We start from the raw sequence: 102,392 nt of genomic DNA on the forward strand, positions 1-102,392 counted from the left end.
AATGTGGCCGGAGGTGCGGGATGGTGTGGGTAATAGCTTTCGGGGAGCTATTCTTTGGTGATTTGTGGTGTGTGGTCTGGGGTTATGGTGGCATGCGGACACACTTTTCTTTACTTAACCCGGGGTAGCAGGGGAGGGGTAAGTAGTGGGGTGAATAGCCAAGGACGCCTTAGCCGCACGGCATGCGGCCTCGGGGAACAAAGGCTCCCCGATCCGCCAGCTGGCTTTGAGCCTCGCTACTTCACCTTGCCCAGGCGTAGGAAGACGGTCTCGCCGGTGGCATCCTCCAGCGCGTCATTATCCGTCACCGCGTACATCTGGCCATCCGCCGCGATGGTGAAGCCCTCCAGCTTCTCCTGCGTCCAGCCATTGGTGGCGCGTAGCTTCGGCAGCACGTCCACGGCTAGCTCCTTGTTCACCATCGGCAGCGCGAGACCGTTCGCGCTAGCGGCTGCACCCTCAGCACGGCCCTCAGGCAGCGTCACCTTCATTACGCGCTTGACCTTCGCATCCGGACCGTTCAGCTTATCGCGCTCGATCACCAGCAGGTGCTTATCATCCAATGCGGTGATCTCCGACAGGCCCATCCAGTCGCCTTTGCCGGCTGGCTTCTCCAGTTCGTAGCCAAACCACTGCCACTGCTTGGTCTTCGTGTTGTACTTGCCGATGCGCGTGGTGTTCTCACCTTCCTGCGCCTCGAGCTTCTTTGCCTCCGGGTCCTTCCACAGCGGCCGCTGCACGGCGACGAAGAGCTGTTCCACGCCGTTTTCGTCCTTTGTGGAACTGACGCCCTCTAGTCCCCACTTGCCGATGTGCTCAGCCACGTCGGCAGGTAGTTCGACCGCAGAGGTGATGTTGAGGTCTTTATCGGTGTGGAAGAGACGGTTATCCTTGCCTTTCTTGCCCTCGGAAGCGATCCAGAAGCCACCGTCGGCAGCCACGGAGATTCCCTCGATGTCCAGATCCTCAGCCGGGGCACCGTCGCGCTTCACGGCGCGGCGTTCGGTGATCACAGCCGGCTGCTTGGAGGCATCGATCGTGTAAACCCAGCCGTTCGCGTACGCGGAGTCGGAGGCCGCGTACAGGCGGTTGGCGTCCTTCGGATCGGCGGTCAGAGCGCCCAGCGCACCCCAGCCGATCGGCGCATCGCCCTGGTCGGCGGAAACAATGGAGGGCTGGGATTCCTCGCCACCGAGACGATATAGCGTCACCGCGCTACGCACGGCGTTGTCTGCCTCGTCGACCTCGCTGGATACAGCGAGCATGTTCCGCTCCGGGATCGGCAGGATTCCCTCCGGGCCATTGGTGGTGAACAGCATCTGCACGAACTGCGGGTTCGCCGGATCGTTGACGTTGTACACGGCAACGAAGTTGGAGCGCTCGGAGCCGACGAAGGCGTAGTTGGTGCCGTTCATCTTGGCGGTGGCGATGCCCTCGATCTCCACGCCCTTCTTCTTGGCGCGCTTGTTGTTGTGCAGGCCGTGGCGGATGGCCAGGTTCTCCACGGAGTTGCCGGCATCCCAGACGATCTTGCCGTTCGTATCGAAGACGGTCCAGCCGCGGGTGCCGCCCTTCCAGTCGCCCTCGTTGGCGGTGGCTACGTGGTTATCGTCGATCCACGCGATGGCATCCGGCTCGCGCGGGGTGGCGGGCAGAGTGTCGGTGGGGTTGATGAGCTTGTCGGACTTGGTGTCCACACCCTTGACCTCGGCGCTGCCTGCGCTGAACACGTTGGTGATGCGGTTGGTCTGCAGGTCGATGATGGCCACACCGTTGTTCTCCTGCAGGGTGACGGCCAGCTGGTTCTTGCCGTTGATGCTGACGTACTCCGGCTCCAGGTCCTCGGGGGTATCCAGCCCGGCCTTCTTTACTTCGTCCAGCAGCTTGCCATTTTCGTCCTCGAAGCGGATCGGGGTGGCCTTCCAGTCCTTGGCATCCCCGGACAGGTCGATGGTCTGCACAAAGCCGGTGGGCAGCTGCGGCAGGTTGCCGTCGTTTAGCTCCTCGTCGCGCTGGTTCTCCATGGCGATGGCGGCCTTGGGGCTACCCGGCGCGCCAGCGGGGGAGATGGCGATGGAGTCCGGCTGTCCCTGCAGGTCGATGGAGGAAACGCGGGTGCGGTCTGAGACCCGCACGATGTCCACGCGGCCCTTCGGGTGAGCGAAGTCCCCGCCCGTCTCGTCAACTACCACCAGCAGGTAATCGCCATACACGGCCACGGAGGTCGGCTCGTCCTTGGCGTGTCCCTGTGCCTTCAAGTCCAGGGTGCCCAGCCCCTTCGGAGCGTTCGGGTTGCTGATGTCGATGAAGCCGATGCGCTGTGCCAGGGCGTCCGTGTGGATAAGCGTCTTGCCGTCCTTGGAGACCGTGGAGATCTCCGCCACCGTCTCCGCGGACTTGTCCTCACCCTCGGGGCGGTTCTCGTACACCGGGTAGGTCGCAGTGCGCTCGAAAGTGGACTGTGCGTCCGGGGTGCCTGGCTTGCCCGGCTTGCCCGGCTGCAAGGAGCCAGCAGGTCCGCTGGAACCGATCGGGGTGGAACCGGTCACGGAAGACCCAGTAGAAGACCCGACCGAGGAGCCGAAGCTAGAGGATCCCAGGGTGGAGCCGATCACGGTCTCGGAGCCGACGGTCGCGTTGGCCGCGGGGACAGCGCTAAAGGGGATCACTGCCAGGGCTAGGGAAATGCCTGCCACCTTGCGCTGGGAGCGCCGAGCACGCTGGGATACCGAGATTTTGAGGTTGTTGAGCTGCATGGAAAGCTGCGCCTATCTACTGCGAAATGTGAATAAAACCACACATATATTTCCACCTCTTTTTTGCGTGCGGTTTAAGACAACATGACCGCCAGGTAAACACCTGGCGGTCACTCGTAGTCAACTGTGCGGGCCACTTCGCAGCACAGTCTCACTCAGCGCAGGCCCCTGCCGCTCAGCGCAGCGCAGTCCCGCTACTCGTCAATCGGCGCGGGCTCCAACTTCCAGACCTCCGTGGCGTAGTCGCGGATCGTGCGGTCGGAGGAGAAACGCCCGGATTCGCAAATGTTCACCCACGCCTTCTGCGCCCAGGCCAGTGGGTCTGCGGCGTAGTCGGCGGCCATGCGGTCGCGCACCTCGCGGTAGTCCGCGAAGTCGCCCAGCACGTAGTAGGTATCGGAGGCGCCCTCGCCGTAGCCGTGGATCAGTGATTGCTTTAGGTCGTAGAACCAGCCGGTGAACTCGTCGTGCAGGGTGCCGTTATCCAGCGCGTCCAGGGCGCGCTTCAGGCCGGGCACGGATTCGTACAGCTCGTAGGGCTTGTAGTCCGCGCGCAGCTCCGGCAGCTCCTCCTCGCGGGCGCCGAAGATGTAGGCGTTCTCTTCGCCAACGGAATCCACGATCTCCACGTTCGCGCCGTCCATGGTGCCCAGCGTCAGCGCGCCGTTCATCATGAACTTCATGTTGGAAGTACCCGATGCCTCCTTGCCCGCGGTAGAGATCTGCTCCGAAACATCGGAGGCCGGCAGGATGTGCTCGGCGGGGGAGACATTGTAGTTCTCCACGAACACGACCTTCAGCAGCGGGGAAACCACCGGATCGTTGTTCACCAGGTCTGCGATCGCGTTGATTAGCTTGATGATGGCCTTCGCCCGCGTGTAGCCCGGCGCGGCTTTCGCACCGAAGATGACGGTGCGCGGCGGCAGGTCGCGCTGGTGGTCCTCCTTGATGCGGAAGTACAGGTCCAGCACGTACAGGGCATTCAGCAGCTGGCGCTTGTACTCGTGCAGGCGCTTGATCTGTACGTCGAAGATGGAATCCGGGTCGATGACCACGCCCTGGCGCTCGGCGATCCACTCGGCGAAGTCGCGCTTGTTGGCGGCCTTGATTTCACGGAGCTCCTGCATGACGCTCTCGTCCGAGGCGTAGCTGCGCAGTTCCTTGAGGTTGTCGAGGTCGGTGACCCAGGCGTCACCACCCGAAAGACGAGTAAGCAGCGCAGACAGGCGAGGGTTAATCATCCGCAGCCAGCGGCGCGGCGTAACACCGTTGGTCTTGTTGTTGAACTTCTCTGGCCACAGCGCGTGCCAATCGGCGAGGGTTTCGCGCTTGATGATCTCCGTGTGCAGCGCGGCCACGCCATTGATGGAGTACGCGGCGTAGCAGGCGATCCACGCCATGTGCACCACACCGTGTTGGATCGGGGCCATTCTTTGGATGGTGACGCCATCAACGCCCTCCGCTGAGCGTTCGATGCGGAAGCGACGGTCGATCTCGGCGATGATCTCCCAGACACGCCAAAACAGCTGCTGGAAGATCTGCTGGTCCCACTGCTCCAGGGCTTCGGTGAGGACAGTGTGGTTGGTGTAGGCGAAGGTGTTGGAGACGATCTCCCAGGCTTCCTCCCAGCCCATGCCGTGCTCGTCCATTAGCAGGCGCATGAGCTCCGGGATGGCCAGCACCGGGTGGGTATCGTTCAGCTGCACGGAGTGGTATTCCGCGAAGTTCTTCAGATCACCGTGGTGGGCCAGGTGGCTGCGGATCATCGCCTGCAGGGAGGCGGAGGTGAAGAAGTACTGCTGGCGCACGCGCAGCTTCTTGCCCTCGTAGGTTGTGTCGTTCGGGTAGAGCACACGGCAGATGTCGCTGACGCGCTCGCGCTCGATGATGGCATCGGTGAAGCGCTGGGAGTTGAAAGCGTCGTAGTCGAACTCCTCCCACGGCTCGGATTTCCACAGGCGCAGGGTGCCCACGTTGTGAGTGCCGTAGCCAGTGATGGGCATGTCGTAGGGGATCGCGCGGACCTTCATGTCGTCGAAGTGCACGACCAGCTGGTCGGAGGCCCGGCGGATGGTGAAGGGGTATTCCTCCTCGCGCCACGGGTCCGGGCGCTCCACCTGGAAGCCGTTGTCGAAGGACTGGCGGAACAGGCCGTAGCGGTAGAGGATGCCGTAGCCGGTGACGGGGTAATCCTGGGTGACGGCGGAATCCAGGAAGCAGGCGGCCAGACGGCCCAGGCCACCGTTGCCCAGGGCAGCATCGTTTTCCACTTCCAGGACGTCGGTGAGCTCGTGGCCGAGCTCGCGGGCAGCGGCCTGGGCTTCTTCCACCAGGCCGAGGTTGGTGAGGTTGTTCAGCAGCGCGCGGCCCATGAGGAACTCCGCGGAGAAGTAGTGCTGCTGGCGGGTGGCGTTGTAGGTCTGGCGGGTGCGTTCCCAATCGTCGGCGATGCGCTCCTGGATGTTGCGGGACAGTCCCGTCCAGAACTTGCGGGTGGAAGCGTGCTCGGGGCTGGTGCCGGCGGCGGCGCGGACATGGCCGCCGACGGTGGTGGAGTTCAGATCGTGGCTCATAGGTACTGATTCTATGGTGCCGGCGGGGAACTCGCTGGTCGGGCGAGGGGTGGGGGTTAGGGTTCTTTGGACTGTTCTTTTGACGCCGATTCGTTTCGCAGCTGTGAGGCCTGTTCCTCGATGCGATCGTGGAGTTGGCTGAAGCCCTCCACCGCAGCGGAGGAGCGGGGTGGTACCTGGATGATGCGCTCGGAGTTCATGCCGGCTTGCAGCTCGCGCGTGCGGGCGATCTCCGCATCCAGCTTCACGCCGAGGAGTAGCAGGGAGTTGCTTACCACCAAGCCGGTGAGGCCGACGATGATGCCACCCAGCGCGCCGTAGAGGCCCACGGCACCGAAGTTATTCAGATAAACCTGCAGAAGCAGGCCCACGATGGTGATGCTGATTAGTGCGAACGTGGAGCCTACCGTCAGCCAGCGGATGCGCCCGAAGCGCACGTTGGGGGCGCCGTTATAGAGGATGGCGATGAGTATCACCGCGACCAAGAAGATTACCGGCCAGCGGACGTACTGCCAGATCGGCAGGAAGTGCTCCAGGACGAAAGTAGTGAAGCCCTGCCAGTTCAGGGGCTCGGCGATCTTGTCCAGCAGGGGCCGGGCAATGTCCTCGCGCAGGAAGTATGCGCCCGCGATGAAGACCAGTCCGATTACCAAGACCACGGTGATTCCCCACATAGCTGCCCAGGTTCTGACGAGGCTGCGGCCTTCGCGCCGCCCGTACATTTCGTTGGCCATACGGGAAAACGCGCGGACGTATGCGGAAGAAGAGAACAGGGCGAACAGCACGCTGATCACCAACATGGTGATGGATTGTTCCGTGGAGCCGATGACCGTGTTGACCACGGTCTGTGCATTGCTTTGGAAGTTATCGGGAATGTTCTCCGCGATGAACTCGTCGGTGAGGGACGTGACTTGGTCGCGGTTCTGATCGAGCACCAGCGTGGTGATTGCGTAGAAGGCCAGCAGGGTTGGCAGCCCGGTGAGCAGGGTGAAGAAGCTCAGCGTGGCGCCCTTGTCGAATAGTGCGTTGAAGAAGATCTCAAAGTAGAGGCGCTTGGCGATCACCTTCCACGTGGAGGGATCCAGCCAGCGGTGCTCCCGCACTACCTCTGTGTGATACGTCCCGGAAGGAAGCTCCGGAGTCACCTGCCCACCGAGGGTGGGAACGATGCGTTCGTCGGTGGGGTGCTCGTCCGGGGATTCTTCAACACTCATCAGCTATTGAAGATACCTGGTGATAGGCGTTTTTGTGGCAGGCCGGGGCGTGGGGGCGTCACAAAGAAATCGAACAGGGATACGCGCCGGGCGAGGGGTTGTCCGAGTGCCTCCATATAGTCATGAGTGTTCCCGGGAAGTGCCGGGCTGATTGGACAGGAGATCGACGATGACCGACGCAACTACTCGCGCAGAAGTGGGCGCACAGCTGCTGGATGTGGCGACCTCGCCGCGACTGCTGAGCGCCATCAACGTGGCGGCGTACGCGCACCGCAACCACACCCGCAAGGGCACTGACATTCCGTATGTCTCTCACGTTTTCGGCGTGATGCACCTGGCCAGCATGGTCACGGATGATGAGGACGTGCTGATCGCTGCGCTGTTCCACGACATTTTGGAGGACGTGCCGGAGGAGTACTCCGAGGCGCAGATGCGGGAGGAATTCGGCGACCGCGTAGTGGAGCTGGTGCTGGGAGTGACGAAGGACGACAGCATCACTGACTGGCAGGAACGCTCCGATGCTTACCTGGCGCACCTTTCCGGCGCCGATGAGGGCTCCGTGATTGTTTCTGTTGCTGACAAGCTGCACAACTTGCTGTCGATCCTGGCCGACCATTCCGAGATCGGCGACGAGCTGTGGGGTCGTTTCAACTCCGGTAAGGACAAGCAGCAGTGGTGGTACGGCGCGGTGAGCGAGGTGGCGGCCAAGCGGATTCCGGACAACCCGTTGGTCGCGGTGCTGGAAGAGAAGGTCGCGGAACTGCGTGCGCTGTAGGTGTTGCTCCGGCGTGGCCATAAAATGCCGCGCCACCTGCGGATTAGGTGGGAAAAGGAACTACTGTGTAGAGTTACCTTTCGTTCGCAAGTAACGCAACGCACGAACGATGCCCCGTTCGTCTAGCGGCCTAGGACGCCGGCCTCTCACGCCGGTAACACGGGTTCAAATCCCGTACGGGGTACAAAATTTTTTCAGCACGGCTTTCGGGCCGTGCTTTTTCTTTTCTTGCTACTTGGTCTGCCCTACTGGGTCTGACACTGTGCCTGAGCTAGCCGCCAAATCCCACCAATCTACAGAAAACTCAGCGAATAGCTTCGTTTATCCGCGATGGGTGTGATGGAATTAACGAATGACTTCTCAACCGAACCCGGAGGATTCTCCCGCACCAGACGGAGCCTCCACAGCAACCGCGCATTCTTCTAGCGCGCACCAGAACGAACGGACTTTCTTCGGCCACCCCTTCGGCCTAGCTAACCTCTCCGGCGTGGAGATGTGGGAGCGCTTCAGCTTCTACGGCCTCCAGGCACTACTTGCCTTCTACCTCTACTACTCCGTGGCTGACGGTGGCCTTGGCATGGACAAGAGCACCGCGACCTCCATCGTCGGCGCCTACGGTGGCTTGGTGTACCTCACCGGTGTGGCCGGCGCGTGGGTTGCCGACCGCATCCTATCGGCAGAACGCACCCTGTACTACTCGGCGGTGCTGGTCATGCTCGGTCACATCAGCCTGGCACTTATGCCGGGCTACATTGGCGTGATCCTGGGCCTGGTGTTCATTGCCGTTGGCTCCGGTGCCCTCAAGACGACCTCGCAGGTGGTTCTGGGCGACCTCTACGACCGCGATGATCCCCGCCGCGACGGTGGCTTCTCCATCTACTACATGGGAGTGAACATCGGTGGCCTGCTTGGTCCGCTGATCACCAACGCTTTGTGGGGCTGGAAGGGCTTCCACTGGGGCTTCGGCGCCGCCGCCCTGATGATGGCCATCGGCCTGGTGCAGTACACCCTCTTGCGTAAGCAGACCATTCAGGACGCGGGCCACGAGGTTGTTAACCCGCTGCCGCGTAAGAAGTACCTCCCGGTATTCATTGGTGCTGCTGCAGCGATCGTTGTTTTCGTGCTGCTGTTTGTCACCGGGGTGCTGAAGGTTGGTCAGCTGTCCAACGTGACCGCGCTCCTGGCCGCCATCATTGCCGTTGTGCTGTGGGTGCAGATGTACCGTTCCAAGCTGGTCACGGACGTCGAGCGTTCCCGCCTGGTCGGTTTTATCCCCATGTTCGTGGCTTCCGTGGCGTTCTGGTCGCTATTCCAGCAGCAGTTCACCGTGATTGCTGTGTACTCCGACGAGCGCCTGAACCGCAATCTCTTCGGCATGGAGATTCCTCCGGGCGTGGTGCAGTCCATCAACCCGCTGTTCATCATCCTGTTCGCTGCCGTGTTCGGCGCGATGTGGACGAAGCTGGGGGACAAGCAGCCTTCCTACGCAGCGAAGTTCTCTATGGCACTGGTTGTGATCGGTGGAGCACTGCTGCTGTTCCTCCCGTTCGCCGGTGGCGGAGCTAACTCCACTCCGATGTGGGCCATGGTGCTGATCCTGTTCCTGTTCACCATGGGCGAGCTGATGCTGAGCCCCGTGGGCAACTCCATGGCTACCCGCTTGGCCCCGAAGGCATTCCCCACCCGTATGTTCGGCTTGTGGTTGCTGTCGATCAGCTTGGGCACGTCCCTTTCCGGCAGCCTGGCGGCTTTCTACAACCCGGAGGATGGCTCCGCGGAGCGGATCTACTTCATCGCGATGTTCGCGGTGATGGTCGGCCTGGGTGCAGTCATGTTCCTGGCCCGCAAGTGGATCCTCAAGCTGTTTGTGGATGTCCGCTAAACCCAGCTGGCTATCCAGCTAGGCTTTCTCTCACCCCACGCGCACAAGCTCGTGGGGTGTTGTGTTGATGGGCTCTACCTTTTCTGACGCCACGATCACAATGTCTTCGATACGTGCGCCCCACTGACCGGGGATGTAGATGCCGGGTTCGATGGAGAAGGCCATGCCCTCTTCAATCACAAAGTCGTTACCGGCGATGATGTACGGCTCTTCGTGGCAGGAAAGCCCGATGCCGTGGCCGGTGCGGTGGATGTAGTACTCGCCGTAGCCGGCCTCCTCGATGATGTCGCGGACGACCTTATCCACCTCGCCTGCCGTGACACCGGGCTTGGCGAACTCCAGCCCGGCCTCCTGGGCGCGCTGCAGCACGTCGTAGATCTTCTGCTGCTCGTCGGTAGGCTCGCCGACGACGTAGGTGCGGGTGCAGTCCGAGTGGTAGCCGCTGGCCAGGGTGCCGCCGATGTCGACGACCACTACGTCGCCGGACTCGATAACGCGGTCGGAGTGGTCGTGGTGCGGGTCGGCGCCGTGCGGGCCGGAGCCGACGATGATGAAGTCCACGACCTCATGCTCTTCGAGGATCAGGCGTTCCAGTTCCTTGGCCACGTCGTTTTCGGTTACGCCTGCGCGCAGCAGGTTCGGAACCTGGCGGTGGACTGCGTCGATGGCGGCACTTGCCCGGCGCAGCTCTGCAAGCTCTTCGTCGTCCTTGCGGATGAACGCCTGAGCGAGCACCTGGGTGGCGTTGACGGTGGAGATGCTGCGGGACTGCAGCTCCAGCAGGTGGTCGGCGGTCATTGCAGCGCTGACAGCGTAGGAGCCTTCGGCGATATAGCCATAGGGGTCTTCGCCGTCGTTCCACCCGATGATCTCCACGCCGAGTTTGCCGGCGACGGATTTCTTCAGGTCAGCGACATCCACGCCGGGAACGATGATACGGGTGGCGTCCTTAGTAAGAACCAGAGCCGTGAACCGCTCGTGGGTGCTGATCTGCGACGAGATCAGGTACTCCATGTCCGGACCGGGGGTGGCGATCACGCCGTCCAGGCCAGCCTGTGTGGCGATGTCGCGGACGGTGGAGAGACGCTTGCTAAACGTTTCGGTTGGGAAGAATTCACTCATGGCACCCAGGGTACGCCTTGGGGGTTTGGGGGAGTGGTGGGGTGGTTCGGGCAGCCGACGGGGTGTGGGTCGGTTGGCGGGGCGACTATCCGTTGCAGTTGGGGCCTTCGGCGAGGACGATGTTCGGTACGCCCAGTTCGCGCAAGTAACGCTCCGTGTAACAGGGACCGAAGCCGTTATCGTACTCGCTGTCCTGGGGGACTAACTCCCAACCATGTTCCTTGAACGTATAGAGTCCGAGGCCACCCGTACCGTAGGTGCCGACGATTGCCCACGTTCCATCGCAATACTTTGCAGTTTCCGTACCGACGTCATCCATCGTTAGCTCATCTGGGTGACGCCAGATGCATTCGCCTTTTGCTTGCTTCTTCGGTTGCTTGAAGGGGATGGACGGCTCGCCGGCATCTGAAGCGGGTGCCGAGGAACCGAGGGTGGGGTTGGGCTTGCGCTTCTTGGGCCCGCTGGATTCTTCGGTGGATTCGGTGGTTTCCGAAACTTCCGCGTCTTTCTGATCGTTGGTTTCTGAGGAGGCTGCGGACGTGGTGGAGTCCTCTGCGACGGCTTCTGTTGCATCGCCTTCGTCATCCGAACATGATGCGAGAGCGAAGGGGAGTAGGCCAGCGAAAACAAGGGCGCCGATTCGTCGGCGGAGGCGTGGGGAGTGCGCAGTGAGATTCATGAATCTGATTCTTTCAGATTCTCCAAGGAAATCTCTTAGCTACGCGAAGAATTCTGAGCTTCTAGAAGAGCGTTGCGAAGTTCCTCATCGCATGCGTAGACGAAAAGGCCGTGCACACCGCGCGTCATCAGTACGTAGAGCTGGTTCCACAGGAGCGTATCGGACAGTGCCTCCTTACCGGAGCCATCGCTCATTGTCCGCTTATTCGTTGCAGCCCTAAAGAAACTCTCGTCCGGCGAGATTTTAATCTGTCCGTCGCGGAGCTTTACCGACGGTCCGATAATGACGCCAACGTAGTTGAGATCGAAGCCTTGAATTGTATAGACGGAACCAACCTCGCCAATAGTCTGAGGTTGTTCTGCCCAGGCAAGCTTCTTCCGCCTAGTTGCAGTGTCAATGGTGATTTCCCTGTTCCAAGGCATAAAGAAGTCACCGATGGAGACTCCCCAAGAACCACCGTTTTCTGGCTGTCTAGCGGCGTTATACGGCCAGTCATAAGTCGCCACCATTCTGCTTAAGCCACGATCCGTGTTGGAGGCTTTCTTGTTGACTGCGGTCCGCATAGCTTCGACATCTGCAAAGAATTCAACGTGATACCCCTTAGAATCCCGATGATGTGTATCTAGGCTCAGACCATCAATCTTCCGTTCTTCGAAGAAAGTCTCAAACCATTTAAGAGTGCTTTGGGAAGCAGACATCCGCATCTGATTCTTTAAGAGAATCTTTGAACGCTTCTCCTCAGGCACAAGTTCTTGGGGTTCCTTTTCCCACCACTGGTTTGCCTGCAAAACCTGCCGCGCATCGTAAACAGCAACGGTGACCTTTGCCCGTTTGATGATGTCTAACAGTTGGTTTTCGCCTCGGTAACTCTGTTTGCCTTGTGTCCACAACAAGTGCGCCTCGTCGATCAGCGCCAGATCAACCTTCTCACCGAGTGGAGTCTGGTTGATGAACTTAGTCGGCTTCAAGACCCGTTCATTGCTCTTCGAGTGGAGCCCCAGCTTTTCAGCGATCTGAGTGTAGACATTCACCTGTTCGTCGTGATTGACGATCAGGTAGGCATCCAGCTGATGCTCGCCACCGTCTTTCGTGGTTACAGGGTTTTGCATAATGTCGTAAAACAGGCTGCTCAGAAGCACCGTCTTGCCGGCACCAGCCTCGCCCTAAACCATGACAAGATTGCCTCGCGAGTCTGCATGGATTTTTTCGTAGAGGACTTCCATGATCTCGCGCTTTGCCTTAACTTGCTCCTCGGTCAAGCTGTGGAAAGGGGAGGCTTTATACAGTGCGGAATCGTAGATTTTCTCCAGCTCTGGAAACAGGTTCGAATCAATCGTTTGGAGCTGTTCCCAGATTTCGTGGAATACCTCGTTGAACCGCTCTTTAGTGTAGTAATCCAACTGGTCGTTGCTACGCCGGTTCTCGAGCTTTTTTACCGTCTCTACGCTCGACAGCATCAGCATTAGACGGTTCTCGACGTCCAAAGTCAATGATTTATTGAATAATCCATGTCCCAGAACTATGAGATCGCTGTTTTTAGAATTCTTGAGCTTCGTCCAGGCTGTATCGTCTTTCCTGGTATTTTTCAGGTGCGAGGTTGTGCGCTGCACAATATCAGTGGTCTCGCCCACGTAGGCGGTGTACTGCTTAGTATTGCTGTTTTGCTCGTCTTTGATGACATAAACGACCGGAAAATTGTAAAGAAGATCTTCGTCGGTTTTGATGTCTTGATCTCTGTAGGCACCGACACGGTCATTCTCTTCGCGAAAGTCCTTTAGCTCCTGTACCCCGGCTTCGCTGAAAGAAACTATTTTGGTGGTAGCTCTAGTGTCAGATTGATTACGCAATTCGTTGCTCTTTTGGATGGGGTCGTCTCGATAATCCTGTCGAAGTCTTCCCTAACCCCGCACTACCTTCACTGTCACACCGCCGAAAATCGACAGCCCGCGGATCAGCAGCAGGGGAGCGTCCTCCGGCAAACTGTTCGGGTGGATCGCGCCGTTCTCCACCACCAGCTCGTTGCCGCCGAAAATGCCCAGGCCGCCCATATCAACGCGCACGCCCTCCGGCACCAGCACATCTGCACCGCCAAAGCAGCTATTCAGCCACAGCGTGGTCACCGGATCGCTAAACCGGCAATCCCGCAGGTCAAAGTCCGAACCGCCGAAAATATTGAAGTTCCAGTGAGCCTTCGGCACCTGCCACGCTGCCTTCGTCACTCCGCCGAATATCGCCAGGCTGAAACCTGTCTCGGAGCCCCCGCCAGTCACCAGCGACCGCGACCGCGCAAGTACCATCTCACGGTGGCGTTGGGCGTCCGAAGCCTGGTGAGCAGCCCACTCCGCGTCACTCGGCGCGCGGTGCGCAACCGCAGTGCTCGCGCCAGGTCCAAAGAGCAACCCCGCAGGCTCATCCACCAAATCATCCAGCAAGTCCACCAACTCGCTACGCTGGGTAGCAGCATGCGCCTTGCCCGACCGCTCGTCGAACTCCGTGAGGGTCAACTGCCCATCGGCCATGGCACCGGACAGCACCTCCACAGCGGCGGATCGTTCCTGGTCGGTGCAGCGCTTGTCTTTGTACTCGCTCATGGTTTTACCCTACTAAAGGAGTCCCCCATTCTCTCTCCATATCGCGTAAACCTGGACTGGCTCTGGGGCACCCCACCCGGCAATGACGGCACGCCCGCCACTGTTCGCGCCACTCTTTTTGGTCATGACGCCCACACTTCAGCCGAAGCCTGGCTCCGTACCCTCTCTGCGGATGAGGACGGCCGGCGGGGCGAAGGAGGCTGGGGCGCCGAGCTGGTCAACCCCGACGACACGACTAGCCCGGCGCTGGTGGACATCACCTCCGCCGGTGAGGATGTGGCCGACGGAATCGAGGACGGCACGCAGAATCTCTATGAGTTCCTGGCCGATCGTGTGGCCAGTGCCGAGCGCGAGGAGGCTAGCGAAACCCCCGGTGCCAGCGAGCTAACCGTGGAGTGGCGCGAGCTACCGCGTACTTAATCCTCCAGCGGGCCGAGCTCCGCGACCAGAACCTCCTGGGCCACCTTCATCGCCGACAGGGCAGCGGGTGCGCCGCAGTAGCCGGAAGCGTGGATGATCGCCTCCGTGATCTCCGTGCGAGTCAGGCCGTTCTCTAGCGCCCCGCGGACGTGTCCGCGCAGCTCCTCGGTCGCCCGCAGCGCCACCAGCATGCCGATGTTCAGCAGGCTGCGGTCGCGGCGGGCCAGCCCGTCGCGGGTCCACACGGAACCCCAGACGGTCTCGGTGACGTGCTTCTGCAGTGCCTCGCCATCGGAGCCCGCGTTACGCTCGAGAGCGGCATCTACGAATGCGTCACCCATGACTTCCCGGCGGACCTGAATGCCCGCCTCAAAACGCTTGTCGTCAGTAGCCGGATTCTGGTTTGCAGCGTTTTCGCTGGTCATGGTTGGGATTCTCCTAAGGTATTGGGGTTCTAAAAATTTTTCTTCTACTTCCGCAGCAGGTTCTCCAGTTGGCGGGCGGATTCCTTCAGATCCGCGCCGAACTTCTCTGCCGGGTGCTCGCCCATGCGGGCAACCGGCCCGGAGATAGACAGGCAGGCAATCACCGTTCGGTTCTGCGCGTCCGCCCCGAAGACCGGCACGGAGGCCGAAGCCAGGGAAGGGTCGCGCTCGGCGGAGGATTCCGCGATCCCCTCGGCGGCGATCTTCTCTAAGTCCTCGCGCGTGTACGCGGCATCCGGCAGCACCTGGTTCTGGAATGCTTCTGGCGCATAGGCAATCAGCAGCTTGGCCGCGGAGCCCGCGGTCAACGTCATCCGATGGCCCACCGGCACCGTATCCCGCAGGCCGGTGGCGGGCTCGGCGTTGGCGATGCACACGCGCTCCATCCCGGAGAGGCGGTATAGCTGCACGGACTCGCCGGTCTTTGCCATGAGGTCAGGCAGGATGAACTCTGCGGCGTCCTCAAGACGAGAAGAGGTAGACGGCGCCATCTCGGACAGGGCGGGTCCAGTGACCCACGCTCCGTCCACCCCGCGCTCGATCAACCTGTGCTTCTCCAGCGCGACGGCGATACGGTGCGCCGTGGCGCGTGGCAAGCCGGTGATGGCGCACAGATCGGAAAGGTTGCGAGGTTCTGCTGCGATGACCGTTAGAATGAAAATCGCACGGTCCAAAACTTGAATACCGCTCGTTGCGGGAATTTCCGTATTGTGTCCCATGATTTGATACTATACATTCCATCCAGTGGAACTGTATAGCGGACACAGAGGAGAGACCGTGACGAACCAACCCCTAACCCTCGCGGAGAAAGTCTGGCGCGACCACATCGTTGCAGCCGGAGAAAACGGCGGCCCCGACCTGCTGTACATCGACCTGCACCTGGTGCACGAGGTTACCTCGCCCCAGGCATTCGACGGCCTGCGCCAGGCCGGCCGCAAGGTCCGCCGTCCGGACCTGACCATCGCCACCGAGGACCACAACGTCCCCACCGTCGGCGTGAAGACCGGCGACCTGCAGGAAATTCAGGAGCCCACCAGCCGCCTGCAGGTATCCACCCTGCGCGACAACGCCAAAGAGTTCGGCATTCGCCTGCACTCCATGGGCGACATTGAACAGGGCATCGTCCACACCGTTGGCCCCCAGCTGGGCCTGACCCAGCCCGGCATGACGGTCGTCTGCGGCGACTCGCACACCTCCACCCACGGCGCCTTCGGCTCCATCGCCATGGGCATCGGCACCAGCGAGGTCGAGCACGTGCTGGCCACCCAGACCCTGCCGCTGAAGCCCTTCAAGACCATGGCCATCGAGGTTTCCGGCGAACTGCAGCCGGGCGTGACCTCCAAGGATCTGATCTTGGCCATCATCGCCAAGATCGGCACCGGCGGCGGCCAGGGACACATCATCGAGTACCGCGGCGAGGCCATCGAGAAGCTGTCCATGGAAGCCCGCATGACCATGTGCAACATGTCCATCGAGGCCGGCGCCCGCGCGGGCATGATCGCCCCCGACCAGACCACCTTCGACTACCTCGAAGGGCGCCCGCACGCGCCGAAGGGCGAGGACTGGGACGCAGCCGTGGAGTACTGGAAGTCCCTGCGCACCGACGACGACGCGCAATTCGACACCGTCGTGCACATCGATGGCTCCGCCCTGACTCCTTTCGTCACCTGGGGTACCAACCCCGGCCAGGGCCTGCCGCTGGCGGAATCCATCCCGCAGCTGGAGGACTTCACCAACGACAACGACCGCCTCGCCGCCGAGCGCGCCATGGAGTACATGGACCTCAAGCCCGGCACCCCGCTGCGCGACATCAAGATCGACACGGTCTTCCTCGGCTCCTGCACCAACTCCCGCATCGAGGATCTGCGCGCCGCCGCGGAGGTCGTCAAGGGTCGCACTGTCGCCGAGGGCACGCGCATGATCGTTGTTCCTTCCTCCACGCGGGTGAAGATGCAAGCGGAAGAAGAGGGGCTCGATCAAATCTTTATTGACGCCGGGGCGGAGTGGCGCACCGCAGGTTGCTCCATGTGCCTAGGCATGAACCCGGATCAGCTTGCCCCGGGCGAGCGTTCGGCCTCCACCTCCAACCGAAACTTCGAAGGCCGCCAGGGCAAGGGCGGGCGCACCCACCTGGTTTCCCCGCCAGTTGCCGCCGCCACCGCCGTGACGGGCCACCTTGCAGGCCCGGCGGATCTGTAAACCGACCGCTAGATACCCGCACAAGACCCGCCTAAAAATTTTTTCGAGCCTCCCCGCCAGCGCCCTAAACGGCAGGTGGGGGAGCAGAAAGCAGAAGAGAACATCATGGAAAAGTTCAACACACACACTGGCGTGGCGGCACCGCTGAACCGCTCTAACGTCGACACCGACCAGATCATCCCCGCCGTCTACCTGAAGCGCGTGACCCGCACCGGCTTCGAGGACGGCCTGTTCGCCGGCTGGCGCAAAGACCCGGAGTTCGTCCTGAACCAGGAGCCCTACAAGAACGCCTCCGTGCTGGTGGCAGGCCCGGACTTCGGCACCGGCTCCTCCCGCGAGCACGCCGTCTGGGCGCTGATGGATTACGGCTTCCGCGTGGTTCTATCCTCCCGCTTTGCCGACATCTTCCGCGGCAACTCCGGCAAGGCAGGCCTGCTGGCCGCCCAGATGGAACAAAGCGACATCGAGCTGATCTGGAAGCTGCTGGAACAGCAGCCGGGCGCGGAAATCACCGTGAACCTGGAAGATCGCACCGTCACCCTGGGCACCCACACTTTCGGCTTCGACGTGGACGACTACACCCGTTGGCGCCTGATGGAGGGTCTGGACGACATCGGCCTGACCCTGCGCAACGAAGAGGCCATCCAGGCCTTCGAATCCCAGCGCGCCAGCTTCAAGCCGCGCACCATTCCCGCCAGCTAGCGGCGCCGGGGGGGGCGAGGCGCTTACTTAACGGACAGCGGGCTGGCCAGGTAGTCCAGCCCCAGCAGCTTATCCCCGGCGAAGTGCAGCACCCAGGTGCTGGACTTCTTCACGCGCATATCCTCAATCTCCACGTCGTGCTCGCCCGCAATGCGGGCCAGCACACCAGGGATCACCGTGCCTTGGGCAACAACCATGGACACAGGTGCGGCCGTGGCGGCGTGGAACGCATCCACCGCTGCATCCGCATCGGCAGCCCAGCCGGCATCGCCCAGGTTGGCGTCAAAAGTAACTTCCAACCCTAAGTCCTGAGCAATCGGCGCGGCCGTGTGCTCGCAACGCACCGGCACGGCCGAAGAAATCGTCTCCGGGCGGTAGCCCGACAGCTCAGAGACCAGCAGCTCCGCCTGGCGGCGGCCCTTCTTACTCAAGGGGCGCAGATCATCGTCGCCGGCCCACCCCTCGCGGGCATGCGCCTTCGCGTGGCGAACGTACAGCACGCGGCGGTCACAACCCAGCTTCAGCACGCCCATTGCGGCATCCACGACCTTCAGGTCGGCCTCGTAGCTCAGCAGCTCCTTGGCCTCTTCTGGGGATACCCAGCGCAGCTCATCGGATTCATCGTTGGGCTCGAACTCGCCGGACAAGTGCTGGGCAGTCCAGTAATAAACCACCTTTGTGCGCGAACCGACAGGGTAGTGGACATAACCCAGAACCCAGCCCAGTCGCACGCTGAAGCCGGTCTCCTCCCAGATCTCGCGCATGGCGGTACCGGGAAGATTCTCGCCGGGGTCGACCTTGCCCTTCGGCAGCGACCAGTCGTCGTAACGGGGACGGTGGATGATCGCGATCTCCACGTCCGTGGACTCGGGGGAGTTAGGGGTGGAGGCGGCGGCGTCCGAAGAAAAGCGCCAAATAACCGCGCCCGCGGCGAAGGTCGGGCGGGCGAACTCCTCGCTGGGGCGGGATCCGATGCGGGTCACGTGGCCCTGATCGTGCCGCGACATGGCCAGGGACGTAGAAAGATCGCCAGTTCCTGTGTGAGTGATCACTTTTAAAGGGATCCCTTTCGATAGACTATTGCCGACAATCGTATAACGAACCCAAAAGTTATACCGAACTCAGGCAGACAAGTAGGCACGCAGTATAGGCGTACAGCGCAAGCGGGAAGGCGACAAGCAGATGGTGCAAGTAGCAGTGATGGGCGCGGGCTCCTGGGGCACGACGGTTGCCAAGGTTTTTGCTGACGCCGGTAACGAGGTCCGCCTCTGGGCGCGCCGCGCCGAGGTCGCAGAGGACGTGCGCGACAATCACCGAAACAGCGCCTACCTGGGGGACATCGAACTGCCAGCCGCGATGACCGGCACAACTGATCCGGCCGAGGCACTGAACGGCGCGGAGATCGTGGTGCTGGGAGTTCCCTCGCAGTCGCTGCGCGAGAACCTGCAGAACTGGAAGGACCTCATCGGCCCAGATGCTTCTCTGGTGAGCCTGGCCAAGGGCATCGAACACTCCAGCGGCCTGCGGATGAGCCAGCTGATCTCCGAGGTCGCGGAAGTGCCCAGCGAGCGCGTGGCCGTGCTGACCGGCCCGAACCTGGCCCGCGAAGTGGCCCAGGGCCAACCCGCCGCGACCGTCGTGGCCTGCACCGACATGGACCGCGCGAAGCTGATCCAGGCGGCCGTGGCTGCACCTTACTTCCGCCCGTACACCAACACAGACGTCATCGGCTGTGAAATCGCCGGCACCTGCAAAAACGTCATCGCCCTGGCGGCGGGCATCGCCGCGGGCATGGGATTCGGCGACAACACCGCCGCCACCGTGATCACCCGCGGGCTGGCGGAAACGACCCGCCTGGCGCTGAAAGTTGGCGCCGATGCGCGCACGCTCAGCGGCCTGGCTGGCATGGGAGACCTGGTTGCCACGTGTACCTCCACGCTGTCGCGCAACCGCCGCTTCGGGGAGCACCTGGGTAAGGGAGAGACACTGGAACAGGCCGCCGCGTCGACCAAGGGACAAGTTGCCGAAGGCGTGGTGAGCAGCCAGTCCGTGCAGGAACTGGCGGAGAAGGTCGGCGTGGAAATGCCCATCACCGACGCAGTCGTGGGAGTCTGCCACGAAGGTGCCGACGTGCAGCAGGTAATGATGGGACTGCTCGGGCGCAGCAAGAAGGCCGAGTAGGCCCAAGCGGACTGGGAGTTCGGTTGAAGGGGCGGGGCGGTGGGGATGTGGCGTCCTAAAAACGGCTAAGGTAAAAAGCCGTGAGTAACGAAGCCAAGAAGCACGCACGCACCACCGTCGCCGTCCTGTACGGTGGCCAGTCGACCGAGCACTCCGTATCCTGCATCAGTGCGGGAGCGGTGATCGACCACCTGGATACGGAGATCTACGACGTGGTTCCCGTGGGGATCACCGAAGCCGGCGCATGGGTGCCCGGGACGACCGACACCTCGCAGCTGCGCGCCGACGGGCGGGACATGCCGCGCGTGGAAGACGGGGGCGTGCACGTGCAGCTGACGTTCGGCGGGGCTGGCACGGACGGCTCTGCGGGCTCTGGTGCGGCGGGCGAGATGCGCTACGTGACCGGACCACAGGCAGGCGAAGTGTTTGCGCAGGTGGACGTTGTTTTCCCAGTGCTGCACGGCATGAACGGCGAGGACGGCACCGTGCAGGGCGTGCTGGATCTGGCTGGCGTGCGGTACGTCGGCAACGGCGTGCTGGCCTCGGCGGCGGGCATGGACAAGGACTTCACCAAGCGGCTGGCGCGCGAGGCTGGCATCCCGGTGGGCGAGGAGCTGATCCTGTCCCAGCCCCGCGAGCTGACCGTGGAGGAGAAGGAACGACTGGGGCTGCCCGTGTTCGTGAAGCCGGCGCGCGGCGGATCCAGCATCGGCATCTCCAAGGTGGACAGCTGGGAGGAGTTCGACGCCGCCATTGATTTGGCTTTCTCCCACGACAACAAGGTGATCGTGGAGGCCATGATCCACGGCGCCGAGGTTGAGTGCGGTGTGTTGCAGCACGCGGATGGCTCGATCGTGTCTTCTGTTCCGGCGATGCTAAATGGCACTGAGGATGGTGCCGAAGGGTTCTATGGTTTCGACGCCAAGTATGTCGACTCCACCGTTTCCGCCACCATCCCGGCGCCGCTACCTGCGGAGACGATCAAGGAGATCCGTCAACTGGCCATTCGCACATTCAACGCGCTGGGGTGCGACGGCATCGCGCGCGTGGACTTCTTTGCGACGGAAAACGGGCCCGTGCTGAATGAGATCAACACGATGCCTGGGTTTACGCCGATCTCGATGTATCCGAAGATGTTTGCCGCTGACGGCGTGAGCTTCGGCGACCTGGTCAGCGCGCTGATCGCCCGCGCCCTGGCCTAGATCGGTTGCTGGCTCTGGCTGGCTGCACCCTGGCTGTAGCTGGTTGGCCGCGGCCTGCGAATGTCGCTAGAACGGGAATCCGTTATTGCTACCAGTTTTCTTTAACCTAAACCTGCAGGTCAGGCGCTCGCGATAATTTGCGAGACTTCGGTCGCGGCGACGTATTCCCGTTCTAACGACATTCGGTGCCGGGGTGTGCCTATTCTTTCGCCAGCTGCGGGGATGGATTCCCGTTCTGACGACATCGGGGACTGGGATGTGCCTATCTTCAGCCTGCGTGAGGGGAAATGTCGGCAAAGTTGCTGTTGTTTGGGGGTGCGTAGGGCTGAAATGTCGGAAAAGCTGCAATTTGTTACTGGTGCACATTTTCAATAGTGTAAACATGCAGGTCAGAAGCTTTTTGTTCGCAAGGGGTGAGAGTAGCGTTTTGACGTTTTGCAACTTTTCCGACATTTGGCACTGACGGCATGGTGTGAGTGAGGCTCCTGTTGCAGGTGGGAAGCGCGGGGCTGCGGATGTGGAGCGCGGGGCTGCAGATGTGGAGCGCGGGGCTGCAGATGTGGAGTGTGGGACTGCAGAGGTGGCGTGTGCAGGGCCGCTACTGCTGGACCTGGGCGGGGCGGCTACGGGCGGGCGGCTACTGCTGGGCAGCGGTGGACTGCTTCTCAGTCTGCTTGAGGGAATCGGAGATTACGCTGGTCACGGAAGTGATGACCTCCTCGCCGGCGGATTGTGGCATCGCCAGACCCACAATTTGCTCCCGGCCCAGGGCATACCAGTGGCCCATCGTCGACCCGCGCGACAGCGAGGGATCGGAGAACCATGGAACATCATCTACCTGGGTCAGGTTGGCCCCCGGCTCATAGGCCTCAGGCATCTCCAGGCCACAGCGAATGACCACCGGCTCATGTCCTTCGGCCAGGTAAGTCGCCGAGCCGCTGGGAGCCTTGTCGAATACTGACTTATCCACGCCCTCGGGCAGCGCATCGGGGTTCTTCAGGTCGGAGCTACCGGCCGAAATGTGCGCCAGGCGCCAGTCGCCCAGCGAATCCGGCAGAGATTCCAGGAACTTGCGGCACGCTGGGGACTCGGTTGCGCCACCGGACGTGCCACCCTCGCCAGAGTCGCCAGCCTTGTCGGAACCACTGGAACCGCCAGCCTTGCCGGAACCACCGGAGCCGCCAGCCACCGGAGCCTCGGATAGTGGGTAGGGGGCGGGCTTTGCTGGAGAGTTGGCGTCATAAAGAGAAGAAAGAGTAGAACCAACCCCCTCGAGCGCGCTGCCCACGTCGGAAGAAGCCGTCACCGCGACCGCGGGCGAACCCCCGACCGCGTACCAAGTACGCAGGTCAGAGCCCGGGGTGGCATCGGAAACGGCGGTCCAGCGCGCATCGCCAGAAGTAAACACCGGCGACAACACCGTGTACTGATCCGGCACATTCACCCCGCACCGCACAGACAGCTCCGCGCCCGAAGAATCACGATAAGCCGCGGCTCCATCCGGCGCCGGGTCGCGCACCTCCACAGAACGGAAACGATCCAAATCCCGCGGTAGCGCAGCCACGAAATCGGCACACACCTGCGACGATGCCTCTGGCGCATCCACCGGCCCCATCGCCACCGGCGCGTAAACCTTCTTATCCATCGTGATTTTCGCCGCCGCGATCACCACAACAATCAGCAGAATGGCCAGTACCGTCGACAGCACCAGCAGGTACCGCGGGGTGGACACGGGGGAGGTGGATTCGTCACTCATAGCGCATTATCTTAATTAGACTTGTCGCGGTACCCCAAGCATCACTCGACCGAAAGGCTGCATGCGCACTTCACTGACCGTCGCAGAGGCAGGGGAGGCCGCCACCATCGCGGCGATCCGCCAGGCCGCACCGAGTTCTCTTAATGGCGATGACGCCGCAGTGCTGGAACCCACAGGCACCAATTCACGGCACGTGTGCTCGACGGACATCCTCGTTCAGGACCGTCACTTCACCTTCGACTACTCGACTCCGTGGGAGGTCGGGGTGAAGGCAGTGACGCAGAACTTCGCGGACATTCAGGCGATGGGAGCACGCCCCACCGCGATCCTGATGGCGATCGCCACGCCGGGGGATTTGCCGCTGCAGACGGTGGCGGATATCGCGCGCGGCATCGACGAGGGAGCCTCCCCGTGGGCGGCGGAGCTGGTCGGCGGGGACGTTGTGACCAGCAAGGACTTAGTTATTTCCATCACCGCCATGGGTGAAATCTCCGGGCCCGCCGCGGCGCTGACTTTGGACGGCGCGGGCGTGGGGCAGAGGGTCATCGCCAGCGGGCCGATCGGCTATAGCGCGGCGGGTCTGGCGATTCTGCGCCACTATGGCTCCCGCAAGGCGATCCCGGCGAACGATCCGATCCTCAACGAGCTGGCGGATTGGCACTGCGCCCCGCGCCTGGAGCCGGGCCGTGGATCCGTCGCCCGCGCTACGGGCGCGAGCGCCATGACGGATAACTCCGACGGGCTGATCGTGGACCTGTGTGCCATCGCGGAGCGCTCCGGGGTGTGCTTGGACCTCGATGGGGCGGCTCTGGTGCCCGACGAGAAGCTGCGCCATGCTGCGCAGATGACGGGCAAGAACCCCCTGGAATGGATCTACACCGGCGGCGAGGACCATACTCTTTTGGGAACTACGGACGCCCGCATGCCCAGCGGCTACCGCCGCATCGGGACGGTTCGCAGCCTCTCGGATGAGGGGGACTATGTGCTGGTCGACGGCGGGCGCCCGCCGTTTACGTCCGGCTGGCAGTCGGTGTAAGGGGCAGGCGTGAATTCCGTACGGGAGCAGGCGCATCAGCTGATCGAGCGGATCCACCCGGCGTGGTATCTGCCGGGGCTGCAGTCGGTGCTGGAGGGCGCGCTGGCTGAGGGACAGCGGGTGGCCCAGCAGGCGCAGGGGCAGCGGGCGCAGGGGAACCAGGCGCAGGTCCTGCCCGCGCCAGAAAAAATTTTGCGGGCTTTCGAGGCCGACCCCACGCAGGTGAAAGTACTGATCGTCGGGCAGGACCCGTACCCAACCCCTGGGCACTCAGTGGGGCTGGCGTTCTCTGCGGAGCTTCCCGCGGGCGAGCCGCTGCCGAAGTCGCTGAAGAATATCTACACCGAGTATGCAGATGACCTCGGCCTACCGGCCCCTACCAGCGGGGATCTTTCGCCCTGGTCCGAACGGGGTGTGCTGCTGCTCAACCGCGTGCTCACCGTCCAGGCGGGGAACGCGGGCAGCCACCGTGGGCGCGGCTGGGAGGCCATCACCGAGGCCGCCGTCCGCCAAGTCGCCGCCAACCCGCGCTTCGCCGCGATCCTGTGGGGCAAGCAGGCCCAGCAGCTGGCACCGCTCATCGGGCCACAGCGCTGCGTGATGTCCCCGCACCCCTCGCCGCTGTCCGCTTATCGTGGCTTCTTCGGTTCGCGCCCGTTTAGCAGGGCAAACGCGATCCTCGAGGCCTCCGGTGGCGCACCCGTCGACTGGCGGCTCTAGCCCGCCCGCACACCCCTAACGCGCCACGATCCCGCAAACCGCACTGCTGTCCGGCTGGTTCGCTAGGGTAGTGGGAGTGAAATCCAGGAAGGCAGAGGCGCAACCGGTGGCAGAAGCGCAACCGGCGCATCAGGCGCCCGCTCAGCTCGACGCGCGCGTCGTCGCCCAGTGGGCTCGCCTCTCGGCCAGTCGGCTGCGCGAGCAGAGCCAGGCGATCAACGCCCTGAATGTCTTCCCGATCCCGGATTCCGATACCGGCTCCAACATGGCGCACACCATGACCACCGCAGTCTCGGCGGTCGACGCACTAGAGGAAGGCGCCAGCCTCCCCGAGGTCACCATCGCCCTGGCCACCGGCGCTGTTCGTGGCGCCCGCGGAAATTCCGGCCTGGTGCTCAGCCAGGTAATGCGCGCCCTCGCCGAGGCGGCCTCGCAGGGCCACATCGACGGCCCCGCCGTAGCGGACACACTCTCGCAGTCTGTGGGCTTCGTCCGCACCGCAATTTCCACGCCCGTCGAGGGCACCGTCATCAGCGTGCTCGATGCCGCCGCCACCGCCGCGCACGAAGCCGAACCGAACCTCGCCGACGTCGCCACCCGCGCCCTCCACGCCGCCGAGGGAGCCCTGGCCAACACCCCCAACCAGCTGCCCGTTCTCGCCGAAGCGGGGGTCGTGGACGCGGGCGGGCAGGGCCTCGTGGTGATCCTGCAGGCCCTGGTTGATGTTCTGGACGGTGCGGGTCTTATTGAGGACGCCCCCACGCCCGACCACGAGCGAACCCAGCAAGAGGTCGAGGTGATGTTCTTCTTCGAGGGGAACCTGGATGCCCTGCGGGAGCTGCTGGAAGCCCACGGCAATTCGGTGATCGTCGGACCCCTGAGTTCGGAATCCGGCACCGCGCACGTGCACACCAACCGCGCCGGCGAGGTGATCGAGAAGGCCTTTGCCTTGGGAACCGTCACCGATCTGCGCATCGAGGTTCTGCCCGCCGACGGGGAAGCCACCGACAGCGGAAACCTAAGCACACCAGCCCCCGCGAGCAACCAGGCGCGGGCGGAAAGCCAAGGACCGTTCATCGTCGCGCTCACGCCCACCGGCGGAGTCGCGCGACTTTTCGAGGCTGCGGGGGCGGTGGCGGTGGCGTCACCAAACAACAAAACCCTGGGTGAAACAGTGCAGGGGCTGGGCGACGGGCCGGTTGCCGTGTTGACCAACGGGCAGGACGTTGCCGCGCTGCAGGGGTTAGACGGGACGCGAGAGGTCGACATCATCGATACGAAATCGCTGGTCGGCGGGCTGGCGGCGCTGGCGGTGAACGACCCCACCGTGGACTGGGACGACAATGTCGAGGAAATGATCGACGCGGTAGAGGCGCAACGCTTCGCCACGTGCCCGCCCGACACGATGGTCGATACCCTCAGCACCATGTTGGCCGACGGTGGCGAGCTGGTGACCCTATTGTGGAGCGACCCGGCGACTGACCAGACCGCCATCGATGGGCTGAAGGCAACCTTTGCCGAGCTGTACCCAGACGTGCAGATCGACGACCACCACATCGAACTACAAGGCAACGATTACGACCCGTGCCTGGTGCAGATCGGGGTGGAATAGCTCATGCTGGGGTGGCAGGACTCGCGCCCGCTGTCGGTTGCGATCTCCAACGACCGCGCGAAGCGGCTGGCCGATAAACCCGGCATCAAAACCATCGCCGATGCAGTGCTGAATTTCCCCGTCACCTACGCGCGGCTCGGCTCTCCGCAGGGGCTGGACGAGCTGCGAGTCGGGGAGAAGTACACCTGCGCTGGGGAGATCCTCAGCGTGGGGGAGAAAGACAACCACTCCGGGCGTGGGCCCAGAAAATTTTTGACGTTCACCTTCACCGACGGTGTGCGGAGCTTCCGCTCTGCGCTATTCGGGAATGTGGCCTACCACCGGAAGCGAATCAAGCGGGGCTCGATGATGCTGCTGCACGGCAAGCTCTCCGAGTTCAACGGCCAATGGGAGCTGAAGAACCCCAGCTACGTATCCATCCTGCCCGCCATGGATGCGGAATTCGGCATGTTCGGGCCGCTGAAGACAATCGTGGACGTCATGGGCTCCGAGACCGCCGCCCAGGAGCTACTGGCCAAGCCGTGGATGGCCGGCTACAAACGCCGCCCCGGCACCTCCACCGCGGAGATGCTGGGAGTGATGGACCACGTACTGCGGGTGATGGACGAGCCCGGCGAGTTCCTGCCACTCCCGCGCCGCAACCCCGGCGCGCCCGCCTGGCCCACGGATGAAAAGGGCCGCCCGCTGATCAGCTTCGCCGACGCGCTACGGCACATCCACCAGCCTCGCGAAGCCGGCCCCGAACCCGCACGGCGCAGGCTGAAGTTCAACGAGGCACTCGAGCTGCAGCTAGTCATGGCTCTGCGGCGCAATGACGCCACCAAGCGCACCGGCATGGCGCTCGCGCCGGGCGCGAACGTGGAAAAGCTGATCGCGGGGCTGCCCTTCGACCTCAGCGCGGGGCAGAAGATGGCGCTGGAGGACATCGGCTCCCGCCTGGGCGGAACCACCCCGGCGAACCTGCTGCTGCACGGCGAGGTCGGCTCCGGCAAGACGATGGTGGCCTTGATCAGCATGCTCTGGGCCGTGGACTCCGGCTACCAGTGCGCCTTTATCGCGCCGACGGAAATCCTGGCCGTGCAGCACGCCCGCAGCCTGGTGAAGATGCTGGAGAACACCGACGTGCGGGTATCCGTGCTGGTCGGTAGCCAGAAGCAGGCCGACAAGCAGCGCACGCTGCTGGATCTGGTCTCCGGCCAAACCGACATTGTGGTGGGCACGCACGCGGTGATCCAAGACTCGGTGGAGTTCTACCGCCTGGGCATGGTGATCGTCGACGAGCAACACCGCTTCGGCGTGCAACAGCGCAACAAGCTGCGGGAATCCGCGCCGGTGGATGCCACCCCGCACATGATGGTCATGACCGCCACCCCGATCCCGCGCTCCGTGGGCATGACGATGTTCGGAGACCTGACCCCCATCACGCTGGTCGGCAAGCCCGGCGGCCGCGGAGACATCGAGACTGTGGTGGTGCCCGCCGATAAACACCGCTGGGTGCGGCGCGCCTGGGAGCGCATGGGCGAGGAAATCAAGGCCGGCGGCCAGGCCTACGTGGTCGCGCCCCGCATTGAGGGCCACTCCGGTGTGGAGCAGTGGTGCGAGCGCATCGCCACCGAGGAACTGCCCGGCTGCCGCGTGGCGATGCTGCACGGCAAGATGGATCCCGCCGACAAAGACCAGGTGATGCAGGACTTCGCCGCCGGGAAGATCGACGTGCTGGTCGCCACGACCGTCATCGAGGTCGGCGTGGACGTCCCCAACGCCTCCATGATGATGATCCTGGAGGCCGAGAACTTCGGCTTCTCCCAACTCCACCAACTGCGCGGCCGTATCGGCCGTGGGCGACGGGACTCTCTGTGCCTACTGCACACCACCGCTGCGCCGGATAGCCCCTCCTTCCACCGCCTGCAGGTGGTGGCGCAAAGCAACGACGGATTCCGCCTGGCGGAGGAAGACCTGAAGATGCGTACCGAAGGAGACATCCTGGGGCAGGACCAGTCGGGGCGGTCGGCGCGAAGGGCGTCACTACTAGACCTCAGCACCGACGGCGAGATCATCGAATCGGCGCGCGACTACGCAGAAGCGCTGGTGGCCTACGACGAACAACTGGCGCGCTCGCTGGTGGTGGACATCGAGATCGACGACCAGGACTACATCGAGAAGAGCTAGGGGAGAAGAACTCGCCGACCCAGTTGCTAAACTCTGGGGCATGGAAATCTGTGCCCCATTCGCGGGAGTTGTGCACTTCCTCGTCGCCGACGGAGATGCCGTCAACACCGGCGACGCGTTGTGCACGGTGGAATCGTTAAAGCTGGAAGCGCCCGTGCTCGCGCCGGGGCCCGGGGTGGTGCGCAGGACGAACTCGCAGGACTACGTGGATGTGCACGGCGGGGACGTGATTCTGCGGGTCGAGCACCAATAAGGCCGGCACTAGTAACGACCACGAGCAAAAATTAAGGCAGGATTACAAAGCACTATGACACGCATCATCTCCGGAACCGCCCGCGGCCGCAGCATCAAGGTGCCCAGCGAAGGCACTCGCCCCACCTCGGATCGCGCCCGCGAGGGGCTGTTCTCCTCCCTGCAGGTCCGCTTCGGCTTCGTCGACGAGGTCGTGCTGGACCTCTTCGCCGGCTCCGGTGCCCTCGGGTTGGAGGCCGCCAGCCGTGGGGCCAAGGAGGTCACCCTGGTGGATAACAGCGACGCGGCGGTGAAGACCATCAAGGACAACGCGCGCGTGGTTCCCGAGGCGAAAGTGCAGGTGGTGGAGGCGAAGGCGTCATCCTTCCTGGCCGGTGCCCCGCGCAACCACTACACGATGGTGCTGGCCGACCCACCGTACGAGCTCACCGACGAGGCAGTCGCAGAAATGGTGCAGGCGCTGATTCCTGTTCTTACTAGTGACGCCGTCGTGGTGGTCGAGCGCAATAGTGCTTCACCCGAAACCGCGTGGCCGCAAGGCTTCGAGCCGACCGGGCAGAAGCTAAAGAAGCGCACCTACGGAATCGCCCGCTTCGACATGGCGATTTGGCGGGGCGAGGGTTAGGTTAGGTGCCATGCGAGTAGTTTGCCCCGGATCTTTCGACCCCATCACGCTGGGTCACTTGGATATCTTCACCCGCGCCGCTGCCAACTGGGAGGAGGTCGTGGTTCTGGTGACCTATAACCCGAACAAGAACGGCCTGTTCACCGCCGAAGAGCGCATCGAGCTGATCGAGAAGTCCATCGCTGCCATCCCCAATGGGCCTAAGAACATTACGGTCGATACGTGGGACAAGCTGCTGGTGGACTACCTGAACGAGAACAATATTCAGGCGATGGTCAAGGGGCTGCGTAGCTCCCTGGACTACGAGTACGAGCTGCCGATGGCGCAGATGAATCAGCGCCTGTCGGGCGCGGAGACGTACTTCCTGCTGACCTCCCCGGAGTACGGCTACGTGTCTTCCACCTTGTGCAAGGAGGTCGCGAAGTACGGAGGCGACGTCTCCGGGCTGCTGCCGGAGCCGGTTGTCGCGGCGCTGGAGGAGAAGTTCCGCGGCTAGCGCCCGTCAAGGCGTGTCTAAACCTGTAGTTGAGGTCAAGTGATGGCACAGTGGAGGCCATGTACAAGACATTCCAGGGTATGGATGACCTTCAGCAAATGGTGGAGCAGGCCTATGGCGTGCCCATGACCTCCAACTGCATGGTTCCGCGGCGCGAGGTGCTCGACATTCTCGACGAAATGCGCAACGCGATCCCCATTGAGATGGACGACGCGCAGGACGTCCTCGACCACCGCGATGACATTATCGCCGACGCCCAGGACCAGGCCGACGCAACCATCTCCAGCGCCAACTCCGAAGCCGACGCGATCGTGCAGGATGCGCAGGAACGCGCGAACCAGATCCTCCAGGATGCACAGGATCGTGCAACCAACACCGTCGCCCAGGCCGAGGATCAGGCCGACCGCCTGGTCAGCGACGCCCGCCGCGAGTACGAGACGGTCACTACCCGCGCCGCCGACGAAGCTGAGCGCCTGGTCAGCGAAGGTAACGCCAGCTACCAGCGCTCCGTCGACGAAGGCCTGGCCGAGCAGCGCCGCCTGGTTTCTGACTCCGAGGTTGTCCGCAACGCCGAGGCCGAGGCCAACCGCATTATTGAATCCGCCCACGCGGACTCCGACCGCCTGCGCACCGAGTGCGACCGCTACGTCGATTCCACCCTGGCCGAGTTCGAGGACACCCTCACGACCACGCTGCGCACTGTCAACCGCGACCGATCCGCACTGCGCAAGGGCGCTGGTGCCTCCGGATACCAGAACGGCACTGCCGGATACCAGAACGATTCCGACCCCCACGGTTACCGTCAGCAGCGATAGACGGGTAGAAAGAAGGGTATGAGTAACCCCTTCGTTCTTGCAGTCGGCGACATCCCAACTGGACTCAGCGAGCCGGTCGACGCCCAGGGGGCGTCCCCCGTACCGTGGGGCGGCAACATGCTGGGCGTGGCAGAGGGCGCACCCGTCGAAGTTCATGGAACCCTGGCGAACTTGGGCGAGGCAATCATGGCCAACCTGCAGGTCAGCGGCGAGGCCAAGGGAACGTGCTCCCGCTGCCTGCAGGAGCTGTCCACCACCCTGGAGTACTCCATCAGCGACGTCTTCGGCCTGACCCCGGACTTCATCACCGATGACAGCGCCGAGGGCGACGATGCTGAGGACGAGGAAGAGCCGCTGCTGGTGCAGGATAACGCCATCGACATCACCCAGCTGGTCATCGACGAGGCCGGCCTGAACGCACCGTTTAGCCCCGTGTGCGCCGACTTCGGCTCCGAATGCCGCGAGGACACCCCGGCGCCGGACGGCATCAGCGAGGAAGTCGAGGAAGAGGATCGCCCGGACCCGCGCTGGGCCGGCCTGGAGAAGTTCAAGAACCTCTAAAACCCTAAAGAAACTTCAAGAAAGGCAACCCGAAACCACATGGCTCGTAAACGCCGACTGACCGGCGAGGCCGCCCTCAACGCCGCCTATGGCAAGTCCGACCACGCACCGCTGCTGGAGGCGTGGGGCGTGGAGCTGCCCGATGACCTGCTGCGACTGGCGCTGACCCACCGCTCCTTCGCCAACGAAAACGGCCACCTGCCGAACAACGAGCGCCTGGAGTTCCTGGGCGACGCGGTGCTGGGCCTGGCCGTCGCGGAGCAGCTGTACCGCCAGTTCCCGGAGCGCGCGGAATCCGACATCTCGAAGATGCGCTCCGGAGTGGTGAACATGTACGCCCTGGCGGATGTCGCGCGCCGCCTCGGGATGGGCGACTACATCCTGCTCGGCCGCGGCGAGATGCTGACCGGCGGCAAGGATAAGCACTCCATCCTGGCGGACTCCGTGGAGTCCATGCTCGGCGCGATCTATCTGCACCACGGCTTCGAGGTTGCCCGCGCCACGGTGCTGCGCCTGTTCGCAGACAAGATCACCGAGGCTCCCACCACCGGCCTGACGATGGACTGGAAGACCGTGCTGCTGGAGAAGCTCTCCGACATGAAGCTGCCCCTGCCCACCTACGAGGTGCGCGGCGAAGGCCCGGAACACGACAAGACCTTCTATGCCACCGTCACCATCGAAGACCTGGTGACCCACGGCGAAGGCCACACCAAGAAGGTCGCCGAACACGCCGCCGCCAAGCAGGCCGTGCAGAAGCTCAACGAACGTGCCTGAGCTCCCCGAGGTTGAGGTCGTTCGCCGCGGCCTCGAAGAACACCTGGTCGGCCGCCGCTTTACCGACGTCGAGGTCTGTCACCCGCGCGCCGTCCGCTCCGGGGATCCGGAAGTTCTTGTTTCTTTTCTTCGTGACGCCACCGTCACCGCAGTGAAACGCCGCGGAAAATTTTTGTGGTTGGATTTCGGCGAGGACTTCCTGTTGCAAGTGCACCTGGGCATGAGTGGCCAGATGCTCGTGGCCGAGCCCGGCCAGGTGCAATCCCCGCACGTGCGCATCCGGGCGGGACTATCCGATGGGCGTGAGCTGTGCTTCGTGGACCAGCGAACCTTCGGCGAGTGGCGGCTGGAAAAGGCCGTGCCGGATCCGTGGGCAGTGGGGGCCGGGGTGGCGTCACCAAAAAATTTTTTACCCCAGAACGTCAGCCACATTGCTGCCGATCCGCTAGAGGCCGTCTTTGACGCGCAGGCGGTGGTGGAGCGGATGAAGTCCAAGCGCGCGGCGGTGAAGACGGTGCTGCTGAACCAGGAGGTTGTCTCCGGTATAGGAAACATCTACGCCGATGAGGCGCTTTTTCTGGCTGGAGTGCGTCCGCGGCGCAGCGCGGCTCTGCTGAGCAGGCCCACCCTGCACCGGGTGTTGCAGTCAGCGGCGGAAGTGATGGAGCGCGCTCTGGAGCAGGGCGGCACCAGCTTCGACTCGCTGTATGTGAACGTCAACGGTGCGTCGGGGTACTTTTCGCGCTCGTTAAACGTGTACGGGCGCGGCGGTGAACCCTGTAAGAGGTGCGGGGCGCCGATCAAACGGATTGTCTTAGGAGGCCGATCCACGCACTACTGCGCGACGTGTCAGAGGTAGCGGCGAAAGCTTAAAGCTTACTGATCTGCACCGATAGGTGAGGAAAGCAAACATGTCGCAGTTATTTTCTGGCATTGGTTTCGGGTAGATTTCTGCGCATGGAAACAATTGAAAATTTCGTGGCGAATACGCTGAACGAAAATATTTGGAAGATCATCCCCGTCTTCCTGCTCGCAGCCGGCGCCTACTTCGGCATTCGCACCCTGGTGGTGCAGATCCGCATGGTGCCGGACATGTTCCGCTCGGTGAAGGAACCGGCGGTCGGCAAGAGTGGGGAAAACATCTCCGCATTCCAGGCATTCAGCATCTCGGCAGCGTCGCGCGTGGGCACAGGCAACGTGGTGGGCGTGGCTATCGCCATCACCCTGGGTGGCCCGGGCGCGGTGTTCTGGATGTGGGTCGTGGCTTTGGTTGGCGGCGCGACCGCATTCGTGGAGGCCACGCTGGCGCAGCTGTGGAAGTCCCGCGACAAGGATGGCTACGTCGGTGGCCCGGCCTACTACATGACCAAGGGGCTGGGCGCGAAGCCGCTGGCGCTGATCTTCGGCATCGCCATCACCATCACCTATGGCTTTGTGTACAACGCCGTGCAGACCAACTCCATCGCGGAGGCCGCGGGCTCCTCCCTGCACTCCCTGAACCCCAACATCGCGCCCGATGCGACCTGGCTGAAGATCGCTACGGGCCTGCTGGTGGCCGCGCTGACCGCGCTGGTGATCTTCGGTGGTGTGAAGCGCATCGCTAACGCTACCCAGGTGATCGTCCCGCTCATGGCCAGTGCCTACATTCTGTTGGGCGTGATCGTGCTGGCCATCAACATCAGCGAAGTGCCGGCGATGTTCGGCACCATCGTGGAGCATGCCTTGGGCGTCAAGGAGATCGCCGGTGCCACCCTGGGTGCAGCGTTCATGAACGGCATGCGCCGTGGTCTGTTTTCCAACGAGGCCGGCCAGGGCTCTGCACCGAACGCCGCCGCCACCGCGGCAGTATCGCACCCGGTCAAGCAGGGCCTGGTGCAGACCCTGGGCGTGTATTTCGACACGCTGGTGGTTTGTACCATCACGGCCTTCATCATCCTGCTGTCCAACCCGGCCTATGGCGAGGGCGTTCAGACCGCCAACCTGACCCAGAGCGCGCTGTCGGCTCAGGTGGGCGAGTGGGGCACTCACTTCATCACGATCATCCTGTTCTTCCTGGCGTTCTCCTCCGTGCTGGGCAACTACTACCTTGCCCAGGCGAACGTGGAGTACTTCACCAAGTCCAAGACCAAGCTGAACATTTTCCGCGTGCTCGTCGTGCTCTGTGTGTTCGGTGGCGCCATCGGTACCGTCCCGCTGGTCTGGTCTCTGGCCGACACCTTCGCCGCGACGATGGTTCTGATCAACCTCTGCGCCATCGTCCCGCTGGGCGGTGTGGCCATCAAGCTGCTGCGGGACTTCTCCCAGCAGAAGGCCGCGGGCATGGATCCGATCTTCCACCGCGACAGCCTGCCGGAGTTGAAGAACGTCGAGTGCTGGGATGGCACGGACCCGGAGTGCCAGCGCCGCGAGGCTCCCACCGGGGCAACCGCCTAGCTGTTTGATAGCATCAGGCAATGCACTTAAAGTCGTTGACGCTCAAAGGATTCAAGTCCTTCGCGTCCGCGACGACCCTGAAATTAGAGCCGGGTATCTGCGCCGTGGTGGGGCCGAACGGCTCCGGAAAATCCAATGTCGTAGATGCCTTGGCCTGGGTCATGGGGGAGCAGGGCGCTAAGACTCTGCGCGGCGGGAAGATGGAAGACGTCATCTTCGCCGGAACGGGGGATCGCAAGCCGCTGGGACGCGCGGAAGTCACACTGACCATCGACAACTCCGATGGCAAGCTGCCCATCGAATATTCCGAGGTTTCCATCACCCGACGCATGTTCCGCGACGGTGCCTCGGAATACGAGATCAACGGCGCCAAGGCCCGCCTGATGGACATCCAGGAGCTGCTGAGCGACTCCGGCATCGGCCGCGAAATGCACGTGATCGTCGGACAAGGCCGACTATCACAGATCTTGGAATCCCGCCCCGAGGAGCGCCGCGCCTTCATCGAGGAGGCCGCTGGTGTGCTGAAGCATCGGCGTCGAAAAGAAAAGGCGCAACGCAAGCTCGTCAACATGCAGGCTAACCTCGACCGTCTGCACGACCTCACCGACGAGCTGCGCAAACAGCTCGGGCCGTTGGCGCGCCAGGCAGAGGCCGCGCAGAAGGCCTCCGCCGTGCAGGCCACCATCCGCAGCACGCGCGTGCAGCTGGCCGCGCACAAGGTCAAGCAGTTATCCGAGGAGCTCAACGACTCCACGCGCCGCAGCGAAATGCTGGCCGAACAGCGCGCCGAACTACAGGCTGAGCTGGAAGAACACAGCGAGACCCTGGCCGTCACAGAGGAAGAACTGCGCACCGCCCTGGAGGAAGCCGAGGCGGCCAAGAACCTCTGGTACCGGTTGTCCGCGGTGCAGGAGAAGAACTCCGCCACTTTGCGCATCGCCAGCGACCGCGCGGAGCAAGCGCAGGTCGCCGAATGGTCCGGTCCCGACCCACAAGAGCTGCTGGAACGCGCCGAGCGCGCCGCCGAGGAGCAGGCCGAGCTGGAAGAGAACGTGGAGATCGCCGCCGAGAAGCTGGAGACGATCGCCGAGCAGGTCGCCGAGGCCGAGGAGGCTGCCCGCGCCGCAGAACAAGAACACTTCGCCCAGGTCCGCGCCATTGCCGACCGGCGCGAGGGCGTGGTGCGTCTGCTGGCCCAGCATGAAGCCGCCGCCACCCAGCGCGATAACGCCGCCGCGGAGGTCGAGCGCCTGCAAGAAAATGCTGCCGAGCAGCAGGAAACCCTCGACGGCCTGATGGAGGACATCACCGAGGCGGAGGAAGCCCTGCGCGAGACTGAGGCCTCCGGCGGTGACCTGGAGGAAACCCGCGCCCAGGCCGACCGCGAGGCCGCCGGCGCGGAGGAGCGCGCCGAACAGTTGCGCGCCGAGCAGCTGCAGCTGGAGCGAGACATCGCCACCGCCGAAGCCACCATCGCCGCCTGGAAGGACCGGCTGACCCCGACCGACGGCGCTGCGGTGGTCGTCCGCGCCGCCGATAAGGAGGGCATCGCCACTCGCCGCCTGGCCGAGCAGCTGCACATTCATGACGGATGGGGTGCCGCTGCGGCCGCCGTTTTGGGCGATGCGGCGAGCTCGGGAATTGTTGCCCCTCTTTCTGACGCCCTCATCTCCGCCCTCACCGATGCCCGCGAAGGCCGCGCGGTGCTGCTCGACCCGGGAGCTCCGGAAGGGGATGCGAGTGCGACGTTCCGCCTGGATACGGACGTCTCCGCAGGCAAGTGGCTGCTGGACCTGATGGACGTGCCCACCGACCTACTGCGCCCCCTGACCGCCCTGCTAGTGGACGTGGTGGCCGTGGGCAGTGCCGCGGAAGCCCGGAAGGTCGTGGCTGCGGACCCTCGCCTGCGTGCGGTGACGAAGGACGGCTCTGTCTACGGCGCCGGGTGGGTCGCCAGCGGCTCCGGCGGGACCACCCCTGTCGAGTTGGCGGATAGGATCGCGGCGGAGACAGAGGGCGTCACAAAGAAAAAGAAGGAACTCGACGACCTGCAGGCTGCACTCTCCGGTGCGCTCGACGCGGCCAGCGACCTGCGTACCGCGGCGGCTGCGGCGCGCGCGGCGGAACAGGAGCACCGGGCACTGCGCGATGCGGCGGCTAAGCGCCTGAGCGCACTGCAGAAGCAGGGCGAGGCCGCACAACGCCAACTGGAGCGCAGCACCTCCGAACAGCAATCCGCCGAACAGCGCCTGGCAAAGGCCACCGAGGAACTCGACGAGCTGGCCGACCGCGTGGCGCGCGTGGACGACGAGGAGCACACGACCGAGCCCTCTTCGGCCGAGCGAGATGCCGCCGCGCTGCACCTCTCGCAGGTCAAGGCCATGGAGATGGAAGCCCGCCTGGCCCAGCGCACCGCAGAGGAACGCGCGCAATCCACCCGCGGCAAGGCGGAGAACCTGCGCCGGCAGGCTCGCGCAGAAGAAGCTGCGCGCAAGCATCACCAGCAGCAACAGGCCCGCCGGGCAGCCGCCCGCGAGATGGCCACGTGCGTGCGCGAACAGGCCCAGCGCATCGCCGAACGCATCGCCGACGCGCTGGCCACCGCCGAGGCCAACCGCTCGCACACCGAGCAGGCGCACAAGCAGTGGCAATCCACGATGGCACAGCAGCGCGACAAGGTCTCCGCGCTGACCGCGCACCTGGGGCGCATGAACGACAACGCGCACTCCGCCGAGCTGGCACGCACCCAGGCGCAGGTCAAGATCGAGCAGGCGGTGGCCGGCGCGATGGAGCAACTGGGGCTCACCGCCGAGCAGCTCCTGGCCGAGGAACTGCCGGAGAACTTCGACGCGGCCGCCACCAAGGCCGAGCTGAAGAAGGCCGAGAAGGCGCTGAACTCCCTGGGCAAGGTGAACCCGCTGGCGCTGGAGGAGTTCAAGGCGCTGGAGGAGCGCTACAACTTCCTGGCCCAGCAGTTGGATGACGTGGAGCGGGCGCGCAACGACCTGCACGAGGTGATTGCGGACGTGGATGCCACGATCCTGCAGCTGTTTACCGAGGCGTGGCAGGACGTCGAGGCCGCCTTCCCGCAGGTCTTCAGCACCCTGTTCCCGGGTGGTGCAGGTCGCCTGGTGCTCACCGACCCGGACGACATGCTGACTACCGGCATCGAAGTCGAGGCCCGCCCACCGGGCAAGAAGGTCAAGCGCCTGTCGCTGCTCTCCGGTGGCGAGAAGTCCCTGACCGCGCTGGCGATGCTGGTGGCGATTTTCAAGGCCCGCCCGAGCCCGTTCTATGTGATGGACGAGGTTGAGGCTGCCCTGGACGACGTGAACCTGCGGCGGTTGATCGCCCTGTTCGAGGAGCTGCGGAAGGATTCCCAGCTGATCGTCATCACCCACCAGAAGCCCACCATGGACGTAGCCAATGTGCTGTACGGCGTGACAATGCGCGGCGATGGCGTGACCAGGGTGATTTCGCAGAGGATGGCTCCCGAGAAGACCGCCTGACCGGTGACGTAGGATGGTCGCGTGAGTTCTAGCGAGAAGATCCCAGCCAGCGCAGCACCTACCACCAGCCCGATCTCCGACATGCAGGATTCGCTCCTGCCGTGGGCCTCGTCCACCGAGGCGGCTCTGGCCGGAAAGCTGGCCGACGTGGAACTTTTCGTAGAGCTAGACATCGACGGCGACGAGCTGGAGCGCACCAGCCGCTTCTTTGGCACCTTCATCGCCCGCCAAGTCGCCGCCGGTTCCACAGAGGAGGCCCTGCTGCAGGCATGTCCCGCGCTGACGATCGCCACGTTGCTCTCCCGCGCCGCGCGGTTCCATGAGGTCTCGAAACTGCCAGCCGAGTACTGGTACGGCCTTGGTTTGGAGCCGACGCCCACACGTACCCAGCTGATCGAGGGGCGCTTTGGGGAGCTACTTTCCGCCGCTGGGCTGGATCCCATGGATGCGGTATCCGGCGGGCCGGACGGGGAGCTCGGGCGCCTGTTTGCCCACGTGGGGATCGCCTCTGACTGGGTGCCGGAGCTGATCGAGCTGGTGGATAACCGCCGGGCGGACAGCGAAGACAGTGGGGACAGTGGGGAGGGGGCCGAAGCCGCCGACATTGCGCGGGCAGTTGTGGCCGAGCTGGCCGACGAACCGCGCCAGGTAGGTCCGCTGTGTGCCACCTTGCCGGAGGCGGCGGTGAAGCTGATCGCCCCGATCGTGGAGATCGTCTCCCACGCCGCCGCGCACCCGGACTCCTGGGAGTACACGCTTCCCGCCGTGGAACTGCCCGCACTCATCCTGGAGGATGTGATTGAAGAGCTGCGGGAAAGGCCGGTGGGCACGCAGGATCGGCGTCACAGTGTGGGCGTGGCACACCGCGAAGACCAACCACGCCTGCAGCTAGATACGCTGCGCCAGCGCGTGGTTCTGCGCCTGCCCTCGCAGCCCCTGGAGAGCGAGGGGAAGGTGCACACCGAGGTGCGCTGGCGCCTGGACTTCGACGGCGAACCCGCAGCCTTCCGCACCATGCACGCGGACAACGCAGGAAGGGCCGTGACCGAGATCCTGGACATTCCCGTGCGCCAGCCGCTGCGCAAGGTCAGCGTGCGCAACGCCAACGACGGCCAGCACTGGCAGCTGCCGCTGGTGGATACCGAGGACCCGGTGCTGGTGTTCACCATCCGCGGCACGGACCTGACCGACCGGGTTTCCCTGCACCACGAGCAGGTGTACGTGGTCGTTCCCGCCGAGACTTCCGCCGTGGATCCTGTGACCGGGGCGGACATCCCGGTGCTGGAAGAACAGCCGATGAAGAGCTGGAACGGCTGGGTCATCCGCCGGCTGGACTTAAGCGAATCTTTGAGCCTGCACATCGCCAAGCCGGGTGAGCGCAGCCCGTCCATGGCCGGAGTGCGTGCCGTAGATCCGCGCCAGCGCGCCCAGTTTGTGGAGCCCGACGATGTGGTGGGTGGCGTGGAGACCACCTCCGGCAAGGTGATCCACTCCCAGAGCCTGCAGGTGGAATTCCCGCCCACGATTTCCGGCGCGGACGAGATCTGGTACCTGTCTGTCTCCGCTTATGCTGGCCCCGGGGAGACCGGCGAGGCCGTCTCCGACGAGGAACCGCTAGAGGTACCCGCGGAGGGCGGCGTGTTCGACGTCTTCGACCCCGAGGCGTGGGATAGCCCGTGGGTGGGCGAGTACCTGGTGCGCCTACGCGGCCCCCGCAACGAATCCTTCCGCCACGAATACGCACTGGTAGAGGGACTATCCCTGGAGATGGAATTCGGCGGGCCCAGCACCCAAACGCGCCTGCCGATGGCCGGGGGACTAAGCCCCGTGACGGTCCGCCTGCTGCCGGGGGAGAAGCCCTTCGAGAAGATCCCGCCCCAGAAGCTGGGCCCCACCGACCGCTTCAGCACCACCGTCGTGCAGACCGACGCGGGCGACGCGCTGCCCATCATCGTCAAGCCCTCCCGCCTGCGCTACCAGCTGACGATGCAGGGGGAGGACCCGATGTGGCGCACCGACCCCATCGAAGTCTCCGCCCGTTCCATCGACACGCAGACCCGCTTCCGCGTACGCCCCGGCTTCCGCCCCGGCATGGGCTCCAAGGCGGAGAACCTGGCGCTGATGGACGACGCCCGCGTGGTGATCCGCAACCACCACGGCTCGCCCGTGCGCACCCTCAAGCTGGAAACGATAGACGAGGTCACCTGGTTCGTGGACCTCGCCAGCGCCGCCGGGTCCCTGGCCACACTGACCTCCGGAGCAATCGAGCTGGAGTTCGTGGAGGACCGCCGCGTAAGCGTGCGCCTGGCCCGCATCGTGCCCGGGTTCGACTACACAGCCTCCGTCGACGGGGACGCCCTGTTCATCCACGGCGAGGACGAATCCGAAGAGACCCCGGTGCAGTTCGGCGCGCCGGGCGCCGGCGCGTGGGTCTGGCCCATCACCGCGCCCTGGCAGGCCGCATACTTCGTGGAGCTGCAAGCTACGCCCAGTGCTGCAGGCACCCTAGATCAGGGCACTCTAGCCCAGGGCACACTGCCCGCCGAGCTCGTGGGCGCTGGCCCCTTGAGCGTGCAGCTGTTCGGCCGCGACCGCTTCAACTACCTGCGGGCCCCCGTCGCCGCGGGGCAGCACAGCGCCGTCGCGCAGGCCGAAGGTTACTTCGGAGCCTCCAAGGAAGACGCCGACACCGACCCGTGGGTGCAGCTGGCCGCCTTCCTGGCAGGCGAATCCGAAGAGCTCCCCAGCGATACCGCCACGCTTTCCACCCTCTGGGACGTACAGGCCGGCTGGCTGCGCGGACGCTTCGACGTGCTGGACAACCTGCGCACCGCGCTGACGAACAACCCGCGGGAATCCGTCCACGCCATGTCGCAGTCCCTGGTTCCCGCCGCCGACCGCCCCGCGCAGTTCATCCTCTCCGGCCTGGTGCACTCCACCCTGGTGGGGGCCGAAGCCGAGCGTTCGAACACCCCGTGGATCGCAGCCCTCGAGATCCTGGGGGACATGTCGCTGGTTGACCCTGAAGGGGCGTCAGAAGAAAAAGAACAAGACAAGCGCTTGCGGCAGGAGCTCAAAAAGGTCGCCGGGCAACCCGCCGTGCAGACCGTCGATACCGGCCGCGACGTGTCCCTGGATACGGCGTGCATCGATAGCACCACCGTGCAGATCGCGCACATGGATCCGGCACAACAGAAGGCCGTGCTGGACATGTTCTTCGGCAAGGCCGGAGTGGTGCCGGGCGCGCTGAGCGAGGAAAACAGCCGCCTTATCGCAGTGTTCGAGACCTTCAACAAGCGCGCCGAACTCTCCGAGCTGCTGGGCGACCCGGAGCTGATGAAGACCGCCGTCACGCTGCTGCGCAAGGTGAAGGCCGCCAACCGGCAGCTGTACCTCTCCGCGCGCGTGCGCTTCGACCGGCTGGAGGGAGTGGATACCGACACTCCGGAAAACCGCTGGGCGCTGGCGCCCGTGATCTCCATGGTGTTCGCCCTGGCCACCCGCATGTACGCGCACAAGAAGATGTCCAGCCTGGGCAAACTGCTCAGCGCCTACCCAGGATGGGCGGCCATGGCGCGGCTGGTGCCGGACCTCGTGACCGGAGACATCGTCATGGCAGATGCCATGGTCCGCGGCGTGTTCGGGCCGACTGTCTGACCATGAGTCGGCATTAGCCACGAAGTTCTGATTCACTGGAAGCTATGAATAGTGTTTTGATGTGGGTCCTCATTGGACTTTTGGTTCTCGTCATTGTCGTGGCGATTCTCGTTGTTCTGGGGCTGCGCCGGAACAAGGCAAAGCAGGTTTCCTTCGAGAAGAAGGAAGAGATCGAGCAGAAGAAGCCCAGCAGTGGCGATTACAAGGCTCAGGGCGGGTTTAACTTCACCGCCGGTGGTGGCGCCGGAGCTGGTGCCGCCACTGCCGAAAAGCAGCCAGAACTGCGCCCTGACCAGGAGCTGAAGAAGCCGAAGGGAACCCCGAAGGCAACCCCAGAGGCAACCCCGGAGCCAGAAGCGACCCCCGAGCCTAAGGCGACCCCGGAACCGGAGCCGACCCCGGAACCAGAGGCTGCCCCCGAGCCGGAAGCAACCCCCGAGCCCGAGCCAACTCCCGAACCAGAGGCTCCGAAGGCCGCCCCGGCCCCGGCGCCCACGCCCAAGCCAGAGCCGGTGGAGGAGCCGGAACCTGTCGCTGAGCCCGAGCCTGAACCGGAGGTTGAGCCGGAACCCGAACCCGAGCCGACGCCCGAGCCGGAAGTTGAGCCCGAGCCGGAAGTTGAGCCCGAGCCGGAACCCGAACCAGAACCAGCTCCCGCGGAACAGCGCGAGGAGATCGCGCCCGTCCAGGGCCGCCTTGGCAAGCTGCGCGGCCGCATGTCCAAGTCCCAGAATGTCATCGGCCGTGGCGTGCTCGGCATCCTCAGCGCCGGCGACCTCGACGAGGACGCATGGGAGGAGATCGAAGACACCCTCCTCATGGCCGACCTGGGTACCCCAACCACGATGAAGGTCGTCGACGACCTGCGCGAGCGCATCGCCATCAATGGCGTTTCCAGCGAGGAAGAAGCCCGCGGCATGCTCCGCGAGGCGCTGATCGACGCCTGCAAGCCGGACATGGACCGCTCCATCAAGGCCATGCCCTACGAGGGCAAGCCAGCCGTGATCATGGTGGTGGGCGTCAACGGAACCGGCAAGACCACCACCACCGGCAAGCTCTCCCGCGTGCTCATCGGCATGGGCCACAAGGTTCTGCTCGGCGCGGCGGATACGTTCCGTGCGGCTGCGGCTGACCAGCTGGAGACGTGGGGGCGTCGAGTGGGGGCAGAAACGGTACGCGGCGCAGAGGGCGCAGACCCAGCCTCCGTTGCTTTCGACGCAGTGGCGAAGGGCATCGACTCCGGCGTGGACGTCGTCCTGGTCGATACCGCCGGCCGCCTGCACACCAGTGTGGGCCTGATGGACCAGCTGGGCAAGGTCAAGCGCGTGGTGGAGAAGAAGGCGAAGGTCGACGAGGTGCTGCTGGTGCTGGACGCGACCGTGGGCCAGAACGGCCTCATGCAGGCGCGCACGTTCCGCGAGGTCGTGGACATTTCCGGCGTGGTGCTCACCAAGCTCGACGGCACCGCAAAGGGCGGCATCGTCTTCCAGGTGCAGGAAGAACTCGGCGTGCCGGTGAAGATGGTGGGCCTCGGCGAGGGCGCGGACGACCTGGCCCCGTTCGAGGTCGAAAGCTTCGTCGATGCACTGCTGGGGTAGAAAATAAGCCCCTTCGGACAGCAAAAATTAAAAAATTTACGTAAATAGCCCCGTATGCGTGCAGCGTACGGGGTTATTCGCGTTGTCCGGCTAAAAAGTCGGTGATCTGCGTCTCAGAAAATTTTTTCTTTCCTGAATGCGAGTTTTCAGCATTTTATTCTTTGCAGCACAAGTGCTGAGGCTCACAGATATGGATGTGAAAAATGACCCCAGATCAACTTGTACTGACCTCCGGAAATTCGGCTTGGATGCTCATCAGCGCGTCGCTGGTTCTGGCTCTGATCGTTGGTAAGCGCGCGGGCTTCCCCTCCAAGGTGGGCCGCCCGCACAACCTGCCGATGGTGATGCTCGGTGCCGCACTGCTGTGGTTCGGTTGGTACGGCTTCAACGGCGGCTCCGCCTTCGCTGCCGACGGCATGGCTGGTCTGGCCTGGATCAACACCACGGTCGCTGCCGCGGCCGCGATGCTCGGCTGGATGCTCTGTGAAACTATTCGCGACCGCGCCGCTACCTCCCTGAGCATCGCCTCTGGCGCCGTGGCAGGTCTGGTGACGATCACCCCGGCGGCTGGAACGTTGACGCCCCTAACTTCCATCGTCATTGGATTCATAGGTGGCGTCATCGCCTGCATGGCAATCGGTCTCAAGTACCGTTTCGGCTACGATGACTCCCTTGATGTCGTGGGTGTGCACCTGGCTGCAGGGCTGTGGGGCACGGTGGGCCTGGCGCTGCTGTCGAAGGACAACGGTGTGTTTACCGGCGCCGAGTTCGCGGCGGACTTTGTGCCGAAGGTAAAGCTAGAGATCGTGGCGGCAGACGCCTCGGTGGATAGCATCGTCGACGCGATTGTCGGCGCCGCCTGCACAGGAAAGATTGGCGATGGCAAGATCTGGATCACTCCGGTGGACGTGGTGATCCGCGTGCGCACCGGCGAGCGCGGAGAGGATGCGCTATAAAACGGCGCTGTAAAACACCGTAAAACACCGGTGAAATGTGACTGTCGTGTAGGCCACTGGCTAAGCTAGGGGAGTTATAAACCAACCTCCGATACCTACAAGGGAGCACTAAGTAGTGTTTGAGTCTTTGTCAGACCGCCTGCAATCTGCCATGAAGGGCCTTCGTGGCAAGGGCAAGCTGTCCGAGGCTGATATTAATGCCACCGCGCGCGAGATCCGCCTTGCGCTGTTGGAGGCAGACGTATCCCTCCCGGTGGTGCGCGCCTTTATTAAGCGCATCAAGGAGCGCGCCGCCGGGGCAGAGGTATCCGAGGCGCTGAACCCGGCCCAGCAGGTCATCAAGATCGTCAACGAGGAGCTCAAGGAGATCCTCGGTGGTGAGACCCGCCGGCTGAACCTGGCTAAGCACCCGCCGACAGTCATCATGCTGGCCGGTCTGCAGGGTGCCGGTAAGACCACCCTGGCCGGCAAGTTGGCCCTGCACCTGGCCAAGCAGGGCCACACTCCCATGCTGGTGGCCTGTGACCTGCAGCGCCCGGGTGCGGTGCAGCAGCTGCAGATCGTCGGCGAGCGCGCCGGAGTAAAGACTTTCGCCCCGGATCCGGGCACCAGCCTGGATTCCCACGACCACGAAATGGGTACCAGCCACGGTGATCCCGTCGACGTCGCGCAGCGCGGTATCGAGGAGGCTTACCGCAGCCAGCACGACATCGTCATCATCGATACCGCGGGTCGCTTGGGCATTGACGAGGAACTCATGCGCCAGGCGCGCAACATTCGCGATGCGGTGGAGCCCGACGAGGTGCTCTTTGTTATTGACGCCATGATCGGCCAGGATGCCGTTACTACGGCCGAGGCGTTCCGCGATGGCGTGGACTTCACGGGTGTCGTCCTGACGAAGCTGGATGGTGACGCCCGCGGTGGTGCTGCGCTGTCGATCCGTGAGGTCACCGGCAAGCCGATCCTGTTCGCCTCCACCGGCGAGAAGCAGGAAGACTTCGACGTCTTCCACCCGGATCGCATGGCCAACCGCATCCTCGGCATGGGTGACGTGCTCACCCTGATCGAGCAGGCCGAGCAGGTTCTGGACGCCGAAAAGGCCGAAGATTCCGCCATGCGCATGGCCTCTGGCGACCTGACGCTGGAGGACTTCCTCGAGCAGATGCTGATGATCCGCAAGATGGGGCCCTTGGGCAACATCCTGAAGATGATGCCCGGCGGCTCCCAGATGTCGAAGATGGCCGACATGGTGGATGAGAAGGAACTGGACCGCATCCAGGCCATCATCCGCGGCATGACTCCCGCCGAGCGCCAGGACCCGAAGATCCTGAACGCCTCCCGCCGCAAGCGCATCGCCAACGGTTCTGGCGTGAGCGTTTCCGACGTGAACAAGCTGGTCGACCGATTCTTCGAGGCCAAGAAGATGATGGGCAAGATGGCCGGTCAGTTCGGTATGGGCGGCCGGTCTGCGACCAAGAAGCAGAAGGTGCACCGCAAGGGCAAGAAGGGCAAGAACGCCAAGAACAAGAACCGCAAGAACATGCGCCGGAACATGGGCGGCGGCCAGGGGATGCCAGGTATGCCCGGCATGCCTGGGATGCCGGGCATGGGCGGCGGAATGCCCAGCATGAAGGATCTGGAGAAGATGCAGGAGCAGCTTCCCCCGGGCTTCGAGGGCATCGACCTGTCGAAGATGAACTTCCCGAAGAAGTAGCCGGCACTGCCAGCAGGGGATTTGGTTCCCGCGGGCACCGGCTACTACACTTATGCAGGTTGTCTGTGTAACACCGTCCCCGACCACGGTCGGCCGGTGGTCACGCGCAGCAAAAATACGAAGGGTTGAACCGGCTCCGGCCAGAAAAATTTTTTCAGCGGATTTTCCGCAGAAATTTTTCGCGGAGTGTCTGAACTGCCCAGTGACCAACTAGAAGAAAAGGAGCCATCACATGGCCGTCAAGATTAAGCTGCAGCGCCTGGGTAAGATCCGTACCCCGGAGTACCGCGTCGTCGTTCAGGATGCACGCACCAAGCGTTCCGGAAAGATCATCGAGAACCTGGGCATCTACCAGCCGACCCAGGAGCCTTCCCTGATCCAGATCGACTCTGAGCGCGCACAGTACTGGCTGGGCGTCGGCGCACAGCCGACCGAGCCGGTTCTGGCTCTGCTGAAGGTCACCGGCGACTGGCAGAAGCACAAGGGCATCGAGGGCGCCGAGGGCACCCTGAAGGTAGCCGAGGAGAAGAAGTCCAAGCTGGACCTGTTCAACGAGGCTCTGGCTGAGGCTGCTGATGGCCCGACCGCTGAGGCCATCACCGAGAAGAAGCGCAAGGCCAAGGAAGAGGCAGAGGCTAAGGCCGCTGCTGAGGCTGCCGCTGAGGAAGAGGCTGCTGCCAAGGCAGCTGAGGAAGCCGAGAAGGCCGAGGCCGCTGAGGCTGACTCCGAGGGCGAGGCAGAGGCTGAGGCCGAGTCTGCAGAGTAAGGGGGCGGCGGTACGAACCGCCACCTGATTCCTAACCCCAGGTTGAGTAGTTGCTGCTCACCTGGGGTTTCTGTATTTGTAGGGTGGATTTCAAGTTGTCTTTCACGCTATCCGTTGCGGCGATTGCCCCCGGAACGCACCACTTGAATGTGTTGTTAGTCATGGGGAGTAGACTAAATGACTGTCATCACAGGTCGGTCGCACGCCGACCATTTGGTTTTCGCGAGAGGCAAAGAAGGCATCCTCAATGAACGTCGAAGAAACCGTCAGCGGTTACTACCAGCAGATTATTCAGCGCAACGCGGGGGAGCCAGAGTTCCACCAGGCTGTTTCGGAAGTGCTGGATAGCCTGACGTACGTCCTGAAGAAGGACGATCACTACGCAAACTACGCACTCATCGAGCGCATGTGCGAGCCGGAGCGGCAGGTCATCTTCCGCGTCCCGTGGATCACCGACGAGGGTGAGGTGCGCGTGAACCGCGGTTTCCGCGTGCAGTTCAACTCCGTGCTCGGCCCCTACAAGGGCGGCCTGCGCTTTCACCCGTCGGTGAACCTGGGCATCATCAAGTTCCTCGGCTTCGAGCAGATCTTCAAGAACTCCCTAACCGGCCTGCCGATCGGCGGCGCAAAGGGTGGCTCGGACTTCGACCCGAAGGGCAAGTCGAACCGAGAGATCATGTCCTTCTGCCAGTCTTTCATGACGGAGCTGCACACCCACATCGGCGAGGAGGTCGACGTTCCCGCCGGTGACATCGGCGTGGGCGGTCGCGAAATCGGTTACCTGTTTGGCCAGTACCGCCGTATGACGAACCGCCACGAGTCCGGCGTGCTCACCGGCAAGGGCCTGACCTGGGGCGGCTCCCTGGTCCGCACCGAGGCCACTGGCTATGGCACCGTGTACTTCACTCAGGAAATGATGGGTGCCCACGACGATCGCTTCGACGGTGCCAAGGTCATCGTCTCCGGTTCCGGTAACGTCGCCATCTACGCTGCTCAAAAGGCCCAGGAGCTCGGGGCAACCGTCGTTGCCATGTCTGATTCCTCTGGCTATGTGTGCACCCCCGAAGGCGTGGACATCGAACTTCTGAAGGACATCAAGGAGGTGCGCCGCGCCCGCCTGTCCGACTACGCCAAGGAGACCGACGGCGTGACCTACCACGAGGGCGGCAACATCTGGGAGGTTGAGGCCGACGTGGCTCTGCCGTGCGCCACCCAGAACGAGCTGGACGGCGAGGCGGCCATCATGCTCGCCGACAATGGCTGCCGCTACGTCGCCGAGGGCGCCAACATGCCGTGTACCCCGGAGGCCATCGAGGTCTTCCGCAAGCGCAAGATCTTCTTCGCCCCGGGCAAGGCCGCCAACGCCGGTGGTGTGGCTACCTCCGCGCTGGAGATGCAGCAGAACGCCTCCCGCGATTCCTGGACCTTCGACTACACCGATAGGCGCCTGCGCGACATCATGCGTGGAATCTTCAAGCGTTGCGATAGGACAGCTCGCGAGTACGACCGGGAAGACGATTACGTTCTCGGCGCCAACATCGCCGGCTTCCGCAAGGTTGCAGATGCAATGCTGGCACAGGGTGTTATCTAGCCTATGGAGTTGCAGATCGGCCGGGTGATCAAGCCCCACGGCGTGCGGGGAGAGGTGGTCGTCGATCCCACGACGGACACCCCCGAACAGCGCTTCGCCACCGGCGAGGTTCTGAAAGGTAAGCAGGCGGGCAAGGAGCTGTCCTTGACCGTCCGTTCCTTCCGCCCGCACCAGGGGCGCCTGCTGGTCACCTTCGAGGAGGTCGCCGACCGCACGGCCGCCGAGTCCCTGCGCGGCGTGCGCTTCTTCGCTGCCCCCGTGCACGATGAGGACGACGACGGTTTCTACGACCACGAACTCGAGGGCCTCACCGCCTACCTCCTCGCCCCCGGCACGGATCTGGAGGGCGACGAGATCCAGCTCGGCGATCTGGTAGGGGAGGTCGTCGCCGTTGAGCACACTCCGGCCGGGCAGTTGCTCGTTATTCTTATTGACGCCGAGTCCCAGCTGCCGACCGCCGGCAAGGAAGTGCTCGTTCCCTTCCGCCACCAGATTGTCCCGGTGGTGGACTTGGAGGAGGAGATCCTCGTACTCACCCCGCCCGAGGGACTTTTGGAGCTGAGCTAGTTTTGCGCCTAGACGTAGTAACGATCTTCCCCGAATATTTAGAGCCGCTGCGCCACGCGCTGCTGGGCAAGGCCATTGAGCAGGGCATCCTAAGCGTTGGCGTGCATAATCTGCGCGCCTGGACCAGTGACGTCCACCAGTCGGTGGATTCCACCCCGTGCGGCGGTGGCCCTGGCATGGTGATGAAGCCCGAGGTCTGGGGGCCGGCTCTCGATGACGTCGCGGCGAGCACCGGCCCGGCGGCCACGGTCAGCGACCTGGAGAGCTCCGCGGAGCACAAGCGCAACCTGCTGCCAGCCACAAGCGACAGCGATGCTGAGCGTTTAGGTGAGGAAGCGGGTGGCGTCACAAAACCTCTGCTTATTGTCCCTACACCCGCAGGAAAACCGTTCACCCAAGACATGGCAGAACGGTGGAGCACCGAAGAACACGTCGTGTTTGCCTGCGGCCGCTACGAAGGTATCGACCAGCGAGTGGTGGAGGACGCACAGAACCGCTACCGCGTGGAAGAAGTCAGCATTGGCGACTATGTGCTGATCGGCGGGGAAGTCGCAGTGCTGGTCATGGCCGAGGCGATGGTGCGGCTGATCCCCGGCGTGCTGGGCAACCAGGCCAGCCACCAGGAGGATTCCTTCCAGGACGGGCTGCTGGAAGGCCCCAGCTACACGCGCCCCCGGCAGTGGCGCGGGCTGGACGTGCCGGACGTGCTGTTTAGCGGCAACCACGCGAAGATTGCGCAGTGGCGGCGCGAACAATCCCTCGCCCGAACCAAAAAAATACGCCCGGATCTGCTGGATAACGTGGAGCTATCCAAGGCAGATCGGGCGTATCTGGACGGGTTAGAGCCCTAAACCCTTAGTGGTCAGCGCCCGGGATGGCGTTGACGTGATCGCGGGGCTCTTCGCCCTCTGCGTACAGCGGCATGTCCTGCTTAGCGTGGTAGAAGGGGATGTCGATCGGATCCAGGGGCTTGTCGCCCTTGATCAGGTCGGCGGCCTTCTCCGCCAGCATGATGACCGGGGCGTAGATGTTGCCGTTGGTGATGATCGGCATGACCGAAGCGTCGGCGATGTACAGGCCCTCAACGCCGTGGACCTGCATGGTCTCCGGGTCGACAACGGCCATCTCGTCGTCCGCCGGGCCCATCTTGGCGGTGCAGGACGGGTGCAGAGCAGTCTCTGCGTCGTTGCGTACCCACTCCAGGATCTCCTCGTCGGTCTCCACGGCAGCGCCGGGGGAGATCTCGCCGTCGGTGAACTCCTTCATCGCCGGGGTATCCAGCAGCTTGCGGGAAGTGCGCACGGCCTCGACCCACTCGCGACGGTCCTGGTCGGTGGCCAGGTAGTTGAACAGGATCTCCGGCTTGTCCTTCGGGTCGTTCGACTTGATGTGCACGTGGCCCTTGGTGTCGGAGTACATCGGGCCGACGTGGAACTGGAAGCCGTGCTCGCCCTCCGGCTGGGAACCGTCGTAACGGATCGCCATTGGCAGGAAGTGGAACATCAGGTTCGGGTAGTCCTCGTTCTCGTTGGAACGGGCGAAGCCGCCGGCCTCGAAGTGGGAGGATGCTACCGGGCCGCGGCGGGTCAGCAGCCACTGGAGGCCGATGAACGGGCGGTTGATCATCTTGTAGTACGGCTGGGAGCTCACCGGCTGGGTGCAGTTGTACTGCACGTAGACCTCGAGGTGGTCCTGCAGGTTGTTGCCCACGCCGGGCAGGTGCTTCTTGACCTCGACGCCAGCCTTTTCCAGCACCTCGCGGTCACCAATGCCGGACAGTTCCAGCAGCTGCGGGGTGTTGAAGGCGCCGCCACAGAGGATGACCTTGTCGGCGAAGACGCGGTGGGTCTGGCCCTTCCACTGGTACTCCAGGCCTACAGCCTTGCCATTTTCGATGATTACCTGCGTGGTGTAGGCGCGAGTGCGCACGTCCAGGTTCTTGCGGTTCATGACCGGGTGCAGGTAGGCGCGAGCAGCGGAGAGGCGCTTGCCGCCCAGGATGTTGCGGTCGAAGGGAGCGAAGCCCTCCTGGCGGTAGCCGTTGACGTCGTTGGTGAGGTTGTAGCCAGCCTGCTGGACGGACTTGAAGAAGGCCTGGAACAGCGGGCTGGTGGCCGGGCCGCGGGTTAGCTTCAGCGGGCCGTTGTGGCCACGGCGCGGGTCGTTAGCGTCGGCGCCCAGAGCGGTTTCCATCTTGTTGAAGTAGGGCAGAACGTGGCTCCAGCCCCAATTGGACATGCCGGGCAGGTTGCCCCACTTCTCGTAGTCCATCGGGTTGCCGCGCTGGAAGATCATGCCGTTGATGGAGGAGGAGCCACCCAGCACCTTGCCGCGGGCGTGGTAGATACGACGGCCGTTCATCTCCGGTTCTGGCTCGGATTCGTACTGCCAGTCGTAGTGCTTGTCGCCGATGGGGAAGGAAAACGCCGCCGGCATGTGGATGAACAGATCCCACAGGGAATCCGGGCGACCGGCTTCCAGGACCATGACGTCCTTGGTGGAGTCTTCGGAGAGTCGGTTGGCCAATACGGAGCCAGCGGATCCGCCGCCGACGATGACGATGTCCCGACGACGGTCTTCGATTACCTGGCCTTTGGTGTCGTTCTTCTTTCCTGGAATCAGCTTGTCGATGAAGCTCATCTATTCACTCGCCTCCTAGTTAAATGACTGAACGTTTACTAGTATGCCATTTTCTTTTTTAATTCGCTAGATAGCAGGTAAAAGGCATCATTAAACCACCTCACTAGTGAGGCAGTAATTAACACCTATGTGAGGGGGAATGCTGGCAAATTAGAATGACCTGTGTACTCTAGGAAATTGTATTTCTGAGAAAATGAACTCCCTTTGGCGAGGAAGCGATCGTGGAGAACAAGAGGAGAATTACATGACAAATCCCGAAAACGACCATCAGCCGGAGGCGGCCGAAAGCACCTCTCGGCGCATCGGGAGCAGGAAAAACAGCTCTGCTCCACGAGTGATCGTCGGCTCTTTTGATGTTAACGACCGTGATAGCTATTCGCCGGGTGAAGTTACGGACCCCAAGCCCAACTGGCCCGTCTTCATCGTTTCGGCACTCGGCATCCTGGCCGTCGCCCTCTACGCTTTCTTCGGCCGCGAGCAGGCCAAGGACACTCTGGGCACCGTCACCAGCTGGATCTCCACGAACCTCGGTTGGTTCTACATCGTCACCGCGACGGTCGCTGTGATCTTCGTCCTAGTGGTCGCCTTCTCGAAGTCGGGCAACATCCGCCTGGGGCCGGATCACTCCCGCCCACAGTTCCGCCTCTTTTCTTGGTCGGCGATGCTCTTCGCCGCCGGCATCGGCGTGGACCTGATGTTCTTCGCCGTCGCGGAGCCCGTCACCCAGTACATGGCACCGCCGGTAGGTGAGGGGCAGACCCGCGAGGCTGCAGAGCAGGCCGTCGTGTGGGCGCTGTTCCACTATGGCGTGACCGGCTGGGCTCTGTATGCCCTGATGGGCATGGCTTTTGGCTACTACGCCTACCGCCTGAACATGCCGCTGGCCATCCGCAGCGCCCTGTACCCGCTGATCGGCAAGCGCATCCACGGCCCCATCGGCGGCGCAGTGGACATCGCCGCTGTGCTGGGCACCGTTTTCGGCATCGCGGCTTCCCTGGGCATCGGCGTGGTGCAGCTGACCTACGGCCTGCACCTCATCTTCGGTTGGGATCAGGGCGTGGCCGTCCAATCCGGCCTGATCATCTTCGCCGTCGGCATCGCCACCCTGTCCGCCATCTCCGGCGTGGACAAGGGCATTAAGCGCCTGAGTGAGATCAACGTGTTGCTCGCCATCGGCCTGGTCCTCTATGTCACCGTCACGGGCCAGACTGCCTTCCTTCTTGACGCCCTCGTGATGAACATCGGCGACTATGTGTCCTCCTTCCCGGGCATGACGATGGACACGTTTGCCTTCTCCGAGGACCCGGAGGCCACCAAGGCATGGATGGGCGCGTGGACGCTGTTCTTCTGGGCCTGGTGGGTAGCCTGGGCGCCCTTCGTCGGCCTGTTCCTGGCCCGCATTTCCCGCGGCCGCACCTTGCGCCAGTTCGTCGTCGGCGTACTGACCATCCCGTTCCTGTTCATCCTGCTGTGGATGAGCCTGTTCGGAAACACCGCCCTGAAGCGCGTTGTCGGTGGCGACATGGATTTCGCCAACAACACCATGGAAACTCCGGAGCAGGGCTTCTACGCACTGCTGCAGGACATGAACGGCGGCGCGGTGCTGATCGTCCTGTGCACCATGATTGGCCTGCTTCTGTACATCACCTCCGCCGACTCCGGTGCGCTGGTGACCGCCAACTTCACCTCCAAGATCGAGGATTCCCGCCAGGACGGTGCCAAGTGGTCCCGCATCTTCTGGGCCGTGCTGGTCGGCTTGCTGACCCTGGTCATGCTGCAAGTTAACGGCGTCGAAACAGTGCAGCTGGCAACCATCGTGATGGGCCTGCCGTTCACGATCGTGATCTACCTCATCATGTTCGGACTGTGGCGCTCCCTGCGCCTGGAGAGCTACGCCACCGAGGCTCGCAGCATCTCGCTGCACAGTGCTATGTCCGGCCGCTCCGGCGCGGGCGGGGATAAGCAGTCCTGGCGCAAGCGTCTGTCGCGCGCCTCCACCTGGCCTAGCCAGGCCAAGGCCAACGAGTACCTCACCAAGGTGGCGCAGCCTGCGCTGGAGGCCGTCGCACGCGAGCTGAAGGACGAGGGCATCGACACTACGCTGGTGGCTGCCGACGTCCCGAACCTGCCCGTGAACCAGTTGGACCTCACCATCCACCTGGGTGAAGAGCAGGACTTCCGTTACCAGATCTACCCCCTGGAGCACCCGGTGCCGAGCTTCACCCGCAGCACTAACAATGGGGAGAACTACTACCGACTCGAGGTCTTCGACAACACCGGCTCGCTGGGCTACGACATCTACGGCTACACCACGGAGCAGCTGATCGATAACGTCCTGGACCTCTACGAGCGCCACCTGGAGTTCCTGCACATGCAGCGCGACCTGCCGGGCACCTCCGACATGTCCGACGGCGCGGATCCCGTGCGCACCTGGACCGAAGACTAAAAGCTGGACCAACTGGACCGACCAACTGGACCAAAAGGTCAAATACAGAAAGCGAGAATCACAACCATGAACGCTGTACTGTTCGACCCCACCACCTGCGAACTGCTGGCCGGGGTGCACAAGAACGAGGGCGCTCCCGCCTCGCTGTTCATCAACGGCGAGTGGGTAGCGGCTGAAAAGGGCGAGACCCGCACGATCACCAACCCCGCCGATAACTCCACCGTGGGCTTGGTGTCCGAGGCCTCCGACGAGGACACGAACAAGGCCATCGCCGCTGCCCGTGCCTCCTTCGACTCCGGCGTGTGGGCCGACGTGCCCGCCGCCGAGCGCGGCAAGCTCCTGCTACAGGTCGCAGACAAGATCCGCGAGAACAAGGATGCCTTCGCCCGCGCCGAGTCCGCCGACACGGGCAAGCGCCTGGCCGAGTCCGAGATCGACATGGACGACATCGCCAACTCCTTCGAGTACTTCGGTACTCTCGCCCAGCACCAGGCCGGTCGCGTCGTGGACCCGGGCGATGCAAATGTTCGCTCTCGTATTGACGCCGAACCGGTAGGCGTATGCGGCCTGATTACCCCGTGGAACTACCCGCTGCTGCAGGTGGCCTGGAAGGTCGCCCCGGCTCTGGCCGCCGGCAACTCCTTTGTGCTGAAGCAGGCGGAGCTCACTCCGCACACCGCCATGATGCTGATGACGGTCCTGGATCAGCTGGGCCTGCCGGCTGGCGTGGCCAACCTGATCACCGGCGCAGGCGCCAACTGCGGCAACCCGCTGTCGCAGAGCCCGGATGTGGATATGGTCAGCTTCACCGGTGGCCTAGTCACCGGCAAGCTGATCGCCCGCAACGCGGCGGAGACCGTCAAGCGCGTGGCCCTCGAGCTGGGTGGCAAGAACCCGAACGTCATCTTCGCCGACGCGGACTTCGACGCTGCGGTGGATAACGCACTGAACGGCGCGTTCGTCCACTCCGGCCAGGTGTGCTCTGCGGGCTCCCGCATCGTGGTGGAGGAGTCCATCCACGACCAGTTCGTCGAGGCTCTGGTGGCCAAGGCCGAGAAGATCAAGGTCGGCGGCCCGCTGGACGAGGCCGCCGAGACCGGCGCGCTGATCTCCGCGGATCACCGCGACAAGGTTGCGGCCTACGTCGACCGCGCCCGCGAGCAAGGTGCGAAGATCCTCTGCGGCGGCCGCATCCCGACGGCCGAGGACAACCAGGGCTCTCACGCCACGGGCAACACGGACCTGACCCAGGGCGTGTTCTACCTGCCGACGATCATCGATGGCTGCACGCAAGAGATGGACTGCGTGCACGACGAGGCCTTCGGTCCGGTCGTGACCGTCGAATCCTTCACCACCGAGGACGAGGCCGTGGCCATTGCCAACGACACCGAGTACGGCCTCGCCGGTGCCGTGTGGACCACTGACGCGGGAAAGGCGGAAAGGGCCGCACGTAAGCTGCGTCACGGTACTATCTGGATTAATGACTTCCACCCCTACCTGCCGCAGGCGGAGTGGGGCGGAATGAAGCAGTCCGGCAACGGCCGCGAGCTCGGTCCCACCGGACTGGCCGAGTACCAGGAGCACAAGCACGTCTACACCAACATCGCGCCAGCGGTGACGGGGTGGTTTAAGGAATAGGAAAAGTTGGCGGACAAGAAGCGAGCCAGACTGTCAGCTGGCCCTCGGGCCATCGTCGGTACGTACTCTGCGGGGGCGGACCGCTCGCGCAGTGGGGAGCCTCCCAAGGCCAACTGGCCCGTGGTGGCGGTCACGATGGTCATCACCTTGCTGGTCGCTATCTGGGCCGCCGTCGCCAGCGATAACTTCGATTCCGTCGTCGGGGGAATCACCGGGTGGCTGACAGAGAGCCTGGGTTGGCTCTACATCGCCACCGTCGCCATTGCGCTGATCTTCATGATCTGGATCGCCCTGTCCAAGGCGGGCGCCATCCGCCTGGGTCCCGACCACTCGAAGCCCCAGTACAGCCTTTTCTCCTGGTCGGCAATGCTCTTCGCCGCCGGTATCGGCATCGGCGTGATGTTCTACTCCGTGGCCGAGCCGCTGGCGCAGTATTCCACCCCGCCGGTGGGCGAGGGGATGACGGAGCAGGCCTACAACGAGGCCATCGCCTGGACTCTATTCCACTGGGGCGTGTCCGGCTGGGCGCTGTACGCGCTGATGGGCCTGGCCTTTGGCTACTACGCCTACCGCCTGAACATGCCCCTGGCCATCCGCAGCGCCCTGTACCCGTTGATCGGCAAGCGGGTGAACGGACCGATCGGCGACGCGGTCGATGTCGCCGCCCTGCTCGGCACGATCTTCGGCGTGGCGGCCTCCCTGGGTATCGGCGTGGTGCAGCTGAACTTCGGTCTGAACATGGTGTTCGGCCTGCCCGAAGGCCGTGGCATGCAGATCGCCCTGGTGGCGCTGGCAGTGGGCGTCGCAGCGATCTCCGCAGTATCCGGTGTGGACAAAGGCATTAAGCGCCTCAGTGAGGCGAACGTCTACCTCGCCACCGCACTACTGCTGTTCGTCCTGTTCACCGGCCGCACTGGCTGGCTGCTGAACTCCGTGGTGAAGAACATGGGCGACTACCTCGCCTGGCTGCCGCGCTGGACCTTCGAGACTTTCTCTTACTCCCAGGACCCGGCAGCCACCGCGGATTGGATGGCTAACTGGACCCTGTTCTTCTGGGCCTGGTGGGTGGCCTGGGCGCCGTTCGTAGGTCTGTTCCTGGCCCGTATTTCCCGTGGCCGCACCTTCCGCCAATTCGTCATCGGTACCCTGTGCGTCCCCTTCCTTTTCGTCGCGCTGTGGGCCTCCATCCTGGGCAACACTGCGCTGGATCGTGCGGTCAACAACAAGGATCACGACTTCCTGCAGACCGCCGTGGACTCCCCGGAGCGTGGCTTCTACACCCTGCTCGATGGCCTGCCCGGCGGCACGATCGTGGTGTTTATCGCCATCCTCGTGGGCCTGCTGTTCTTCGTAACCTCCGCGGACTCCGGCGCACTGGTTATGGCGAAATTCTCCTCCATCTCGCAGGACCCGCAGCAGGACGGTGCGCCGTGGATGCGCCTGATGTGGTCGGGTGCCGTCGCCGTGCTGACGATCGCCATGCTGCAGGTTGGCGGCATCGCCACGCTGCAGATGGCCACGCTGATCATGGGCTTGCCGTTCATGGTGGTGGTGTACCTGATCATGGTGGGCTTGATGCGTTCGATACGCATGGAGACCGCCCAGGTGGATTCTCGCGCTATCGCCCTGCACTCCGCGATTTCTGGGCGCACTCTGCCCTCTGGCAACGACCTGGACTGGGAGAACCGTCTCGATCGCACCTCTACCTGGCCGTCGGAGCAGACCGCGCACCGCTATGTGGTGCAGATTGCCAAGCCCGCCCTCGAATCGGTCGCTACGGCGCTGCGGGCTAGGGATTATGACGCCACGTTGTTGGTCGCCGATAGTAAGGACACCAAGGTTCCCCAGTTGGATCTGTCCGTGATTTTCGGGGAGGACCCGGTCTTCCGCTATCAGCTCTACCCGGTCATCTCCACCACCCCGGAGTTCGCGGTTCGCGAGGGTGCGTCGGACAAGCTCGACAACGGCAAGAACTACGTCCGCCTCGAGGTCTTCGGCATGAACGGCTCCCTGGGCTTCGACGTGTTCGGCTACACCCGCGCGCAGCTGATCAATAACGTGCTGGATCTTTTCGATCGCCACCTGGAGTACCTGCACATGCAGCAGGGCTTTAGCGGCGAGCGCGATCTGACGGAGTTCACCAGCGATGCGCCCGAGTGGGGCGAGGACTTCGGCAAGCAGTAGCCCCTCTAGAATGTGGGGAATGACCGATAGCATCGCTAGCATCATTGCCCACGAGCTCCGGGTGGATCAGCCCCGCGTTCAGGCCACCATCGACCTGCTGGATGGCGGGGCGACCGTGCCGTTTATCGCCCGCTACCGCAAGGAAGTCACCGGCGGCATGGACGATAGCCAGCTGCGCCAGCTCGAGCAGCGCCTCGACTACCTACGCGAGCTCGCCGCCCGCAAGGAGACCATCCTCAAGAGCATCGAAGAGCAGGGCAAGCTCACCGACGAGCTGCGTGAAAAGATCCTGGCCGTGGACACGAAGGCCCGCCTCGAGGACCTGTACCTGCCGTTTAAGAAGTCCCGCCGCACCCAGGCCGCCATCGCACGCGAGGCCGGCCTGGGGGAGCTGGTTGAGAAGCTGCTCGCCGGAGGTAGTCCCGATCTGGCCGCGGACTACGTCCAGGAGGGTTTTGCTGACGCCACCTCGGTGATGGCCGGCGCCAGGGCCATTGTGGTCGAGGACATTTCCACCGACCCGGATTTGGTGGGGGAGATCCGCGAGGAGTACTTCAAGCGCGGCCGCGCCGAATCCGCCGTGATTGAGGGCAAGGAGGAAGAAGGCCAGAAGTACCGCGACTACTTCGAGTTCGACGAACCCTTCGGGGATCTGCCGAGCCACCGCGTGCTAGCACTGCTGCGCGGGGAGAATGAGGGCGTGCTGCGGGTGAACTTTGCGCCGGGGGAGGACGACGAGTTCTACCAGGGCATCATTGCCGATCGCACCGGGCTGCAGGCTCAGGGTGATCCGGCCGATAAGTTCCGCGCCGAATGCGTGCGCTTCGGCTGGCGCACGAAGCTGGCGGTCAGCTCCGCGGTGGATGTGCGTATGCGTCTGAAGGAGAAGGCCGACGAGGCCGCCGTGGGCGTGTTCTCGAAGAACCTGAAGGATCTCCTGCTGGCGGCCCCCGCGGGGCACCGGGCGACCCTGGGCATGGACCCGGGCTACCGCAACGGCGTGAAGTGCGCCGTGGTGGACGGCACCGGCAAGGTGTTGGACACGGTCGTCGTCTACCCGCACTCGGGCCAGTGGGATAAGGCCCGCACGATCCTCAGCGCGCTGGTGAACAAGCACGGCGTGGAGCTACTGGCAGTGGGCAACGGCACCGCCAGCCGCGAGACCGAGAAGCTGGCAAAGGAGATCGCCGGGCTGGCGGAGGGCACCAAGCCCCAAACCGTCGTCATCTCCGAGGCAGGTGCGTCGGTCTACTCTGCCTCCGAGGTGGCCGCCCAGGAGTTCCCGGACATGGACGTCTCGCTGCGCGGGGCCGTTTCCATTGCCCGCCGCCTGCAGGATCCGCTGGCGGAGCTGGTGAAGATCGACCCGAAATCCATCGGCGTGGGGCAGTACCAGCACGACGTCAACCAGGCGTTGCTGGCCGCTGGTCTGGATACCGTGGTGGAGGATGCGGTGAACTCCGTCGGCGTGGACGTGAACCTGGCCAGTGCGCCACTGCTCAACCGGGTGGCGGGCGTTACTCCGACCCTGGCGGAAAACATCGTGGCCTACCGTGATGAGAACGGCGCTTTCAAGTCCCGCAAGGAGCTGCTGAAGGTGCCGCGCCTGGGGCCGAAGGCGTTCGAGCAGGCCGCGGGCTTCCTGCGGATCAACGGAGCTGCCGACCCGTTGGACGGCTCAGCCGTGCACCCGGAGGCCTACCCGCTGGTGCGCCGCATCGTGGACGCCACCGGCGTGGAGGTTGCGCAGCTCGTGGGCAACTCCGCCGTGCTGGGCAAGCTGCGTGCGGGGGACTTCGCGGACGAGCAGTTCGGCATCCCCACCGTCACGGACGTGCTGGCGGAGCTGGACAAGCCGGGGCGCGACCCGCGCCCAACGTTTAAGACCGCCACGCTCGCCGAGGGGATCGAGACCATCAAGGACCTCAAGCCGGGCATGGTGCTAGAGGGCACGGTCACGAACGTTGCAGCCTTCGGTGCCTTTGTGGATATCGGCGTGCACCAGGATGGCCTGGTCCACGTCTCTGCCATGAGCGAGCAATTCGTCAAGGATCCGCACGACGTGGTGAGCTCCGGCGAGGTGGTGAAGGTGCGTGTCGTTGACGTGGACGTGCCGCGCAACCGCATTGGCCTTTCCCTGCGCCTGCAGGACGAACCCAAGGACTCTAAAGCCAGCGGCAGGTCCAAGCCGAAGAAGGACGCGGGGCAGAAGCGCAATGCGCGGAGGAAGCCTAACCCGCGCAATCAGGCCCCGCAGGGCAGTATGGCCGCCGCGCTGAAGAACGCGGGATTTGGACAAAGCCGCTAGTCGGTGTCATACTACTCAAGTTAATTTCTGTTGTGGGTACGAACCCGTAGGCGCGCACGTCACGCGAAAAGCCGCGAGGATCCTCTATCCAGACGAGCAAAAGGATTTCATCCATGCACATTCTTGATAAGGTTGACGCAGCTCAGCTGCGCGACGACATTCCCGAGTTCCGCGCCGGCGATACCCTGGACGTTCACGTCAAGGTTATCGAGGGCTCCAAGTCCCGTCTGCAGGTTTTCCGTGGCGTTGTGATCCGCCGCCAGAACTCCGGCATCCGCGAGACCTTCACCATCCGCAAGGTTTCCTTCGGCATCGGTGTGGAGCGTACCTTCCCGGTTCACTCCCCGAACATTGACCGCATCGACGTCCTGTCCCGCGGTAAGGTTCGCCGTGCGAAGCTGTACTACCTGCGCGAGCGTCGCGGCAAGGCAGCCCGCATCAAGGAGCGCATCTAGTACTTACCCCCTAAGTGCTATCAACCCAGTCACACTTTCGTGGCTGGGTTTTTTGCTGTTCGCCCCACTGGTATCCTCGTTCCTTGTGACTCATCGACAGGAACCCAACGACCCTAATGTGCCCAATGAGGCTGCCGCGCAGCCGGAGCAGGGGGCGTCACCAAAAAAGAAGAAGGAGAAAAAGACCTACCCTTGGTGGGTCGAGATGCCGATCATCATCCTGGTGACGATGCTGGTGCTGGGCGCTTTCAATAACTTTGTGGGCCGCATGTACCTGATTCCTTCCGAGTCGATGGAGCCGACGCTGCACGGCTGCGCGGGTTGCACACCCGACCGCATCTTCGTGAACAAGTTGGCCTACCGCGGCGACAAGATGCCCGACCCGGGTGATGTCGTCGTCTTTGTCGGAACTGAGTCTTGGAACGAGGAATACACCTCCCGCCGCAGCTCCAACGACGTGGTGCGCGGGCTGCAGAACCTTGGCGCCACTATCGGCATCGTTGCGCCGGACGAAAACACCTTGGTCAAGCGCGTGATCGCCACCGGTGGGCAGACCGTGCAGTGCCAGGAGGGCGACCCGGGCATCATGGTCAACGGCAAGAAGGTCGACGATTCCTACACGATGAACCCGCCGGCGAACCCGATCGACCCGACCACGGGCTCCAAGGAGTGCCAGGGCGACTACTTCGGACCTGTCACCGTGCCGGACGACGCTGTCTGGGTGATGGGCGACAACCGCACCAACTCGCTGGATTCCCGCGCGCACATGGGCGACGAGCACCAGGGAACCATCCCTGTGGAGAACATCGTCGGCGAGGTCGAGACCATCCTGCTGCCGTTCAGCCGCATTGGTGGCGTGGACGCCCTGCCCATCCAGAGCTAGAGCCACTCGGGCCATTCGAGAGTTAAGTTGGAACGTGAGCTAGAGGCCGCGGGGCTGGGGCCTGTCGCGGGGGTGGATGAGGCCGGGCGCGGCGCGTGCTGCGGGCCGATCTCGATTGCGGCGTGCATCCTGCCCTCCGACCTGGACGGGGCCGGGCTGGACCGCCTGACCGATTCGAAGAAGCTCACGGAAAAGACCCGCGAGCGGATGTACGACGTCATCCGCGACGTTGCCGTTTCCTACTCGATCATCCACATCAGCGCCGAGGACATCGACCGCTTCGGCATTCAGCACGCGAACGTCTCCGGCATGCGGCGTGCCGTGGCCGCTTTGGAGGTGCAGCCCGGCTACGTGCTAACGGATGCGGTGAAGGTCCCTGGCCTGCCCATGCCGCACCTGCCGGTGGTGAAGGGCGACCAGATGGCCAAGTGCATCAGCGCGGCGAGTGTGCTGGCAAAGGTTTCCAGGGATCGAGTGTTGCGAACCCTCGACGAGGAATTCCCGGGGTATGGTTTGGCTAGTCACAAGGGCTATGGCACCAAGGCGCACATGACTGCGGTGAGCCTACACGGTGGCACCCCTTATCACCGTTACAGTTACAAGAACGTGGCCGCTGCGCACCAGCAGTGGCTTAAAGGGAAGGATCGAGGGTAAGTCCGTGAGCGCTGAGGAACTAGACGACTACGAGGCAAACGTCGAGCTGTCGATGTACCGCGAGTACCGCGACGTGGTCAGCCAGTTTTCCTACGTTGTGGAGACCGAGCGCCGCTTTTACCTGGCCAACGCCGTCGAGTTGATCCCGCGCAACTCCGGCGGAGAGGTCTACTACGAGGTCCGCATGTCTGATGCCTGGGTGTGGGACATGTACCGCCCCGCTCGCTTCGTCCGCTACGTGCGCGTAATCACCTACAAGGACGTAAACATCGAGGAGCTCGACAAGCCCGAGCTACAGCTGCCCGACTGACCTGCATTTTTCCGCTTATTCACAGCCCAGGGTTTTTCCACAGCCCCCTGGGCTTTTGTTGTCTCTGTTTCTTTTTATGACGCCACTCCACGGGGATGATGCCCCACACTTGTGAACCAGGTACCGGGCGTGAAGAACCGGTGCCGGATCACGAAAAGGGGAGGGCGACTAGTGACGGCGGCGAACAAGCGAGCAGTGGGGAACCTGGGGGAGGACCTGGCAGCTGAGTATCTGCAGCGGGCGGGGTATGAGGTGCTGGACCGCAACTTCTACACCCGCTACGGGGAGCTGGACTTGGTGGCGCGGACACCCGAGGACGACCTGGCTTTCATCGAGGTAAAGTATCGCGCCTCGGACTCCGACGGGGGTGGAGTGGCGGCGGTGGGGCCGCGGAAGCTCAGGCGGATTCGCACGCTGGCCGGGCTATGGCTGGAGCAGAACCGCGAGGGGGTGCAGTTTTCCGGGGGACTGCGCGTGGACGTGATCGACGTCGGACCGGACGGCGTGCGCGAGCACGTCGAGGGGGTGTGGTGACCAATGGCCGTTGGACATGCGCAGTCGATAGCGCTGGAGGGGACCCGACGGACCGTGATCACCGTCGAGTGCGACGTGAGCAGGGGGCTGCCCGGAATATCAATCGTGGGCATGGGGGATACCGCGGTGGTGCAGGCGAAGGACCGCATCCGGTCGGCGCTCAAGAACTCCGGCGTGGGGTGGCCGGGGTCGCGGACCGTGATGAGCCTATCGCCCGCTGGGCTGCCGAAGCAGGGGGCGGGCTACGACCTGGCGATGGTGTGCGCGATGCTTTCCGCGGTGGCGGACGACGCGCTGGGGGCAGGGCGACTAGCCCAGACGATCCTGGTGGGGGAGCTGGGGTTGGATGGGCAGATCCGCCCGGTGCAGGGAGTGTTCGCGCTGGTGTTGGCCGCAGCGATGGAGGGATTCTCCACTGTCGTGGTGCCCGTGGGAAACGAAAGCGAGGCAGCCGAGGCTGCGCAGGCAGCAGCGAGCGATGGGGGCGTGAGTGTGCTGGTGGCCCCGAACCTGGGTACGGTTATCGACTGGCTGCGCGGGGGAGAGCTGCGAGAGGCATGCCCGGGGGAGTACGCCCCGCCCCGGCAAGTGGGGGACCTGGCGGAAGTCGTGGGACAGCCCGCTGCCCGCCGGGCGGTGGAGGTGGCCGCGGCCGGGGGACATAACCTAATGCTGACGGGGCCGCCGGGTAGCGGTAAATCAATGCTGGCCGAACGCCTGCCGGGGATACTCCCGCCCATGACCGATACCGAGCGGGTGGAGGCCGCGAGCGTGCACTCCCTGGCGGGGGTCAAGGGGAGCCTGCCGGAGGTGCTCGCGGGGCAGCGGCCGTTCATTGCCCCGCACCACAACGTGACCCCGGCGGCACTCATCGGCGGCGGTCGCGTGCCCGCGCCCGGGGCCGTGAGCCTAGCCCACCACGGGGTGCTGTTTATCGACGAGGTCAGCGAGGCGCGCCGGGATAGCCTGGAGTGCCTGCGCGTGCCCATGGAGCTGCGCCGCGTGGAGCTCATGCGGGCGAATCGAATCTCCAGCTTCCCCGCCGACTTTCAACTGGTGATGGCCGCCAACCCCTGCCCGTGTGGCGCGGAGCTGCCGATTGACTGCACGTGCCCATCGGGGGCGCGGCTGCGTTATCAGGCGAAGCTATCCGGCCCGCTGCGCGACCGAGTGGACGTGTTCGCCACCACCACGGGCAGGCCGCAGATTGAGGCGCTTAGCAGTCCGGGGGAGACCAGCGCCGCCGTGGCCGAACGGGTGGCCGAGGCCAGGGATCGCGCTCGCCGGCGGTGGGGTACCGCCAGCAACGCGCTGGTGCCCGGAAAAACTCTGCGGCAGGTAGGCGTGGACGATTCCGGCGCCGTGCTGCTGGAGGACATGCTGCGCACCGGCACGATCACGCAGCGGGGAGTGGATCGCACCATCCGGGTCGCCTGGACACTTGCGGACCTAGATCGCGCTTCCGCTCCGCACCTGGGGCACATCAGCGACGCGGTGGAATTCTTCGGAGCGGATAGGGAATTGGCGGAGGTACAGCGATGACGACCCAGGAAAATTTTTTGGAGTGGGTCTACGTGCGCCGGGTCATAGAGGCATCGCGCCTCGACGTGTTGGACATGCTGTGGCCCAACGGTTGGGAGCAGCTCGGCCCCGCGGACGTGCGATCCGTAGCAGAAGCCCTGGCGCGCCGGGGAGGGAAGCTGCCGGGCGCGCTGGCGGACTCGACCTCGCAGCGCTACGAGCAGGACCCCACCCGCGACGCGGAGCTGGCCATCGCCCGCGGCTGGCGGTTGGTCACCCCGGAGGACGACGAGTGGCCGAGCGAACTGACCGCCAGTTTCGTCCGCATGGCCGAATCGGGTGCGGATCACGATTCCTCCGTCCGCGGCCAGGCGGCCGCACCTTTCGCCCTGTGGGTACGCGGAGACACGCGGCTGGATGCGTTGGTGCGCCGCTCGGTTACGGTCGTGGGCACCCGTGCCGCCACACGTTACGGCGAGCAGGTCACCCGGTCCTTCGCAGGAGACCTGGCGGACGCGGGCTTTAGCCTGATCTCCGGGGGTGCGATCGGCATCGATGCTATCGCCCACCGCGCGGCCCTCGATTCCAAGATGCCCACGATTGTGGTCATGGCCTGCGGGCTCGACGTCTCCTACCCCAAGGCGCATGGGGATCTGTTTGAGCAGATAGTCGCCGCCGGCGGAATGCTTATCAGCGAGTATCCACCGGGCACTCCGCCGGCCCGCCATCGCTTCCTCACCCGCAACCGCCTGGCGGCGGCGCTCGGACAGGCGACCCTGGTGGTGGAGGCCCCGCAGCGCAGCGGAGCCCTCAACACCCTGAACTGGGCTGAGGCCTTCGTGAAGCCTACCTTTGCCGTCCCCGGCCCCGTGACCTCCCACGCCTCCCTTGGGTGCCTCGATCGCATTCGCACCGCCCGCGCCACGCTGGCCGTCAGCGCCCGTGACTTGATCGAGGAGCTCACCCCTCTCGGCGAGCAGATGGCGCTGGGGCTGGGCCAAGAGGATCGCTCGTTCCTACCTAGCTGGGAGCACCTCGCCATTATTGACGCCGCAGCCTTGCCGAGCGGCAAAGGCCCCGAAGGCAGACTGCCGCAACTGGTGGAAGCCACCGGTTTGCCCGCCCGCACGGTGATCCGCTGCTTGCGAGACCTGGAGGCCATGGGCAGGCTCCGGAGGGAGGCGGATCGCTGGATTAGGGTCGAGTGACCGGCTAGATTGGTCACATGAGTAACTCCCGTCCCACTGGCACCACGGCGCCGCTGTGGTCTGCGCTGGACGACTACGAACAGCACCTGCGCCACGTGGTCGGGCGCTCCGAGAACACGATCCGCGCCTACCGACGGGATCTCGACAGCGCGCTGGAAGGCTTAGAGCGCATCGAGGAGTTCGACCTGGACCGCGCCCGCGACGTGCTGGGCTGGGCGGTGGATAACGGCGCCAGCCGGGCCAGCCTCTCCCGGCTGGCCTCGAGCATGCGCGGCTTCGGAGCCTTTCTTGCCCACCGCGGCTTCGTGCAGGCCAACCCGGTCGCCGCACTGAAGGCGCCGAAGCCGCAGCGCACGCTGCCGCGCGTGCTGCGCGCCGATCAGGCCACCGACATGCTCAACGGCCTGCAGCCCGAGGCCGATGCATCCACGCCCAGCGCCATCCGCGACTGGGCCATGGTTGAGTTGCTGTACGCCACCGGCATCCGCGTTTCCGAGCTGACCGGCTGCGATGTGGACGACGTGGACTTTTCCAACCGCCTCCTCCGCGTGACGGGTAAGGGTAGCAAGACCCGCGTGGTCCCCTTTGGGGCCACCGTGGTGACGGCCCTGGAGAAATGGCTCGAGGTGCGAGGCGACATGGCCAAGGGAACCCCGGCTCTTTTCGTGGGCGTGCGCGGCAAGCGCATCGATCCCCGCCAGGTGCGCACCGTGGTGAATCGCGTAACCCAGGCTGGCCCCGGCCCGCGCCTGTCTCCCCACGGGCTGCGGCACTCCGCGGCCACAGCGATCCTGGAGGGTGGGGCGGACCTCCGCGTGGTGCAGGAGCTCCTTGGCCACTCGAACATGTCCACCACGCAGATCTATACCCACGTCGGCACCGAGCGCCTGAAGGCCGTCTTTAACCAGGCACATCCCAGAGCCTGACCCGCACGGAACCGAGAAGCGTCATCGGGTCGATGTACACCCGCCCCTTGCCTTCGAATCGCGCGCCCCAGGATAGCCCCGGCGATTTCCGGGCATGCTCAGGCAAGTTGGCGACATCCGCCAGCACGCCGATGACCTCGCCTCGGCGCACCTTTTGACCGGCGCGCACGCGTGCCATGACGGGCTCATAGGTGGTGCGGATACCGTCCGCGTGGCTGATGGAGACAACCGGCGTGCCAGCGACGACTCCTGCAAAGGCGACGGTGCCACCCCGGCTGGCTAAGATCGCCTCACCGGGAGAGGCCTGCAGGTCCACGCCCCGGTGACCCGGTTCCCACACGGCATCGGGAATGTCCGCAGCGCGGATTACCTGCGCATCCTTGGCAGTTGGCAACCTATGGGAGCGGACTATGCGGGGCGCATCGGGTTGGGAACTTGCAGTTGGCAAGGGAGCAGGCGGGGTGCCAACCCAGAGGAGAACCAGCGCAAGCGTTAAGGAAATGGTGCGGTATAGCCGTGGGGTCATGGCTACAGATGATGCGTGGGGGCGTCACCAAAAAGAAAGGGCGAACCGGCGAGGCTGTGGATAACTAAAAGTTGTCCACAGAAACGGCACAACGCGCGGCGATAGGACTTGTTTTGGCAGCGTGAGTGGGGGTAGGGTAGCAAGCGCAGTATGTCCGGATCCGTCTGTCGCACTTTCTTGATACACACAAGTTCTAAGGGAGTGCACTCGGTTTCGCGAAGACCGAGAGGCGGAGTAAGGCGACTGACTACGCGTAGATATTCGCACCCCACCTAATGGCTCACCAGCACGGTCCCGATAGAAGAAGCGGGCGAACATGGCGAGCCACAGCTACACCGGGGACTATCTGCCAGGATGGTGCATAAGCCACGCACGTACAGTGAGTGTCGAGTGCATCGTGAAGAAAACCGTCAAACCCTAAACTTTGAAAGCGAGGAAGGGGCGGCGCCGACCACGCGGTTGGCTAGAAGAAATACGCCCCTGTAACACCATGGCTGTTGTTACTATGCGCGAGCTGCTGGACGCTGGTGTCCACTTCGGTCACCAGACCCGCCGTTGGAACCCGAAGATGAAGCGCTTCATCTTCACCGACCGCAACGGCATCTACATCATCGACCTGCAGCAGACCCTGACCTACATCGACGAGGCATACGAGTTCGTCAAGGAGACCGTCGCCCACGGCGGCAACATCCTGTACGTCGGTACCAAGAAGCAGGCCCAGGAAGCAGTTGCCAACGAGGCAGAGCGCGTGGGCATGCCCTACGTCAACCACCGCTGGCTCGGCGGCATGCTGACCAACTTCCAGACCGTTGCTAAGCGTCTGCACCGCCTCAAGGAGCTGCAGGCAATGGACGCAGCTGAGGACGGCTACAAGGGCCGCACCAAGAAGGAAGTTCTGATGCTGACCCGCGAGCGCAACAAGCTGGAGCGCGTCCTCGGCGGCATCGCGGACATGACCAAGACCCCGTCCGCTCTGTGGATCGTCGACACCAACAAGGAGCACATCGCTGTCTCCGAGGCACAGAAGCTGAACATCCCGGTTGTCGCAATCCTGGACACCAACTGCGACCCGGATGTTGTCGACTACCCGATCCCGGGCAACGACGACGCTATCCGCTCCGCAAACCTGCTGACCAGCATCATCTCCTCCGCAGTCGAGGCTGGCCGCCAGGCCCGCGCCGAGCGCCAGGAGGCTGCAGCCAAGGAAGCTGCCGGCGACGCTGACAAGGCACCGGCTGAGGCTGAGAAGACCGAGGCCCCCGCCGAAGAGGCTCAGGCTGAGGCAAAGGCCGAGGGCAACACCGAGGCATAAGCTGCTTTAGAGCTAGCGATTTAGCGCCCACCCCCGTATGGGACACAGTTTCAGACCCGTGTCCGACGGGCGTGGGCGTTACTTGTAACCTAGGCTGGAAAACAGGACTGAATTTAGAAACTGTTATTTCAGCCACTATGAACACTTCCACCAGAAGGAGGATCGCCCCACATGGCGAACTACACCGCTGCAGACGTTAAGAAGCTCCGCGAGATCACCGGCGCCGGCATGATGGACTGCAAGAAGGCCCTGGAAGAAGCCGCTGGCGACTTCGACAAGGCCATCGAGATCCTGCGCATCAAGGGCGCCAAGGACGTTGGCAAGCGCGCAGAGCGCTCCGCCTCCGAGGGCCTGATCGCCGTTTCCGGTAACACCATGATCGAGGTCAACGCTGAGACTGACTTCGTGGCCAAGAACTCCGAGTTCATCGAGTTCGCCGACAAGGTCGCAGCCGCTGCAGCCGAGGTTAAGGCAAACTCCCGCGAGGAGCTCGAGGCAGTTGAGGTAGACGGCCAGAAGGCTGTCGACGCTCTGCAGCAGCTGTCCGCAAAGATCGGCGAGAAGCTGGAGCTGAAGCGCGCCACCACCATCGAGGGCGACAAGGTTGCTGCCTACATGCACCACCGCTCCGCTGACCTGCCGCCGGCAGTTGGCGTGCTGGTTGCCTACGAAGGCGACGACGAGGGCGCAGCAAAGGCCGCCGCTATGCAGGTTGCCGCTCTGAAGGCTAAGTACCTGAGCAGCGACGAGGTCCCGGCTGAGACCGTTGCTAAGGAGCGCGAGATCGCCGAGGCTACCGCACGCGAGGAAGGCAAGCCGGAGAAGGCTCTGCCGAACATCATCGAGGGTCGCCTGAAGGGCTACTTCAAGGACGTTTGCCTGCTGGACCAGCCGTCCGTCACCGAGTCCAAGAAGTCTGTTAAGCAGGTTATGGACGAGGCCGGCGTGACCCTGAAGGGCTTCAAGCGCTTCGAGGTTGGCCAGGCATAGCCACGTACCGCTAGGCATAAAGCCTTGTAACTTTGGCCTCGGCCCGTAAGGGTGCCGAGGCCTTTTTCCATGTCTTGGGTGGGGTAGTATGGCCAGCAGTGCAAAACACGTCGACAAAGGAGATTCCCCGGTGACTACAGCCGAAAACCGCGAAGGCTACAAGCGCGTTATGTTGAAGCTGGGGGGTGAGATGTTCGGCGGCGGCAAGGTCGGCATCGACCCCGACGTCGTGCAGAACGTGGCGCGACAGATCGCGGAGGTTTCCAAGTCCGGTGTGGAAGTCGCCGTGGTCATCGGCGGCGGCAACTTCTTCCGCGGGGCAGAGCTGCAGCAGCGCGGCCTGGACCGCTCCCGCTCCGACTACATGGGCATGCTCGGCACGGTCATGAACTGCCTGGCCCTGCAGGATTTCCTCGAGCAGGAGGGCGTGGACTGCCGCGTGCAGACCGCCATCCAGATGACGCAGGTTGCAGAGCCCTACCTGCCGCTGCGCGCCTCCCGCCACCTGGAGAAGGGGCGTGTCGTTATCTTCGGCGCGGGCATGGGCATGCCGTACTTCTCCACCGACACCACCGCCGCCCAGCGCGCCCTGGAGATCGGCTGCGAGGTGCTACTGATGGCCAAGGCCGTCGACGGCGTGTACAGCGACGATCCGCGCACCAACCCAGATGCGGAGCTCTTCCACGAGATCACCCCGTGGGAGGTCATCGAGAAGGGGCTCAAGGTCGCCGACGCCACCGCGTTCTCCCTATGCATGGACAACAAGATGCCGATCCTGGTGTTCAACCTGCTCACCGAGGGCAATATCGCCCGCGCGATCAACGGCGAGCGCATCGGCACCCTGGTCGACGGCAACGTCGGTGCCCGCTAAAGAGCCAACATAACCCGATCCCTAAACCCATATCCCCACCGTAAGCTGGTAAATTTCTAATCATGATTGACGATATTCTGCTTGAGTCCGAAGAGCGTATGACTAGCTCCGTGGAGCACGCCCGAGAGGATCTGACGACCATCCGCACCGGTCGCGCCAACCCCTCCATGTTCAACGGCGTTGTCGCCGAGTACTACGGCGTTCCCACTCCGATCACCCAGATGGCCACCATCAGTGTTCCGGAGCCCCGCATGCTGCTGATCAAGCCTTACGAGCAGTCCACCATGGATGCGATCGAGAACGCTATCCGCAACTCCGACCTGGGCGTCAACCCCACCAACGACGGTCAGGTGCTGCGCGTCACGATCCCGCAGCTCACCGAGGAGCGCCGCAAGGAAATGGTCAAGATGGCCAAGGCCAAGGGCGAGGACGCGAAGATCGCCATCCGCAACATCCGCCGCAAGGGCATGGAGCAGCTGGGCAAGATCCAGAAGGACGGCGAGGCCGGCGAGGACGAAGTTCGCGCAGCTGAGAAGGATCTGGAGAAGATCACCCACAACTACGTCGAGCAGGTTGATTCCCTGGTCGAGGCCAAGGAGAAGGAACTGCTCGAGGTTTAACTCGAGCGCCTGCTAGCCCCCGCGCACGAAAGGCCGATTTCTCATCGTTGCTCGCCCGAAACCCAAGAATGGTCCCGGCCGGGATCTGAAACAGGCCATCGCCGTCGGCGTATTTCTGGGCGCCATCGCCATCGCGGGGCTCTTCACACCTTTCGCGTGGTATCCGCTGGTGGCCTTGGCCTTGTCGCTGGCGGTTTATGAAGTCTGGCGCCGGCTCTACGAGGGCGGCTATGTGCTGAACCTGCCCGTCCTCTTCTTAGGCGCGCAGGTGATCGTGTGGCTTTCGTGGCCTTTCGGGCCGACGGGCGCGCTGGCGGGTTTCGTCATCAGCGTGTTGTTGCTGATGGTGACGCGCCTATTCCACCACGGCCGTTCCTCGCCTCCGCATAACTATCTGCGGGATACGGCGGTCGGCGTTTTTGTACTGACGTGGATCCCCCTGTTTGGCAGCTTCGCGGCCATGTTGTCGCGTATGGAGCGCGATCACGTCGACGGCTGGGCCTTCATCGTCACGTTCATGCTGTGTGTTGTGGGCTCCGACGTGGGCGGTTACATCGCCGGCGTGCTTTTCGGCACGCACCCGATGGCACCCGCTGTCAGTCCCAAGAAGTCCTGGGAGGGCTTCGTCGGCTCGCTGATCCTATCCACCGCCATCGGTGTGGCCTGCGTGACCTTGCTGCTTTCCGGCCCGTTCTGGGTCGGTCTGCTGCTGGGGCCCGGCCTGGCCTGCTGCGCCACCCTCGGCGACCTGGTGGAGTCGCAGTTCAAGCGCGATCTCGGGATCAAGGACATGTCCGGCATGCTGCCGGGCCACGGTGGCCTGATGGATCGCCTGGACGGCATGTTGCCGTCGGCGATGATCACCTGGGTTGTGCTAAATATGCTCAGCGGCGTCTAGCTATTCCGTAACCTGCTTGCGCAGCTGCACGATGCGCACGCCGCCGACCAGCGCCATGATCAGCGCCCCGACGATCGCGGCGATCAGCATGCCCACGCCGATCGGGAAGGTCATCGTCCACCCCAGCAGCTGCAGCTCTGCGGATTCCTGATTCTGCAGGATAAACACCAGCAACAGGATCAGCAGCAGCACGCCGACGATGAGCGCCACCCACGTCGTTCCCGCCAGGGTCTTCTTCACCTCGCGGTGCTCGCTGTTCTTTTTTGGTGACGCCGGAATCTGCGCCGGCGTTCCAGCCGGAGGGTTAGTGTGCGTTGTCGGCGGGTGCGAGGGAGTGTTAGCCGATTGCTTGTTAGTCGGCTGCGGTACGGACTTCCGGTTGTTGTCGCTCATACCTACCATTCAACGGCATAACGTGGCTGGGTTCAGATTTTTGCAATGTGAGGGTTACCCCCGTTACGTGCAATAATGGGCGCATCATGGCTACACCAGTAAAACTTCAGTTCGCAGCACCCAAAAGGGGAATGCCGCCGGTACACATGGCGGATCTCGATGAGGAGACACTCAAGGAGCGTGTGCAGGAGCTCGGTCTGCCGAAGTTCCGGGCGGATCAGATTCGGCGTCAATACTACGGCCGTTTGCAGGGCGACCCGATGGAGATGACCGACCTGCCCGAGTCCAAGCGCGCGTCGGTAAAGGATGCTCTATTCCCCGAGCTGATGCACCCCATGCGCAACATGGAGGCCGACGATGGGGAGACGCGCAAGACGCTGTGGCGACTGCACGATGGCACGATGCTGGAGAGCGTGCTGATGCGCTACCCGGGGCGCGCCACGCTGTGCATTTCCTCCCAGGCTGGCTGCGGCATGGCCTGCCCGTTCTGCGCGACCGGCCAGGGCGGCCTGGACCGTAACCTCTCCGTCGGCGAGATGGTGGAGCAAGCCCGCGCGGCGGCCAGCACGATGCAGGAGGAGGGCGGTCGCCTGTCCAACATCGTGTTCATGGGAATGGGGGAGCCGCTGGCCAACTACAAGCGCGTGGTGGAGACCATCCGCAAGGTTTCCGCGCCCGCGCCGGATGGCTTCGGCATTTCCCAGCGCAACATCACCGTGTCGACGGTCGGGCTGGCTCCGGCGATCCGCAAGCTGGCGGACGAGGAGATGAAGGTTCGCTTGGCCGTTTCCCTGCACACCCCGGACGACGAGCTGCGCGACGAGCTCGTCCCCGTGAACAACCGCTGGTCGGTGGAGGAGGTGCTGGACGCCGCGCGCTATTACGCGGATACCTCCGGGCGCCGCGTCTCCATTGAGTACGCCCTGATCCGCGACATGAACGACCAGCCGTGGCGCGCGGACCTACTGGGGAAGAAGCTACGCGGGGCGCTGGGCACGAAGGTGCACGTCAACCTAATTCCGCTGAACCCCACGCCAGGCTCCAAGTGGGATGCCTCCCCGAAGGACCGGCAGGACGAGTTCGTCCGCCGTGTGGAAGCCCAGGGCGTGCCCTGCACCGTGCGAGACACGAAGGGCCAGGAGATCGCCGCGGCCTGTGGCCAGCTGGCAGCAGAGGAGAAATAAAAAACTGCGCAGGCTTTCAAACAGCCTGCGCAGTTAAAAAATTTTTGGGGGCTAAAAACTAGCTGGTAAGAGCTAGCGGTTCAGCGTAGCCGGGTCGATGTTCTGGCTACGCAGCTCATCGTCGCTCAGGTCGGCGTAAGCACCCGTCAGGTTCAGCTGGTCAGCGGACCATACCGGCTCCACATGGCCCTCGGGCTGGTTGCGAGCGGTAACGGTCGTACGCTGCTTGAAGGTCGGGCGGGCCACCCACAGGCCAACGCCGAGGAAGACCACGACTGCCAACACGATCAGCCAGATGTTCTCAACGTTGCCCTTGTGGTTGCCGAAAAGCATGCCCAGCAAGAACAGGCCGCCGATGACACCGGCAGTAATGATTCCGCGACGCGGAAGCTCGCTCCAGCCCCAAGCCGCAGACGGAACGTCCGCAGTGGATACGCCGTTGTAAACTTCAGCTTCCTTAGAGTGGTGCGCCACCGTTTCCTCCTGAAAGTCAAAAAAATTTCTATCCCCGCTATTTTGACACATCGGGGCGAGAATGTCCCTATCCGCGGACAGGCGTGGTCAGGAAAGTACCCAATTCAGGTGGGGAGACGCGGCGTCACAAAGAAAGGAAATAGAATAGACCGCGTGAAAACGCGAGTAGTAGTCCTAGGCAGCACCGGATCCATCGGCACCCAAGCGCTGGAGGTGATGGCGGATAACCCGGAGCGGTTCGAGCTGGTCGGCATTTCCGCGCACGGCTCTAAGCCGGAGGTGCTGGCGCAGCAGGTCCGCGACTTTGGGCTGGATCTTGCGCGCGTGGCGGTGGCCTCCGAGCACACGGCGGAGTGGCTGGACGGGGAGTTCGGCGCCCACTGCATCCGGGGCAAGGATTCCGCCCGCGAGCTGGTCGAGGCCATCGGTCCGGAGCTGGGGGAGGGCGACGTCATCCTGAACGCCCTGGTCGGTTCCCTGGGGCTCGACGCGACGCTGGCGACCCTGGGCACAAAGGCGAAGTTGGCGCTGGCGAACAAGGAATCCCTCGTCGCAGGCGGCCAGCTGGTGCTGAAGGCGGCGGACGAAGGGCAGCTGATCCCTGTGGATTCCGAGCACTCCGCGATGGCGCAATGCCTGCGCTCCGGGCGGGTGGACGAGGTCGACTCGCTGGTGCTTACCGCCTCGGGCGGGCCATTCCGCGGCTACACGCGCGCCCAGCTGGAGGACGTCACCCCGCTGCAGGCCGCAAACCACCCGACCTGGTCGATGGGGCAGATGAACACCCTGAACTCCGCGACGATGGTCAACAAGGGACTCGAGCTGATCGAAGCCAGCCTGCTATTCGGCATTCCCGCCGAGAAGATCGACGTGACGGTCCACCCGCAGTCGATCGTCCACTCCATGGTCACCTTCATCGACGGGGCGACGATCGCCCAGGCCTCCCCGCCGTCGATGAAGCTGCCGATCTCCCTGGCTCTCGGGTGGCCCGACCGCATCGCGGATGCTCAGCCCAAGCTGGACTTTTCCCAGGCAACCGCCTGGCACTTCGAGCCCTTGGACGACGAGGTCTTCCCGGCCGTAATCCTGGCACGCCAGGCGGTCACTGCCGGGGGAACGATGCCTGCGGTTTATAATGCTGCGAACGAGGAAGCGGCCGTCGAGTTCCTCAACGGTCGGCTCAGCTTCCCCCGCATTGTGGACACGGTTGCGGCAACCATGGAGACCTGCCAGCACCTGTCCGCCGAACCCAACGATTTGGAAGATGTGCTGGCGGCAGAGCGCGAAGCCCGAGCCAAGGCGCACGAAAGGATGGCCACGTGGCTTTCGGACTAGGGATCCTACTCTTCGCCCTAGGCATCGCCCTATCCATCGCCCTGCACGAGGCAGGGCACCTGATTGCCGCCCGCATGTCCGGCATGCGCGTGCGGCGCTACTTCATCGGATTCGGCCCGACGATCTTTAGCTTCCGCAAGGGCCACACCGAGTACGGGCTGAAGGGAGTGCCCCTCGGTGGCTTCTGCGACATCGCCGGCATGACGAAGCTGGACGAGATGACCGACGAGGAGCGCCCGTACGCCATGTACGACAAGCCGGCGCACCGGCGCATCTTCGTCATGCTCGGCGGCATCATCATGAATATTCTGCTGGCTCTCGGCATTCTCTACGGGGTGGCGCTGGCCTGGGGACTGCCGGACCGCAACGTGGTCTTTACTCCCACCGTCGAATCCACTCAGTGCGCCCCGGCGAAGCAAAATTCGGATGGCACGCTCGCCAAGTGTTCGGGCGACGGTCCCGCGGCGGAATCTGGCGTCCAGACCGGCGATACATTCCTCTCCGTCAACGGCGAAGAGACAGAAGACTTCCGGGAGTTCACCAAGGCCATCGCCGCCGAAGCCGAGCGCGCCGCCGACGACGGCAAGCAGGTCGGCGACCGCATCACGGTCCCGGCCGTCGTCGACCGCAACGGGCAGCACAAGAACCTCGACCTGCAGATCGAACTGGTCGAGCGCCTAAACACCGCCGGCAACACCATGACCTCCGGCGCCGTCGGCATCCGCGCCAAGCGCCCGGATCTCGTGATCAACCAGTACAACCCCGCCAGCGCGGTGGGCGGCACGCTGTCCTTCACTGGCGGCATGGTCAACGACACCTTCCACGGCCTGATCGCCCTGCCGCAGCGCGTGCCGGGCGTGGTCGAGTCCATCTTCGGCGGCAACCGCGAGGACGATTCCCCGATGAGCGTGGTCGGCGCCTCCCGCGTCGGCGGCGAGCTGGTGCAGTACCAGCAGTGGATGAGCTTCCTCATGACCTTGGCTAGCCTGAACCTCTTCCTGGCCGCCTTCAACCTGGTGCCGCTGCCACCGCTGGACGGCGGGCACATCGCCGTGGTGATCTACGAAAAGATCCGCGATTTCTTCCGCCGCCTGCGCGGCAAGCAGCCCGGCGGCCCCGCCGACTACACGAAGCTAATGCCGCTCACGTACGCGGCCACGGCGGTGCTGCTGGTGTTCGGCATCATCGTGATCGTCGCCGATGTGGTTAACCCGATCCGTATTTTCTAGTTAGTTGACGCCCACCTCTGCGCCCGCCGAACGGCGCGTAGAATTGGTGGGAGTTTGAACGGCATTCACGACTGAAAGGTTGTCTTCGTACATGTCTGGTATTTCCCTGGGTATCCCCGACGGTCCGCCTCCGGTGCTGGCTCCGCGGCGCAAGACCCGCCAACTGATGGTCGGCGGGGTAGGGGTCGGTAGTGACCACCCGATTTCGGTGCAGTCGATGACCACCACGAAGACGCACGATGTTAATGCGACTCTGCAGCAGATCGCCCAGCTGACCGCCTCCGGCTGCGACATCGTCCGCGTGGCCTGCCCGAAGACGGTGGATGCCGAGGCCCTGCCCGCGATCGCCGCGAAGTCCCCGATCCCGGTGATCGCGGACATTCACTTCCAGCCGAAGTACATCTTCAGCGCCATCGACGCCGGCTGCGCGGCGGTGCGCGTGAACCCCGGCAACATCAAGGAGTTTGACGGCCGAGTCAAGGAAGTTGCGAAGGCCGCCGGGGATGCGGGCATTCCGATCCGTATTGGCGTCAATGCCGGTTCACTGGATAAGCGCATCATGGAGAAGTACGGGAAGGCCACGCCCGAGGCGCTGGTTGAATCCGCGCTGTGGGAGGCCAGCCTGTTCGAAGAGCACGGTTACGGCGACATCGCCATCTCCGTGAAGCACAACGACCCGGTCGTGATGGTGGAGGCCTACCGCCAGCTCGCCGCCCAGTCGGATTACCCGCTGCACCTGGGTGTCACGGAGGCCGGCCCGGCCTTCCAGGGCACCATCAAGTCCTCCGTGGCTTTCGGCGCCCTGCTGGCCGAGGGCATCGGCGACACGATCCGAGTGTCCCTGTCCGCCGATCCGGTGGAGGAGATCAAGGTTGGCGACCAGATCCTGCAGTCGCTGAACCTGCGCCCCCGCAAGCTCGAGATCGTGTCTTGCCCCTCCTGTGGTCGTGCGCAGGTGGATGTGTACAAGCTGGCCGACGAGGTCACCGCGGGCCTGGAGGGCATGGAGTTCCCGCTGCGCGTGGCCGTCATGGGTTGTGTGGTGAATGGCCCGGGCGAGGCGCGCGATGCCGACCTGGGCGTGGCCTCCGGCAACGGCAAGGGCCAGATTTTCGTCAAGGGCGAGGTCATCAAGACCGTGCCGGAAGACCAGATTGTGGAAACCCTCATCGAGGAAGCTATGCGCATCGCCGAGGAGGAGGGCCTCGAGGCCGTCGAGGGCCAGAAGGCCGAGGTGCGGGTGACTAAGTAGTCGCCATCTCTACCTCGCTGGCCTTGCCGTCGACTAGCTCGATGCGGCGGTCCAGTGTGGCCAGCTGCTCCTGGTCGTGGGAGACGTACAGCACCGGCGTATTGCGCTCGCGCGCCAGGTCCACGATCAGCTCGGTTACTCGCTGCGCGTTGGCGGTATCCAGCGCCGCGGTCGGCTCGTCCACCAGCAGCAGCGCCGGGTCGTTCATCAGGGCGCGCGCCAGGTTCACGCGCGCCTGCTGGCCGCCAGAGAGCTCGGAGACCTTCGCGTCTTCTCGCCCTTCCAGGCCCACTTCCTCGAGCAGGCGCTCGGCCTTCTCTTCTTGTTGACGCCACGCCTTGCCGCTGATGCCGAATGGCTTATCCAGGCGGCTCATCACCATGAGCTGCTCCTTGGCCGTCAGTGCCGGCAGCAGGTTCGGCTGCTGGAACACAATGCCCAGGTGGCGGCGGCGAATCTCCGCGGCCTGGCGGCCGGAGACGGTGCCGAGCTCCAGGGTGTCCGCGCCGTGCAGGGTGGCGGAGCCGGAGGTGGCGGTTTCCAGGCAGCCGATGATGGACAGCAGGGTGGACTTACCGGAACCGGAGGGGCCGGTGATGCCGACGACCTCGCCGGGGTCCACGTTGAAGCTGACGTCCGTCAGCAGGTTGCGCTTGGTGGTTCCGTCGGTGATCTCGAGGGAAATGTTCTTTACTTCGAGTGCTGGGAAAATCATGAGTTCATTGCCTTTCGCGGATCGACCTTCATTACGGGGATGATGGACAGGCCGGCGCCGAGCAGGCCTGCGGCCAGCAGGATGGCGGCCGGGACGAGGGTGGTGTTGGCGGCGACCTCCATGGGGATGCCTTCCATGAATCCGCCGACGCCGACGGTGAGCAGTGTGCCCGCGGCAATGCCAACGAAGAGCACGACCAGAGCCTGCCCGACCGCGTCGCTCAAGATGCTCGAGCGCGTGCCGCCGAGTGCCACGGTGATGGCCACGCCGCGCAGGCGCTGCATCGTCCACACGGTGAAGAACGCTCCCAGCACCAGAGCGGAGATTACGTAGAGGAGGACGATCATGAGGTTCAGGGAGGACTGCTCGCCCTTGTAGGAGGCACTGGCATCCAGGGCGTTCTTGCCCTTCAGCATGACTGCGCCGTCTATCGGTTTGGCATCCTCGGCAACCACGCCGAAGGTGGAGGCTCCGGGCAGGTTCTCCACCTCGCCGGTGCTCATCCAGTGGATGGGCTGGTGCTCGAGGTAGAGGTCCTCGCTGGGCTTGTGGCCGTTGTCGGACATTGCGATGAAGGCCTGACCCTCCTCATCCTTCGAGCGGGCCATCGTGACGACCTCTCCGCCACGGCTCTTGACCTCGCTGACTTGGGCGTCAGTAAGAGAACCAGTACTCAAGTTCACAGTGCCGCCGGTATCGTTCAGCACGAGTTGGCGATCGCTTCCGACCTTGTGCTCCAAGGCGGAGGCGGACTGGTAGCTCAGGCCTGCCGACAGGGAGCTCAGGAGCGTGACCATTGCGGTGATGAGCAGGACGGTGGTGATGATGAGCGCCGTCTTGCCACGGGATACGCGCAGCTCGCGGATCCCTTGAAACATGAATCCCCGGACCGGGGTTAACGACTTATTACTTAGCATGGTTCTTATTCTTCGCGCGTTATAGAAGGAACACATCGGGCTAAGGAGTAGTCTTTGCCTCATACTTTTGGTGGAGGCGGGCAGCACCTTTCGGCCACTAGACTTGGGGACGATCATGATACAAAAACCCAAGTCGAACAAAGTCGTTGCGCTGAACCGCGCCTGGGCTTACCTGGGTCTGGGGCTCCACCTGCTGATGGCCCTGCTGATGGCCGTGACCGTCATCAGGGACGGCTGGTCGTGGAACGCGGTGGCCCTGTGCTTCATCTACGTCATGGGCCTGTGGCTGCGCCCCACCTGGCTGTGGCTCACGTTGGTCATCGCCACCTGGGCGTGCCTGCTGCTGGTGGCTCCGAGCGCCGTTTTCATGGCATTCGCGCTGTTCTTCCTGTGCGTCGGCGTGCTGCCCCTGTGGCCGGCGATCGTGTGTAATGCAGTGGTGACCATCCTGTCGGTCTATCAGGGCGGCGAGGCGCTGGGCCCCACCGTCGCCGCCGTGGTCGCCACCGTCGTCGGCGTGGGCTTCAAGGAGCTGCGCGACGAAGCCAGCGCCCGCGAGGCCGCCAGCCGCCACGCAGGCGAAATGGGCGAGCGCACGCGCCTGGCCGGGGAGATCCACGACACCATCGCGCAAGGGCTAAGCTCCATCCACATGATCCTGCAGGCCGTAGAGAAGCGGGTGGAAGACCCGGAGGTGCTGGAGGACCTGCGCCTTGCCCGCACCACCGCCGAGGACAACCTGGCCGAAACCCGGCGCATCATCGCCGCATTGCAGCCCGGCCCGTTGGTCGGCGGCGACCTGCCAATCGCCCTGGCGCGCGTGAGCTCCGGCACTCCGCTGGGCGAGGCCTTGAGCTTCGAGGTCGAGGGCGAACCTTACGAGCTGGACGAGAAGGTGGAGCAGGAGCTCACCCGCATTGCGCAGTCCCTCGTCTCTAACGTGGTGAAGCACTCGGAGGCCACGCGCGCCCGGGTCACCCTGACCTACCAGAGCGACCTGCTCAGCCTCGACGTCGTGGACAACGGCCGTGGCATGGACGAAGAGCTAGTGAGCAAGATCGCCGCCGAGAGGATGAGCCTGTCGCCGGTAGGCCTGGCGGGCGTGCGGCGCCGCGCCAACCTGATCGGCGCGACCATGCACGTGGAAAGCTCGCCGGGCGCCGGCTGTGGTGTATCCATCCAGGTGCCGATTCGTTAGGAGTTAGAAGTGCCAGACCAGCTACGTGTCCTGATCTGCGACGATCACCCCGTGGTTCGCGCCGGGATCGAGGCGATGCTGCGCGGAACGGGGGACGTGGAGATCGTGGCCTCCGTGGGCGACCCCGACCGCGCCGTCGCCATCTGCGCCGAGGAACAGCCCGACGTGGTGCTCATGGATCTGCGCTTCGGGGAAGGCCCCGGCAGCGAGGGCGCTGAATCCGGGGGAGTGCGCGCCACCCGCGCGATCCGCAAGCGTAAGCCCGCCCCGCAGGTGCTGATCCTGACGAACTACTCCACCGACAGTGACGTCCTGGGAGCCATTTCCGCCGGCGCGGTCGGCTATCTGCTCAAGGACTGTGCCCCCGACGAGTTGGCCGAGGGCATCCGCCAGGCCGCCCGCGGGCAGACGGTGATGAACAAGAACATCATGGGCAAGCTCCGCGGCCGGCTGGCCAATCCCTTCGAGTCGCTGACCAATCGCGAGCAGGAGGTCCTTGTGCTCGCCAGCCAAGGCAAGTCCAACCGGGCAATCGCGAAGGACCTCATCCTCACCGAGGCGACCGTGAAGTCCCACATGGCACACGTTTTCTCCAAGCTGAATGTGAAAAACAGAACAGCTGCCGTCGCCGTGGCGAGGGAACGCGGAATCATCGATTAATCCTGTTACTCTCTGTGCCTATGCGCACCACCTCTTGGACCCCTCGCCGGAGCATCACCGCGGCCGTCACGACGGCTGGCCTGGTGCTGGGCGCTGCGGCTTGTACGCCGAAACCCGATGTTGCTGATGACGCCGCCCAGGCCTTCCTCGCCGCCCTTTCCAACCCGGGTGAAGCCTCGCAGGCCGGAGGGGAGACCGATAACCCTGACAAGGCAACCCAGGCCATCGAGAAGGCGTGGCAGTCTCTGCAGGCCGAGGGCCTGCATACGGAACTGAAGAACGTCAATACTCAGGACAATCAGGCCACCGCGCAGTATTCGATGCGCTGGGACCTGCCGGGCGACCGCGAGTTTTCCTATGACTCGTCGATGAACCTCACCCGCACCGGGGATGACTGGTCGGTGCGCTGGCAGCCCGCCGTGCTACACCCGGAGCTGGGCGCCAACCAGCACCTGGAGCTGCGCAGCGTTCCCGCCACCGTCGCCAACGTGGTGGGCTCCGATGGCGCGGTGCTGCTGGAGCCAGGTACCCAGTATCGCGTCCTCGTCGATCCGAACAAGGTTTCCAGCGTCCAGGGGACCATGCGGCGCATCGCCGGCGAGCTGGATGCGCTACGGGGCGGCGATAAGTCCGTGCCCCGCATCGACCCGGTGGAGAAGGCCAAGGAGGCCACCGATGTGGACGGGGAGTACTCCGTACTGACCGTCAACCAGGCCCAGGGCAAGCGCCTGCAGGGCGCCCTCGGCAACGTCGAAGGCGTACGCCTGAATGAGGAACCCGCCCTTGTGCGCCCCGACCCCTCCTTCGCCCCCGACATCATGGCGCGCGTCAGGGGAGTCGTGGAGAAGGACCTGCAGGGCGAGGCTGGCTGGAAGGTCGTCGCCGCCACCAGCGAGGGCAACGAGGTGGCCAAGGTTGGCGGCGAGGATCCGAAGTCTTCCCCAAGTGTGCGCGTATCCCTGTCCCGCAAGGTCCAGGAGGCCGCCCAGAAGGCTGTGGATACCCGAGCCGACGCCAAGACGATGATGGTGGTCATGCGCCCCTCGACCGGCGAAGTGCTGGCGGTCGCCCAGTCTGAGAAGGCCGACGAGGACGGCAACGTTGCCCTGATGGGCCAGTATCCGCCGGGCTCGACGTTCAAGATGCTCACCGCATATGCCGGCCTGCAGAAGCAGGGGCTTAGCCCGGATTCAATCGTCGGCTGCCCCGGCACGCAGGACATCGGCGGGCGCATCGTCACCAATTACAACGGCTTCTCGCTGGGCAACACCCCGTTGGAGAATGCCTTCGCCAAGTCGTGCAACACCACCTTCGCGGACATCTCCACCAAGCTGAAGCCGGGCGAACTGAAGGACATCTCCGCACAGTTCGGCCTGGGCGCCGACTATGACATCGAGGGGCTGGAGACCATCACCGGCGCCGTACCCGAGGGCGAGACGATGCTCGACCGCACCGAGGCCGGCTATGGCCAGGGCCTCGACCTCGCCAGCCCCTTCGGCATGGCTCTGGTCGCTTCCGCCGTGGCAGCCGGCAAGGCGCCCACCCCGTACCTCATCGCCGGCGAGAACCACAACACCGAAGCCAAGAACGACGAGGCCAAGAAGGACGCCAAGAAGAAGCTGGACCCGAAGGCCATCCAAGAACTTCGCCGCATGATGCGCGCCGTGGTCACCAACGGCTCTGGCTCCGGAGTGGCCGGCGCCGGCGAGGTCTATGCCAAGACCGGTGAAGCCGAGATCAACGAGGGGTCCCACAGCTGGCTCGCCGGATACCGCGGCGACCTGGCCTTTGCCACCCTCATTGTCCTTGGCGGCGGCTCCGAGCACGCTACTTCCGTGACCGCCGACTTCTTCAAGAACCTGGATGGCCCAGACGCGGAGGCGGAAGGGCGTCAAGAGTAAGATAGGGAGCTATGACTCGAGCACCATTGACCCCCGGTAACCCCACGCCCATCCGCTCCGTCCCGGCCCACATCGAAAGGCCGGAGTACGCCTGGAAGGACAGTGTGCAGGAGAACGTGGGCGAGCCGTGGGTGCAGACTCCCGAGACCATCGAGAAGATGCGCGAAGCCAGCCGCATCGCCGCCGATGCCCTGCAGGCCGCCGGCGCCGCCGTCGCCCCCGGCGTGACTACCGATGAGGTCGACCGCGTGGCGCACGAGTACATGTGCGACCACGGCGCTTACCCCTCCACGCTTGGCTACCGGCACTTCCCGAAGTCCAGCTGCGTAAGCCTCAACGAGATCATCTGCCACGGCATCCCCGACAGCACCGTGATCCAGGACGGCGACATCGTCAACATCGACATCACCGCCTACAAGAACGGCGTGCACGGCGACACCAACGCGACCTTCCTGGCTGGCGACGTCTCCGAGGAGCACCGCCTGCTGGTCGAGCGCACCGAGAAGGCGATGTGGCGCGGCATCAAGGCCGTGAAGCCCGGTCGGCAGATCAACGTCATCGGCCGCGTGATCGAAAGCTACGCAAAGCGCTTCGGCTACAACGTCGTGGAGGACTTCACCGGCCACGGCGTTGGTCCGACCTTCCACAATGGCCTAGTTGTGCTGCACTACGACCGTCCGACCATGTACACCGACCTGCTGGAACCGGGTATGACCCTGACCATCGAGCCGATGATCAACCTCGGCGGCCTCGACTACGAGGTCTGGGATGACGACTGGACCGTCCAAACCAAGGACCGCCAGTGGACCGCGCAGTTCGAGCACACCCTGGTCGTTACCGAAGACGGCTACGAGGTTCTGACAATTCCCAGCGAGGACTAGCTCGACCGACTAACCTCCCAAAAGTATGGGAGACAAAACTACACCGCTGGGCCCCGGCCCCGCTCAACGTTCTGAACACCTGCGCCGCCTCGGCCCGTTCGGCGCCTTCGCCACGCGCGTGGGCGCCCGCGTGACCAAAAAGAAGAACCTCGGAGTGTTCGCCACCATCGGGCGCGCCCCGCGCCTGTTCTTCTTTTGGCTGCTTTACGGCGGCTCGATGATGCCCTTCGGCTACCTCTCGCGCGTCGAAACCGAAATGATCATCCTGCGCGTCGCCTATCTGCGCGGCAGCGCCTACGAAGCCGACCAGCACCGTGCCCTCGCGGCAAAGGTTGGGGTCAAGGATATTGACGCCCTATTCCAGCCCGACCACGGCCGCACCGGTCGCCACGGCACCTTGCTGGACGCCGCCGAGCAGCTCGTCCGCGACCGTGGGCTTTCCGCCGACATGGCTCAGCGGCTGCGGGATCTGCTGAGCGAACGCGAGCAGGTCGCGTTCGTCATGTTGGTCACCAACTACGACGGCCTGGCCACAGCGTTGGACGTCATGGGAGTCCCAGTAGACGAGCCGCGTTAGGCAACCCTCCTGCGATTCGCCGCGCGCTGGGCGAAGGTTTCCCGCCCCAGCGGCCCGTTGGGTGCCGTCATGACGGTGTGCCCGTCGCCGTGGCTGGTCCAGGTCTCGTTGCCGTTCGGGTGGATGGTGACGTCCCAGGAGCCAGTCGTCTTCGCATTGTGGTGCTTGGCGCAAAGGCAGTGGAGATTTGACGTGGCCGTAGGCCCTCCTGCCTGCGGATTTTCATGGTCGTAGCGCTGCACGTGATCCAACTGGCACTTGTGCGCGGGCACCGAGCAGCCAGGGAAGCGGCACGTCCCGTCGCGGCCTTCCACGCCAGCGCGCACCAGGGGTGTAGGGGAGTAGCCCTCGTTGCTCGCGGCTCCCGGGATCTGGACGTGCGTCACCCGTTTCATCCACTCCGGCGTGGCCAGCGAGCTGAGCCAGCCCCCTGCAGCCCAGATCTGCGAGTCCGGTTCGTCCACACTGCGGTACAGGTTCAGCGTTACCTCCGCCGTGGTCTGCCTGCGCACGAGCTGCATCAGCGCCTCGGCGCGGGAGCAGGAATTGCTCTTGGCCACACTGTTGACCGCTTTGAGCATCTCGAGCCCCTCGAGCTTAGGTAGCGTCAAGAAGAAAACAGTGGTGGTATCGGGCCGATCGTCGATGTCGAGGCGTGCGGAAGAACCCGTATCCGCATCCTTCGGCTCCTCCGGCAGCGCTTGTGGATCGTGCTTGCGAATCACTTGCTCAATCCGGCTGCGGATGGTTGCTCTGGCCAGCATGGCCTGGTTCGGGACGGTCGGGGAGATGGCCTTAAAAATTTTTTCCTCGAAGATTTCGGGGACGTCTTCTTTGACGGGGCTGAGGCATTCGGCCATGCATCGGAGCAGGTCAAGCGAGTAAGCGCCGGTGCGGGCCAGCTCGAGGATGCTAGGGAAGCGGCGGAACATGTGGCCGATCTCGACTAGCGTGAGCGCGCGGTACTCCGTTAGCCCCAGGCGCACGGCCAGGCGGGTGGATACGTCGATGACGCAATCGTTCATCTCGGGCGTGCAGGCCACGGCGAGGTTCACGTGCCCGCGGTTAACTTCGCACGCGGCTGCGCTTAGTGGATCGTTCGGGTCGGTGATGCGCCAGCAGGGTGTGGTGGTGGAATGCTCGAACATGGTCTTTCCCCTTATTGCCTGTTCGGAGGTGGTTTTGTGGTGTAGCCAAAAAATTTTTCCCGGCTTGTGCGTGCAGTATATAAACCGCTTCGGACAACCCCCTTGCACAGAAGTAGAATTAATCGAACACCTGGCACCAGAAAAATTTTGAGGAACACCGATGAGAACAGCAAACCGCACGTGGGCGCTCATTTGGGCGGCGCTGGCGCTGCTTAGCCTGGCGGCCGGGTACGTGGCCGCGCGGTGGGAGGACATTCCGGAGCGCTTCGCGACCCACTTTGGTACTCGCTTCGAGCCGGACAGCTGGAGTGACAAGACCGTGGGGTCGGTATTCCTACCGACGATATTTGGTGCGGTATTGGTGCTGTCTTTCGTGCTGATAGCTGCGGCGATACTGCGTTGGAAGCCCTCGCATGGTTACACGGCGATGTGGCTAGCCGTGATGAACCTTACGCTGGCCATCATGTTCGCCAGCCTGCAGGTTGTGACCGTGCTGCACACGAACTGGGTAGCTCCAGTCATGGTCGGTTCGCTGGTGCTGGTGCTAGGGTCTAGCCTCGCGATGGTTGTGGCGCTGGCGAGGAATCAGAACAACACCCCGAACCCGAGCGCGAGCGCCGAGGAGCACTACAAGTGGGGCATGTTCTACTACAACCCGGACGACCCGGCCGTGCTGGTCGACAAGAGGGTCGGGGTGGGCGTGGACTTCAACTATGCCCACTGGCAGGGCAAGGTGTTCGGCATCTTTGTCGTTCTGGTGCTACTCGGCTCTATCTCGTTGCCCTTTTTACTTTGACGCCCATCGGAACCCAGCGTTAAGCGCCTTCATCACGCCCTTGTAGGCCCACGGGGCGTTGACTTGCGCCCACCGGGCAACAGGGATGTCCCCGCTGGTGTTGATGAGGTACTTGCCCTTGTCCACGCCCTTCAAAATTTTTTGAGCCGCCTTGGCGGGGCTTACGGCGTGGCCCTGGAACAGCGAAGTTGCCTTCTGGATGCGCTTCTTGGAGCGATCCACGCCGTGGATGTCGATGGTGCGAACCAGGGGAGTGTCCACCGCTCCCGGGGCGACGGCGTGCACGTCCACGCCGAAGGGTGCCAGGTCGAAGCGCAGCACCTCGCACATGCCCAGCACGCCACCCTTGGAGGCGGAATAGGCCGCGTGCCACGGCAGGCCGATGATGCCCGCGGCGGACGAGACGAACACCAGCTTCCGGCGGTCGCGGCGGCGCCGGCGCACAGGCTGGTCCTCCATCATCTTGGGCGCGAAGGCCTCCACCATGTGCACGGAACCCATCAGGTTCACATCGATCACGCGCTGCCACTTTTCGTGGGGCATCTGGCGCACGTCACCCCAGATGGCGATGCCGGCCACGTGGTGTACCTGGTCCGGGGCGCCGTGGGTAGCGACCACGTCGTCCGCCCAGGCTTTCACGGCTTCCACGTCGGTGACGTCCACGGTGCGCTGGTCGGCGACGGTACCCCCGCGGTTGGTGATGTCGCTGGCAGTAGTGGCCAGGCCCTCCGCGTCGCGGTCGCTGACGGCCACTGCATAGCCGCGTTCAGCTAGTTGCAGTGCCACCTCCCGGCCGATACCTGAGGCTGCTCCGGTGACTACTGCAAACATGGCGAGAAAGCTCCTTTGTTAGTTTTCGAAATCTAACCCAAGTAGGGCGTTCTCGACCAATTCTGTCAGAGCGGGGTGGGGCCAATACTGTTTTTCGGCGAAATCGCGGGCATTAATTCCGAAAGTCATGGCGGTGACGAAGCACTGGATCAAAGAGCTAGCCTCCGGCCCGATGATGTGCGCGCCGAGGATCTCGCCGGTGCTGCGGTCGGCGATGACCTTGCAGAACCCGGTGGTGTCTTCCATCGCCCAGCCGTAGGCCACGTCGCCGTACTTCTGGATCTTGACGGTGAGGGGGCGGCCGGTCTCGCGCGCCTCCTGCTCGGTCATGCCCACCACGCCGATCTGCGGGTGCGTGAACACTCCGCTGGGGACCACGTCGTGGTTGAACTTTCGCAGGCCATCGGGGTGAGCCAGGTTGTGCGCCACCACTCGCGCCTCGGCGTTGGCGACGTGCTTGAGCTCGAAGTCATTGCACGCATCGCCCAGCGCCCACACGCCGTCGGCGCTGGTGCGGCCGTACTCGTCGACCTCGATTCGGCCGTATTCTTTGGTCTTGACGCCACCCGTTTCGCAGTCCAACGTGTCCGAATTGTTGACGCGCCCCATCGCGACGAGGACCTCCTCGCCGGTAACGGTAGTTCCATCGTCGAGGGTCAGGCAGATCTGTCCGTCGGCGGTTTCTTCGGCGGTGGTGATGGTGCGCCCCAGGTGGTTCGTCCACTGCCGCTTGGCTTGGGTGGTGAAGGCTTCGGAGATGTCGGCGTCCAACTTCCGCAACAGCTTGTCCGAGCGATTGATGAGCGTAACCTGCGTGCCGAGGCCAGAGAACATGGCGGCGAACTCCACGGCGACGATGCCGCCGCCGACGACGATGAGGGACTTCGGCAGTTCATCCAGGCGCATGATGTCCTCGTTGGTGCGGTAGCGCACGTCGGCGAGGGCGGGGTGAATGCGCGGGCGGCCGCCGGTGGCGAGCACGATGTTGGCGCCGGTGATGGTGGGGCCGTCGTCGATCTGCAGCGTGCGGGGGCCAACGAAGCGGGCGGTGCCTTCGAAGAGGGTGATGTTCGGGGTTTCGTCTCCCGCGCGGTAGGCAGCGCCGCTTTGACTGATGGGATCGATACGGTCGGCGAAGACGCGGCGCTGGATGTCCTTCCAGTCGACGTGCTGGAGCTCGCCAGTGAGGCTCAGGCGGGAGGCTTCGGAGAAACTGCGGGCAACGTCGGCGGTGTGGACGAACATCTTGGTCGGGATGCAGCCCACGTTGATACAGGTGCCGCCGAAAGTGCCCTTCTCCACGATGGCGATCTTCTGGTGCTCGTTGGCGGGGCTGGGCAGGGAGTTGCCAGAGCCGGTGCCGACGATGATGAGGTCGAAATCAGGCACGGTGAACCTTCCTTTCATTGAAGACGTCGCTAAGCCACTCGTCGGTGGCGGCGAAAGCCTTAGCACGAACTTTGGGGCGGGAGAGGAACACGTCGTGCAGCGCGCCTTCGATCACGATGGTGGTGGACAGGGAAGAAGCGTTGGAGGCCTGCTGCCACATCTGGCTCGGCATGAGGATGAGGTCGGCGTTGTAGGACTCGCGGGACAACTTCTTGGAGAAGTGATGGGTGTGGCTGGTCAACAGTAGCGTGGGCACGCCCGTGTCACCCTTACCGGAGTGGAGGCGGCGGATCTCCCGGGCCACGCCCAGGAGCCACTGCAGATGCTTCGGGCGGGGCTCCAGGGGCTTGAGGCGCAGGTTGTAATTCCACTCGCCGGCCTCGGTGACGTGCAGGGACCGGCCGTAGGTCGGGTTGATCCCGCCGGGTAGCAGCATGTTGGGCCGCAGCTTGTGGACGACCGGCAGCACGCGGTTGATAACGAAGCGAACGGCCGGGTTGAACTGCAGGCCAAACCACGGCGAATTCAAAACGATGGCGGCGATGGAATTGTGGAGGGGGGAACCGGCGTCAAAAAGGCGATGAGCCCACATTGTGACGTCCAACCCGCCGGTCGAGTGCCCAACAGGAACGACCGCGGCGTGGGCGGCGGCGAGGAGGGACGTGGCGGTGGAGAGATCGACGTCGTAGAGGGACTGATCGCTGACGTGATGCCAGGTTTGCCCCTCGCGCCAGGAGCGACCGCACTTGCGCAGATCCAGGCCATAGACGGCAAAGCCGGAGTCGTGAAAATGGCGGGCTACATGGTCCTGAAAGAAATAGTCCGTCATTCCATGGACAAAAAGCATGGCGGGGCGAGAGAAAAAGGAATCGTCGGGCGCATCCGGGCAGTAACGCACCAGGGTGCAACGAATGGGGGACTCGCCATCCGGGTCGTCGCCCAGCTCGAGGAAGCATTGGCCGAAGCCTTCGCCCAGCTCATCGGGCAAAAACTCGAGATCGGCGGCGGAGGTAGGGAGTGCGGGGCTATTAGGCATGTACTCATGCTAGCGCCACGAACAGGCAAAGAACATTGAAACATTGGCCTATAGGCGTAGAGTAAATATGACACAATAACGGTCTGACTTTTTCGCCTTTGAAGGAATGAATAGATAGTGGCACATAAAGATTCTGTGGACGTTGCACTAATTGGTGCGGGTGTTATCTCCACCACCCTGTCCGTCATGCTGAAGCAGCTGCAGCCGGACTGGAGCCAGGTGATCATCGAGCGTCTGGACACCCCTGGTGCGGAATCCTCCGACCCGTGGAACAACGCTGGTACCGGCCACTCCGCGCTGTGCGAGCTGAACTACACCCCCGAGGTCAACGGCAAGATCGACATCTCCAAGGCCGTCGGTGTGAACGAGAAGTTCCAGGTCTCCCGCCAGTTCTGGAGCTACCTGGTTGAGCAGAACGTGCTGGGCGACCCGTCTGAGTTCATCAACAAGGTTCCGCACGTCTCCTTCGCACAGGGTATGGACCAGGTGGACTACCTGAAGGCCCGCTACGAGGCGCTGAAGGACCACCCGCTGTTCCCGAACATGCAGTACAGCGACTCCGACGAGAAGTTCGCCGAGTTCCTGCCGCTGATGGCCCGTGGCCGTGACTTCAACAACCCGGTTGCGATCTCTTGGTTCGACGAGGGCACCGACATCAACTACGGTGCGCTGACTCGCCAGTACCTGGACGCCGTCACCGCTCAGGGTGTCGAGGTTCGCTACGGCAACGAGGTCAAGAACATCAACCGCGACGGTTCCAAGTGGAAGATCACCACCAAGAACCTGCACACCGGTGACACCTCCGTTATCACCGCGAACTTCGTCTTCGTCGGTGCCGGCGGCATGGCTCTGCCGCTGCTGCAGAAGTCCGGCATCCCGGAGATCAAGGGCTACGGCGGCTTCCCGGTTTCCGGCCAGTGGCTGCGCTGCACCAACCCGGAGCTGGTGGAGCAGCACCAGGCCAAGGTCTACGGTAAGGCTTCCGTTGGCGCTCCGCCGATGTCCGTTCCGCACCTGGACACCCGTGTGATCGACGGCAAGAAGGGCCTGCTGTTCGGTCCGTACGCCGGCTGGACTCCGAAGTTCCTGAAGAAGGGCAGCTACCTGGATCTGTTTAAGTCCCTGCGCGTGGGCAACCTCCCGTCCTACCTGGGCGTGGGCGTGCAGGAGATGGGCCTGACCAAGTACCTGATCGAGGAGGTGCTGAAGGACCAGGCAGCCCGCGTGGAATCCCTGCGCGAGTACATGCCGGAGGCACGTGCCGAGGATTGGGAGCTGGTCACCGCCGGCCAGCGCGTGCAGGTCATCAAGCCGATCGGCGCGCCGAAGTTCGGCTCCCTGGAGTTCGGCACCGCGCTGATTAACTCCAACGACGGCACCATCGCCGGCCTGATGGGTGCTTCCCCGGGTGCGTCCATTGCACCGTCCGCAATGCTCGAGGTTCTGGAGCGCTGCTTCGGCAACCGCATCGCCGACTGGGCTCCGAAGCTGAAGGAAATGATTCCTTCCTACGGCACTCGCCTGGCTAAGGATGCCAACCTGTTCAACGAGCAGTGGGATCGTTCCCAGAAGGCCCTAAAGCTGGTCTAAGTACCGCAGTAGGTCGTGAACTCGGCTTCCCCGCGCGGCACCGCCGCATGGAGGCCGAGTTTTTCGTATTTGTCGTTCCATTCGAAGGGGCTACGTAGCGCCTCGAGCGCCAGTAGGTAGCGGCTGAGGTCACCCGCCTCGGCCTGCTCTAGCGCGGCCTGCATGCCGTGGTTGCGGGGCAGGTAGATGGGATTGCGCGGGTGGGGGTCCTGGGCCGTCCAATGTTCGGTCCACTCGGCGGCACCCGGAGTGTTCTCTAGACCCTGGGGGATCTCGCCCGGGTTCAGGTTGGCCAGGAGAGCACCGTAGTCGGGAGCCGCTACCTGCAGCAGGTCAAGCAACTGTTCGGCGCAGTCCGGGGCTCCGAGAGCGGCCGCCATCTGCTCGTCCCACGCCGCGGCGTACTGCGGCTGGAAGCGCTGCAAGCGCTCTGTAAGATTTTTGACGCCCTCATCTACCAGCGGCACGAGCGCCTCAGCCAGGCGCGCGAGGTTCCACATCATGACGGCGGGCTGCTGGGCGTATGCGTAGCGGCCACGGGTATCGATCGAGCTGTACACCGTGTCGGTGGCGAAGTAATCCATGAACGCGCACGGGCCGAAGTCGATGGTCTCCCCGGAAATTGCGATGTTGTCGGTGTTCATCACCCCGTGGATAAAGCCGAAGCGCATCCAGCTGGCGACGAGTTCGGCTTGGCGGGAAACGGTGGCGTCAAAAAGATCGAGCGGCGACGTGCCTTGGGGGAAGTGGCGAGCGAGGATGTAGTCGACGAGGCGTTCGGTGACCTGCGGGCCCATGAGCGCGGCGTATTGGAAGGTGCCGATGCGGATGTGGGAGCTGGCGACGCGCACCCCGACCGCGCCCGGGTGGAGGCGGTTGCGCCGCACGGTGTGGCCGGTGGAGAGGACAGCCAGCGAGCGGGCGGTAGGGACGCCCAGGGCGTGGAGGGACTCGGCGAAGGCATACTCCTTGAGGGCGGCATCGAGGGGATAGTGGCCGTCGCCTCCGCGGGAGAAGGGGGTGCGGCCGGTGCCCTTGGCGTGGATGTCCCAGACTTTGCCCTGGGGATCCGTGTGCTCAGACAGTAGGAGGGCGCGGCCATCGCCCATGCGCGGGTTGAACTGCCCGAACTGGTGGCCGGCGTAGCCGAGTGCATGGCCGCCGTTCTGGCCGGTGAGGAAGGCCATGCCCTCGGGGCTGCGGAGCCACTGCGGATCCAGGCCCAGCTCGGCGGCGAGGGGCTCGTTGAGCACGAGGATCTGCGGGTCGGGGAATACCTCCCCGGTGCAGGGGAGGGCGAGTTCCGGGAATTGCTCGGCAAACGTATTCATGGTGTTGCCCATTGTAGGGGTAGGCTGAATTGCCATGAGTGACACAGGGAAAGTGGTGCTGATCGGCGGCGGGCCTGGGGCATGGGACCTGATTACAGTGCGCGGGATGCGCGCGCTGCAGGCAGCCGACGTGATCCTGACCGATCACCTGGGCCCCACCAGCGAGCTGGACAAGCTGTGCGACGTGGAGGCCAAGGAGGTCATCGACGTGGCGAAGCTGCCGTACTCCCGGCAGGTCAGCCAGGAAAAGACCAACGAGCTGCTGGTGGAGCACGCACGGGCGGGCAAGACCGTTGCCCGGCTCAAGGGCGGGGACCCGTTCGTGTTCGGGCGCGGCTTCGAGGAGGTGCAGGCGTGCGCTGCGGCGGGTGTGCCCTGCGAGGTTATCCCGGGCGTGACCAGTGCCGTGAGCGTGCCTGCGGCCATCGGCGTGCCCGTGACTCAGCGGGGCGTGGTGCACGCCTTCACCGTCGTATCCGGCCACGTGGCGCCGGATAACCCGAGCAGCTTGGTGGACTGGCGTGCGCTGGCGGCCTCGGGGGCCACGCTGTGCGTGATCATGGGCGTGCGGAACGTGGCCGCGATTGCCGCGGAGCTGCAGGCCGGGGGATTGGCGGCCGACACGCCGGCCGCCGTGATCCAGGAGGGCACCACCGACCAGCAGCGTGGGTTCCGCTGCACACTGGGTACGCTGGCCGAAACTTTCGAAGCCAACGAGGTCGGCTCGCCGGCGGTGTACGTGATCGGCGAGGTCGCGGGCCTCTAGACGACGAGGGTGAGCTCCGTGGAGTCTTGCTCCACGGTGAAGCCGGCGGCGCGGGCGATGTCGGCAACCTCCGTGGCGGTGGTGCCGCTGGGATCCTGAGCCAGCGCGCGAGCGAGCAGGCCCTTGTAGTGCTTGTTGAAGTGGCTGACGACCTTGCGGCTGCCATCGGGTTGCACGGATTCCACCCGCACAGTCACCGCAGTCTTCAGCTTGCCAAGCTGCTGGTAGGCCCCGGAACGTAAGTCCACCACCAGGCCGTGTTCTTGCTCAGCGCGCTGCAGCGCCTCGGTGATAGCAGAACCCCAGCGCTTCTTCATGGTGGTGCCGGGGGTGAGCTTAGTACTACCCGAAAGCCGGTAGTGGGGGATCGGATCCCCGCCCATGACCAGGCCATACAGTGCTGAGCCGATGGCTAGGTGGGGCGTGGTGGCGTCAGAAAGAGAAGACACATCGAGCGCATCGTAGAGCACGCCCGTGTAACGGCGCAGGGCCGGCATCGTCGGGGCGGTGCGCAGCACCTGATTGGCCTCGACCTCGCCGCGCAGTTTCTCGGAAAGGCCCAGGACCTGCATGGCGGCCTCCGGATCTTCGGTGCACAGAGCGACCAGATCGCGGGTGAGCTCCTCGCGGATGGGGTCGAGTTCCGGGAAGTGTAACGGCTCCCCGGCGGGCAGCGAGCCACCGGGAGCCTTGGTTTCGGACGGAGGAAGCACGATCAGCATTCCCACAGACTAGCTAAAACCCCTACCAAACGACACAAGTCAAAGGGCGAAAAGGTAAAGTCATGACTCATGATTACTCGGATGTCACAACTATTCTTGCGCACCCTGCGTGACGACCCCGCAGACGCAGAGGTGCCCAGCCACAAGCTGCTGGTACGCGCGGGATACATCCGCCGCGTTGCCCCCGGCGTGTACTCGTGGCTGCCGCTCGGCCTGCGGGTGCTTCGCAACGTCGAAGAGGTCGTACGCGAGGAGATGAACGCCATCGGCGCGCAGGAGATTTCCTTCCCCGCGCTGCTGCCGCGTGAGCCCTACGAGACGACCGGCCGCTGGGTCGAGTACGGTGATGCGCTGTTCCGCCTGAAGGATCGCAAGAACGCGGACTACCTGCTGGGGCCGACGCACGAGGAGATGTTCACCTCGGTCGTGAAGTCCGAGTACAACTCCTACAAGGACTTCCCCGTGATCCTGTACCAGGTGCAGACGAAGTACCGCGACGAGGAACGCCCGCGCGCCGGCATCCTGCGCGGCCGCGAGTTCATCATGAAGGATTCCTACTCCTTCAACATGGACGATGAGGGGCTGGAGGAGTCCTACCAGCTGCACCGCAAGGCCTACCAGAACATCTTCGACCGCCTGGGCATCAAGTACGCGATCTGCTCTGCGACCTCTGGCGCTATGGGCGGCTCGGCATCCGAGGAGTTCCTGGCTGTGGCCGACACCGGCGAGGACACCTTCGTGCGCTCCACCGAGAGCGACTACGCCGCGAACGTCGAGGCGGTAGTGACGCAGGTCCCGCCGGCTCAGCCGATCGAGGGCCAGCCGGAGGCCAAGGAGTACGAGACCCCGGACAGCGAGACCATCGAGGCGTTGGTGGACTGGGCCAACGACGAAGGCATCACCATCGACGGCCGTGCCGTGGAGGCTGCGGACACGCTGAAGTGCATCGTGATCAAGGTCAACGACCCGACGCTGGACGAAGAGGGCAAGCCACGCGGCGAGTCCCTGGCCGGCGTGCTGGTGCCGGGCAACCGCGAGGTAGACATGAAGCGCCTCGAGGCGGCCATGGAGCCCGCGCAGGTGGAGCTGGCCGAAGAGGCGGACTTCAAGAAGCACCCCTTCCTGGTCAAGGGGTACGTGGGGCCGAAGGGGCTGGCTGCAAACGGTGTTCGCCTGCTGGCCGACCCGCGTGTGGTGGAGGGAACCTCTTGGATCGCCGGTGCGGACGCTAAGAACCGCCACGTCGTGGGCCTGGTCGCAGGGCGCGACTTCACCCCGGACGGCTTCGTGGAGACCGCCGAGGTGCTCGAGGGCGACCCGTCCCCGGACGGCAAGGGCACCCTGACGCTGGCTCGTGGCATCGAGATTGGCCACATCTTCCAGCTGGGTCGCAAGTACACCGAGGCCTTCGACGTGAAGATTCTGGACGAATCCGGTAAGCGTTCCGTGCCGACGATGGGCTCCTACGGCGTGGGCGTGTCCCGCCTGGTGGGTGTGATCGCCGAGCAGATGCTAGACGATTCCGGACTGCGCTGGCCGGCGTCCGTCGCGCCCTTCGACGTGCACGTGGTGATCGCCAACAAGGACGCCGCCGCAGGCGAGGCCGCCGTGGAACTGGTGGAAACCCTGTCCAACGATGGCCTGGAAGTTCTCTTCGACGACCGTCCGAAGGTTTCCCCGGGCGTGAAGTTCAAGGATTCCGAGCTCCTGGGCATGCCCCTGGTGGTCGTGGTTGGTCGTGGCTTCGCCGACGGCAAGGTGGAATTGCGCAACCGCCTGACCGGAGAGACCTACGAGGTCGACTACACCGACGCGCTGCCGGAGGCTAAGCGGGCTCTCCGCGGAGAGGCACGTCCTTAGGGTCCTTGCCCTGGAGCCGCTCGAGGGCAGCTTCGCCGCAGGCGGTGGTCTTTAGCCAGTCGGCGGCGTAGGCGACTGCCTTCTCGTTGACGGCCAGCTCCGTGATACGGCGAAGCTGGGTGCTAATGGGCAGCACGGTGGGGTGGAAGTACTCCACAGCATCCGACTTCCCATCGGCCTCGCCCTGCGTGTATCCGGGTTCGGGGGCGGGGATCTCCGCGCCCAGCTCTTCCAGGACGTCATCCGTGAGGTCGCGTAGCACGCGCAGCTGATCGGCCAAGGATTGGATCTGCGAACGGGTCTTGTCCTCTGGGCTCTTGGCCAGCGCGACGCCCGAGGCGTAGATCGCGCCGTAAGTTAGCGTCAGCAAGGAACGAAACTCCGCTGCCACATCGACATCCGGGTTAGAAAAGCCCTCGACGACCTCAGTGCTGACCTCGGTGGGGTGGTTAGGACGCTCGTTGTCGCCGGCGGCCTTGTAGGCGGCGAATAGCCCGGCGATGAGGGAGGCCTGTGCGCCCAGCTCGCTTGTGAGGGCGCGATCGTAGGCCTTTTCCAGGGAAACAGCTTTCCTGGGTGCGTTCTTGGTCTCGGAAATTTTTTCTTGGCAGCCCTGGGGCGCGTTGCCCTCGCTATCAGTGCCGCATTGGCGCAGGGCTTCCTCCGTGACCAGGTCGTACTGCATGCCGAGGAATCCGGACCACTTCTTCGCCCGCTTGGCCTGAAAATTTTTCTGAGCACTGCGCAGCGCCGTGGCGAGGTCGATGAGCTGCTCGTTTGCTTGTGGCTCCTCGCCGAACTCGCAGGCGGAGATCGCCAATCCGGCGCCTAGAAGCGTGCTGGCTCCCAGGAAGCGGCGACGGGTGAGGAGAGGGCGAGAGCTGGTCATATTCATCAAGACTAGGAGTCTACTAGAAGCCAGCTGCTGCTAGACTGCATGGTCATGGCATTTCCAAACAAGGAGCAGCTCGAAGACTCGCTGCGCGGATTGGTAAAAGAGTTCGGACTGGTGATCGAGGACATCAAGATCACGAAGGCTGGAGCGAAGTCCGCCATTCGGATCGCAGTGGATACCGCCGACCCCCGCGCCGAGCGCCCGGATCTGGACCAGTTGGAAGAACTGAGCCGCGAGGTATCGAAGCACTTGGATGACGCCGAGGCGGCGGGGGAGATGAGCTTTGGGGCCGGATACACCCTGGAGTTGACGACGCCTGGCGTCGATTTCCCTCTTCTGGAGCAACGCCACTGGGTGCGCAACATCGGGCGCCTCGTGCGGCTGGCCGACGGGGTGGAGCGCATCGCGCAGGTAGACGGCGACGATGTCGTTTTGATCACACCAGATAAGAAACAGCCCAGCGTGCGCCGCGTGCGATTCGCAGATGTAGCTGGTGCGGTGGTAGAAGTGGAATTCTCACAGGCACCCGCCGCCGAGGTCGATCTTGTCGGATTGGCTATTGACGCCTACGGGTTGCCCCGTGCAGAAGATCAGCAGGATAGTCCGGCGGAAGACTAGGAGTAACAAGTGAATATTGATATGGCCGCGCTGCGTGCAGTCGAAAAGCAGGAGTCGGTGGATTTCGACGACCTGCTGGAAGGGGTTAAGCGGGGGCTGCGGGAGGCGTACCGGGCGAAAAGCCACTTCACCGGTCCGGTCGATGTGGACATCGACCCGATTAGTGGCGAGGTGACCATCTACCAGGTGGAAAAGGACGAAGAGGGGAACGTCACCGGGCGCATCGACGACACTCCGAAAAATTTTGGTCGCGACGGCGCGCTGGCTGTGCGTGAAGCCATTCGCTTCCGCATCAACTTCGCTCGCGTGCAGAACCGCTACGACGAGTACGCCGAGCTGCGCTACCGCGTGGTTTCCGGCGTGGTTTCCGCCGATGCCCGCGCCAACGAGCGCGGTGTGACCATCGTGCACCTGGGCACCGAGGCGAACGGCCAGGACGGGCAGATCCTGCCCGCCGAGCACATCCCCGGCGAGGAGCTGGAGCACGGTATGCGTGTGAAGGCCTTCGTTACGGACGTGATCAACAACGCCAACCGCATGGTGCAGATCAACCTTTCCCGCACGCACCCGGAGCTAGTTAAGGGACTGTTCGCCCTGGAGGTTCCGGAGGTTGCCGACGGTTCCGTCGAGATCGTCTCCGTGGCCCGCGAGGCGGGGCACCGCACCAAGATCGCCGTGCGCTCGACCGTCAAGGGGCTGAACGCCAAGGGCGCCTGCATCGGTCCGCGCGGCCAGCGAGTGTCCAACATCATGCAGGAGCTGGGCGGGGAGAAGATCGACATTATCGACTACTCCGAGGACCCGGCTACTTTCGTCGGCAATGCGCTGTCGCCCTCGAAGGTCGTCAGTGTGAAGGTGACCGACCCGGAGATGCAGATCGCCCGCGCCGTCGTGCCGGACTATCAGCTGAGCCTCGCCATTGGCCGCGAGGGGCAGAATGCCCGTCTGGCCGCACGCCTGACAGGGTGGAAGATCGACATCCGTTCGGAGACGGACGCCGCAGCGGAGGACACGCCCAGTTAACTGTTTCGGGGGCCGGCGCGATACACTGGACTGGTGGTATTCCATGAGTGTCCCACAAGCAAGCACCTTCCGGTGAGGACGTGTATTGCAACGAAGCAGGTGATGGGAATAGATCAGCTGTTGCGTTGCGTTGTGCGGAAAAGCGCGGAAGGAGCCAAGGGTGAACTCCAGGTTGTCCCCGATCCGGGTCGGAAACTTCCCGGGCGAGGCGCATGGATCACCCCCACAGTGGAGGCATGGGAAATCGCCGTGAAACGCAGGGCCTTTGGCCGTGCGTTGAGGGTATCCGCCAACGTGGATGCAGACCCTGTACGTGAATACATCGTCACACTGCCAGTGACAGTGACAAGTAAAGACGAGGAAGTTACGTCGACATGAAGAACAATCAACCCTGATGAGCACGCGATGAAGCAGCATCAGCGATGAGTATCTACAAGTACGGGAGTCGTAAGTAGCCCGGCTGCAGGCGCACCTGCACGCTAGAGCGCACTACGGCTCCGCAAACATGAAGGAGAGTAGTGGCCGGAAAGCTACGCGTACACGAGTTGGCCAAGGAACTCGGAGTGACGAGCAAGGAGTTGCTCGCCACCCTGAAGGAACAAGGCGAGTTCGTTAAGACCGCTTCTTCGACGGTGCAGCCGCCCGTCGTGAAGAAGATGAAGAAGCACTACGGGGTGGGCGAAGAGTCTGCCAAGGAAGGTGCAGCTACCCCGAAGCCCGCAGCAACGCCGGGGCCGAAGCCTGCCGCCAAGGCAGCTCCGAAGGCCGCCGCGAAGCCGGGGCCGAAGCCCGGACCCAAGCCGGGTCCGCAGCCAGTGAAGAACACCAACCCGGTTGCGGGCGCTGGCACCAAGCCCACCTCCTCCGTGAAGCCTGGCGAGAAGCCAGCTCCGAAGCCCGGTGCCAAGCCGGGCCCGAAGCCGGGCGGTGCCAAGCCGGGGCCCAAGCCGGGTCCGAAGCCCGGTGGTGCAAAGCCGGGCCCGAAGCCAGGTGCCAAGCCAGGGCCGAAGCCGGGCGGTCGCGCCCCGCGTGTGGCCAACAACCCGTTTTCCTCCAGCACTCCGGCCGAGCGCCCCGCACCGCGTCCGCGCGGTGGGCAGGCAGGCCCAGGCGACATGCCGCGTCCGGGTAACCGCCCGGGTGGGGCCAAGAAGTCGGGTCCGAAGCCAGGCGCTAAGCAGGGCGGCGGCCGCCGTCCGTCGCCGGCAATGATGCCGAGCCACCCGAACCCGGCCCAGATGCCGTCGAAGTCCGACAACTTCGGCGGTGGCCGTGGTCGCGGTGGACGTCACGGTGGCCCCGGCGGTCCAGGTGGCCTGGGAGGCCCGCGCGGTGGACGCGGTGGGCGTCGTGGCGGCACCGCAGGTGCATTCGGCCGTCCGGGTGGCGCACCGCGTAAGGGGCGCAAGTCGAAGCGTCAGAAGCGCAACGAGTACGAGGCAATGCAGGCGCCGAGCGTCGTTGGCGGCGTGAAGCTGCCTAACGGCAAGGGCGCGAAGATTCGCCTCGCTCGTGGTGCCTCCCTGATGGACTTCGCAGAGAAGATCCAGGCGGATGCGGCAGCACTGGTTCAGGCACTGTTCAACCTGGGCGAGATGGTGACCGCTACTCAGTCGGTCTCCGACGAAACCCTGATGCTGCTCGGCGAGGAAATGGATTACAAGGTCGAGGTCGTCTCCCCCGAGGACGAGGACCGCGAGCTGCTGGAATCCTTCGACCTGCAGTTTGGTGAGGACGAGGGCGAGGACGAAGACCTGGCCCAGCGCCCGCCGGTGGTTACCGTCATGGGTCACGTCGACCACGGTAAGACCCGCCTGCTGGATACGATTCGTAAGGCCAACGTCGGTTCCGGCGAGGCCGGCGGCATCACCCAGCACATCGGTGCTTACCAGGTCTCCGTGAACATGGAGGGCGACGACCGCCTGGTTACCTTCCTGGATACCCCGGGTCACGAGGCGTTCACCGCCATGCGTGCCCGTGGTGCGAAGTCCACCGATATTGCGATCCTGGTGGTCGCCGCGGACGACGGCGTGATGCCGCAGACCGTGGAGGCGATCAACCACGCCAAGGCCGCCGACATTCCGGTCGTGGTCGCGGTGAACAAGATCGATAAGGAAGGCGCCCAGCCGGACAAGATCCGTGGCCAGCTGACCGAGTACGGTCTCATCCCGGAGGAGTACGGTGGCGAGACGATGTTCGTGGACATCTCTGCAAAGCAGGGAACCAACATCGACCAGCTGCTGGAATCCGTCCTGCTGACGGCCGATGCATCGCTGGATCTGCGCGCTAACCCGGATATGGACGCACAGGGTGTCGCCATTGAGGCACACCTCGACCGCGGTCGCGGTCCGGTCGCGACGATCATCGTCCAGCGCGGTACCCTGCGCGTTGGTGACTCCATCGTCGTTGGTGACGCCTACGGCCGCGTGCGCCGCATGATCGACGAGCACGGCAACGACGTCAAGGAAGCCGGCCCGTCCCGCCCGGTCCAGGTTCTGGGTCTGACCAGCGTGTCCGGTGCTGGCGATAACCTGCTGGTTGTCGACGAGGACCGCACCGCCCGCCAGATCGCGGACCGCCGCGACGCCCGCCGTCGTAACGCGCTGGCAGCACGCAGCCGCAAGCGCGTCTCCCTGGAGGATCTGGATGCGGTGTTGAAGGAAACCAACACCCTGAACCTGATCCTGAAGGGCGACAACGCCGGTACGGTCGAGGCCCTGGAGGACGCGCTGCTGAAGATCGAGGTCGACGACGAGGTGGACCTGAACATCATCGACCGCGGTGTTGGTGCTGTGACGGAGACCAACGTCAACCTTGCAGCGGCCTCCGACGCAGTGATCATCGGCTTCAACGTCCGCGCAGAAGGCAAGGCCACCGAGGTGGCCAACGCCGAGGGCGTGGATATCCGCTACTACTCGATCATCTACAAGGCGATCGAGGAGGTAGAGGCAGCGCTGAAGGGCATGCTGAAGCCGATCTACGAGGAGAAGGAGATCGGTACCGCGGAGATCCGCCAGATCTTCAAGGCTTCCTCCGTCGGCCTCATTGCAGGTTGCATGGTGGAGACCGGCAAGGTCCGCCGCAACGCCCAGGCACGCCTGGTGCGCGACGGCAACGTCGTGGCGGAGAAGGCGACTATCGAGTCGCTGCGCCGCGAGAAGGACGACGTCACCGAGGTCTCCGCAGGTTACGAGTGCGGTATGGTGCTGTCGTACCCTGACATCCAGGTCGACGACATCATCGAGGTATTCGAGCTGGTCGAGGTGCCGCGCACCTAAAAAGTCGCGCACCTAAACTGTCTAGTGTCCAAGGTCTTGTAAAGGAGAAGTTAATGGTTGATCACGCGCGTGCCGCGCGCATGGCCAAGCGCATTCAGCAGATTGTTGCCACGGCCATCGAGCGGCAGATCAAGGATCCGCGCCTGGAGTTCGTGACGATCACGGACGCGCGCGTAACCGGCGACCTCCACGACGCGACGGTGTTCTACACCGTGCGCGGTAAGACCGTGGACGCAGAGCCGGATACGGATGCGGCGGAGGCAGCGCTGGCTAAGGCAACGGGACAGTTGCGCAAGATCGTCGGCGATCAGCTGAGCGTGCGCTTCACCCCGACCTTGAGCTTCAGCTTGGACACAGTTCCGGAGGCTTCCGCGCACTTCGAGGAGCTGCTGGCTCGCGCGAAGGCCCAGGACGAGGCTCTGCGTGCGCAGTCCGCGGGCGCCCGCCCGGCGGGCGACGAGGATCCGTACAAGTCGTAGTGACTGCTCCCGCTTCTACCGGCCAGGCCGATGCCCGCACTATCTTGGGGCTGGCCTGGCCGGCTCTCGTTGTATTGGCGGCCACGCCGTTGTACCTGTTGCTGGATACTGCGGTCGTTGGCCGCCTGGGTGCGGCTGATCTGGCCGCGCTGGCTGCGGGCGCGACGGTGTTGGGTACCGTTACTACCCAGCTGACGTTCCTGTCCTATGGCACGACCGCCCGCGCCGCGCGGCACTACGGTGCCGGCCGCCGTTCCGACGCGATCTACGAGGGCGTGCAGGCGACGTGGGTTGCCCTGGCCGTGGGCGCGCTGTTGGCCGGCGTTGTTTTCGCCTTCGCCCCGGCGATCATGGGCTTCTTTTCTAGTGACGCCACCGTCGTCTCCGAGGCCACGAAGTGGATGCGGGTGACGTGCGCGTCGATCATCCCGGCGCTGTGCACCATGGCGGGCAATGGTTGGCTGCGGGGAATGTCCAACACGAAGCTGCCGCTGTGGTTCACACTCGCCGGGGTGATTCCGATGGCGGTAATAGTCCCGCTGGCGGAAGGCCGCGGCAATCGCATCGTCTAGTTCTACGACATGGCGCTTGCGGCGTAGGTG

At 63.9% G+C, this 102,392-nt stretch carries 86 protein-coding genes, 1 tRNA gene and 3 pseudogenes; 65 read left to right on the forward strand and 25 right to left on the reverse strand.

From position 1 onward, the window contains the following. Positions 1 to 236: 236 nt before the first annotated feature. The 3 genes from MHX52_RS05295 to MHX52_RS05305 all read right to left on the reverse strand — a co-directional run bounded on the left by MHX52_RS05295 (position 237) and on the right by MHX52_RS05305 (position 6,543). Positions 237 to 2,756 (reverse strand): esterase-like activity of phytase family protein, encoded by a 2,520-nt coding sequence (locus MHX52_RS05295; protein WP_239316972.1) that lies wholly within the window; start codon positions 2,754 to 2,756, stop codon positions 237 to 239. Between the two features lie 194 nt (positions 2,757 to 2,950). Next, a complete protein-coding gene (malP, locus tag MHX52_RS05300; protein WP_239316975.1) occupies positions 2,951 to 5,329 on the reverse strand; it encodes a maltodextrin phosphorylase MalP in 2,379 nt (792 codons plus the stop codon). A gap of 56 nt (positions 5,330 to 5,385) precedes the next feature. Further along, a complete protein-coding gene (locus MHX52_RS05305) occupies positions 5,386 to 6,543 on the reverse strand; it encodes a YihY/virulence factor BrkB family protein (protein ID WP_239316978.1) in 1,158 nt (385 codons plus the stop codon). Between the two features lie 169 nt (positions 6,544 to 6,712). Between MHX52_RS05305 and MHX52_RS05310 the strand changes: the two genes are divergently transcribed. The 3 genes from MHX52_RS05310 (at position 6,713) to MHX52_RS05320 (ending at position 9,200) form a co-directional block, all read left to right on the forward strand. Beyond that, positions 6,713 to 7,318, forward strand: coding sequence for an HD domain-containing protein (locus MHX52_RS05310; RefSeq protein ID WP_239316980.1), 606 nt, complete (start codon positions 6,713 to 6,715; stop codon positions 7,316 to 7,318). A 111-nt stretch (positions 7,319 to 7,429) separates the two neighbouring features. After that, positions 7,430 to 7,502, forward strand: a tRNA-Glu gene (locus tag MHX52_RS05315). 168 nt (positions 7,503 to 7,670) lie between these two features. Next, positions 7,671 to 9,200, forward strand: coding sequence for a peptide MFS transporter (locus MHX52_RS05320; protein ID WP_239316982.1), 1,530 nt, complete (start codon positions 7,671 to 7,673; stop codon positions 9,198 to 9,200). A 30-nt stretch (positions 9,201 to 9,230) separates the two neighbouring features. On the opposite strand, the gene MHX52_RS05325 is transcribed toward MHX52_RS05320, so the two are convergent. The 5 genes and pseudogenes from MHX52_RS05325 to MHX52_RS05345 all read right to left on the reverse strand — a co-directional run bounded on the left by MHX52_RS05325 (position 9,231) and on the right by MHX52_RS05345 (position 13,592). Then, positions 9,231 to 10,322 (reverse strand): Xaa-Pro peptidase family protein, encoded by a 1,092-nt coding sequence (locus tag MHX52_RS05325; RefSeq protein ID WP_239316984.1) that lies wholly within the window; start codon positions 10,320 to 10,322, stop codon positions 9,231 to 9,233. 85 nt (positions 10,323 to 10,407) lie between these two features. After that, positions 10,408 to 11,001 carry a hypothetical protein gene (locus MHX52_RS05330; protein ID WP_239316986.1) on the reverse strand — a complete coding sequence of 198 codons (594 nt, stop codon included), beginning with the start codon at positions 10,999 to 11,001 and terminating at the stop codon, positions 10,408 to 10,410. A 35-nt stretch (positions 11,002 to 11,036) separates the two neighbouring features. After that, positions 11,037 to 12,152: pseudogene (locus MHX52_RS05335) on the reverse strand (DUF2075 domain-containing protein); the annotation flags it as partial. Positions 12,153 to 12,164: 12 nt separating this feature from the next. Continuing rightward, positions 12,165 to 12,848, reverse strand: a complete 684-nt coding sequence (locus tag MHX52_RS05340) for a GIY-YIG nuclease family protein (RefSeq protein WP_239316990.1) — start codon at positions 12,846 to 12,848, stop codon at positions 12,165 to 12,167. A 51-nt stretch (positions 12,849 to 12,899) separates the two neighbouring features. Next, entirely contained in the window at positions 12,900 to 13,592 is a 693-nt protein-coding gene (locus MHX52_RS05345) for a DUF1707 domain-containing protein (RefSeq protein WP_239316992.1), read from the reverse strand. 249 nt (positions 13,593 to 13,841) lie between these two features. On the opposite strand from MHX52_RS05345, the gene MHX52_RS05350 reads away from it, so the two are divergent. Next, complete coding sequence (locus MHX52_RS05350; RefSeq protein ID WP_239316994.1) at positions 13,842 to 14,012, forward strand: hypothetical protein; 171 nt, start codon at positions 13,842 to 13,844, stop codon at positions 14,010 to 14,012. Here the strand turns inward: MHX52_RS05350 and MHX52_RS05355 are convergent. Both MHX52_RS05355 and MHX52_RS05360 read right to left on the reverse strand, forming a co-directional pair. Beyond that, positions 14,009 to 14,437 (reverse strand): carboxymuconolactone decarboxylase family protein, encoded by a 429-nt coding sequence (locus tag MHX52_RS05355; RefSeq protein WP_239316997.1) that lies wholly within the window; start codon positions 14,435 to 14,437, stop codon positions 14,009 to 14,011. The genes MHX52_RS05350 and MHX52_RS05355 overlap by 4 nt on opposite strands. A 44-nt stretch (positions 14,438 to 14,481) precedes the next feature. Next, complete coding sequence (locus MHX52_RS05360) at positions 14,482 to 15,216, reverse strand: IclR family transcriptional regulator (protein WP_239316999.1); 735 nt, start codon at positions 15,214 to 15,216, stop codon at positions 14,482 to 14,484. 58 nt (positions 15,217 to 15,274) lie between these two features. On the opposite strand from MHX52_RS05360, the gene leuC reads away from it, so the two are divergent. Both leuC and leuD read left to right on the forward strand, forming a co-directional pair. Further along, entirely contained in the window at positions 15,275 to 16,696 is a 1,422-nt protein-coding gene (gene leuC / locus MHX52_RS05365) for a 3-isopropylmalate dehydratase large subunit (RefSeq protein ID WP_239317001.1), read from the forward strand. 105 nt (positions 16,697 to 16,801) lie between these two features. Further along, positions 16,802 to 17,398, forward strand: coding sequence for a 3-isopropylmalate dehydratase small subunit (gene leuD / locus MHX52_RS05370; RefSeq protein WP_070487715.1), 597 nt, complete (start codon positions 16,802 to 16,804; stop codon positions 17,396 to 17,398). A gap of 23 nt (positions 17,399 to 17,421) precedes the next feature. Here leuD and MHX52_RS05375 read toward each other — a convergent pair whose 3' ends face one another. After that, entirely contained in the window at positions 17,422 to 18,405 is a 984-nt protein-coding gene (locus MHX52_RS05375) for a bifunctional NUDIX hydrolase/histidine phosphatase family protein (RefSeq protein ID WP_255721422.1), read from the reverse strand. 175 nt (positions 18,406 to 18,580) lie between these two features. Between MHX52_RS05375 and MHX52_RS05380 the strand changes: the two genes are divergently transcribed. Next, positions 18,581 to 19,579 carry an NAD(P)H-dependent glycerol-3-phosphate dehydrogenase gene (locus tag MHX52_RS05380; protein WP_049050423.1) on the forward strand — a complete coding sequence of 333 codons (999 nt, stop codon included), beginning with the start codon at positions 18,581 to 18,583 and terminating at the stop codon, positions 19,577 to 19,579. A gap of 80 nt (positions 19,580 to 19,659) precedes the next feature. After that, the gene (locus MHX52_RS05385) at positions 19,660 to 20,781 is read left to right on the forward strand and encodes a D-alanine--D-alanine ligase family protein (RefSeq protein WP_239317005.1); all 1,122 of its coding nucleotides are present in this window, start codon (positions 19,660 to 19,662) and stop codon (positions 20,779 to 20,781) included. A gap of 637 nt (positions 20,782 to 21,418) precedes the next feature. On the opposite strand, the gene MHX52_RS05390 is transcribed toward MHX52_RS05385, so the two are convergent. Continuing rightward, entirely contained in the window at positions 21,419 to 22,537 is a 1,119-nt protein-coding gene (locus tag MHX52_RS05390; protein ID WP_239317007.1) for a DUF3515 domain-containing protein, read from the reverse strand. A gap of 61 nt (positions 22,538 to 22,598) precedes the next feature. Between MHX52_RS05390 and MHX52_RS05395 the strand changes: the two genes are divergently transcribed. The 21 genes and pseudogenes from MHX52_RS05395 to trmD all read left to right on the forward strand — a co-directional run bounded on the left by MHX52_RS05395 (position 22,599) and on the right by trmD (position 49,239). Further along, on the forward strand, positions 22,599 to 23,573 hold the full coding sequence (locus tag MHX52_RS05395; protein ID WP_239317008.1) for a thiamine-phosphate kinase: 975 nt from the start codon (positions 22,599 to 22,601) through the stop codon (positions 23,571 to 23,573). A gap of 9 nt (positions 23,574 to 23,582) precedes the next feature. Next, complete coding sequence (locus tag MHX52_RS05400) at positions 23,583 to 24,293, forward strand: uracil-DNA glycosylase (RefSeq protein WP_239317010.1); 711 nt, start codon at positions 23,583 to 23,585, stop codon at positions 24,291 to 24,293. Between the two features lie 76 nt (positions 24,294 to 24,369). Further along, the gene (locus tag MHX52_RS05405) at positions 24,370 to 25,905 is read left to right on the forward strand and encodes a DAK2 domain-containing protein (protein WP_239317012.1); all 1,536 of its coding nucleotides are present in this window, start codon (positions 24,370 to 24,372) and stop codon (positions 25,903 to 25,905) included. 3 nt (positions 25,906 to 25,908) lie between these two features. Next, a complete protein-coding gene (locus tag MHX52_RS05410; RefSeq protein WP_239317014.1) occupies positions 25,909 to 28,074 on the forward strand; it encodes an ATP-dependent DNA helicase RecG in 2,166 nt (721 codons plus the stop codon). A gap of 40 nt (positions 28,075 to 28,114) precedes the next feature. Continuing rightward, a complete protein-coding gene (locus MHX52_RS05415; protein WP_239317015.1) occupies positions 28,115 to 28,327 on the forward strand; it encodes an acetyl-CoA carboxylase biotin carboxyl carrier protein subunit in 213 nt (70 codons plus the stop codon). 54 nt (positions 28,328 to 28,381) lie between these two features. Beyond that, positions 28,382 to 28,951, forward strand: a complete 570-nt coding sequence (locus MHX52_RS05420) for an RsmD family RNA methyltransferase (RefSeq protein WP_239317017.1) — start codon at positions 28,382 to 28,384, stop codon at positions 28,949 to 28,951. A gap of 10 nt (positions 28,952 to 28,961) precedes the next feature. After that, complete coding sequence (gene coaD, locus MHX52_RS05425) at positions 28,962 to 29,447, forward strand: pantetheine-phosphate adenylyltransferase (RefSeq protein WP_049050432.1); 486 nt, start codon at positions 28,962 to 28,964, stop codon at positions 29,445 to 29,447. 59 nt (positions 29,448 to 29,506) lie between these two features. Next, entirely contained in the window at positions 29,507 to 30,262 is a 756-nt protein-coding gene (locus MHX52_RS05430) for a DivIVA domain-containing protein (RefSeq protein ID WP_070487696.1), read from the forward strand. A gap of 18 nt (positions 30,263 to 30,280) precedes the next feature. Continuing rightward, positions 30,281 to 30,823 carry a DUF177 domain-containing protein gene (locus MHX52_RS05435; protein ID WP_049050434.1) on the forward strand — a complete coding sequence of 181 codons (543 nt, stop codon included), beginning with the start codon at positions 30,281 to 30,283 and terminating at the stop codon, positions 30,821 to 30,823. 39 nt (positions 30,824 to 30,862) lie between these two features. Continuing rightward, the gene (gene rnc / locus MHX52_RS05440; RefSeq protein ID WP_049050435.1) at positions 30,863 to 31,597 is read left to right on the forward strand and encodes a ribonuclease III; all 735 of its coding nucleotides are present in this window, start codon (positions 30,863 to 30,865) and stop codon (positions 31,595 to 31,597) included. Further along, entirely contained in the window at positions 31,590 to 32,456 is an 867-nt protein-coding gene (gene mutM, locus MHX52_RS05445; protein ID WP_049050436.1) for a bifunctional DNA-formamidopyrimidine glycosylase/DNA-(apurinic or apyrimidinic site) lyase, read from the forward strand. Before rnc ends, mutM begins: the two co-directional genes overlap by 8 nt. Positions 32,457 to 32,554: 98 nt before the next feature. After that, positions 32,555 to 34,030 (forward strand): sodium:alanine symporter family protein, encoded by a 1,476-nt coding sequence (locus MHX52_RS05450; protein ID WP_239317019.1) that lies wholly within the window; start codon positions 32,555 to 32,557, stop codon positions 34,028 to 34,030. 20 nt (positions 34,031 to 34,050) lie between these two features. Next, positions 34,051 to 37,539: a chromosome segregation protein SMC gene (gene smc / locus MHX52_RS05455; protein ID WP_239317021.1), complete on the forward strand. Its 3,489-nt coding sequence runs from the start codon at positions 34,051 to 34,053 to the stop codon at positions 37,537 to 37,539. A gap of 21 nt (positions 37,540 to 37,560) precedes the next feature. After that, positions 37,561 to 41,196 carry a hypothetical protein gene (locus MHX52_RS05460; RefSeq protein ID WP_239317023.1) on the forward strand — a complete coding sequence of 1,212 codons (3,636 nt, stop codon included), beginning with the start codon at positions 37,561 to 37,563 and terminating at the stop codon, positions 41,194 to 41,196. Between the two features lie 44 nt (positions 41,197 to 41,240). After that, positions 41,241 to 42,794: a signal recognition particle-docking protein FtsY gene (gene ftsY / locus MHX52_RS05465; protein ID WP_239317025.1), complete on the forward strand. Its 1,554-nt coding sequence runs from the start codon at positions 41,241 to 41,243 to the stop codon at positions 42,792 to 42,794. Between the two features lie 257 nt (positions 42,795 to 43,051). Then, a pseudogene (locus MHX52_RS05470) lies at positions 43,052 to 43,750 on the forward strand (ammonium transporter); the annotation flags it as partial. A 115-nt stretch (positions 43,751 to 43,865) separates the two neighbouring features. After that, positions 43,866 to 45,464 carry a signal recognition particle protein gene (ffh, locus tag MHX52_RS05475; protein WP_239317027.1) on the forward strand — a complete coding sequence of 533 codons (1,599 nt, stop codon included), beginning with the start codon at positions 43,866 to 43,868 and terminating at the stop codon, positions 45,462 to 45,464. A gap of 232 nt (positions 45,465 to 45,696) precedes the next feature. Then, positions 45,697 to 46,230, forward strand: coding sequence for a 30S ribosomal protein S16 (gene rpsP / locus MHX52_RS05480; protein ID WP_035006085.1), 534 nt, complete (start codon positions 45,697 to 45,699; stop codon positions 46,228 to 46,230). A 247-nt stretch (positions 46,231 to 46,477) separates the two neighbouring features. Further along, entirely contained in the window at positions 46,478 to 47,821 is a 1,344-nt protein-coding gene (gene gdhA / locus MHX52_RS05485; RefSeq protein ID WP_239317030.1) for an NADP-specific glutamate dehydrogenase, read from the forward strand. Between the two features lie 3 nt (positions 47,822 to 47,824). Then, positions 47,825 to 48,388 (forward strand): ribosome maturation factor RimM, encoded by a 564-nt coding sequence (gene rimM, locus MHX52_RS05490; RefSeq protein ID WP_035006079.1) that lies wholly within the window; start codon positions 47,825 to 47,827, stop codon positions 48,386 to 48,388. A 2-nt stretch (positions 48,389 to 48,390) separates the two neighbouring features. After that, positions 48,391 to 49,239: a tRNA (guanosine(37)-N1)-methyltransferase TrmD gene (trmD, locus tag MHX52_RS05495; RefSeq protein WP_239317033.1), complete on the forward strand. Its 849-nt coding sequence runs from the start codon at positions 48,391 to 48,393 to the stop codon at positions 49,237 to 49,239. Between the two features lie 4 nt (positions 49,240 to 49,243). Here trmD and betA read toward each other — a convergent pair whose 3' ends face one another. Further along, positions 49,244 to 51,028 carry a choline dehydrogenase gene (betA, locus tag MHX52_RS05500; RefSeq protein WP_239317036.1) on the reverse strand — a complete coding sequence of 595 codons (1,785 nt, stop codon included), beginning with the start codon at positions 51,026 to 51,028 and terminating at the stop codon, positions 49,244 to 49,246. Between the two features lie 244 nt (positions 51,029 to 51,272). Here betA and betT (MHX52_RS05505) point away from each other — a divergent pair, with 244 nt between their 5' ends. The 12 genes from betT (MHX52_RS05505) to MHX52_RS05560 all read left to right on the forward strand — a co-directional run bounded on the left by betT (MHX52_RS05505) (position 51,273) and on the right by MHX52_RS05560 (position 66,095). Continuing rightward, positions 51,273 to 53,474 (forward strand): choline BCCT transporter BetT, encoded by a 2,202-nt coding sequence (betT, locus tag MHX52_RS05505; protein ID WP_239317038.1) that lies wholly within the window; start codon positions 51,273 to 51,275, stop codon positions 53,472 to 53,474. Positions 53,475 to 53,540: 66 nt separating this feature from the next. After that, positions 53,541 to 55,112 carry an aldehyde dehydrogenase family protein gene (locus MHX52_RS05510; RefSeq protein WP_255721415.1) on the forward strand — a complete coding sequence of 524 codons (1,572 nt, stop codon included), beginning with the start codon at positions 53,541 to 53,543 and terminating at the stop codon, positions 55,110 to 55,112. A 6-nt stretch (positions 55,113 to 55,118) separates the two neighbouring features. Beyond that, positions 55,119 to 57,296 carry a choline BCCT transporter BetT gene (gene betT / locus MHX52_RS05515; protein ID WP_239317040.1) on the forward strand — a complete coding sequence of 726 codons (2,178 nt, stop codon included), beginning with the start codon at positions 55,119 to 55,121 and terminating at the stop codon, positions 57,294 to 57,296. A gap of 19 nt (positions 57,297 to 57,315) precedes the next feature. Next, positions 57,316 to 59,604: a Tex family protein gene (locus MHX52_RS05520; RefSeq protein ID WP_239317042.1), complete on the forward strand. Its 2,289-nt coding sequence runs from the start codon at positions 57,316 to 57,318 to the stop codon at positions 59,602 to 59,604. 113 nt (positions 59,605 to 59,717) lie between these two features. Next, on the forward strand, positions 59,718 to 60,059 hold the full coding sequence (gene rplS / locus MHX52_RS05525; protein WP_005295302.1) for a 50S ribosomal protein L19: 342 nt from the start codon (positions 59,718 to 59,720) through the stop codon (positions 60,057 to 60,059). Positions 60,060 to 60,177: 118 nt separating this feature from the next. Continuing rightward, complete coding sequence (gene lepB, locus MHX52_RS05530) at positions 60,178 to 60,942, forward strand: signal peptidase I (protein WP_239317072.1); 765 nt, start codon at positions 60,178 to 60,180, stop codon at positions 60,940 to 60,942. A gap of 27 nt (positions 60,943 to 60,969) precedes the next feature. Then, positions 60,970 to 61,596 (forward strand): ribonuclease HII, encoded by a 627-nt coding sequence (locus tag MHX52_RS05535; RefSeq protein WP_239317044.1) that lies wholly within the window; start codon positions 60,970 to 60,972, stop codon positions 61,594 to 61,596. A 4-nt stretch (positions 61,597 to 61,600) separates the two neighbouring features. After that, positions 61,601 to 61,906: a DUF2469 domain-containing protein gene (locus MHX52_RS05540; protein WP_005295294.1), complete on the forward strand. Its 306-nt coding sequence runs from the start codon at positions 61,601 to 61,603 to the stop codon at positions 61,904 to 61,906. 171 nt (positions 61,907 to 62,077) lie between these two features. Further along, the gene (locus tag MHX52_RS05545) at positions 62,078 to 62,440 is read left to right on the forward strand and encodes a YraN family protein (protein WP_237746337.1); all 363 of its coding nucleotides are present in this window, start codon (positions 62,078 to 62,080) and stop codon (positions 62,438 to 62,440) included. Positions 62,441 to 62,443: 3 nt separating this feature from the next. Further along, the gene (locus tag MHX52_RS05550; RefSeq protein ID WP_239317046.1) at positions 62,444 to 63,982 is read left to right on the forward strand and encodes a YifB family Mg chelatase-like AAA ATPase; all 1,539 of its coding nucleotides are present in this window, start codon (positions 62,444 to 62,446) and stop codon (positions 63,980 to 63,982) included. Then, positions 63,979 to 65,169 (forward strand): DNA-processing protein DprA, encoded by a 1,191-nt coding sequence (gene dprA / locus MHX52_RS05555; protein WP_070487672.1) that lies wholly within the window; start codon positions 63,979 to 63,981, stop codon positions 65,167 to 65,169. The genes MHX52_RS05550 and dprA overlap by 4 nt, the downstream gene beginning before the upstream one ends. Before the next feature lie 17 nt (positions 65,170 to 65,186). Beyond that, the gene (locus MHX52_RS05560; protein ID WP_049050450.1) at positions 65,187 to 66,095 is read left to right on the forward strand and encodes a tyrosine recombinase XerC; all 909 of its coding nucleotides are present in this window, start codon (positions 65,187 to 65,189) and stop codon (positions 66,093 to 66,095) included. Here MHX52_RS05560 and MHX52_RS05565 read toward each other — a convergent pair. Next, positions 66,070 to 66,489 carry a M23 family metallopeptidase gene (locus tag MHX52_RS05565; protein ID WP_237746336.1) on the reverse strand — a complete coding sequence of 140 codons (420 nt, stop codon included), beginning with the start codon at positions 66,487 to 66,489 and terminating at the stop codon, positions 66,070 to 66,072. The two genes, MHX52_RS05560 and MHX52_RS05565, sit on opposite strands and share 26 nt — an antisense overlap. Before the next feature lie 622 nt (positions 66,490 to 67,111). On the opposite strand from MHX52_RS05565, the gene rpsB reads away from it, so the two are divergent. From rpsB to MHX52_RS05590, 5 genes are all read left to right on the forward strand, one after another. Then, a complete protein-coding gene (gene rpsB, locus MHX52_RS05570; RefSeq protein ID WP_034986352.1) occupies positions 67,112 to 67,933 on the forward strand; it encodes a 30S ribosomal protein S2 in 822 nt (273 codons plus the stop codon). Between the two features lie 171 nt (positions 67,934 to 68,104). Then, the gene (gene tsf / locus MHX52_RS05575; RefSeq protein ID WP_049050451.1) at positions 68,105 to 68,923 is read left to right on the forward strand and encodes a translation elongation factor Ts; all 819 of its coding nucleotides are present in this window, start codon (positions 68,105 to 68,107) and stop codon (positions 68,921 to 68,923) included. Between the two features lie 88 nt (positions 68,924 to 69,011). Next, on the forward strand, positions 69,012 to 69,794 hold the full coding sequence (pyrH, locus tag MHX52_RS05580; RefSeq protein WP_049050452.1) for a UMP kinase: 783 nt from the start codon (positions 69,012 to 69,014) through the stop codon (positions 69,792 to 69,794). 62 nt (positions 69,795 to 69,856) lie between these two features. Beyond that, positions 69,857 to 70,414, forward strand: coding sequence for a ribosome recycling factor (gene frr, locus MHX52_RS05585; RefSeq protein ID WP_034986349.1), 558 nt, complete (start codon positions 69,857 to 69,859; stop codon positions 70,412 to 70,414). A 43-nt stretch (positions 70,415 to 70,457) separates the two neighbouring features. Beyond that, positions 70,458 to 71,312, forward strand: coding sequence for a phosphatidate cytidylyltransferase (locus MHX52_RS05590; RefSeq protein WP_034986404.1), 855 nt, complete (start codon positions 70,458 to 70,460; stop codon positions 71,310 to 71,312). Here MHX52_RS05590 and MHX52_RS05595 read toward each other — a convergent pair whose 3' ends face one another. Then, positions 71,313 to 71,714 (reverse strand): lipopolysaccharide assembly LapA domain-containing protein, encoded by a 402-nt coding sequence (locus MHX52_RS05595; RefSeq protein ID WP_049050453.1) that lies wholly within the window; start codon positions 71,712 to 71,714, stop codon positions 71,313 to 71,315. It lies immediately after the preceding gene. A gap of 77 nt (positions 71,715 to 71,791) precedes the next feature. Here MHX52_RS05595 and rlmN point away from each other — a divergent pair, with 77 nt between their 5' ends. Further along, positions 71,792 to 72,889 (forward strand): 23S rRNA (adenine(2503)-C(2))-methyltransferase RlmN, encoded by a 1,098-nt coding sequence (gene rlmN / locus MHX52_RS05600; RefSeq protein WP_035006049.1) that lies wholly within the window; start codon positions 71,792 to 71,794, stop codon positions 72,887 to 72,889. A gap of 72 nt (positions 72,890 to 72,961) precedes the next feature. Here the strand turns inward: rlmN and MHX52_RS05605 are convergent, their stop codons facing one another. After that, positions 72,962 to 73,363 carry a DUF2631 domain-containing protein gene (locus tag MHX52_RS05605; protein ID WP_035006047.1) on the reverse strand — a complete coding sequence of 134 codons (402 nt, stop codon included), beginning with the start codon at positions 73,361 to 73,363 and terminating at the stop codon, positions 72,962 to 72,964. Between the two features lie 144 nt (positions 73,364 to 73,507). Here MHX52_RS05605 and dxr point away from each other — a divergent pair, with 144 nt between their 5' ends. From dxr to ispG, 3 genes are all read left to right on the forward strand, one after another. Continuing rightward, positions 73,508 to 74,698 (forward strand): 1-deoxy-D-xylulose-5-phosphate reductoisomerase, encoded by a 1,191-nt coding sequence (gene dxr, locus MHX52_RS05610; RefSeq protein ID WP_049050511.1) that lies wholly within the window; start codon positions 73,508 to 73,510, stop codon positions 74,696 to 74,698. Beyond that, positions 74,683 to 75,927 carry an RIP metalloprotease gene (locus tag MHX52_RS05615; RefSeq protein WP_070487660.1) on the forward strand — a complete coding sequence of 415 codons (1,245 nt, stop codon included), beginning with the start codon at positions 74,683 to 74,685 and terminating at the stop codon, positions 75,925 to 75,927. Before dxr ends, MHX52_RS05615 begins: the two co-directional genes overlap by 16 nt. 91 nt (positions 75,928 to 76,018) lie before the next feature. Then, complete coding sequence (gene ispG / locus MHX52_RS05620) at positions 76,019 to 77,179, forward strand: flavodoxin-dependent (E)-4-hydroxy-3-methylbut-2-enyl-diphosphate synthase (protein ID WP_011273699.1); 1,161 nt, start codon at positions 76,019 to 76,021, stop codon at positions 77,177 to 77,179. Here the strand turns inward: ispG and MHX52_RS05625 are convergent. Together MHX52_RS05625 and MHX52_RS05630 are read right to left on the reverse strand one after the other, a co-directional pair. Next, the gene (locus tag MHX52_RS05625) at positions 77,172 to 77,894 is read right to left on the reverse strand and encodes an ABC transporter ATP-binding protein (protein WP_035006044.1); all 723 of its coding nucleotides are present in this window, start codon (positions 77,892 to 77,894) and stop codon (positions 77,172 to 77,174) included. The two genes, ispG and MHX52_RS05625, sit on opposite strands and share 8 nt — an antisense overlap. Then, complete coding sequence (locus tag MHX52_RS05630) at positions 77,891 to 78,772, reverse strand: FtsX-like permease family protein (RefSeq protein ID WP_239199764.1); 882 nt, start codon at positions 78,770 to 78,772, stop codon at positions 77,891 to 77,893. The genes MHX52_RS05625 and MHX52_RS05630 overlap by 4 nt, the downstream gene beginning before the upstream one ends. 154 nt (positions 78,773 to 78,926) lie before the next feature. Between MHX52_RS05630 and MHX52_RS05635 the strand changes: the two genes are divergently transcribed. From MHX52_RS05635 to MHX52_RS05655, 5 genes are read left to right on the forward strand one after another with little or no spacing between them, the layout of a single operon-like run. After that, positions 78,927 to 80,009: a sensor histidine kinase gene (locus MHX52_RS05635; RefSeq protein WP_239317048.1), complete on the forward strand. Its 1,083-nt coding sequence runs from the start codon at positions 78,927 to 78,929 to the stop codon at positions 80,007 to 80,009. Positions 80,010 to 80,018: 9 nt separating this feature from the next. Beyond that, on the forward strand, positions 80,019 to 80,669 hold the full coding sequence (locus tag MHX52_RS05640; protein WP_239317049.1) for a response regulator transcription factor: 651 nt from the start codon (positions 80,019 to 80,021) through the stop codon (positions 80,667 to 80,669). 20 nt (positions 80,670 to 80,689) lie between these two features. Next, positions 80,690 to 82,570, forward strand: coding sequence for a penicillin-binding transpeptidase domain-containing protein (locus MHX52_RS05645; RefSeq protein WP_035006040.1), 1,881 nt, complete (start codon positions 80,690 to 80,692; stop codon positions 82,568 to 82,570). 11 nt (positions 82,571 to 82,581) lie between these two features. Then, entirely contained in the window at positions 82,582 to 83,451 is an 870-nt protein-coding gene (map, locus tag MHX52_RS05650; RefSeq protein ID WP_035006037.1) for a type I methionyl aminopeptidase, read from the forward strand. 25 nt (positions 83,452 to 83,476) lie between these two features. Beyond that, the gene (locus tag MHX52_RS05655) at positions 83,477 to 84,028 is read left to right on the forward strand and encodes a carboxymuconolactone decarboxylase family protein (RefSeq protein ID WP_035006035.1); all 552 of its coding nucleotides are present in this window, start codon (positions 83,477 to 83,479) and stop codon (positions 84,026 to 84,028) included. On the opposite strand, the gene MHX52_RS05660 is transcribed toward MHX52_RS05655, so the two are convergent. Then, a complete protein-coding gene (locus tag MHX52_RS05660) occupies positions 84,025 to 85,176 on the reverse strand; it encodes an HNH endonuclease signature motif containing protein (protein WP_239317050.1) in 1,152 nt (383 codons plus the stop codon). The genes MHX52_RS05655 and MHX52_RS05660 overlap by 4 nt on opposite strands. Positions 85,177 to 85,336: 160 nt before the next feature. Between MHX52_RS05660 and MHX52_RS05665 the strand changes: the two genes are divergently transcribed. Beyond that, entirely contained in the window at positions 85,337 to 85,972 is a 636-nt protein-coding gene (locus tag MHX52_RS05665) for a DUF5808 domain-containing protein (RefSeq protein WP_239317052.1), read from the forward strand. Here MHX52_RS05665 and MHX52_RS05670 read toward each other — a convergent pair. From MHX52_RS05670 to MHX52_RS05680, 3 genes are read right to left on the reverse strand one after another with little or no spacing between them, the layout of a single operon-like run. Further along, positions 85,964 to 86,803, reverse strand: coding sequence for an SDR family oxidoreductase (locus tag MHX52_RS05670; protein WP_239317055.1), 840 nt, complete (start codon positions 86,801 to 86,803; stop codon positions 85,964 to 85,966). The two genes, MHX52_RS05665 and MHX52_RS05670, sit on opposite strands and share 9 nt — an antisense overlap. Positions 86,804 to 86,821: 18 nt before the next feature. Further along, the gene (mtr, locus tag MHX52_RS05675) at positions 86,822 to 88,210 is read right to left on the reverse strand and encodes a mycothione reductase (RefSeq protein ID WP_370642222.1); all 1,389 of its coding nucleotides are present in this window, start codon (positions 88,208 to 88,210) and stop codon (positions 86,822 to 86,824) included. After that, on the reverse strand, positions 88,185 to 89,228 hold the full coding sequence (locus MHX52_RS05680) for an alpha/beta hydrolase (protein ID WP_239317061.1): 1,044 nt from the start codon (positions 89,226 to 89,228) through the stop codon (positions 88,185 to 88,187). The genes mtr and MHX52_RS05680 overlap by 26 nt, the downstream gene beginning before the upstream one ends. Before the next feature lie 117 nt (positions 89,229 to 89,345). Here MHX52_RS05680 and mqo point away from each other — a divergent pair, with 117 nt between their 5' ends. Next, the gene (gene mqo, locus MHX52_RS05685) at positions 89,346 to 90,818 is read left to right on the forward strand and encodes a malate dehydrogenase (quinone) (RefSeq protein ID WP_080971965.1); all 1,473 of its coding nucleotides are present in this window, start codon (positions 89,346 to 89,348) and stop codon (positions 90,816 to 90,818) included. Here mqo and MHX52_RS05690 read toward each other — a convergent pair. Further along, positions 90,815 to 92,185, reverse strand: a complete 1,371-nt coding sequence (locus MHX52_RS05690; RefSeq protein ID WP_370642223.1) for a protein adenylyltransferase SelO family protein — start codon at positions 92,183 to 92,185, stop codon at positions 90,815 to 90,817. The genes mqo and MHX52_RS05690 overlap by 4 nt on opposite strands. On the opposite strand from MHX52_RS05690, the gene cobA reads away from it, so the two are divergent. Next, a complete protein-coding gene (cobA, locus tag MHX52_RS05695; RefSeq protein ID WP_239317065.1) occupies positions 92,184 to 92,915 on the forward strand; it encodes a uroporphyrinogen-III C-methyltransferase in 732 nt (243 codons plus the stop codon). The genes MHX52_RS05690 and cobA overlap by 2 nt on opposite strands. On the opposite strand, the gene yaaA is transcribed toward cobA, so the two are convergent. Next, positions 92,912 to 93,637, reverse strand: coding sequence for a peroxide stress protein YaaA (gene yaaA / locus MHX52_RS05700; protein ID WP_035006019.1), 726 nt, complete (start codon positions 93,635 to 93,637; stop codon positions 92,912 to 92,914). The genes cobA and yaaA overlap by 4 nt on opposite strands. Positions 93,638 to 93,706: 69 nt before the next feature. Here yaaA and MHX52_RS05705 point away from each other — a divergent pair, with 69 nt between their 5' ends. After that, complete coding sequence (locus tag MHX52_RS05705) at positions 93,707 to 95,497, forward strand: proline--tRNA ligase (protein ID WP_239317067.1); 1,791 nt, start codon at positions 93,707 to 93,709, stop codon at positions 95,495 to 95,497. Here MHX52_RS05705 and MHX52_RS05710 read toward each other — a convergent pair. Then, on the reverse strand, positions 95,463 to 96,386 hold the full coding sequence (locus tag MHX52_RS05710) for a twin-arginine translocation signal domain-containing protein (protein WP_239317069.1): 924 nt from the start codon (positions 96,384 to 96,386) through the stop codon (positions 95,463 to 95,465). The two genes, MHX52_RS05705 and MHX52_RS05710, sit on opposite strands and share 35 nt — an antisense overlap. A 48-nt stretch (positions 96,387 to 96,434) precedes the next feature. On the opposite strand from MHX52_RS05710, the gene rimP reads away from it, so the two are divergent. From rimP to MHX52_RS05740, 6 genes and pseudogenes are all read left to right on the forward strand, one after another. Further along, a complete protein-coding gene (gene rimP / locus MHX52_RS05715; protein WP_035006012.1) occupies positions 96,435 to 97,010 on the forward strand; it encodes a ribosome maturation factor RimP in 576 nt (191 codons plus the stop codon). 9 nt (positions 97,011 to 97,019) lie between these two features. Next, entirely contained in the window at positions 97,020 to 98,033 is a 1,014-nt protein-coding gene (gene nusA, locus MHX52_RS05720; protein ID WP_035006009.1) for a transcription termination factor NusA, read from the forward strand. Between the two features lie 33 nt (positions 98,034 to 98,066). Then, positions 98,067 to 98,411 carry a YlxR family protein gene (locus tag MHX52_RS05725; RefSeq protein WP_080722722.1) on the forward strand — a complete coding sequence of 115 codons (345 nt, stop codon included), beginning with the start codon at positions 98,067 to 98,069 and terminating at the stop codon, positions 98,409 to 98,411. A 140-nt stretch (positions 98,412 to 98,551) separates the two neighbouring features. Beyond that, on the forward strand, positions 98,552 to 101,311 hold the full coding sequence (gene infB, locus MHX52_RS05730) for a translation initiation factor IF-2 (protein ID WP_049050470.1): 2,760 nt from the start codon (positions 98,552 to 98,554) through the stop codon (positions 101,309 to 101,311). Between the two features lie 53 nt (positions 101,312 to 101,364). Continuing rightward, positions 101,365 to 101,790: a 30S ribosome-binding factor RbfA gene (gene rbfA / locus MHX52_RS05735; RefSeq protein ID WP_034986324.1), complete on the forward strand. Its 426-nt coding sequence runs from the start codon at positions 101,365 to 101,367 to the stop codon at positions 101,788 to 101,790. Then, positions 101,790 to 102,344, forward strand: a pseudogene (locus MHX52_RS05740) (MATE family efflux transporter); the annotation flags it as partial. The gene rbfA and the pseudogene MHX52_RS05740, both read left to right, overlap by 1 nt. Positions 102,345 to 102,392: the final 48 nt, after the last annotated feature.

This window comes from Corynebacterium sp. ACRQJ (genome assembly GCF_022346045.1).
In the GTDB taxonomy this organism is placed as follows: Bacteria; Actinomycetota; Actinomycetes; order Mycobacteriales; family Mycobacteriaceae; genus Corynebacterium; species Corynebacterium evansiae.

What these genes read in the sequence shown, in the direction of transcription:
- MHX52_RS05295 (WP_239316972.1), bottom strand. Translation starts at nt 2,756, where the DNA reads ATGCAGCTCAACAACCTCAAAATCTCGGTATCCCAGCGTGCTCGGCGC.
- malP (WP_239316975.1), bottom strand. Translation starts at nt 5,329, where the DNA reads ATGAGCCACGATCTGAACTCCACCACCGTCGGCGGCCATGTCCGCGCC.
- MHX52_RS05305 (WP_239316978.1), bottom strand. Translation starts at nt 6,543, where the DNA reads ATGAGTGTTGAAGAATCCCCGGACGAGCACCCCACCGACGAACGCATC.
- MHX52_RS05310 (WP_239316980.1), top strand. Translation starts at nt 6,713, where the DNA reads ATGACCGACGCAACTACTCGCGCAGAAGTGGGCGCACAGCTGCTGGAT.
- MHX52_RS05320 (WP_239316982.1), top strand. Translation starts at nt 7,671, where the DNA reads ATGACTTCTCAACCGAACCCGGAGGATTCTCCCGCACCAGACGGAGCC.
- MHX52_RS05325 (WP_239316984.1), bottom strand. Translation starts at nt 10,322, where the DNA reads ATGAGTGAATTCTTCCCAACCGAAACGTTTAGCAAGCGTCTCTCCACC.
- MHX52_RS05330 (WP_239316986.1), bottom strand. Translation starts at nt 11,001, where the DNA reads ATGAATCTCACTGCGCACTCCCCACGCCTCCGCCGACGAATCGGCGCC.
- MHX52_RS05345 (WP_239316992.1), bottom strand. Translation starts at nt 13,592, where the DNA reads ATGAGCGAGTACAAAGACAAGCGCTGCACCGACCAGGAACGATCCGCC.
- MHX52_RS05355 (WP_239316997.1), bottom strand. Translation starts at nt 14,437, where the DNA reads ATGACCAGCGAAAACGCTGCAAACCAGAATCCGGCTACTGACGACAAG.
- MHX52_RS05360 (WP_239316999.1), bottom strand. Translation starts at nt 15,216, where the DNA reads ATGGGACACAATACGGAAATTCCCGCAACGAGCGGTATTCAAGTTTTG.
- leuD (WP_070487715.1), top strand. Translation starts at nt 16,802, where the DNA reads ATGGAAAAGTTCAACACACACACTGGCGTGGCGGCACCGCTGAACCGC.
- MHX52_RS05375 (WP_255721422.1), bottom strand. Translation starts at nt 18,405, where the DNA reads ATGTCGCGGCACGATCAGGGCCACGTGACCCGCATCGGATCCCGCCCC.
- MHX52_RS05380 (WP_049050423.1), top strand. Translation starts at nt 18,581, where the DNA reads ATGGTGCAAGTAGCAGTGATGGGCGCGGGCTCCTGGGGCACGACGGTT.
- MHX52_RS05390 (WP_239317007.1), bottom strand. Translation starts at nt 22,537, where the DNA reads ATGAGTGACGAATCCACCTCCCCCGTGTCCACCCCGCGGTACCTGCTG.
- MHX52_RS05395 (WP_239317008.1), top strand. Translation starts at nt 22,599, where the DNA reads ATGCGCACTTCACTGACCGTCGCAGAGGCAGGGGAGGCCGCCACCATC.
- MHX52_RS05410 (WP_239317014.1), top strand. Translation starts at nt 25,909, where the DNA reads ATGCTGGGGTGGCAGGACTCGCGCCCGCTGTCGGTTGCGATCTCCAAC.
- MHX52_RS05415 (WP_239317015.1), top strand. Translation starts at nt 28,115, where the DNA reads ATGGAAATCTGTGCCCCATTCGCGGGAGTTGTGCACTTCCTCGTCGCC.
- MHX52_RS05420 (WP_239317017.1), top strand. Translation starts at nt 28,382, where the DNA reads ATGACACGCATCATCTCCGGAACCGCCCGCGGCCGCAGCATCAAGGTG.
- coaD (WP_049050432.1), top strand. Translation starts at nt 28,962, where the DNA reads ATGCGAGTAGTTTGCCCCGGATCTTTCGACCCCATCACGCTGGGTCAC.
- MHX52_RS05430 (WP_070487696.1), top strand. Translation starts at nt 29,507, where the DNA reads ATGTACAAGACATTCCAGGGTATGGATGACCTTCAGCAAATGGTGGAG.
- MHX52_RS05435 (WP_049050434.1), top strand. Translation starts at nt 30,281, where the DNA reads ATGAGTAACCCCTTCGTTCTTGCAGTCGGCGACATCCCAACTGGACTC.
- rnc (WP_049050435.1), top strand. Translation starts at nt 30,863, where the DNA reads ATGGCTCGTAAACGCCGACTGACCGGCGAGGCCGCCCTCAACGCCGCC.
- MHX52_RS05450 (WP_239317019.1), top strand. Translation starts at nt 32,555, where the DNA reads ATGGAAACAATTGAAAATTTCGTGGCGAATACGCTGAACGAAAATATT.
- smc (WP_239317021.1), top strand. Translation starts at nt 34,051, where the DNA reads ATGCACTTAAAGTCGTTGACGCTCAAAGGATTCAAGTCCTTCGCGTCC.
- ftsY (WP_239317025.1), top strand. Translation starts at nt 41,241, where the DNA reads ATGAATAGTGTTTTGATGTGGGTCCTCATTGGACTTTTGGTTCTCGTC.
- rpsP (WP_035006085.1), top strand. Translation starts at nt 45,697, where the DNA reads ATGGCCGTCAAGATTAAGCTGCAGCGCCTGGGTAAGATCCGTACCCCG.
- gdhA (WP_239317030.1), top strand. Translation starts at nt 46,478, where the DNA reads ATGAACGTCGAAGAAACCGTCAGCGGTTACTACCAGCAGATTATTCAG.
- rimM (WP_035006079.1), top strand. Translation starts at nt 47,825, where the DNA reads ATGGAGTTGCAGATCGGCCGGGTGATCAAGCCCCACGGCGTGCGGGGA.
- betA (WP_239317036.1), bottom strand. Translation starts at nt 51,028, where the DNA reads ATGAGCTTCATCGACAAGCTGATTCCAGGAAAGAAGAACGACACCAAA.
- betT (WP_239317038.1), top strand. Translation starts at nt 51,273, where the DNA reads ATGACAAATCCCGAAAACGACCATCAGCCGGAGGCGGCCGAAAGCACC.
- MHX52_RS05510 (WP_255721415.1), top strand. Translation starts at nt 53,541, where the DNA reads ATGAACGCTGTACTGTTCGACCCCACCACCTGCGAACTGCTGGCCGGG.
- MHX52_RS05520 (WP_239317042.1), top strand. Translation starts at nt 57,316, where the DNA reads ATGACCGATAGCATCGCTAGCATCATTGCCCACGAGCTCCGGGTGGAT.
- rplS (WP_005295302.1), top strand. Translation starts at nt 59,718, where the DNA reads ATGCACATTCTTGATAAGGTTGACGCAGCTCAGCTGCGCGACGACATT.
- MHX52_RS05550 (WP_239317046.1), top strand. Translation starts at nt 62,444, where the DNA reads ATGGCCGTTGGACATGCGCAGTCGATAGCGCTGGAGGGGACCCGACGG.
- dprA (WP_070487672.1), top strand. Translation starts at nt 63,979, where the DNA reads ATGACGACCCAGGAAAATTTTTTGGAGTGGGTCTACGTGCGCCGGGTC.
- MHX52_RS05560 (WP_049050450.1), top strand. Translation starts at nt 65,187, where the DNA reads ATGAGTAACTCCCGTCCCACTGGCACCACGGCGCCGCTGTGGTCTGCG.
- rpsB (WP_034986352.1), top strand. Translation starts at nt 67,112, where the DNA reads ATGGCTGTTGTTACTATGCGCGAGCTGCTGGACGCTGGTGTCCACTTC.
- tsf (WP_049050451.1), top strand. Translation starts at nt 68,105, where the DNA reads ATGGCGAACTACACCGCTGCAGACGTTAAGAAGCTCCGCGAGATCACC.
- pyrH (WP_049050452.1), top strand. Translation starts at nt 69,012, where the DNA reads ATGGCCAGCAGTGCAAAACACGTCGACAAAGGAGATTCCCCGGTGACT.
- frr (WP_034986349.1), top strand. Translation starts at nt 69,857, where the DNA reads ATGATTGACGATATTCTGCTTGAGTCCGAAGAGCGTATGACTAGCTCC.
- MHX52_RS05595 (WP_049050453.1), bottom strand. Translation starts at nt 71,714, where the DNA reads ATGGTAGGTATGAGCGACAACAACCGGAAGTCCGTACCGCAGCCGACT.
- rlmN (WP_035006049.1), top strand. Translation starts at nt 71,792, where the DNA reads ATGGCTACACCAGTAAAACTTCAGTTCGCAGCACCCAAAAGGGGAATG.
- ispG (WP_011273699.1), top strand. Translation starts at nt 76,019, where the DNA reads ATGTCTGGTATTTCCCTGGGTATCCCCGACGGTCCGCCTCCGGTGCTG.
- MHX52_RS05625 (WP_035006044.1), bottom strand. Translation starts at nt 77,894, where the DNA reads ATGATTTTCCCAGCACTCGAAGTAAAGAACATTTCCCTCGAGATCACC.
- MHX52_RS05630 (WP_239199764.1), bottom strand. Translation starts at nt 78,772, where the DNA reads ATGTTTCAAGGGATCCGCGAGCTGCGCGTATCCCGTGGCAAGACGGCG.
- MHX52_RS05635 (WP_239317048.1), top strand. Translation starts at nt 78,927, where the DNA reads ATGATACAAAAACCCAAGTCGAACAAAGTCGTTGCGCTGAACCGCGCC.
- MHX52_RS05645 (WP_035006040.1), top strand. Translation starts at nt 80,690, where the DNA reads ATGCGCACCACCTCTTGGACCCCTCGCCGGAGCATCACCGCGGCCGTC.
- map (WP_035006037.1), top strand. Translation starts at nt 82,582, where the DNA reads ATGACTCGAGCACCATTGACCCCCGGTAACCCCACGCCCATCCGCTCC.
- MHX52_RS05655 (WP_035006035.1), top strand. Translation starts at nt 83,477, where the DNA reads ATGGGAGACAAAACTACACCGCTGGGCCCCGGCCCCGCTCAACGTTCT.
- MHX52_RS05660 (WP_239317050.1), bottom strand. Translation starts at nt 85,176, where the DNA reads ATGTTCGAGCATTCCACCACCACACCCTGCTGGCGCATCACCGACCCG.
- MHX52_RS05665 (WP_239317052.1), top strand. Translation starts at nt 85,337, where the DNA reads ATGAGAACAGCAAACCGCACGTGGGCGCTCATTTGGGCGGCGCTGGCG.
- MHX52_RS05670 (WP_239317055.1), bottom strand. Translation starts at nt 86,803, where the DNA reads ATGTTTGCAGTAGTCACCGGAGCAGCCTCAGGTATCGGCCGGGAGGTG.
- mtr (WP_370642222.1), bottom strand. Translation starts at nt 88,210, where the DNA reads ATGAAAGGAAGGTTCACCGTGCCTGATTTCGACCTCATCATCGTCGGC.
- MHX52_RS05680 (WP_239317061.1), bottom strand. Translation starts at nt 89,228, where the DNA reads ATGCCTAATAGCCCCGCACTCCCTACCTCCGCCGCCGATCTCGAGTTT.
- cobA (WP_239317065.1), top strand. Translation starts at nt 92,184, where the DNA reads ATGAGTGACACAGGGAAAGTGGTGCTGATCGGCGGCGGGCCTGGGGCA.
- MHX52_RS05690 (WP_370642223.1), bottom strand. Translation starts at nt 92,185, where the DNA reads ATGGCAATTCAGCCTACCCCTACAATGGGCAACACCATGAATACGTTT.
- yaaA (WP_035006019.1), bottom strand. Translation starts at nt 93,637, where the DNA reads ATGCTGATCGTGCTTCCTCCGTCCGAAACCAAGGCTCCCGGTGGCTCG.
- MHX52_RS05705 (WP_239317067.1), top strand. Translation starts at nt 93,707, where the DNA reads ATGATTACTCGGATGTCACAACTATTCTTGCGCACCCTGCGTGACGAC.
- MHX52_RS05710 (WP_239317069.1), bottom strand. Translation starts at nt 96,386, where the DNA reads ATGACCAGCTCTCGCCCTCTCCTCACCCGTCGCCGCTTCCTGGGAGCC.
- rimP (WP_035006012.1), top strand. Translation starts at nt 96,435, where the DNA reads ATGGTCATGGCATTTCCAAACAAGGAGCAGCTCGAAGACTCGCTGCGC.
- rbfA (WP_034986324.1), top strand. Translation starts at nt 101,365, where the DNA reads ATGGTTGATCACGCGCGTGCCGCGCGCATGGCCAAGCGCATTCAGCAG.